Source organism: Gordonia sp. 852002-10350_SCH5691597 (assembly GCF_001665715.1).
Taxonomy (GTDB): Bacteria; Actinomycetota; Actinomycetes; order Mycobacteriales; family Mycobacteriaceae; genus Gordonia; species Gordonia sputi.
Map to the genome: position 1 here is coordinate 1 of NZ_LZMO01000264.1, position 93862 is coordinate 93862.

General features: G+C 65.1%; 76 protein-coding genes, 1 tRNA gene, 2 pseudogenes and 1 riboswitch. Of the genes and pseudogenes, 49 read left to right on the forward strand and 30 right to left on the reverse strand.

From position 1 onward, the window contains the following. Positions 1–382: 382 nt before the first annotated feature. Positions 383–468, reverse strand: a tRNA-Leu gene (locus A5777_RS19735). Between the two features lie 98 nt (positions 469–566). On the opposite strand from A5777_RS19735, the gene A5777_RS19740 reads away from it, so the two are divergent. Further along, entirely contained in the window at positions 567–1925 is a 1359-nt protein-coding gene (locus A5777_RS19740; RefSeq protein ID WP_064863945.1) for a M20/M25/M40 family metallo-hydrolase, read from the forward strand. Positions 1926–1968: 43 nt separating this feature from the next. Here the strand turns inward: A5777_RS19740 and A5777_RS19745 are convergent, their stop codons facing one another. Next, positions 1969–3279, reverse strand: a complete 1311-nt coding sequence (locus A5777_RS19745; RefSeq protein WP_064863946.1) for a D-arabinono-1,4-lactone oxidase — start codon at positions 3277–3279, stop codon at positions 1969–1971. Further along, a complete protein-coding gene (locus A5777_RS19750; RefSeq protein WP_064863947.1) occupies positions 3276–4556 on the reverse strand; it encodes an alanine racemase in 1281 nt (426 codons plus the stop codon). Before A5777_RS19750 ends, A5777_RS19745 begins: the two co-directional genes overlap by 4 nt. Before the next feature lie 204 nt (positions 4557–4760). Between A5777_RS19750 and A5777_RS19755 the strand changes: the two genes are divergently transcribed. Then, complete coding sequence (locus A5777_RS19755; protein ID WP_064863948.1) at positions 4761–5306, forward strand: YbhB/YbcL family Raf kinase inhibitor-like protein; 546 nt, start codon at positions 4761–4763, stop codon at positions 5304–5306. 8 nt (positions 5307–5314) lie between these two features. On the opposite strand, the gene A5777_RS19760 is transcribed toward A5777_RS19755, so the two are convergent. Genes A5777_RS19760 through A5777_RS19770 form a run of 3 tightly spaced genes read right to left on the reverse strand, consistent with a single transcriptional unit; the run spans position 5315 to position 7835 of the window. Continuing rightward, the gene (locus A5777_RS19760; protein WP_064863949.1) at positions 5315–6418 is read right to left on the reverse strand and encodes a quinone-dependent dihydroorotate dehydrogenase; all 1104 of its coding nucleotides are present in this window, start codon (positions 6416–6418) and stop codon (positions 5315–5317) included. Continuing rightward, on the reverse strand, positions 6412–6717 hold the full coding sequence (locus A5777_RS19765) for a DUF5703 family protein (RefSeq protein WP_005202907.1): 306 nt from the start codon (positions 6715–6717) through the stop codon (positions 6412–6414). Before A5777_RS19765 ends, A5777_RS19760 begins: the two co-directional genes overlap by 7 nt. Further along, positions 6717–7835, reverse strand: a complete 1119-nt coding sequence (locus A5777_RS19770; RefSeq protein WP_064863950.1) for a YncE family protein — start codon at positions 7833–7835, stop codon at positions 6717–6719. The genes A5777_RS19765 and A5777_RS19770 overlap by 1 nt, the downstream gene beginning before the upstream one ends. Positions 7836–7951: 116 nt before the next feature. Between A5777_RS19770 and A5777_RS19775 the strand changes: the two genes are divergently transcribed. The 6 genes from A5777_RS19775 (at position 7952) to A5777_RS19800 (ending at position 12879) form a co-directional block, all read left to right on the forward strand. Continuing rightward, positions 7952–8794, forward strand: coding sequence for an undecaprenyl-diphosphate phosphatase (locus tag A5777_RS19775; RefSeq protein WP_064863951.1), 843 nt, complete (start codon positions 7952–7954; stop codon positions 8792–8794). A 56-nt stretch (positions 8795–8850) separates the two neighbouring features. Then, complete coding sequence (locus tag A5777_RS19780; RefSeq protein WP_064863952.1) at positions 8851–9615, forward strand: MSMEG_4193 family putative phosphomutase; 765 nt, start codon at positions 8851–8853, stop codon at positions 9613–9615. Between the two features lie 25 nt (positions 9616–9640). Beyond that, on the forward strand, positions 9641–10339 hold the full coding sequence (locus tag A5777_RS19785) for a DUF3090 domain-containing protein (RefSeq protein WP_064863953.1): 699 nt from the start codon (positions 9641–9643) through the stop codon (positions 10337–10339). A 5-nt stretch (positions 10340–10344) separates the two neighbouring features. Next, the gene (locus tag A5777_RS19790) at positions 10345–11202 is read left to right on the forward strand and encodes an SCO1664 family protein (protein ID WP_064863954.1); all 858 of its coding nucleotides are present in this window, start codon (positions 10345–10347) and stop codon (positions 11200–11202) included. A gap of 66 nt (positions 11203–11268) precedes the next feature. Then, positions 11269–12522, forward strand: coding sequence for a cysteine--1-D-myo-inosityl 2-amino-2-deoxy-alpha-D-glucopyranoside ligase (gene mshC, locus A5777_RS19795; protein WP_064863955.1), 1254 nt, complete (start codon positions 11269–11271; stop codon positions 12520–12522). A 48-nt stretch (positions 12523–12570) separates the two neighbouring features. Then, a complete protein-coding gene (locus A5777_RS19800; protein WP_005202917.1) occupies positions 12571–12879 on the forward strand; it encodes a hypothetical protein in 309 nt (102 codons plus the stop codon). Positions 12880–12915: 36 nt separating this feature from the next. On the opposite strand, the gene A5777_RS19805 is transcribed toward A5777_RS19800, so the two are convergent. Continuing rightward, the gene (locus tag A5777_RS19805; RefSeq protein WP_005202918.1) at positions 12916–13794 is read right to left on the reverse strand and encodes a PAC2 family protein; all 879 of its coding nucleotides are present in this window, start codon (positions 13792–13794) and stop codon (positions 12916–12918) included. Positions 13795–13845: 51 nt separating this feature from the next. On the opposite strand from A5777_RS19805, the gene metH reads away from it, so the two are divergent. Further along, complete coding sequence (gene metH / locus A5777_RS19810) at positions 13846–17430, forward strand: methionine synthase (RefSeq protein ID WP_064863956.1); 3585 nt, start codon at positions 13846–13848, stop codon at positions 17428–17430. 57 nt (positions 17431–17487) lie between these two features. Here the strand turns inward: metH and A5777_RS19815 are convergent, their stop codons facing one another. After that, complete coding sequence (locus A5777_RS19815) at positions 17488–18426, reverse strand: manganese-dependent inorganic pyrophosphatase (protein WP_064863957.1); 939 nt, start codon at positions 18424–18426, stop codon at positions 17488–17490. A 156-nt stretch (positions 18427–18582) separates the two neighbouring features. On the opposite strand from A5777_RS19815, the gene A5777_RS19820 reads away from it, so the two are divergent. From A5777_RS19820 to hisG, 4 genes are all read left to right on the forward strand, one after another. Beyond that, positions 18583–20250: a hypothetical protein gene (locus A5777_RS19820; RefSeq protein WP_064863958.1), complete on the forward strand. Its 1668-nt coding sequence runs from the start codon at positions 18583–18585 to the stop codon at positions 20248–20250. A 51-nt stretch (positions 20251–20301) separates the two neighbouring features. After that, positions 20302–20976 (forward strand): HAD family hydrolase, encoded by a 675-nt coding sequence (locus tag A5777_RS19825; protein WP_064863959.1) that lies wholly within the window; start codon positions 20302–20304, stop codon positions 20974–20976. Positions 20977–21014: 38 nt separating this feature from the next. Then, entirely contained in the window at positions 21015–21296 is a 282-nt protein-coding gene (locus tag A5777_RS19830; protein WP_197494490.1) for a phosphoribosyl-ATP diphosphatase, read from the forward strand. A gap of 75 nt (positions 21297–21371) precedes the next feature. After that, complete coding sequence (gene hisG / locus A5777_RS19835; RefSeq protein WP_064864014.1) at positions 21372–22217, forward strand: ATP phosphoribosyltransferase; 846 nt, start codon at positions 21372–21374, stop codon at positions 22215–22217. 28 nt (positions 22218–22245) lie between these two features. Here the strand turns inward: hisG and A5777_RS19840 are convergent, their stop codons facing one another. Continuing rightward, entirely contained in the window at positions 22246–23088 is an 843-nt protein-coding gene (locus A5777_RS19840) for a thioesterase family protein (RefSeq protein ID WP_064863960.1), read from the reverse strand. A 234-nt stretch (positions 23089–23322) separates the two neighbouring features. Here A5777_RS19840 and A5777_RS19845 point away from each other — a divergent pair, with 234 nt between their 5' ends. Further along, on the forward strand, positions 23323–24960 hold the full coding sequence (locus A5777_RS19845; RefSeq protein WP_064863961.1) for a hypothetical protein: 1638 nt from the start codon (positions 23323–23325) through the stop codon (positions 24958–24960). A gap of 40 nt (positions 24961–25000) precedes the next feature. Here A5777_RS19845 and A5777_RS19850 read toward each other — a convergent pair whose 3' ends face one another. Then, positions 25001–25960: a RecB family exonuclease gene (locus tag A5777_RS19850; protein ID WP_156529438.1), complete on the reverse strand. Its 960-nt coding sequence runs from the start codon at positions 25958–25960 to the stop codon at positions 25001–25003. Between the two features lie 119 nt (positions 25961–26079). Between A5777_RS19850 and A5777_RS19855 the strand changes: the two genes are divergently transcribed. Both A5777_RS19855 and arc read left to right on the forward strand, forming a co-directional pair. Beyond that, a complete protein-coding gene (locus A5777_RS19855; protein ID WP_064863962.1) occupies positions 26080–26910 on the forward strand; it encodes a tRNA (adenine-N1)-methyltransferase in 831 nt (276 codons plus the stop codon). Positions 26911–27099: 189 nt separating this feature from the next. After that, on the forward strand, positions 27100–28887 hold the full coding sequence (arc, locus tag A5777_RS19860) for a proteasome ATPase (protein WP_064863963.1): 1788 nt from the start codon (positions 27100–27102) through the stop codon (positions 28885–28887). A gap of 109 nt (positions 28888–28996) precedes the next feature. On the opposite strand, the gene glgP is transcribed toward arc, so the two are convergent. Beyond that, a complete protein-coding gene (gene glgP / locus A5777_RS19865) occupies positions 28997–31570 on the reverse strand; it encodes an alpha-glucan family phosphorylase (RefSeq protein ID WP_064864018.1) in 2574 nt (857 codons plus the stop codon). A 91-nt stretch (positions 31571–31661) separates the two neighbouring features. On the opposite strand from glgP, the gene dop reads away from it, so the two are divergent. The 11 genes from dop (at position 31662) to A5777_RS19920 (ending at position 43840) form a co-directional block, all read left to right on the forward strand. Beyond that, a complete protein-coding gene (dop, locus tag A5777_RS19870; RefSeq protein WP_064863964.1) occupies positions 31662–33161 on the forward strand; it encodes a depupylase/deamidase Dop in 1500 nt (499 codons plus the stop codon). A gap of 208 nt (positions 33162–33369) precedes the next feature. Then, positions 33370–33561 (forward strand): ubiquitin-like protein Pup, encoded by a 192-nt coding sequence (locus tag A5777_RS19875; protein WP_005202935.1) that lies wholly within the window; start codon positions 33370–33372, stop codon positions 33559–33561. Then, positions 33558–34439, forward strand: a complete 882-nt coding sequence (prcB, locus tag A5777_RS19880; protein ID WP_005202936.1) for a proteasome subunit beta — start codon at positions 33558–33560, stop codon at positions 34437–34439. Before A5777_RS19875 ends, prcB begins: the two co-directional genes overlap by 4 nt. Continuing rightward, positions 34436–35236 carry a proteasome subunit alpha gene (gene prcA / locus A5777_RS19885; protein ID WP_064863965.1) on the forward strand — a complete coding sequence of 267 codons (801 nt, stop codon included), beginning with the start codon at positions 34436–34438 and terminating at the stop codon, positions 35234–35236. The genes prcB and prcA overlap by 4 nt, the downstream gene beginning before the upstream one ends. 44 nt (positions 35237–35280) lie before the next feature. Continuing rightward, entirely contained in the window at positions 35281–36639 is a 1359-nt protein-coding gene (pafA, locus tag A5777_RS19890) for a Pup--protein ligase (RefSeq protein WP_049697377.1), read from the forward strand. Positions 36640–36655: 16 nt separating this feature from the next. Beyond that, positions 36656–37642 (forward strand): helix-turn-helix transcriptional regulator, encoded by a 987-nt coding sequence (locus A5777_RS19895; RefSeq protein ID WP_005202942.1) that lies wholly within the window; start codon positions 36656–36658, stop codon positions 37640–37642. Beyond that, complete coding sequence (locus tag A5777_RS19900) at positions 37642–38604, forward strand: helix-turn-helix transcriptional regulator (RefSeq protein WP_064863966.1); 963 nt, start codon at positions 37642–37644, stop codon at positions 38602–38604. The genes A5777_RS19895 and A5777_RS19900 overlap by 1 nt, the downstream gene beginning before the upstream one ends. A gap of 45 nt (positions 38605–38649) precedes the next feature. Continuing rightward, a complete protein-coding gene (gene tatA / locus A5777_RS19905) occupies positions 38650–38922 on the forward strand; it encodes a Sec-independent protein translocase subunit TatA (protein WP_064863967.1) in 273 nt (90 codons plus the stop codon). 20 nt (positions 38923–38942) lie between these two features. Beyond that, positions 38943–39926: a twin-arginine translocase subunit TatC gene (tatC, locus tag A5777_RS19910; protein ID WP_005202947.1), complete on the forward strand. Its 984-nt coding sequence runs from the start codon at positions 38943–38945 to the stop codon at positions 39924–39926. Positions 39927–39947: 21 nt separating this feature from the next. After that, on the forward strand, positions 39948–42764 hold the full coding sequence (locus tag A5777_RS19915; protein ID WP_064863968.1) for a DEAD/DEAH box helicase: 2817 nt from the start codon (positions 39948–39950) through the stop codon (positions 42762–42764). A gap of 200 nt (positions 42765–42964) precedes the next feature. Beyond that, positions 42965–43840 (forward strand): DUF4333 domain-containing protein, encoded by an 876-nt coding sequence (locus A5777_RS19920; RefSeq protein WP_064863969.1) that lies wholly within the window; start codon positions 42965–42967, stop codon positions 43838–43840. On the opposite strand, the gene A5777_RS19925 is transcribed toward A5777_RS19920, so the two are convergent. Beyond that, positions 43841–44806 carry a 5'-3' exonuclease gene (locus A5777_RS19925; protein WP_197502429.1) on the reverse strand — a complete coding sequence of 322 codons (966 nt, stop codon included), beginning with the start codon at positions 44804–44806 and terminating at the stop codon, positions 43841–43843. Between the two features lie 13 nt (positions 44807–44819). Between A5777_RS19925 and A5777_RS19930 the strand changes: the two genes are divergently transcribed. Further along, positions 44820–45980, forward strand: a complete 1161-nt coding sequence (locus tag A5777_RS19930; protein WP_064863971.1) for a M24 family metallopeptidase — start codon at positions 44820–44822, stop codon at positions 45978–45980. A gap of 27 nt (positions 45981–46007) precedes the next feature. On the opposite strand, the gene A5777_RS19935 is transcribed toward A5777_RS19930, so the two are convergent. Beyond that, a complete protein-coding gene (locus A5777_RS19935; RefSeq protein WP_064864022.1) occupies positions 46008–46409 on the reverse strand; it encodes a pyridoxamine 5'-phosphate oxidase family protein in 402 nt (133 codons plus the stop codon). A gap of 69 nt (positions 46410–46478) precedes the next feature. On the opposite strand from A5777_RS19935, the gene A5777_RS19940 reads away from it, so the two are divergent. The 4 genes from A5777_RS19940 to A5777_RS19955 are packed head-to-tail and all read left to right on the forward strand — an operon-like array spanning position 46479 to position 50045. Further along, on the forward strand, positions 46479–47255 hold the full coding sequence (locus A5777_RS19940; RefSeq protein WP_156529435.1) for an SDR family NAD(P)-dependent oxidoreductase: 777 nt from the start codon (positions 46479–46481) through the stop codon (positions 47253–47255). Beyond that, a complete protein-coding gene (locus A5777_RS19945) occupies positions 47255–48508 on the forward strand; it encodes a bifunctional cobalt-precorrin-7 (C(5))-methyltransferase/cobalt-precorrin-6B (C(15))-methyltransferase (protein WP_064863972.1) in 1254 nt (417 codons plus the stop codon). Before A5777_RS19940 ends, A5777_RS19945 begins: the two co-directional genes overlap by 1 nt. After that, positions 48505–49293, forward strand: a complete 789-nt coding sequence (locus tag A5777_RS19950; protein ID WP_064863973.1) for a cobalt-precorrin-4/precorrin-4 C(11)-methyltransferase — start codon at positions 48505–48507, stop codon at positions 49291–49293. Before A5777_RS19945 ends, A5777_RS19950 begins: the two co-directional genes overlap by 4 nt. Next, on the forward strand, positions 49290–50045 hold the full coding sequence (locus A5777_RS19955; RefSeq protein WP_064863974.1) for a cobalt-precorrin-6A reductase: 756 nt from the start codon (positions 49290–49292) through the stop codon (positions 50043–50045). Before A5777_RS19950 ends, A5777_RS19955 begins: the two co-directional genes overlap by 4 nt. Positions 50046–50066: 21 nt before the next feature. Here A5777_RS19955 and A5777_RS19960 read toward each other — a convergent pair whose 3' ends face one another. The 3 genes from A5777_RS19960 to cobG are packed head-to-tail and all read right to left on the reverse strand — an operon-like array spanning position 50067 to position 53480. Next, the gene (locus tag A5777_RS19960; protein ID WP_064863975.1) at positions 50067–51599 is read right to left on the reverse strand and encodes a precorrin-2 C(20)-methyltransferase; all 1533 of its coding nucleotides are present in this window, start codon (positions 51597–51599) and stop codon (positions 50067–50069) included. A 4-nt stretch (positions 51600–51603) separates the two neighbouring features. Further along, entirely contained in the window at positions 51604–52227 is a 624-nt protein-coding gene (locus A5777_RS19965) for a precorrin-8X methylmutase (RefSeq protein WP_064863976.1), read from the reverse strand. Between the two features lie 41 nt (positions 52228–52268). Then, complete coding sequence (gene cobG / locus A5777_RS19970; protein ID WP_231895126.1) at positions 52269–53480, reverse strand: precorrin-3B synthase; 1212 nt, start codon at positions 53478–53480, stop codon at positions 52269–52271. Positions 53481–53580: 100 nt separating this feature from the next. Then, positions 53581–53699, forward strand: a riboswitch (cobalamin riboswitch). Between the two features lie 12 nt (positions 53700–53711). Here cobG and cobN point away from each other — a divergent pair. Beyond that, the gene (cobN, locus tag A5777_RS19975) at positions 53712–57341 is read left to right on the forward strand and encodes a cobaltochelatase subunit CobN (protein ID WP_064863978.1); all 3630 of its coding nucleotides are present in this window, start codon (positions 53712–53714) and stop codon (positions 57339–57341) included. Between the two features lie 20 nt (positions 57342–57361). Here cobN and A5777_RS19980 read toward each other — a convergent pair whose 3' ends face one another. Then, positions 57362–58228, reverse strand: coding sequence for an alpha/beta fold hydrolase (locus A5777_RS19980; protein ID WP_064863979.1), 867 nt, complete (start codon positions 58226–58228; stop codon positions 57362–57364). A gap of 177 nt (positions 58229–58405) precedes the next feature. On the opposite strand from A5777_RS19980, the gene A5777_RS19985 reads away from it, so the two are divergent. The 5 genes from A5777_RS19985 (at position 58406) to A5777_RS20005 (ending at position 63727) form a co-directional block, all read left to right on the forward strand. Beyond that, the gene (locus tag A5777_RS19985; protein ID WP_231895127.1) at positions 58406–58783 is read left to right on the forward strand and encodes a MarR family winged helix-turn-helix transcriptional regulator; all 378 of its coding nucleotides are present in this window, start codon (positions 58406–58408) and stop codon (positions 58781–58783) included. 154 nt (positions 58784–58937) lie between these two features. Further along, positions 58938–59444: an FxsA family protein gene (locus A5777_RS19990; RefSeq protein WP_064863981.1), complete on the forward strand. Its 507-nt coding sequence runs from the start codon at positions 58938–58940 to the stop codon at positions 59442–59444. Positions 59445–59481: 37 nt separating this feature from the next. Then, positions 59482–61107, forward strand: a complete 1626-nt coding sequence (locus A5777_RS19995; RefSeq protein ID WP_064863982.1) for an amidohydrolase — start codon at positions 59482–59484, stop codon at positions 61105–61107. Positions 61108–61365: 258 nt separating this feature from the next. Continuing rightward, positions 61366–62937: an apolipoprotein N-acyltransferase gene (gene lnt, locus A5777_RS20000; protein WP_231894552.1), complete on the forward strand. Its 1572-nt coding sequence runs from the start codon at positions 61366–61368 to the stop codon at positions 62935–62937. Next, on the forward strand, positions 62921–63727 hold the full coding sequence (locus tag A5777_RS20005; RefSeq protein ID WP_197502427.1) for a polyprenol monophosphomannose synthase: 807 nt from the start codon (positions 62921–62923) through the stop codon (positions 63725–63727). Before lnt ends, A5777_RS20005 begins: the two co-directional genes overlap by 17 nt. A 100-nt stretch (positions 63728–63827) precedes the next feature. On the opposite strand, the gene A5777_RS20010 is transcribed toward A5777_RS20005, so the two are convergent. After that, positions 63828–64172: an RNA polymerase-binding protein RbpA gene (locus A5777_RS20010; RefSeq protein WP_005173696.1), complete on the reverse strand. Its 345-nt coding sequence runs from the start codon at positions 64170–64172 to the stop codon at positions 63828–63830. Positions 64173–64315: 143 nt separating this feature from the next. Between A5777_RS20010 and A5777_RS20015 the strand changes: the two genes are divergently transcribed. Both A5777_RS20015 and A5777_RS20020 read left to right on the forward strand, forming a co-directional pair. Further along, positions 64316–64675 carry a hypothetical protein gene (locus tag A5777_RS20015; protein WP_197500835.1) on the forward strand — a complete coding sequence of 120 codons (360 nt, stop codon included), beginning with the start codon at positions 64316–64318 and terminating at the stop codon, positions 64673–64675. Beyond that, entirely contained in the window at positions 64672–65757 is a 1086-nt protein-coding gene (locus A5777_RS20020) for a DUF475 domain-containing protein (protein ID WP_064863984.1), read from the forward strand. Before A5777_RS20015 ends, A5777_RS20020 begins: the two co-directional genes overlap by 4 nt. Here the strand turns inward: A5777_RS20020 and A5777_RS20025 are convergent, their stop codons facing one another. Continuing rightward, complete coding sequence (locus A5777_RS20025; RefSeq protein WP_231895128.1) at positions 65758–66384, reverse strand: hypothetical protein; 627 nt, start codon at positions 66382–66384, stop codon at positions 65758–65760. A 269-nt stretch (positions 66385–66653) separates the two neighbouring features. On the opposite strand from A5777_RS20025, the gene A5777_RS20030 reads away from it, so the two are divergent. From A5777_RS20030 to A5777_RS20045, 3 genes are all read left to right on the forward strand, one after another. Next, a complete protein-coding gene (locus tag A5777_RS20030) occupies positions 66654–66875 on the forward strand; it encodes a DUF3263 domain-containing protein (protein WP_064863990.1) in 222 nt (73 codons plus the stop codon). Between the two features lie 393 nt (positions 66876–67268). Further along, the gene (locus A5777_RS20040; protein ID WP_231895129.1) at positions 67269–67979 is read left to right on the forward strand and encodes a VOC family protein; all 711 of its coding nucleotides are present in this window, start codon (positions 67269–67271) and stop codon (positions 67977–67979) included. Beyond that, positions 67976–68359 carry a hypothetical protein gene (locus tag A5777_RS20045; RefSeq protein ID WP_082933767.1) on the forward strand — a complete coding sequence of 128 codons (384 nt, stop codon included), beginning with the start codon at positions 67976–67978 and terminating at the stop codon, positions 68357–68359. The genes A5777_RS20040 and A5777_RS20045 overlap by 4 nt, the downstream gene beginning before the upstream one ends. Here the strand turns inward: A5777_RS20045 and A5777_RS20050 are convergent. From A5777_RS20050 to A5777_RS20065, 4 genes and pseudogenes are all read right to left on the reverse strand, one after another. Next, positions 68331–69459 (reverse strand): annotated as a pseudogene (locus tag A5777_RS20050) (FAD-dependent oxidoreductase). The gene A5777_RS20045 and the pseudogene A5777_RS20050 sit on opposite strands and share 29 nt — an antisense overlap. A gap of 56 nt (positions 69460–69515) precedes the next feature. Next, positions 69516–70433 carry a DUF1295 domain-containing protein gene (locus A5777_RS20055; protein WP_064863994.1) on the reverse strand — a complete coding sequence of 306 codons (918 nt, stop codon included), beginning with the start codon at positions 70431–70433 and terminating at the stop codon, positions 69516–69518. A gap of 12 nt (positions 70434–70445) precedes the next feature. Continuing rightward, positions 70446–71714 carry an esterase/lipase family protein gene (locus tag A5777_RS20060; protein WP_231894649.1) on the reverse strand — a complete coding sequence of 423 codons (1269 nt, stop codon included), beginning with the start codon at positions 71712–71714 and terminating at the stop codon, positions 70446–70448. 76 nt (positions 71715–71790) lie between these two features. Continuing rightward, entirely contained in the window at positions 71791–72861 is a 1071-nt protein-coding gene (locus tag A5777_RS20065) for a hypothetical protein (RefSeq protein ID WP_082933768.1), read from the reverse strand. Positions 72862–72947: 86 nt separating this feature from the next. Here A5777_RS20065 and A5777_RS20070 point away from each other — a divergent pair, with 86 nt between their 5' ends. Together A5777_RS20070 and A5777_RS20075 are read left to right on the forward strand one after the other, a co-directional pair. Continuing rightward, entirely contained in the window at positions 72948–73643 is a 696-nt protein-coding gene (locus A5777_RS20070; RefSeq protein ID WP_064863998.1) for a TetR/AcrR family transcriptional regulator, read from the forward strand. Next, a pseudogene (locus A5777_RS20075) lies at positions 73640–76005 on the forward strand (ATP-binding cassette domain-containing protein). The gene A5777_RS20070 and the pseudogene A5777_RS20075 overlap by 4 nt, the downstream one beginning before the upstream one ends. Before the next feature lie 67 nt (positions 76006–76072). Here A5777_RS20075 and A5777_RS20080 read toward each other — a convergent pair. Genes A5777_RS20080 through A5777_RS20090 form a run of 3 tightly spaced genes read right to left on the reverse strand, consistent with a single transcriptional unit; the run spans position 76073 to position 81667 of the window. Further along, positions 76073–78676 (reverse strand): LuxR C-terminal-related transcriptional regulator, encoded by a 2604-nt coding sequence (locus tag A5777_RS20080; RefSeq protein WP_064864001.1) that lies wholly within the window; start codon positions 78674–78676, stop codon positions 76073–76075. A gap of 60 nt (positions 78677–78736) precedes the next feature. Next, positions 78737–79843, reverse strand: a complete 1107-nt coding sequence (locus A5777_RS20085) for a catalase family protein (protein ID WP_064864003.1) — start codon at positions 79841–79843, stop codon at positions 78737–78739. 21 nt (positions 79844–79864) lie between these two features. Next, positions 79865–81667, reverse strand: coding sequence for a peroxidase family protein (locus A5777_RS20090; protein WP_064864005.1), 1803 nt, complete (start codon positions 81665–81667; stop codon positions 79865–79867). A 252-nt stretch (positions 81668–81919) separates the two neighbouring features. Between A5777_RS20090 and A5777_RS20095 the strand changes: the two genes are divergently transcribed. Beyond that, positions 81920–82663 (forward strand): hypothetical protein, encoded by a 744-nt coding sequence (locus tag A5777_RS20095; protein WP_064864008.1) that lies wholly within the window; start codon positions 81920–81922, stop codon positions 82661–82663. Between the two features lie 4 nt (positions 82664–82667). On the opposite strand, the gene A5777_RS20100 is transcribed toward A5777_RS20095, so the two are convergent. The 4 genes from A5777_RS20100 to A5777_RS20115 all read right to left on the reverse strand — a co-directional run bounded on the left by A5777_RS20100 (position 82668) and on the right by A5777_RS20115 (position 87716). Beyond that, positions 82668–83204, reverse strand: coding sequence for an FKBP-type peptidyl-prolyl cis-trans isomerase (locus A5777_RS20100; protein ID WP_064864036.1), 537 nt, complete (start codon positions 83202–83204; stop codon positions 82668–82670). Between the two features lie 111 nt (positions 83205–83315). Then, positions 83316–84818, reverse strand: a complete 1503-nt coding sequence (gene phoA / locus A5777_RS20105) for an alkaline phosphatase (protein ID WP_156529436.1) — start codon at positions 84816–84818, stop codon at positions 83316–83318. A 125-nt stretch (positions 84819–84943) separates the two neighbouring features. Next, positions 84944–85297 (reverse strand): VOC family protein, encoded by a 354-nt coding sequence (locus A5777_RS20110; protein ID WP_005203020.1) that lies wholly within the window; start codon positions 85295–85297, stop codon positions 84944–84946. A gap of 181 nt (positions 85298–85478) precedes the next feature. Beyond that, positions 85479–87716, reverse strand: a complete 2238-nt coding sequence (locus A5777_RS20115; protein WP_005203021.1) for an NADP-dependent isocitrate dehydrogenase — start codon at positions 87714–87716, stop codon at positions 85479–85481. Between the two features lie 258 nt (positions 87717–87974). Here A5777_RS20115 and A5777_RS20120 point away from each other — a divergent pair, with 258 nt between their 5' ends. From A5777_RS20120 to A5777_RS20130, 3 genes are all read left to right on the forward strand, one after another. Then, the gene (locus tag A5777_RS20120; protein ID WP_064864038.1) at positions 87975–89546 is read left to right on the forward strand and encodes a DUF3375 domain-containing protein; all 1572 of its coding nucleotides are present in this window, start codon (positions 87975–87977) and stop codon (positions 89544–89546) included. After that, the gene (locus A5777_RS20125) at positions 89546–90385 is read left to right on the forward strand and encodes a DUF4194 domain-containing protein (RefSeq protein ID WP_064864012.1); all 840 of its coding nucleotides are present in this window, start codon (positions 89546–89548) and stop codon (positions 90383–90385) included. The genes A5777_RS20120 and A5777_RS20125 overlap by 1 nt, the downstream gene beginning before the upstream one ends. Positions 90386–90486: 101 nt before the next feature. Next, the gene (locus A5777_RS20130) at positions 90487–93804 is read left to right on the forward strand and encodes an ATP-binding protein (protein WP_064864040.1); all 3318 of its coding nucleotides are present in this window, start codon (positions 90487–90489) and stop codon (positions 93802–93804) included. Positions 93805–93862 lie beyond the last annotated feature (58 nt).

Below are 93862 nucleotides of genomic sequence, written 5' to 3' on the forward strand. Positions count from 1 at the left end.
GCAGCCAAACGACACAGTTTCTCCGCCACCACCGCATCCGCCGACCCCACCACAGCCGACACCAAAGCCGAAGGCGCACGGCCATTCCCGCTGTCGCTGTTGCTGTTCACGTGCCGCCACCCCCGCCCCACGTCGTTTCGAATATGTGTTCTACACTACCCGACGATACGGACAACGGCGAGGAATGCTCGAAACTTCTTTCGATGTTGTGGACAAACAGTTCGTCGAGTCGCGATCACCGAGTCCCGGTTGGCATTGCGGGGTCCGCAAGCCGGGAGGCACGGTGCAACTTGTCGGTGGGGTTGCGGGACCTACAGGGAGTCTCGATCGGGTCACTCAACAGAAAAATCCCGGAGAGCAATGCTCTCCGGGATTCTCGCGGTGTCCGAGGGGGGACTTGAACCCCCACGCCCGTTAATAGGGCACTAGCACCTCAAGCTAGCGCGTCTGCCATTCCGCCACTCGGACTCGGTGCTTCGGTGTCTCGCGGATTTCTCCGTTCCGCACCGGGCCGGATAACACTAACCGAGGTTGCCCCCGTATCCCAAATCCCGTAGGAGTGAGGGGTGACTTCGGAGCCTGAGACCACCGCCGGGACCATCAAAGCCGTCGACGAAGTGGTCGATATCGTCAGCAAACTGATCCGCTTCGACACCTCCAACACAGGTGAGCCCGAGACCACCAAGGGCGAGGAGGACTGCGCCAAGTGGGTGGCGGGGATGCTCGAAGAGGTGGGGTACACCACTCAGTACGTCGAGTCTGGCCGCCCGGGACGCGGAAACGTGTTCGCGCGGCTCGCCGGTCCGCCAGATTCCGACCGTGGTGCGCTCCTGGTGCACGCGCATCTCGACGTCGTGCCCGCAGAGCCCGCCGACTGGAGTGTGCACCCGTTTTCGGGGTCGGTGTCCGACGGCTACATCTGGGGCCGCGGCGCCGTCGACATGAAGGACATGGCGGGAATGGCACTGGCACTCGCCCGACAGTTCAAGCGTGACGGCACCGTGCCGCCACGTGAACTGGTCTTCGCCTTTCTCGCCGACGAAGAGGCTGGCGGGACGTGGGGTTCTCACTGGCTGGTGGAGCATCGGCCGGATCTGTTCGAAGGCATCACTGAGGCAGTCGGTGAGGTCGGCGGCTACTCACTGACCGTCGACCGCCCGGACGGCACGCAGCGTCGTCTCTACTTGGTGGAGACGGCCGAGAAGGGGCTGTCGTGGATGCGGCTGACCGCCGAAGCAACCGCGGGCCACGGGTCGTTCCTGCACTCCGACAACGCTGTCACAGAGATCGCATCCGCGGTCGCGCGTATCGGAAACCACGAATTCCCCCTCGTGATCAGCGATTCGGTGGCCGAGTTCCTGGAGGCGGTGTCTGAGGAGACCGGTTGGGATCTCGGTCCCGACACACCTGATCTCGAGACGGCCCTGTTCAAGTTGGGCAGCCTCGCCCGAATCCTCGGTGCCACACTCCGTGACACCGCCAACCCGACCATGCTCAAGGCCGGTTACAAGGCCAACGTCATCCCGCAGAAAGCCGAAGCCGTCGTCGACTGCCGCGTTCTTCCCGGACGGCAGAAGGCATTTGAGGCCGAGATCGACGAGTTGATCGGCCCCAACGTCCGACGCGAATGGATCACCCACCTCGACTCCTACGAGACGACATTCGACGGCAACCTCGTCGACGCGATGAACGACGCGATCCTCGCCTACGACGAGGACGGTCGGACCGTCCCGTACATGATGTCGGGCGGCACCGACGCCAAGGCGTTCGCCAAGCTCGGAATCAGGTGCTTCGGCTTCGCGCCGCTGCGCCTGCCGCCCGAACTCGACTTCGCCGCGCTGTTTCACGGCGTCGACGAACGAGTCCCGGTGGACTCGGTCCTGTTCGGCACGCGGGTGTTCGAGCATTTCCTGCACCACAGCTGAGCGGTCCCCCGACCTACGGTTCAGCTGCGACGCGTCAACGCGATCAGTCGCCTAACACAAGCCGCAGGTAGTCGTTGCTGAAGACGCGCGAGGGGTCGTACTTGTCCCGAACCGCGAGAAAGTCGTCGAATTGCGGGTACACATTGCGGAAGTATTCCGCGTCGCGGGTGTGTAGCTTGCCCCAGTGCGGCCTGCCGTGGTGGGCAACCATGATCTCCTCGACGTCCGCGAGGAACGCCGAGATGTCCGCGGGATCGTCACGGTGGTAGCGGTGGACCGCGATGTAGCCGGTGGTACGTCCCGAAGCTGTCGAGAGCATCAGATTGTCGGCGGCAGCGGCGCGCACCTCCACCGGGAAACTGATCCGGTATCCCTTGCGCGCGATGAGTTTCTCTATTTCGTTGAGTACCTCTGCCACCGCGGGCAATTCAACCGCGTACTCCATTTCACGGAAGCGAACGTCGCGGATTGACGCAAAGACCTCAGCCGACGGCGCGACGTACGTGCGCTCCGAAAGTGCATGACTCGCAACCCGATTCAGTGTCGGAACTACCGCGGGCGCCCGTCGTCCGAGTTCGCAGACCACGCCGTAGATCTTGTTGCTGATCAGGTAATCGTCGATATACCTGCGCACGGAGCCCGGTCCACTTGGCGTGGCATCCGCGGGAAGCCTTGTGTTGGTTTTGGCCAACGCGCGACGAGTGTGTGGGAACCAGTAGAACTCGTGATGGTCGAAGGACTCGACGCGGTCGAGAAAGCCTCCGACCGCATCGTCGAGATCGAGGGGCTCGTCGTGAGCCCGGAGACTGAACGCGTCGACGCATTCGATGGTCAGCTCGACAATGACCCCAAGTGCGCCCAATCCCAGAGCGACAGCGCGCAATTCGTCATCATCAGCAGTGAGGGTGACGACGTCGCCGGTACCGGTGACGATCTTCGCGCCGACGATCTGCGTCGAGATCCCACCGAAGTTCAGACCGGTTCCGTGTGTACCCGTCGACGTGGCCCCGGTGATCGTCTGGCGGTCGATGTCACCGAGATTGCGCATCGCGAGCCCGTAGGGGGCGAGCAGAGCAGGGATTTCGTGCAGCCGGGTGCCCGCGCGCAACGTCACCCGATGTCCGTCGACACCCACCACCCCGCGGAGCGCGGACATATCGAGCTGGATGCCCTCTGGCACGCCGATGCCGGTGAAGCTGTGCCCGGAGCCGATCGGCTTGATACGTGTCCCGTCGGCCGCTGCTCTCGCGACGAGCTCCGCGACGGCGTCGACGGTGTCGGGTGTCGCGACTGCCGTTGTGGCCGACTGGTTTCCACTCCAATTGCGCCACTGCGTGCGCGTCTGTGTTGTCACAGGTAGCACTTTTCTTCCCCTCGGTAGGTCGGAACGAGATCGTCGACTCGTGCCTGGCCGTTCTGGTCACGTCCGATCAGAGCGACTGTCCTGGCGCGCTCGCACACCTCGCCGGACTTGGTGTGGCGGAACCACACTCGGTCACCCGGCACCAGCTTCGACGCCGCGTCGCCGGTCAGCGGCGTCTGCACCTCGCCTGCGGCCTCGGTGCCGATGTAGGACAAACCCGCGGGCCACACCGGACGCGGTAGCCTGTCGGGCGCGGGTGGGCCGGACGCGATCCAACCGCCACCCGCGCACGTGATGATCTTTGGCGCGGGTCTGCGTGTCACGTCGAGACCGAACGTCAACGCCGGAGCGGGCTGAAAGCGTCGGTACCCGTCGAACAGATGCCCGCCGAAAAGCCCACTGCCAGCGGCGATGTCGGTGACGGAACCGTCGCGTGCGGTCTCTTCGAGCGAGCCGGTTCCGCCCGCGTTGACGATCTCGATGTCGGCGAGTTCGCGCAGCGAGGAGATGATCGCGCCGCGTCGTCGTCGCAATTCGACCATGGACACGCGCTGCATGGCACGGGTCGCCCGGTTCGTCAGTGGTTTGCCGTCGACATCGTCGGCGACTCCCGCAACCTGAGCCTCGTACGACATCACGCCGACCAGCGCGAAACCCGGGCGTGCGACGATCGCGCGGGCCAGCGTCAGGGCGGCGTCTGCATCGTGCACAGGGGAGCGTCGGACACCGAGATGGACGCGACCGGAGAACAGCCGCAACGAGGCGTCGAGGTCGATGGCCACCCGGACCACCGAACGGTGCTCTGGTGAGACGACGGAGTCGACGACGTCGAGTTGCGCGACGTCGTCGACGAGCAGCGTGACGCGCGTCAGTGCGACCTCGTCGACGAGTAGATCGGCGAGAGCGGCGCGTCGAACCGACGGATACCCGAGAAGCACATCGCCGATGTTCGACTTGGTGGCCAACCACTGCGCTTCGGCGACGTCGAAGGCGAGCACTCCCGCAAATCCATCGCGCGCGACGACGTCGTCGATGATCGATCGCACACGAAGCGACTTGCTGGCCAACCGAATCGGCACACCGCCGGCTCGGGCGGTCAGGTCGGCGATGTTGTGTTCGAGCGCGGTGAGATCGAGTGCGAGCGTCGGCGCGTCGAGTCCCGCATCGCGCACCGCCGCGTCGATTCCCGCGTAGTACGCGTCGGGGTCGGTCGACCACAGCTGTGAGACTGTGCCCGATCGGGTTGTCGCGGCCTCGAGACGGCCCATACGTGCTGCTCCCAGAGGTGTCGTGGGGAGATCGGAGTGCCCGGCTCCCAAAGTTGACCAAGTGGTCAACTGAAAGTTACTACACAACTTTCGATGGCGGGACGTGAAAGTTCATCTCGGGCTCCGCGCGCTGCGGATTAGACTCGCGAACGAGTCCACGCACGCTCGGCCACTCTGGCCGTACTCGCGAGAGAAAGGTGTTCGATGACCTCGTACGACCCCTACGCAGACCTGCCGAACCTGCCGTCGTTCACACTGACGTCGGAGAGCGTGTCCGACGGCGCACCGCTGGCAACTCCGCAGGTCAGCGGGATCATGGGCGCGGGCGGCGCCGACGCCTCGCCGCAGCTCTCATGGTCTGGATTTCCCTCGGAGACAAAGAGTTTTGCCGTGACGGTCTACGACCCCGACGCCCCGACCGCTGCAGGCTTTTGGCACTGGGCCGTTGCCGACATTCCCGCATCTGTGACGAGTCTCGCCGAAGATGCAGGCGACGAGAATGGTAGTGGTCTTCCCGCGGGAGCGGTCACCCTGGCCAACGACGCGTCACTCAAGCGGTTCGTCGGCGCTGCGCCACCGCCCGGACACGGACCGCACCGGTACATGATCGTCGTGCACGCCGTCGACGTCGAGTCGCTCGAACTACCCGAGAACGCGACGCCCGCCTACCTCGGATTCAACCTGTTCTCGCATGCGATCGGACGCGCGCGCATCATCGGTACCTACGAGCAGCCCGCCGAGAACGTCTGAGTCGACGATCAGCCGCGTGCCGCGCTGCCGACCGCCTCGGAGATGTTGTTCCATCCGGCGGCGCGCACGCGGGCTGCGAGCCCCTCATGGATCTCGCGCAAGCTCATCGGCCCTCCGTAGATGAAGCCGGTGTAGGTCTGCAACAGATCGGCGCCCGCGCAGATGCGCTCCCAGGCCTGCTCAGGTGTCTCGATACCGCCGACGCTGATCAACGCGAGCTTGCCGCCGATGCGAGAGTACAAGCGACGCAACACCTCCAGCGACCGATCGGCGAGCGGAGCGCCGGAAAGTCCGCCCGGTCCCATTGCCTCGACCTCGTCTGCCGGAGTGGAGAGTCCGTCGCGCGAGATCGTCGTATTGGTGGCGACGATGCCCGCCAGCCCGAGTTCGACGGCCAGATCGGCCACCGCGTCGACGTCGGCGTCGGCGAGGTCGGGAGCGATCTTCACCAGGACCGGTACCGACACCTCGTCGAGTACCGCGGCAAGAATCGGGCGCAGTGAGTCAACGGCCTGGAGATCGCGGAGACCGGGAGTGTTTGGTGAACTCACGTTGACCACAACGAAATCCGCATGCGGACCCAGCAGGCGCGCCGAGACCCGGTAGTCGTCCACGGCGCCGTCGAGCGGCACCACCTTGGTCTTGCCGATGTTCGCGCCGATCGGAACAGGGATCCCGCGCCCGCGGGCCGCAGTCAGATTGTCGGCGGCCGCCGTCGCGCCGGGATTGTTGAATCCCATGCGGTTGATGAGCGCGCGGTCGGCGGGCAAACGGAACAGCCGCGGTGGCGGGTTGCCCGGCTGGGCCTGGCCGGTGACTGTACCGACCTCGGCGTACCCGAAGCCGAGAAGCCCCCAGGCGTCGGCCGCTGCCGCTGACTTGTCGAAACCTGCTGCCAGTCCGAGGGGTGCCGGGAAGGTGACACCGAAGACCTCTTGGCGCAGCGCCGGGTCGGGAACGGTGAACAGCCGCGCGAGGAGGGTCCGCGCGATCCCCAGCCTGCTGGTGGTGCGGATCGACGCCATGATGATCGAGTGAATGCGCTCGGGCGCGAGGAGGAACATCGCCTTCAGCGCGACCGGGTACAGGACCCGGTTGACGCGGGTCAGCATGCCTCGGCACTTCCGCCGAACTGCTCGCCACCTCGGCCACGCGGCGGCTTCTTGCGTCGTAGCAACACTTTTCGGGTGCCATCGGTATACAGCCGAACCCGCGACAGTTCCCAACCGCCGAACTCGGCTTCGAGGGAGAGACGCATCGACGCGGTCACCCTGGTGATGTCCGGCGGGAGCTTGATCAACATCGTCTCGTAGTCCTCGGACGTCACTTCCCATCCGCGGGGATAGCGCGCACCGATACGTGCGCTGGTGCGGTGATGCTGGGGGAGCCGGTGCTGACCGGGTGTCGACATCAGCGTCCCGCCTCGCTCGGCGCGGCAGTCGAACTGCTCACAGGCGCTCCTTGGCTGTACGGCGGAGCGACGACCTGCACGCCGCCGTCGCGGGCGGACAAGACGTAGACGGTGCCGGATGCGTCGTCGACGGCGAGTGCGTCGGGCTGGGCAACCGCGGCGAAGCGCTGCTTCTCGACGGGTTCACCACCGGCAAGGTCATACGCCACCACCTCGTTGTTCGCCGTCGTCGACACCCAAAGGAGATTGCGGGTGTCGTCGTAGTCTACGGCGTAGGGCCCGTTCGGCACGGGATAGCGGAACCGCATCACCAGCGGTGATCCGAAGAATCCGATGATCTCGTCGTCGCGTGTGTTGCTCACGAGGATTCGCCCGTAGTGGTCGACCGTCGCGTCGGTGGCGCCATTGCCGGCGCGTAGCGCCGCACCGAATTCGCCGGTGGAGATGTTGACCGGTGTGACAGACGACTGCGCTTTGTCGAGCACGACGACCTGCTCGTCGGGCAGGTCGGCACCGGCGGGGGAGACCGTGATCTGATCCACGCCGACGAACCCTCCGATATCGCGGATCTGCTTCAGCGCGGCGTCGAAGACGACGAGGTGACCGTTGGCTGTGCCGACGAGAATCTGTCCTGACGCCGTCCGAGCCAGCGCGGTGGGCTCCGAGACCGAGGTTCGCGCCGACGTCACGGCTCCATCGGCGCCGATCCGCACCAGGATTTCCGGGCCCGAGCCCACGAATGCACCGTCGCCGACCCCGATCAATCGCGTGAGGCGGGGTACCGCAATGGTGGTCGGCGCAGCGGTGATCGCCTCGGTCGACAATCGCAGCACCGACGTTCCGTCGCCGCCGAGAACGCCGAGCGCGTTGCCCGAATGAGCGAGCACCGTGCTGCCCGGCGGTGTGGCTACCACCGTTCCCGCGGGTGTGGCGGCGGGTCCGGAAGGCGCGGCACTCGCGGTCGCGGGCGCCACGGTCTCCTTCTTGTCGCCGCTGTCGTTCGACGATCCACACCCGGCCAGCACCATCGTCGCGGCCACGATTGCTGCGACACCGCAGACCCACGCCGAACGTCGGCGGGCAGTGGCAGGGGTATCGACAAGCCTGGGTGAGCGCATGTGACCATCTTGCGCGACGCACATCGAACGCCCGTCGACAGGTCGGCGTCGCCGTTCGCCGGATCACATCCGCTACGCCGCTCGTACGCCGCATGCGACCGGTAGCATCGTCGCCCGTGACCGAGACCATGACCTGGGCCCAGGCGATCGTGCTGGGAATCATCCAGGGCCTCACCGAATTTCTGCCCATCTCATCGTCGGCGCACCTGCGTATCGCTTCGGAACTGATGTTCGGCGGCGACGCCGGTGCGTCGTTCACCGCTGTGATCCAACTCGGCACCGAGGCCGCGGTCCTCGTGTTCTTCGCCCGCGACATCGGGCGGATCATCACCGCCTGGTTCCGCGGACTGTTCAACGAACACGAACGCAACCTCGACTACCGGATCGGCTGGTACGTGATCTTCGCGACCATCCCGATCGGGATCATCGGCTTCCTGCTGAAGGATGAGATCCGGACCGTCGCACGCAACCTCTGGATCACCGCGATCGTCCTGATCGTGTTCTCGGGAGTGTTCTGGCTCGCCGAACGTGTCGCAACGCAGTCCCGGTCGATCGAGCAGCTCACCCTGCGAGACGGCCTCGTCATGGGTCTCGCGCAATGCCTCGCCCTGGTGCCTGGCGTGTCGCGGTCGGGTGCGACGGCCAGCGCCGGTCTGTTCCTCGGACTCGAGCGCGAGGCCGCGTTCCGCTTCTCGTTTCTGCTCGCGATTCCCGCGGTGCTCGCATCCGGACTGTTCAGTCTTCCCGACGCCTTCCACCCGTCCGGCGACGGTATGGAGGCCACCGGTGCACAACTCGCGGTGGCCACGCTGATCTCCTTCGTCGTCGGCTACATCTCCATCGCTTGGCTGTTGCGCTTCGTCAGCGGCCACTCGCTGAACTGGTTCGGCGTCTACCGCGTCGCCCTCGGTCTCGTCGTGATCGGTCTGCTCTCCGCCGGCGTCATCAGCGCGACCTGACCCGGGCCGCGACGGCTGTCTGTGCCGCGGCGGGCGCAAGTGCCTATGGTTGAGGGATGACCGTGATCCTGGTTCGCCATGGCCGGTCGGTTGCCAATACCTCGGGCGTACTCGCCGGCCGCACGCCGGGTGTCGCCCTCGACGACAAGGGACGCTCGCAGGCGGCGGAACTGGTGAATCGACTCGGCCCGTGCGTCGAGCAGATCACGGCGGTGGCTCGCTCACCGCTGCAACGCTGTGGTGAGACCGTTGCCCCGTTGCTCGCAGCGATTGCCGAGCAGACCGGTCGTCGGGTCCCCGAGGTGGTCGTCGACGATCTCGCCGAGGTCGACTACGGCAGTTGGACCAACCGACCGATCAAAGACCTTCTCGCCGAGCCCCTGTGGAAGGTGGTGCAGCAACACCCGTCCGCCGCCGTCTTCCCCGAGGGGGAGGGACTCTCTCAGGTACAGGCCCGTGCCGTTGCCGCGATCCGAAGGCTCGACCGCGAGTTCGGTGGTCCGGACGGCTCCGGCGCCTGGATCGCGTGCTCGCACGGGGACGTGATCAAATCGGTGATCTCCGACGCGATGGGCGCCCACCTCGATACGTTCCAACGGATTGTCATCGAACCGGCGTCGATCAGCATCGTCCGCTACGGCGCCACGCGCCCGTACTTGCAGACCGTCAACAACACCGCCGTGATCTCGATACCGTCGCCCCCGCCGAAGAAGAGTCACGACGCCGCGGCCGAGGACGACGCGACCATCGGTGGCGAGACCGGCACCGACGACACCCCGCGACCGGCAACTTCTGCACAGGCTCCCGCCGGGCGCGGATAATGAACTCACGAGAAAAGGAGGTGTGATGTCTCGAGCGATCCATGTCTTCCGCAGCCCGGACCGGTTTGTCGCCGGTACCGTCGGACAACCGGGCGACCGGACGTTCTACCTCCAGGCTGTCCACGAGGCGCGCATCATCAGCGTGATGCTGGAAAAGCAGCAGGTTCAGATCCTCGCTGATCGGATCGGCGCTCTGCTTGACGAGATCCATCGCAGGTTCGGCACCCCGATTCCACCGCCGTCCGACCGCGTCGGAGATCTCAGCCCCCTGGTGATGCCGGTCGACGCGGAGTTCCGGGTCGGCACCATGGGCCTCGGCTGGGACGCCGAGTCCGAGGCTGTCGTCGTTGAGCTGCTCGCCATCACCGAGGGTGAGTTCGACGAGAGCGTCGTACTCGACGACACCGACGAGGGTCCCGACGCCGTCCGCGTGTTCCTCACCACGCAGGCCGCCCGCGAATTCGCCGCGCGATCATCGCGGGTCATCTCCGCAGGCCGGCCGCCATGCCCGCTGTGTGCCGAGCCCCTCGATCCCGCGGGCCACCTCTGTGTCCGCACGAACGGCTTCAAACGCGACGCAGAGCTGAGCAAATCGATCGAGTTCGTCGACCCGGAGGTGTTCCGCGACCTGTCACTCGGCGACGACTCGGGTCTCTACGACACCGACGACGAGGGCGACGACTCAGCAGATGGACCCGACGCCGAGGGCCCGGGGCGGGATTGACACCGATGCAGCCGGGGGAGGCCGCCGACGAGCCCGTCACGGGCGGCATCACTCCTGATGACGCGCTACGCGAGGGAGAACTGGTCATCGTCGGTCGAATCCCGACGGCCAGCAACGCGACCCTCGTCTGCGAGGCAACACCGTCAACAGGCGGCAGCGTGCGGTGTGTGTACAAGCCGATTCGTGGCGAAGTGCCGCTGTGGGACTTTCCCGACGGCACTCTCGCGGGGCGCGAGGTCGGGTCGTACCTGATCTCCGAGGCACTCGGCTGGCACACGATACCGACAACGGTGATGCGCGACGGTCCGCTCGGCCCCGGAATGGTCCAGCGCTGGATCGACACCCCCGATCCCGACTCCGGAGATCTCCCGGCGGCCCGCATCGACCTCGTGGACCTGTGCCCGCCCGGCACGGTCCCCGACAACTATCGGCCGATCCTGCGGGCGCTCGATCCACTCGGAGAGCAGGTCGTTCTCGTCCACGCCGACGATCCGCGCCTGCTGCGGATGGCGGTGCTCGACGTCATCCTCAACAACGCAGACCGTAAGGGCGGACACGTACTCGAAGGTCTCGACGGCAACGTCTACGGCGTCGACCACGGCATCTGCCTACACGCCGAAGACAAACTGCGCACAGTGCTGTGGGGCTGGGCGGGCGATCAGATCCCCGGCCACCTGATCGCCGACATCGCAGCACTCGCCGAGGCCCTGGAGTCCGACAACTCGCAGCTCCGCGCGGCACTCGCCCCGTACATCACAAATGACGAGATCGACGCGCTCACCCTGCGCGCCATCATCCTCGCCGAATCCGGCAGGCTTCCCCTGCCGCCGCCTCACCGACCCATTCCCTGGCCGCCCTTCTGAAGGGTCCCTGCTCGTTCTGACAGCCCTGTTCAGTTCCGCTCTGCAGCGGCCAATACAGTGGGGGATATGCAATCGTGGCCTGAACCGGCTGTGCCCACCGTCGGTGGATCCGGACCCGCGCTCCGCCTATACGACACCTCGAGCCGCGCCGTGCGCCCCGTCTCGCCCGGCGCGACCGCGACCATGTACGTCTGTGGCATCACGCCCTACGACGCAACGCATCTCGGCCACGCGGCCACCTATCTCACGTTCGACATCGTCAACCGGGTGCTGCGCGACCAGGGGCACGAGGTGCACTACGTCCAGAACATCACCGACGTCGACGATCCGCTGTTCGAGCGTGCCGCACGCGACGGTGTCGACTGGCGTGCACTCGGCTCCGAGCAGATCCAGCTCTTCCGCGACGACATGACGGCGCTGCGCGTCCTACCGCCGCGCGACTACATCGGTGCGATGGAGTCGGTCGACGAGGTCATCGAGATGGTCGAAAAACTCCTCGCCTCCGGTGCGGCGTACGTCGTCGACGATCCCGAGTTTCCCGACGTGTACTACCGCGCGGACGCCACCGAGCAGTTCGGCTACGAATCGGGTTACGACCGGGCGACGATGGAACGCTTCTTCGCCGAACGGGGCGGCGACCCCGACCGTCAGGGCAAGCGTGACCGCCTCGATCCCATCCTGTGGCGCGCCCGCCGCCCCGACGAACCGTCGTGGGAGTCGCCGTTCGGACCCGGACGTCCCGGTTGGCACGTCGAATGTTCCGCGATCGCGCTGAACCGGCTCGGCGTCGAATTCGACATCCAGGGTGGCGGAAACGACCTGATCTTCCCTCACCACGAATTCTCCGCAGCGCATGGCGAGGCGTACACGGGCGCCCGTCGCTTTGCCCGCCACTACGTGCACACCGGCATGGTCGGACTCGACGGCGAGAAGATGTCGAAGAGCCGCGGAAACCTGGTCTTCGTGTCCGTGCTGCGCCGTGCGGGTGAGGACCCCGCGGCCATCAGGCTGGCGCTGCTCGCCGAGCACTACCGTGCCGACCGCATGTGGAGCGACGCCGTTCTCGACCAGGGTCGCGCACGTCTCGAGCGGTGGCGGGCCGCCACGTCGGCGACGTCGGGCCCCGACGCCGCACCCGTCATCGCCCGCGTGCGGGAGCATCTCGCCGACGACCTCGACACACCCAAGGCCCTTGCTGCCATCGATGGGTGGTGCAGGGACGTCGAGCAGGGAATCGGACAGTCGGCGACGGCGCCGGGCGATCTCGCTTCGGCCGTCGAAGCACTGCTCGGTGTCGAATTGAGCCACGCGACACGATGATCCGACTCGATTCGTACGCAGGCGACGCAGCTTAGTAGAGTTCTCCGGGTGGCCCGCGTTCAGGAGATCCGACCCAACACCGAATCCGGCGTGTACACCGTGATCACACGGACCTCGACGTATCTGCTCGACTTCAACGACATGACTCTGCTGCGGGCTCCCGGCGTGGGTGGCACCGACAGCGAGGAGTGGGCGGTCAGCAGACTGCGACGCGACTCCGAAGACATCCCGCTTCTCGGTGTGAAGTCATGCCGCGTGGGCGAATCAGCGCAGTTCTGGGTTCGCGCCGCCGACGACCCGGACGTACGGACCTGGCGAATCACGACGCCGGTCGTCTCCATCGAACGCATCGACTGAACGCCGACACCCGACACGGCGAGCGGTCGTTGCGGCTCAGCTCCCGAATGGGCCGGGTCGACGCCGCTTGAGATAGCGCTCGAATTCCGCAGCCAACGCGTCGCCGTCGATCTTGGCCATCGCCTCGTCGGTGTCGAGTTCGGCGTCGCCACGCTCCTCGAGGCCTCGGACGTAGTCGGCGATCTCCTCGTCGTCCTCGGTCATCTCGGTGACGGCCTGCTCCCATTCCTCGGCCTGCTCGGGCAGCGTGCCGAGCGGTACCTCGATGTCGAGGACCTCCTCGACCCTGTTGAGCAGCGCGACCGTCGCCTTCGGGTTGGGCGGCGTCGACACGTAGTGCGGGACCGCGGCCCAGAACGACACCGCGGGCAGCCCTGCCTGCACGAACAGGTCCTGCAGCACACCGGTGATCCCGGTCGGGCCCTCGTAGCGGTTTTCGGCGAGGTTGTAGCGCTCGGCAGCTTCGCTGCTGTATGCGCTGCCGGTCACCGGCACCGGACGGGTGTGAGGGGTGTCGGCGAGCAACGCGCCGAGCATCACTGTCGTCTCGACGCCCAGCTCATGCGCGAGGTCGACGATCTCGGCGCAGAACGCACGCCAGCGCATGTTGGGTTCGATTCCGCGCACCAGTACGATGTCACGGTCGGCTCCCTCGGGGCTGCAGTAGGAGATCGACGTCGTCGGCCAGTCGATTCGGCGGGTGACTCCGTCGATTTGCTTCACCGTGGGCCGATTGACCTGGAAGTCGTAATAGTCGTCGGCGTCGATGTCGACGAGGGGCTGCGCATCCCAGGTCAACGCGAGATGCTCGACGGCGCTACTGGCCGCGTCTCCGGCGTCGTTCCAGCCCTCGAAGGCAGCCAGCAGGATCGGCCGGCGCAACCGGGGAAGATTCGACAACTGCTCTGCGTTCACTGAACCAGCCTACGACCTGATCACAAAAGAGAGCGAACTACGCTGAGAACCATGTCCAACCCCTCCCGAACCGCAACCGACTTCGACACGACGTTCCTCACGGACATGTCGCGTCGAGTATTGATCGGCGACGGGGCGATGGGCACCATGTTGCAGGCTGCGGATCTGACGCTCGACGATTTCAACAACCTCGAGGGTTGCAACGAGATCCTCAACGACACCCGCCCCGACGTTCTCGCCGACATCCACCGCGCCTACTTCGAGGCCGGCGCCGACGCCGTGGAGACCAACACATTCGGCTGCAACCTCTCGAACCTCGGCGACTACGACATCGCCGACCGCATCCGCGAACTGTCCTTCAAGGGCACCTCCATCGCCCGTGGTGTCGCCGATGAGATGGGGCCGTCGAGTGATGGCACCGGACGTTACGTCCTCGGGTCCATCGGCCCCGGCACCAAGCTGCCGAGCCTCGGCCACACCACGTTCGAGGCCATCCGCGACGCCTACTTCGAATGCGTCGCAGGCATGCTCGACGGTGGCGCCGACGCGATCCTCGTGGAGACCTCGCAGGATCTGCTGCAGGTGAAGGCTGCCGTTCTTGCTGCCAAGCGGGCGATGGCCCAGCTCGGGCGTCGGATTCCGATCATCTCGCACGTGACGGTCGAGACCACGGGCACCATGCTGCTCGGTTCCGAGATCGGGGCGGCGCTGACCGCCATCGAACCGCTCGGCGTCGACATGATCGGACTCAACTGCGCCACCGGGCCTGCCGAGATGAGTGAGCATCTGCGCTACCTGTCGCGGCACGCCACCATTCCGGTCTCGGTCATGCCCAACGCCGGTCTTCCCGAGCTCGGTCCCCACGGCGCGGTGTACCCGTTGCAGCCCGACGAGCTCGCGTCCTCACTGGCGACGTTCGTCGGTGAATTCGGCCTGTCCTTCGTCGGTGGCTGTTGCGGCACGACGCCCGACCACATCCGCGAGGTCGCGGCCGCGGTCGCCGACGTGACCAAGGCGCAGCGTAACCCGCAGCACGAGTCGGAGACGTCGTCGCTGTACACCGCGGTGCCCTTCGACCAGGACGCCAGCTTCCTGGTGATCGGCGAGCGCACCAACTCCAACGGCTCCAAGGCATTCCGCGAGGCGATGCTCGCCGAGGACTATCAGCGCTGCCTCGACATCGCCAAGGACCAGACCCGCGACGGCGCGCACATGCTCGATCTGAACGTCGACTACGTCGGCCGCGACGGCGCTGCGGACATGACTGCGCTCGCCAGCAGGTTCGCGACGTCGTCGACGCTGCCGATCATGCTCGACTCCACCGAGCCCGAGGTGATCCGCGCAGGACTCGAGGCGCTCGGCGGTCGGTGTGCGGTCAACTCCGTCAACTACGAGGACGGCGACGGACCCGATTCCCGATTCGCACGTATCATGCGGCTCGCCGTCGAACACGGTGCCGCTGTGGTGGCACTGACGATCGACGAAGAAGGTCAGGCGCGTACCGCGGACTGGAAAGTCCGTGTGGCAGAGCGGCTCATCGCCGATATCACCGGCAATTGGGGACTCGCCGAAGAGGACATCATCCTCGACACCCTGACGTTCCCGATCTCGACGGGTCAGGAGGAGGTCCGCAAGGACGGTATCGAGACCATCGAGGCCATCCGGCGACTGCACGAGGCACATCCGGAGGTGCACTTCACCCTGGGTATCTCCAATATCTCGTTCGGCCTGAATCCCGCTGCGCGCCAGGTGCTCAACTCGGTCTTCCTGCACGAATGCGTCCAAGCGGGCCTCGACACCGCGATCGTGCACGCGTCGAAGATCCTGCCGATGGCTCGCATCCCCGACGAGCAGCGCGACGTGGCGCTCGACCTGATCTACGATCGTCGACGCGACGGATACGATCCGCTGCAAAAGCTCATGGAGCTCTTCGAGGGCGTCTCGGCGGCGTCGGCCCGCGAAACCCGTGCGGCAGAGCTGAATCGGCTTCCACTGTTCGAGAGACTCGAGCGTCGCATCGTCGACGGCGAGCGGAACGGGCTCGAAGCCGACCTCGACGAGGCGATGACGCAGAAGCCGCCGCTGGAGATCATCAACGAGACACTGCTCTCCGGCATGAAGACCGTCGGCGAGCTGTTTGGTTCCGGCCAGATGCAGCTGCCGTTCGTTCTGCAGTCGGCCGAGGTCATGAAAACCGCTGTGGCACATCTCGAACCGCACATGGAGGCAACCGGAGAAGACGGCAAGGGACGCATCGTGCTTGCCACTGTGAAGGGCGACGTCCACGACATCGGCAAGAACCTCGTCGACATCATCTTGAGCAACAACGGCTACGAGGTCGTGAACATCGGTATCAAGCAACCGATCTCGACGATCCTCGAGGTGGCCGAGGACAAGCGCGCCGACGTGATCGGCATGTCGGGGCTGCTGGTGAAGTCGACGGTCGTCATGAAGGAGAACCTCGAGGAGATCAACGCCCGAGGGCTGGCGGACAACTATCCCGTCCTACTCGGCGGAGCGGCGCTCACGCGGTCGTACGTGGAGAACGATCTCTCGGACACCTACGAGGGCGACGTGCACTATGCGCGAGACGCCTTCGAGGGGCTGCGGTTGATGGACGACATCATGGCGCTCAAGCGTGGCGGCGGATCGGTGCCGGAGAGCGCCGACTCGATCGCAGCCGCCCAGAAAGCCGCCGAACGCAAGGCACGCCACGAGCGATCGAAGCGCATCGCCGCCAAGCGCAAGGCCGCAGAGACACCGGTCGAGGTGCCTGCACGTTCGGATGTCGCTTCGGACAACGACGTTCCGACACCACCGTTCTGGGGAACACGCATCATCAAGGGCGTCCCCGTCGCCGAATACCGCCAATTGCTCGACGAGCGCGCACTCTTCCTCGGTCAGTGGGGGTTGCGCGGGGCACGCGGCGGCAACGGGCCGTCGTACGAGGAACTCGTCGAGACCGAGGGTCGTCCGCGGCTGCGCTACTGGCTCGACCGGCTCTCCACGGAGGGCATCCTGCAGCATGCCGCCGTCGTCTACGGATACTTCCCGGCGGTCAGCGAGGGAGACACCGTGCATGTGTTGACCGAGCCTCGCCCGGATGCCCCTGTGCGGTACAGCTTCTCGTTCCCACGCCAGCAGCGGCCGAAGTTCCTGTGTATCGCCGACTTCATCCGCTCGCGCGACGACGCCATCGCCACCGGACAGGTCGACGTGCTGCCGTTCCAACTCGTCACGATGGGTCAGCCGATCGCCGACTTCGCCAACAAGCTCTTCGCCGACGACGCGTACCGCGACTACCTCGAGGTCCACGGAATCGGAGTGCAGTTGACGGAGGCGCTTGCCGAGTATTGGCACCAGCGGGTGCGCAGCGAACTGACGGTGGGGGACAAGTCATTCGGCTCTGAGGATCCCGACGCTGCCCAAGGCTTCTTCGACCTCGAGTACCGCGGTGCGCGTTTCTCGTTCGGCTATGGCGCGTGCCCGAATCTCGAGGACCGCGTCACGATGATGAAGCTGCTCGAACCGGAGCGCATCGGCGTCGAACTCTCGGAGGAGTTGCAGCTTCATCCCGAGCAGTCGACGGATGCCTTCGTTCTGCACCACCCGGAGGCCAAGTACTTCAACGTCTGACGTCGACGGCGTGCGGCGGCGCTTGCGCGCGCGTCATGTGGTGCGCCAGTACTCGCGTCATGTGGTGCGCAGTACTTCGGTCAGCTGCGGGACGATCTGCTTCTTCCTGGAGACGATCCCAGGCGCCTTCGCGTGGCCGTCGCGGACGGTCACGTCAAGTGCCTTTTCGACGGCCTCGACAGGCGACCCGACGACGAGAAGATCGGAGTCGACCCTCAGCACGTCGGTGATCAGTAGCAGGAACAGGTCGTATCCCTGTTGTCGCGCTTCGGCGTTCATCGCGGCGAGAAACTCTTCGCTGCGTGCGAGCAGACTGTCGACGTCGACGGTGTTGATCTGTGCGACGCGGACCGTCGTCGATCCCATCGTGTAGCTCTTGGCGTCGCGTTCGATGAGTTCGGCCGCAGATGCGTCGCCGACGTCGGAGCCGGCGCGGAGCAGGTCGGTGCCGTAGTGGTCGAGGTCGATGCCGGCGCGCTCGGCAAGATCCTGTGCGGCTGTCCGGTCCAGGTCAGTGGTGGTCGGCGAGTGCAACAGGAGGGTGTCGGAGACGATTGCCGACACCATCATCCCCGCGAGGTCCGCCGGTGGGGTGAGGTCGTTCTCGCCGAACATCCGGTGAAGGATCGTGCAGGTGCAGCCGACGGGCTCAGCGCGAAACCACAGTGGTGCAGCGGTCTCGAAGTTGGCGATCCGATGATGATCGACCACCTTCTGAACGGTCACGTCGGCGACATCGGCGACGCTCTGCTGACGTTCGTTGTGGTCGACGAGGATCACCCTGTCGGCCTCCGGACGCGCCCGCTCAATGACACGCGGCGCGTCGACACCGAAATGATCAAGCGCATAACGGGTTTCGACGCCGGGTTCGCCCAGGGCGACGGCTTCGACGTCGAGTGAGGGATCGAGCGTGCGCTCGAGGTGCGCCATCGCGAGCGCCGACGCGATGGCATCGGTGTCCGGGTTGCGGTGACCGAAGACGAAGACCTTCGACATGACTCCTCCGAGACTGCTCGACTACGTCCGTGCCCTTCGACACTACGACGATTCGACACTACGACGATTCTGCGTGGGGCGATCTGGCCATGGACGAGTCGGCCCCCGGGGTTGATCAAGCGCGGTGAATCGAGGGGGTGAACCCCGCGGGGTGATATGAACCTCGGAAGAACCGGACAGCTTGTTTCCACCGACTTCCCAGGCTCGCCGATCACACTGGACACCGTGTCGTCGACTCTCACTCCCGCAGACGTGCCCGAAAACTCGAGCATCCCCTTCGCCGGAACCGCGCAGCCCGCCCCGATTCCGCACCACCCGACCCGGCACGACGCTGTGCCCCGGTGGCTGCGCTGGTGCGTTCTCGGCGTCGTGCTGGCGGTAGGGCTAGGTGTGCGGTGGTACTTCCTCGATCGTCAGACGATGGACTACCAGAACTTCTTGAGCCGCTGGTACGACACCCTCGACCAGCAGGGATTCGGTGCGTTCCGTGAGCAGTTCGCCGACTACAACTACCCCTACCTCGATCTGATCTGGCTCCTCACCGTGCTGCACGTGCCGTCACTGATCGGCATCAAGGCGCTGTCGATCATCTTCGACGTGGCGCTGGCGAGCTTGGCGTACCGGATCGTCGCACTACGCACCGATCGTTTCTGGTTGCAGGCGTTCGCCTTTGGCGTCGTGTTCCTCCTGCCGTCGGTGATCATGAACAGCGCCTGGTGGGGTCAGGCCGACGCCGTCTACACCGCGTGCGTGGTCGCCGGGATCTACTTCCTGCTGCGCGCCCAACGAAGCGATACTCGTGAGGGCGACACTTCCGAGGGCGATTCTGGGCGACAGGCGCATGTCTGGAATCGGTCTGCGTTGAATGTGCGTGAGTGGAAAGTGCGTGCGTGGAATCCGTACGTGTCGAACTCCGTGGTCGCGTGTGTGTTCTTCGGCCTGGCGATCAGCTTCAAGCTGCAGGCGATCTTCGTGTTGCCGGTGGTGTTGTGGTTGCTCGTTCGCCGTCGCATCCCCTGGTACGCCCTGCTGGCGATACCCGCCGTCTACGTACTGCTCGACATTCCCGCGGTGTTGGCGGGCGCGTCGTGGTCGACGGCACTCTCGGTGTATCTGAACCAGACCGACTCTTACAAGCAGCTCACGCTCGGCGCGGCGAACCTCTATCAGCTCATTCCGATCTCGGGGGACGCCACCTGGTTGGCACATCTCGGTATCGGGCTGGCCGCGCTGGTGATCGTGGTGTTCCTGGCCTGGTCGCTGTGGAAGAAGCCGGCCGTCACGCCTGCCTCGATCCTCGTCGTGGCCACGGCGAGTGCCGCCGTCGTGCCGTTCCTCTTGCCCGCGATGCACGACCGATACTTCTACGCCGTCGAGATCCTCAGTGTGATCGCCGCGTTCTACCTCCCGCTACGGTTCATCGCGGTGCCGGTCCTGATCCAGGCGTCGGCGATCGGCGTCTACCACTCGTCACTGTCCGGCGATCAGGGCCACGGCATGACCAGGCAGTTCCACGGCACCAGTGGTGGTGCCGGCCAGCTCTCCGGACAACCCGGGGGACAGCCGTCCGGACAACCGGCGGGGCAGCCACCTGCCGGCCAACAAGCTGGCCCCGGCGGACCGGGTGGACGCGGCGGACAGCACGGGCCGGGTCGACCGGATGCACATGGCGGAAGCGGTCGCTACACGTCGGGCCGGGGCGATACCGCGCTGACCGTCTACGCCTCCCTGATGGCCGCGTCGGTGCTGGGACTGGTGATCAGCGTCGTCGACGCAGTCAGACGTCCGGCCTCGCGCCCCGCGCACGACGACGTCGCCACGTGAGCCGAATCACCGGATTCGCTGCGCGTTGTCCGCATCGGCGATGATGCTCGGGTGACGACCTCGACAGAACCAGCCCGTCCGGCCGCGGTCCTCTGGGACATGGACGGCACGCTGCTCGACTCCGAGAAACTGTGGGACATCGCCGTCGCCGAACTCTCCGAACGTCACGGCTACGTGATGACGCCGGAGCTCCGCGAGTCGACACTCGGCAACTCCATGAGCGACGCGCTGACCAAGGTCTTCGACGCTTCCGGCGTGCCCGTCGACGAGCGTGACTACGCCGCCGACGAGCGCTGGCTGCTCGATCGGGTTGCTCAGCTGTTCTCCGTCGATCTGCCCTGGCGACCAGGCGCACTCGAGGCGCTGACGACAATCTTCGACGCGGGCATCCCCATGGCGTTGGTGACCAATACGGTGCGTGAGCTGACCGATCAGGCACTCGGCACCATCGGCCCGCACTTCTTCGCAGTCACCGTGTGCGGAGATGAGGTGGAATTCGGCAAACCGGCGCCTGATCCCTATTTGCGGGCGGCGACCCTGCTCGGCGTCGAAGCCAGTCAGTGTGTCGCCGTGGAGGATTCGCCGACCGGAACTCAGTCGGCGGTATCCGCCGGATGCACGACGATCGTCGTGCCGTCGGCCGCCGACGTCCCGGCCGGTCCCCGACGCCGCTTTCTGCGCAGCCTCGACGGTTTGACGATCATCGACCTCGCACGGCACGACTAGTCGTTCGGCGATCCCGTGAGTCGATCCCATGTGCGCGCATGGGACAATCGACACCCGTGAAGACCTTCGATGAGTTGTTCGCGGAGCTGACCGACAAGGCGACGACGCGTCCCGCAGGTAGTGGCACCGTCGCCGCACTCGACTCCGGCGTGCACACACTGGGCAAGAAGATCATCGAAGAGGCCGGCGAGGTGTGGTTGGCCGCCGAATACGAATCCGACGAGTCGCTCGGCGAGGAGATCTCCCAGCTTCTCTACTGGCTTCAGGTGATGATGATCAAGCGGGGCCTCTCACTCGAGGACGTCTACCGCCATCTGTAGGCCGTGACCGATTCGGTCCCGGCCCGCCCGACCTACAGACCACAGACGATTCATCGACTTCCCCCTGGAGTGACCATGCTGCGCGTTGCAGTCCCCAACAAAGGTGCCCTCTCCGAGTCGGCCGCCGCCGTGCTGGCCGAGGCGGGCTACCGCAAACGATCCGACTCGAAGGATCTCACCGTCCTCGACATCAACAATGACGTCGAGTTCTTCTTCCTCCGACCCAAAGACGTCGCCATCTACGTCGGCGCGGGCACGCTCGATCTCGGCATCACCGGGCGTGATCTCGCTCGCGACTCGGGTGCCCAGGTCGACGAGGAGCTCGCGATGGGCTTCGGGTCCTCGACCTTCCGCTATGCAGCTCCCGCAGGTCAGAAGTGGAGCGTCGACGATCTGGGCGGTAAGCGCATCGCGACGTCGTATCCGAACCTGGTGCGCGACGACCTCGCGTCGCGGGGGATGACAGCCGAGATCATCCGCCTCGACGGCGCAGTCGAGATCTCGATCCAGCTCGGGGTCGCCGACGCGATCGCCGACGTCGTCGGCTCCGGACGGACCCTGCGCCAGCACGGCCTCGAGGCATTCGGCGAATCGCTCTGCGACTCCGAGGGTGTGCTGATCAGCCGTGCGGGCGTCGACCCCGACAAGCGCGCAACACAGTTCATCAAACGAGTGCAGGGCGTCGTGTTCGGACAGCAGTACGTGATGATCGACTACGACTGCCCTCGATCGCTGTTGGAGCAGGCGACGGCCATCACTCCCGGCCTCGAGTCGCCGACGGTCGCTCCGATGGCCGACCCCGAGTGGGCGGCCGTGCGCGCAATGGTGCCACGTCGCGATCACCAGAACCTGATGGACGAGCTCTCGGAGCTGGGTGCGCGCGCGATCCTCGCGTCGGACATCCGTTCCTGCCGTTTCTGACGTTCGTCGAACCGGCTTCGCGGTACGGTCAGCGCGGACCGAGCAGAACGGTTTGGGCGGAGCGACCCAAGAATCCGTCGACGTCGTAGAGATCGGCGAATGTGGCGCCGTAGCCGTGCCTGCCTGCGGCCATGTCGGCGTCGATGCCCAACCAGGGCGTCGTCGGCTGGCCGACGAGGTGCACCGTGGTGTCGGTGTTCATCCACGTCCACTCGTCCGGTCGCAGCGTCGTGCCGAGCCCGTTCGCCACGTCGAGAACGGTGAAGACGGACTCCAGATTCGACATTGTCTCGCCTTCTACCAGGTCGATCGACGGCTTGATCCATACCGCCGGTGTCTGACCGTGCAGGCCCGGCGTCGCTGCGGTGTCGGTCGTGCCGATGAAACCGACGGTGCCCCAGTCGACGCCCAGGTCACTGTCACCCGTGACACCGCGAACCACGGGCAGCGTCTCCGGGGAGGGCAGTGGTTCGCGCGGTGCGCGTGTGATCGTGGTCGAATCCGTTGTGCGCATGCGCCACCCGACACTCTGCGCCGCCAGTCGGTACCTACCGTCGGGTTGCCTGACCTCCAGATCGGCTTCGATGAGCGCGATCTGTTGTCCGGGACGAACCACCCTGGCCCGCACCCGGTTGAGCCCCAGACCGATGGGCCCGAGGATCTCGGTGGTCACCCGCGTGAACTCCTGTGTGGGATCCGGCGCACAGCGCAGAAGACTGCGCATCAACAGCCCCGCCGGGGGTCCTCCGTGCTGGATGTCTGAGGCCCACACACTCAGAGTGGCAGCGGTCGGAGAAAAGTACTCGAAATCGTCAGCATCGTCGTCGGAGTTCGGGATGTCGTCGACGCGCTCGTAGTAGCAACTCTCCACGACCCGACCCTAAATGACGTGAACCCCACGTACCCGACCAGGTCAGTGTCATCCGATCAGACGCTTTCACTACTGCGTTCAGACTAATTCTCGACGTGTGCACGGCGTCGATCTGGTCAAACGACCAGACTCAGCGCTGTTCGCGACAGTTACATCGACTATTGAGATCGCAATATTCGGTCACGGACGTCCCTGCTGCCAACCGCACGGCGGCACTGACTCACGAGGTTGCCTGTGTACCGACTCCGGAAATCGTTCGGCAGTGCTGCCGTCGGTTGCGCGCTCTGTGCGGGAACCGTTCTTCCCCTCGCCCTCTCGTCGACAACCGCGCACGCGGGCGTACCTTCCGTCGCGGCAACTCAGGACACCGTCAACGGCCTCGCCGCCGATGGCGTGTTTCGCCCGGCCGACCCCGACGACGGCACAGGTCCGGACTGGTTGAGTACGGCGATCGGAGCGCACAACGGCGATGTTCTGATCGTCGTCACCCCGGGTACCGACGACGGAACTCTTTATCCGCGGATCAGAGGCTTCCGTGCCGGCGACCGACCGACGTACATCATCGACTACCCCGAGGCGATCGGCCCGATCATCAGCGGACGCTCGGGCGCTTCACTGCCGATCTTCGCGCCGTCCTACGATGAGTCGCGCGACATTGCCGTCACGCAGAACCTCAAGGCCATGCATGCCTTCGCGACGCAACAGGGCGAGAATCCGACCGTCGTCTATACCGGCTTTTCGCAGGGTGCCGAAGCCCTCGGCAACGCGGCCGAACAGGCCGTCGCCAGCAACGCAGACGGGACGGCGATCGACGTCGACAAGTCCTACGTCCTGCTCATCTCGGATCCGCGCAGCCCCTGGGGGCTGAAAGCATGGGCTGCCGACCACCCGGCAGTGGCCGGGCTGATGGAGCTGGCGGGTGCCGAGTCCAACGGAGCGCGCGACCCGCAGGCGACAGGCGATCTACCGGTCACGTCGGTGATCGTGGTCGGTGATCCCGTCGCCAACTTCCAATGGGTCTGGAATCGACCGGTGAGTTCACTCCTCGTCGACGCTGCCGGTTTCCTCACGGTCCACACCGGACTCGGCGAACAGAACTACGGCAACCTCATCGACTACAGCCAGGAGCCGACAGTTCTGCACAGTGCGGACGGCAACACCACCTACCTCGTCTACACACCGAAGCACCATCCGTTGACAGCGCTTGCGGTACTGATCAACACTCGCCTGGGCATCCCGTTCGACGACGATGACGTCGCCCGCTGGGACAGCGTGAACAACGCCTTCTACCCGCTCCAGGCGCCGGGGGTGCAGAACGCGGCCGTCGACGTCGTCGACCCGACCGCCGCACGCACGGCACCGACGGACAAGCCCGGTTCGGTGTCGGGTGCCGCAGTCGCGAACACCCCAACGCCCGCTCCCGCCGCGTTGTCGACGAACACCGACGAGTCCGTAGGCGACCGACATCTCGCCGATGCCCAGCCGTCAACGAAGGGCCGCCACCGCGCGCCCGAGCGAGCTACCACGCCGCCGCCCGCAGCGTCGGCACCCGCTCTCGATTCGAACACCACCAACCCGTTGCCGCTGACCAAGCCGGCCGAAGACGCGAGCCCAACCGAGCAGCACTCACCAGCAGTACTCCCATCACCACCAGTGCCCCACTCACCGGCAGCCACCCACCCGTTAGCAGGGTCGCAGTCACCGACGGCTCCGCAGACGCAGTCGGACGGACCCCAATCAGGCGGACCCCGACACGCTGCGGATGCACAGCCCGACGCGCCCCGTGAAGGGGTATCTGGAGGCGGGGTCGCGGAACGCGGCAAGCATGCGATGACCGGACACGGTCGGCATGCGGCCGAAAATGCCGCTTAGGCAACAGGATTCGGACGAGATGGGCTGACCGGTCGCGCGATCAGGCGACAAATCCGGGCGGGGGACCGGGGTACTCCGGTATCTCGCCACCGAACTCAGGGCACCGAGACTTGTGTTCACACATCCGACACAGGGCGGACCGTCGAGGCCGGAAGTCGCCGGAGGCGACTGCTTCGCGGATCGCCTGCCAGATGGCCGAGAGGGTACGACCGAACCGTTCGAGCTCGTCGCGGTCGGGCGTGTAGCTGAGCACCTGGCCGTCGGAGAGATACATGAGCTGGAGCCGATGGGGCACCACACCCCGAATCCGTAGGATCGCCAGCGCATAGAACTTCATCTGGAACAGCGCTTTGGCCTCATACCCTTCACCGGGCGCGCGGCCGGTCTTGTAGTCGACGATTCGGATCTCGCCGGTCGGCGCGACGTCGATTCTGTCGATGAAGCCCCGCATCAGGACGTCGTCGCTTTCGATCTCCACGTGTTCTTCGACGGACTCGGGTGTGAACGCGGTGGGGTTTTCGAGGCGGTAGTAGTTACCGATCAGCTTGATCGCCTTCTCGACGAATTTGTCGTCGTCGCCGTCGAGGATCGCCCCCAGCGACGGGTCGGCTTCGCACATCGCCGCCCACGCGCCCTCGACGAGGAATTCGGCAGACTCGCGGGTACGGAGCTCTGCGGGCAGATCGAACAGATTCTCCAGCGCCGCGTGGACGACCGTGCCGCGTGTCTGCGCCTGCGTCGGCGTCTCCGGGAACCGGTCGATGGCGCGATAGCGGTAGAGCAACGGGCACTGTTTGAAATCGGCGGCCCTCGACGGTGACAGGGCAAGCGGCCGGCCGACGAGTCCCCGCCCATGTCCGAGCCCATGTCCCTGCCCGCTCGCTTCGGTACTCAACGCCGAGGAGGTCGCGGTGGCCTGGGCGGGCGAGGTCGCAGGGTGTCCGGCCGCGCCGTCGTTCTGGGCGATGGTGTCGGCGGAGGACCCGGGGTACGAAGTCATGCTCACATTTGGCAGGGTAGGTCGCGGCAGTGACATTGCTGCCGCCCGACATGCGCACCCTGACCTCGGATGTTTCTCATCGGTCACATGCGTCACATCAGTCTCGAGAGGAAACACACATGGCGTCGAGTGGCGCGTTCGTCGTGGGCGACAGGGTCCAGCTCACCGACGCCAAGGGCCGTAAGTTCACGGTCAATCTCGAAGAGGGCAAACAGTTCCACACCCACCGTGGCGCCATCTCGCACGACGATCTGATCGGATCTCCCGAGGGCAGCATCGTCTCCGCCACCAGCGGCACCGAGTACCTCGCTCTACGACCATTGCTCGTCGACTTCGTCCTGTCGATGCCGCGCGGTGCGCAGGTGATCTACCCCAAGGATTCCGCACAGATCGTCAGCGAGGGCGACATCTTCCCGGGTGCTCGTGTTCTCGAGGCGGGCGCCGGCTCCGGAGCCCTGACGTGCTCGCTCCTGCGGGCCGTCGGGTCCGAGGGCGAAGTCGTGTCGTACGAGATCCGCGAGGATCATGCCGACTACGCCCGTCGCAATGTCGAGACATTCTTCGGCGGGACGCCCGCCAACTGGTCGTTGACCGTCGCCGACCTCGTCGAGATCGATACCGATGAGCGATTCGATCGCGTCATCCTCGACATGCTCGCGCCGTGGGAAACCCTTGATGTCGTTCGAACGGTATTGAAACCAGGCGGGGTTTTGACCGTGTATGTGGCAACGGTCACGCAACTCTCGCGGGTCGTCGAAGCGCTTCGTGAACAAGAGTGCTGGACCGAGCCGCACGCGTGGGAATCGCTCGTCCGTGACTGGAGCGCTGTGGGTCTCGCGGTGCGCCCCGAGCACAAAATGCAAGGACACACGGCTTTTCTCATCACCGCACGGCGCCTGGCCGACGGCGTCACGACGCTGCGCCCGCAGCGTCGTCCGACAAAGGGATGAGCACAGCGCAGCAGGTATGAACAAAACGCGGTCCCCTCGGAGAAACACCGCGAATACGTTGCGAAGACTCACATTTAACACACCGTCAACACCGCGTATCGCGCGGTGCGCGGCGATATTTGCTGCCTCCCGGTAGCGTGGTGTTACGGCGCAACCCACTGGGGTCGTTGCCGGGGAGAGGAGTCAGCAATGACCGAATCTGATCGCCATGAAGCCTCCGGTGAGAATGTGGCAGACGAGACCGCGAGCAATTCCGCCGGGGAACAATTCACTCCTGCTTACACGCCCCCGTTGCGCGCAGAAGCCGGCCGTCCGTCCTTCGGACGTCAAGCAGACGCTTCGGACCTCCAGGAGCGGGTCGACAACCTGACGACACGCAATGCCAAGCTCCTCGAGACCCTCAAAGAAGCACGACAGCAACTCGTAGCCCTCCGCGAAGAGGTCGACCGCCTCGGACAGCCGCCGAGTGGATACGGCGTACTTCTCGAGATCTATCCCGACCAGACCGTCGATGTCTTCACGTCGGGCCGCAAGATGCGGCTGACCTGCTCGCCCAACATCGATCTCGACTCGTTGAGCAAGGGTCAGACGCTGCGCCTCAACGAGGCGCTGACCATTGTCGAGGCGTGCGAGTTCGATTCGGTCGGTGAGATCAGCACGTTGCGCGAGGTTCTCGGCGACGGTCAACGCGCACTGGTCGTCGGCCATGCCGACGAAGAGCGGGTCGTGTGGCTCGCCGAACCACTGCTCGGTGATGTCGACGGTGAGGACGGTAAGCGTCGCAAGCTACGCCCCGGCGATTCGCTGCTGATCGACACCAAGGCCGGCTTCGCGTTCGAGCGAGTCCCCAAGGCCGAGGTCGAGGATCTCGTCCTCGAAGAGGTGCCGGACGTCGGTTATGAGGACATCGGTGGTCTCGGCAGGCAGATCGAGCAGATCCGCGACGCCGTCGAACTGCCGTTCCTGCACAAGGATCTGTTCCGCGATTACGCATTGCGTCCACCAAAGGGAGTGCTGCTCTACGGACCTCCCGGTTGCGGCAAGACGCTCATCGCCAAGGCGGTCGCCAACTCGCTTGCCAAGAAGATCGCAACTGCGCGCGGCGACGATGCCAAGGAAGCGAAGTCGTACTTCCTGAACATCAAGGGTCCCGAGCTGCTCAACAAGTTCGTCGGCGAGACCGAGCGCCACATCCGATTGATCTTCCAGCGTGCACGTGAGAAGGCGTCGGAGGGCACGCCCGTCATCGTCTTCTTCGACGAGATGGACTCGATCTTCCGTACCCGCGGCTCAGGCGTCTCGTCCGACGTCGAAACCACTGTCGTGCCACAGCTACTCAGCGAGATCGACGGTGTGGAGGGCCTCGAGAACGTCATCGTGATCGGCGCGTCCAACCGCGAGGACATGATCGACCCGGCAATCCTGCGGCCGGGACGTCTCGACGTGAAGATCAAGATCGAGCGACCCGACGCCGAGTCGGCGATCGACATCTTCTCGAAGTACCTCGTCGAGGAACTACCGGTACACGCCGACGATCTCAACGAGTTCGGCGGTGATCGCACCGCATGCGTCAACACGATGATCGAGAAGGTCGTCGAGCGGATGTATGCCGAGAGTGACGAGAACAGGTTCTTGGAGGTCACCTACGCCAACGGCGACAAGGAGATCATGTACTTCAAGGACTTCAACTCCGGCGCGATGATCCAGAACGTCGTCGACCGTGCGAAGAAGTACGCGATCAAGTCGCAGTTGGAGACCGGCGCCCCCGGTTTGCGGGTGCAGCACCTGTTCGATTCGATCCTCGACGAGTTCGCCGAGAACGAGGATCTGCCGAATACCACCAACCCCGACGACTGGGCGCGTATCTCGGGCAAGAAGGGCGAGCGGATCGTCTACATCCGCACGCTGGTCACCGGCAAGAGCTCCGGCGCAAGCCGTGCGATCGACACCGAGACCAACACCGGTCAGTACTTGTAGACCTTCGGTACTTGAGGCCTTCAGTACGTGTAGGCCTTCGATACAGACAACTGCGGCCGACCCATAACGGGTCGGCCGCAGTTGTGTCTGTCCCCGTCGCGTTTCGGGCTTACGACGGCATCGCGGGCGGTTCACCCGCCGACGCCGGGTAGCGCACCAAGCCCAGTTCGGCATCGTCGGTGAGCAGCGGATGCCGCGGCAGCACACGCGCGGTGTAACCGAGCACCCCCGATCGATACGGTGCGACCGCCGCGCGGAAGCGCGTTCGGCCGGAGGCATCTGTCCCGGGCACCGGTTCCATCGGCGAATGCACCGCGTCGTAGATGTCGCCGTCGTCGGTCACCCGACCGAGCACGGCTTGCACGGTCACCTCGTCGGGCGCGAGTTCGCCGAGCGAGACGTGCGCCGTCAGGTCGAGCTCGTCGTCGGGTGTCGTCGACTCGTCGATCCCGGCGATCGCCACCGACTTCCACGACGACGCGAGCGTCGAACGGTACGAGGCGAGCGAGGTGGCCAAGGCGTACCCGTCGGCGCACGCCTGCTGGTACGAAATCCCAGCGGGCACATAGAGTTCGAGGGTGTAGTCGCGGACCATGCGCGACGCGAGCACCTTGGGACCGAGCACCGCGAGAGTGTGGCGGACCATCTCCACCCAGCGCGTCGGCACGCCGTTCTCGCGTGCGTAGTACAGCGGCACGACGGTCTCCTCGAGCAGCGAGTACAAAGCCTCGGCCTCGAGGTCGTCGCGACGATTCTCGTCGTTCACACCTTCGGCCGACGGAATTGCCCAACCGTTTTCGCCGTCGGCCATCTCGTCCCACCACCCGTCGAGGATCGACAGGTTGAGTCCGCCGTTGAGCGCCGACTTCATCCCCGACGTTCCGCACGCCTCCATGGGACGTACCGGATTGTTGAGCCACACGTCGCAGCCTGCGTAGATGTGTCTCGCCATCGAGATGTCGTAATCGGGGAGGAAGACGATGCGGTCGCGCAGTTCGGGATCCTCGGTGAACTTCACGATCTGTTGGATGAGCGCCTTGCCGCCGTCGTCGGCCGGATGCGCCTTACCCGCGACGACGAGCTGCACCGGCCGTTCCGGATCGGTGAGGATCCGGCGCATCCGGTCTGGGTCACGCAGCATCAGCGTCAGTCGCTTGTAGGTGGCCGCCCGTCGCGCGAAGCCGATGGTCAACGAGTTGGGGTCGAAAAGATCTGCGGTCCAACCGAGTTCGGCGTCGGTGAAGTCGCGGTCGCGGCCACTTGCATAGGCGCGACGTCGGACCTCGTCGACTAGTCCAGCGCGCAACTCCGAGCGGATCGCCCAGAGGTCTGCGGCGGGCAAGGCCGCGTAGACCGCAGGTGCGGCGTCCTCGTTGCCCCCGCTGACGTCCTGCCATTTGCGCGCAACCCACGTCGGTCCGTGCACGCCGTTGGTGACCGCACCGATCGGCACCTCGTCGGCGTCGAACCCGGGCCACAGGTCGGAGAACATCTCGCGACTGACCGCGCCGTGCAGTTGCGACACCCCATTGGATCGCTGACCGAGGCGAAAACCCATGTGCGCCATGTTGAAGACACCCGGATTCGATTCATCGCCGAGTTCGAGAACCGTGCTCGCCGACAGCCCCGGCAACAGATTCGACGTTCCGTCGGGTCCCGGATCGAGGTAGAAGCGCACGAGATCGTCGGGGAAGCGGTCGATTCCGGCGGGGACGGGGGTGTGCGTCGTGAAGATCGTCGACGCTCGGACCACGGACTCCGCGGAATCGAAGTCGAGCCCAGCGGAGTCGACGAGCTCGCGGACTCGCTCGACACCGAGGAACCCCGCATGGCCCTCGTTCATGTGAAAGACGGTGGGCTGTGCGCGTTCTGCGAGACGGACGTATTCACGCAACGCGCGCACCCCACCGACGCCGAGCAGGATCTCCTGCTTGATGCGGTGGTCCTGATCGCCGCCGTAGAGACGGTCGGTGATCCCGCGCAGTTCGTCGTCGTTGGCAGCGATGTCGGAATCGAGGAGCAGCAACGGGATTCGACCGACGGTGGCCAGCCACACCTGTGCGTGCAGCGTGCGTCCGCCGGGCATCGAGATCTCGATGATCACAGGCTTCTCCGCGGCGTCGGTCAGCAACGCCAGCGGTAGCGCACCCGGATCGTTGACCGGGTACCGCTCGATCTGCCACCCGTCGTGCGAAAGACTCTGCCGGAAGTAGCCGCACCGATAGAAGAGCCCGACGCCGATCAACGGAAGACCGAGATCCGATGCCGCCTTGAGGTGGTCGCCCGCGAGGATGCCGAGACCGCCGGAGTAGATCGGGAGCACTTCGGAAATGCCGAATTCCATCGAGAAGTAGGCGATTCCATCGGGCATGGGGTCTCCCGACGCCGCGCGATCGCCGTACCACTGGGGTGACGTGCAGTACTCGTCGAGGTCTGCACGCAGCGCGGTGAGTCGCGCGAGGAACTCAGTGTCGGAGGACAACTCGGTGAGTCTCTCGGGCGACACCTCCGCGAGCAACCGCAGCGGATCACCGGTCCCTTCCCACCTGGCGGGGTCGATGGTGGCAAACAAATCCTGGGTCGGTGCATGCCAGACCCAGCGGAGATTGTGAGCGAGAACGGCGAGATCGGACAGGGGAGCGGGCAACGGAACCCGAACGGTGAACCGGCGGAATGCTTTCACGTGTAGAAGGTCCCACACGAGCGTCGCCGGTGCGACCGATGCGAGGTGGTGGGTCCGACCTTTCATCCGACCGACATCTAGTCTCAATACCATGCAGCGAATCATCGGCACCGAGGTCGAGTACGGGATCTCCGCGCCAGGCGACCCGACCGCGAATCCGATAATGACGTCGACACAGGCGGTGCTCGCGTACGCCGCAGCAGCCGGGGTGCCGCGCGCCAAGCGCACGCGCTGGGACTATGAGGTCGAATCACCGCTGCGCGATGCCCGCGGATTCGATCTGGGGCGCGGGACCGGACCAGCACCCATCATCGACGCCGACGAGATCGGCGCCGCGAACATGATCCTCACCAACGGGGCGCGTCTCTACGTCGACCATGCGCATCCCGAGTACTCGGCCCCCGAGGTCACCGATCCTCTCGATGCGGTGATCTGGGACAAGGCGGGCGAGCGGGTGATGGAGGCAGCAGCCCGCCACGTCGCGAGTGTGCCCGGCGCTCCGCGTCTGCAGTTGTACAAGAACAACATCGACGGAAAGGGTGCGTCCTACGGCACCCACGAGAACTACCTGATGAGTCGCGACACGCCATTCACCGCGGTCATCGGGGGCCTCACGACCTTCTTCGCCTCGCGTCAGGTCATCACCGGCGCGGGTCGCGTCGGCATCGGCCAGTCCGGCGACGAAGCGGGCTACCAGCTCTCGCAGCGCTCGGACTACATCGAGGTCGAAGTCGGACTAGAGACCACGCTCAAGCGCGGCATCATCAACACCCGCGACGAACCGCACGCCGATCCCGAGCGCTACCGCAGACTCCACGTGATCATCGGCGACGCCAATCTTGCCGAGACCGCTACATACCTCAAGGTCGGCACGACGTCGCTGGTACTCGACCTCATCGAGGCCGGCGTCGACTTCTCCGACATCGAACTCGCGCGCCCGGTCTCGGCGGTACACGCGATCAGCCATGATCCGACGCTGCAGGCGACGGTGGCGCTGACCGACGGCCGCGAACTCACCGCGCTGGCACTCCAGCGTGAGTACCTCGAACGATGCACGAAGTTCCACGAGCGTGAGAACTCCGACGACGCGCGAGCGATGGACGTGCTGAGCACCTGGGCCGATGTGCTCGACCGGCTCGAGCGCGACCCGATGGAATGCGCCGACATCCTCGACTGGCCCGCAAAGCTCCGCATTCTGGTAGGGTTCCGGCAGCGCGAGGGACTCGGCTGGTCGGCCCCGCGACTGCAGTTGATCGACCTGCAGTACTCCGACGTCCGACTCGACAAGGGCCTCTATAACCGTCTGGTGGCGCGCGGCTCGATGAAGCGACTCGTCGACGAAGCCGACGTGACGCGCGCGATCACCGAACCCCCGGAGAACACTCGCGCATACTTCCGTGGCGAATGCCTGCGCCGGTTCGGCGCCGACGTCGCCGCAGCGAGCTGGGACTCGGTCATCTTCGACCTCGGTGGCGATTCGCTGGTGCGGATTCCGACGCTGGAACCGCTGCGCGGAAGCAGGGCACACGTCGGCCAACTCCTCGACTCCGTGCACTCGGCGTCCGAGCTGGTCGATCAACTGACGACCTGACCCGTTGTCGACGGGGACGTGTTCAACCCTCTTTTCGCTTGAACCCCCGGTAGTGTGGATTCACGAGTTGGATGTGACTGCGCCGCACCGCGATGCAGGAGGAAGCGACGAGCGAGTAAAGCGAGCGATGTCGCTGACGACGAAGAGCGGTGACCAGAGGCGCAGTCACAGGCCGGGGCGGAGCCCCGGCAAAACCTAAGGAGTGCACATGGCGCAGGAACAGACCACTCGCGGCGGCGGTGGAGACGACGGCGAACTCGGCTCCGACGGCAGTGCGGGCCAGGAACGGCGTGAGAAGCTCGCCGAGGACACCGATGACCTCCTCGACGAGATCGATGACGTGCTCGAAGAGAACGCTGAAGACTTCGTGCGCGCGTACGTGCAGAAGGGTGGCCAGTGAGCGAGACGTTCGGTTCACTGTCCCCGTCCGGTCCCACCAGAAGTTCCCACCCCACATTCGGCGCCGACATCTCGTCGTTCACCGACTATCTGCGGGTCAACGCGCCCGACCAATTGCCACAGGCGAGAGCTGAACGCATGGGCACCTTCACCTCGACCACCGACACCTCCGAGATCCCGCACGGCACCACCATCGTTGCCGTGAGTTTTCCCGGCGGTGTGGTGCTCGCGGGCGATCGACGCGCCACGATGGGCAACATCATCGCGACTCGCGACGTGCAGAAGGTCTACGTCACCGACGAATACTCGGCGGCGGGGATCGCGGGCACGGCCGGTATCGCCATCGAAATGGTCCGACTGTTCACCGTCGAGCTCGAGCACTACGAGAAGATCGAGGGTGTTCCGCTGACCCTCGACGGCAAGGTCAGCAGGCTTGCCTCGATGGTGCGCGGCAACCTCGGCGCCGCGATGCAGGGGCTGGCCGCCATCCCGCTCCTCGTCGGCTACGACATCGACCACGACAGCCCGACCGAGCGGGGTCGCATCTTCTCCTTCGACGTCGCCGGTGACCGCCACGAGGAGTTCGGCGGCTACCAGGCCATCGGCTCCGGTTCGGTGTTCGCGAAGTCGTCGTTGAAGAAGCTCTACCGTCACGATCTCGACGCCGGCTCGGCGCTCGCTATCGCCGTCGAATCGCTGTACGACGCGGCCGACGACGATTCGGCGACAGGTGGTCCCGACATCGTCCGCAAGATCTTCCCGACCGCCGTCGTCGTGAGTGCCGAAGGCGCGCAAGAGGTTCCACCCGCCGACATCGAGGCGGCAGCCCGGGCGATCATCGAGCGCAGAGCTGCAGAGCATGAGGAGGCGCCGCGATGACCTTCCCGTATTACGCAAGTGCCGAGCAGATCATGCGCGATCGCTCGGATCTCGCGCGCAAGGGAATCGCCCGTGGGCGCAGCGTGGTCATCCTGACCTACGCCGACGGCGTGCTCTTCGTCGCGGAGAATCCGTCGAACACCCTGCGCAAGACGAGTGAGATCTACGATCGGATCGGCTTCGCCGCTGTCGGCAAATACAACGAGTTCGAGAGTCTGCGCAAAGCAGGTATCCAGCTCGCCGACATGCGTGGCTATTCGTACGATCGGGCCGACGTGTCGGCGCTCTCGTTGGCCAACACGTACGCAAACGCGTTGGGTTCTGTGTTCACCGAGCAGCCCAAGCCGTACGAAGTCGAGTTGTGCGTGGCCGAGGTCGCCCGTTTCGGAAAACCCAAGCCCTCGCAGTTGTTCCGCATCAGCTACGACGGCTCGATCGCCGACGAGACGCGGTTCATCGTCATGGGCGGCGCCACCGATGCCATTTCGGCGGCGCTGAAGGACAGCTACGAGCCCGATCTGCAACTGGCAGATGCCCTGAAGATCGCGGTGGACGCGCTCTCGACCCCGACTGAGGCGTCGAACGGAACCCCAACTGCGCCACGCGAACTGAGCCCTGGCGATCTCGAGGTCGCGATCCTCGACCGCAATCGCCCCAGGCGCGCGTTCCGACGACTGACCGCCACGGCGGTGGCCGACCTGCTGCCCGCACCTGCCGCAGAGTCGAGCGAATCGACACCGTCCGACGGCAGCGGCGATGCGGCGGGCGACGCCCCGAGCGATTCGGGCGCGTCCTGATCGTGCAACCGGTCGACGCCGGATTCCGCGGGTAGGGTTGAAGAGTGCAACGTCGAATCATGGGCATCGAGACGGAATTCGGTGTCACCTGCACCTTCCACGGCCATCGCCGACTGAGTCCAGACGAGGTCGCGCGGTACCTCTTCCGACGGGTCGTGTCGTGGGGGCGCTCATCGAATGTGTTCCTGCAGAACGGCGCGCGCCTCTACCTCGATGTGGGGTCGCACCCCGAGTACGCGACGGCCGAGTGCGACAGCCTCATCCAGCTGATCAACCACGATCGCGCCGGTGAGCTGGTACTCGAGGATCTCCTGGTCGACGCCGAACAGCGACTCGCCGACGAAGGTATCGGCGGCGACATCTACCTGTTCAAGAACAACACCGACTCGGCGGGCAACTCGTACGGATGCCACGAGAACTATCTCGTCGTCCGAGCGGGGGAGTTCTCCCGGATCTCCGACGTCCTGCTACCGTTTCTCGTCACCCGCCAGCTGATCTGTGGTGCGGGCAAGGTGCTCGCAACGCCAAAGGCCGCCACCTTCTGTCTCTCGCAGCGTGCCGAGCACATCTGGGAGGGCGTGTCGTCGGCGACGACGCGGTCGCGTCCGATCATCAATACGCGCGACGAGCCCCACGCCGACGCCGAGAAATACCGCAGACTCCACGTCATCGTCGGCGACTCCAACATGTCGGAGATGACCACTCTGCTCAAGGTCGGCTCCGCGGCACTCGTGCTGGAGATGATCGAGGCAGGGGTCGCTTTCCGCGACTTCGCTCTCGACAACCCGATCCGCGCGATTCGCGAGGTCAGCCACGACACGACGGGCACGCGCCCGGTCCGCCTCGCGGGTGGACGGCAGGCCACAGCACTGGAGATCCAGCGCGAGTACCACGCACGTGCCGTCGAGCATCTGGTCAATCGCGCGCCGGATCCAGAGATGGACATGGTGGTCGATCTGTGGGGACGGATGCTCGACGCCGTCGAGGCCGACGACTTCTCGAAGGTCGACACCGAGATCGACTGGGTCATCAAGCGCAAGCTGTTCCAGCGCTATCAGGACAAGTACTCGATGGAGTTGTCGGATCCGAAGATCGCGCAACTCGACCTGGCCTATCACGACATCAAACGCGGACGAGGTGTCTTCGACCTCCTCTCGCGCAAGGGTTTGGTCACGCGCGCGACGACGGACGAGGCGATCAAGACCGCTGTCAACGAGCCGCCCCAGACGACGAGGGCCAAGTTGCGCGGTGATTTCATCTCCGCGGCGCAGAAGGCCGGTCGCGATTTCACTGTCGACTGGGTCCACCTGAAGCTCAACGACCAAGCTCAGCGCACGGTGTTGTGCAAGGACCCGTTCCGCAGCGTCGACGAGCGCGTCGATCGCTTGATCGCATCCATGTAGCCGTAAGCTGCATGGCGTGGTTACGTCGAAAGTCGAGCGTCAGATCAACCTGGTGATCTGTCTGCTCTCGACCAAGCAATACGTCACCGCTGAGTACATCCACCGCAACGTGTCCGGCTACCACGACCAGGAGCGTTCCGACGAGGCGTTCAATCGGATGTTCGAGCGTGACAAGAACGATCTGCGCGATCTCGGGGTGCCGCTGGTCACCGGTCCTTCGCCGGAGAGCGGGATCGAGGGATATCGCATCGATCCAGACTCGTACTCACTGCCCGACATCACGCTCGATGAGCAGGAGGCTGCGGCCATCGCGATGGCCGCAGCGCTCTGGGACAACTCCGACGTCTCGACCATCTCGCAGACCGCCGTCCTCAAACTCCAGGCAGCGGGAATCGACGTCCGTGCCGACGACGAGATCGGTGTTGCGGCGGTATCGCAGCGTTCCCTCGGTGGTGAGCAGTCTCTCGCGCCAACGCTGGCAGCGATCGACGGTGGCCAGGCCATCACGTTCACCTACCGCGCGGGCGCGACGTCGTCGGGAGAGACGAGGACGCTCGAACCGTGGGGCGTGGTGACTCATCGGGGTCGGTGGTACGTCGTCGGCCACGACCGTGGTCGCGAGGCAACACGGACCTTCCGGCTGAGCAGGCTTTCTGATGTCACCGCCACCGGGTCGGCCGGGGTCGTACACCGTCCGGAGCACACCGACCTGCAGCAGATCGTCGCCGACGCAGTCGATTCCGCGACCGGTTCGGATGGTCGCGCGGCACGTGTCTGGGTGGCGAGCGGCCGGGCGGCAGGGCTTCGACGTCTGGCGACGTCGAGCACACCTGCTGTCTTCGACGGTGAGGACGGTGACGATCTCGTCATCGAGATCAGGTCACTGAGCACGCTGGCCCGCATGATCCTGGCCGTCGGCCCCGACGCGGTGGTTCGAGAACCGGCCGAACTACGTGACCTCGTGGTCGCGGGTCTCGACCGGATCGGCGGGGTGAACGCCTGATGTCGACCGCACAATCGCGGCGCTTGAGCCGACTTCTCGCGCTCGTCCCTTACTTTTCGACGCGCGGCGGCATCTCCATGGAGAAGGCCGCGAGTGACCTCGGGGTCACACCTGCACAACTCCGCAAAGATCTGGAGCAGCTCTTCGTCTGCGGACTGCCGGGTTATTACCCGGACGACCTCATCGAGCTCGAGTTCTCCGAAGGCTATGTCGATGTCGGGTTCACGGCGGGCATGGACCGCCCGCTGAGGTTGACCGGCGCCGAGGCCAGCGTGCTGCTGGTGGCCCTGCAAGCACTGGTCGATATGGCAGGTGTTCTCGACCAGCAGGCCGCGCGGCGAGCCATCGCCAAGATCGAACAAGCCGTCGGAAAATCACTTCCGGCGGTCGCGACGGTGTCGGTCGACGACGACGAGAAGAACCCGACCTACGCGACCGTGCGGCGTGCGGTGACCGAAGGCCGCGCACTCGACCTCACGTACTACTCGGCGACGCGCGATTCGGTCAGTCAGCGGGTCGTCGATCCGATACGCCTGCAGGGACTGAACTCCAACACCTACCTCGAAGCCTGGTGCAGAGGCAGCGAGGGCGTGCGCCTGTTCCGGTTCGACCGGATCGAGGCCGCACAGCTACGCGACGAGCCGTCGACTCCGCCCGCGTCCGTGGCGGGCACGCAGCAGTCCGTGCTTCTCGGCGACGACCCCGACCACCGCTCGGTCGAGATCGAGATCGATCCTGAGCAGGCTTGGGTTCTCGACTACTACCGGATCGATCCGCTCGACGACGTGGTCGTCGCCAAGGAGAGCGATGAGCCGATCAGGGGTCGACTCGCGTACGGCTCACCGGAGTGGTTGACGCGATTCCTCCTGGGGTTCGGCGGCACCGTGCGGGTCGTCGACGATCGAGATATCGACGACGCTGTGACCAATGCCGCACGCGCAGCGCGAGCGCGCTATCGCTGAGTGTCGCGGTAGGATCGTTGTGAAGACAAGCGGAAGGTAATCCTGATGGGTGCAATGTCGTGGTGGCACTGGCTGATCGTGCTGGTGGTCGTGCTACTGCTGTTCGGCTCAAAGAAGCTTCCCGACGCGGCGCGTGGCCTCGGTCAGTCGCTGCGGATCTTCAAGAGCGAGGTCCAGGAGATGCAGCGCGAGGGCGATTCGACCCCTCCCAAGACCACAGCATCCCCCGACGAAGCCACACCGCAGCGTGAACTCCCGTCCTCCGACGCGAGCACCACTGCGCAATCCGCCCCGGATCAGACCAAGAAGTCGGCGTAGCCGCGCACTGGGACACCTGAGTGCGGATTCCATTCGACCCGAGGTACCGCAAGCGCAAACTCAACCCCGACGGCACGATGCCGTTGGTGGAGCATCTGTTCGAGCTGCGTACCCGTCTGCTCATCTCGATGGCCGCGATCGTCGTCACGACGATCCTCGGCTTCGTCTGGTACTCCTACGGGATATTCGGACTCCCGACGCTCGGCGATCTGCTCCGTGAGCCCTACTGTTCGCTACCCGCGTCATCCCGCGCGACCCTGACCGCGGACGACTCCTGCCGCCTCCTGGCGACAGGGCCATTCGATCAGTTCATGCTGCGCCTCAAGGTCGCACTGACCGCGGGCGTCGTGCTCGCGTGCCCGGTGTGGCTCTACCAGATCTGGCAGTTCGTCACTCCCGGCCTGCTGGAGAAGGAACGCAAGTACGCGATCTCGTTCGTGACGGCAGCCGCGGTGCTCTTCGTGGCCGGCGCTGTGCTGGCTTACCTCGTCGTTGCGAAGGCCTTCCACTTCCTGCTGACCGTCGGCAACAACGTGCAGGTGACCGCGCTGGCGGGCGATCAGTACTTCGGGTTCATGATCCACCTGCTCATCATCTTCGGCGTGAGCTTCGAGCTGCCTCTGCTGATCGTCGCGTTGAACACTGTGGGTGTACTGCATTATCCGCGGCTCAAGGCCTGGCGTCGCGGATTGATCTTCGCCCTGTTCGTGTTCGCGGCCATCGTGACCCCTGGCCAGGATCCGTTCACCATGCTCGCCCTTGCGCTCGCCCTGACCGTGCTGCTCGAGGTGGCCATTCAGTTCTCGCGCTTCAACGACCGGCGCCGCGATCGGAACACACCCGACTGGGCGTCGATCCCAGACGACCAGGCGAGCCCTCTGCCCGATGTATCGCCGCGTCCGCGACCGTCGACGGTCGGAGCGCCCACGTCGGTGTCGTCGGGAATGGCCCCGCAGGGCCGCGCCTCCGTGCGCGACGCCTCGACCTTCGACGATGTTCTCTGACCCCGATGTCCGCCGAGACCGATGTCAACTGACCACGCGGAATTCGACCGCTTCGCGGCGAGCCTCTCCTTCGAGCTCGACGAGTTCCAACGTCTGGCCTGCCGCGCACTCGAGGACGGCCAGGGAGTGCTGGTGTGTGCGCCGACCGGTGCAGGAAAGACGATCGTCGGTGAGTTCGCGGTGCATCTGGCGTTGGCTGCCGGGACAAAGTGCTTCTACACGACCCCGATCAAGGCGCTGAGCAACCAGAAGTACGCCGATCTCGTCGCTGTTCACGGCAGACAGAATGTGGGGCTCCTCACCGGCGACAGCTCGATCAACTCCGACGCCCCGGTGGTGGTGATGACCACCGAGGTCGTCCGCAACATGATCTATGCGAATTCACCTGCACTACAGGGGCTCTCGCATGTGGTGATGGATGAGGTGCACTTCCTCGCCGATCGTTTTCGCGGCGCGGTCTGGGAGGAGGTCATTCTCGGACTCGATCCGTCGGTGCGGGTGGTGAGCTTGTCGGCGACGGTCAGTAATGCCGAAGAGTTCGGCGACTGGATTCAGACCGTACGGGGCGAGGTCACCGTCATCGTCGACGAACATCGACCGGTGCCTCTCCAGCAGCACATGCTCGTCGGCTCGCGCATGTTCGACCTGTTCGATTCTCACCGCGACGGTGGCAAACCCCAGGTCAACCCCGAACTCAAACGCTACATCCGACATCGGATGCTACTGGCCGACGAGCGCGACAGCGGTCGTGGGCACGATCGACGTTCCGGTCGTGGACGACCGCGGTCGACGCGCGGCAGGGGACCGGGCGCCCTCTCGCGTCCGCAACTCGTTGCTCGCCTCGATCGCGAGGGCCTGCTGCCCGCAATCGGCTTCATCTTCTCGCGCGTGGGGTGCGACGCCGCCTTGGCCCAATGTCTGCGGTCAGGACTGTCGTTGCTGACGCCCGAGGAGTCGAGTGCCGTCGACGAAGTCATCGACCGCCATCTCACCGAGATCGCCCCAGGAGATGCCGACGTACTCGGCGTCGACGAGTGGCGTGCGGGATTGCAGCGTGGGTTCGCCGCTCATCACGCCGGCCTCCTCCCGACGTTCCGTCACACGGTGGAGGAACTGTTCGTCCGCGGGCTCGTGCGGATGGTGTTCGCCACCGAAACCCTCGCGCTCGGTATCAACATGCCTGCTCGTTCGGTGGTTCTCGAACGCCTGGTGAAGTTCAACGGAGAGTCACACGTCGATCTGACACCCGGCGAGTTCACCCAACTCACCGGACGCGCCGGTCGTAGGGGCATCGACGTCGAGGGCCACGCCGTTGTCGTGTGGACGCCCGAGCTGGTTCCCGAACAGGTTGCGGGCCTGGCAGGGGCGCGCACGTTCCCGCTGCGCAGCTCATTCGCGCCCGAATACAACATGGCGGTCAACCTGATCGGCCGTCGCGGACTCGCGGGATCACGTGAGCTGCTGAACAGGTCGTTTGCGCAGTTCCAGGCCGACCGGTCCGTCGTCGGACAAGCCCGCAAGGTCGACGACATGTACCGCCGACTGCGCAAACTCGACGTCGAGCTCGCGGGAGCCGCCGACAAGCGCGGCATCGAACCCGGCACCATCACCGCACTCGACGACGAGGATCCGGCCGACAGCACGGCCGACGGATCCGACTCGTATCGAGGCTTCCTCGGTTACGTGACGCTGCGCGAGGAGATTCGCAGGCGGGAGCGTGATCTCAAGTTCCGCAGTCGTGTGGCGTCGCAGGAGTCGACGGTCGCCGACCTCGCCGGACTCAAACGCGGACATGTCATCGGTGTGTCATCGGGGCGCCACCGCGGACTCGCCGTGGTGCTCGAGGCCGCGAGTCAGCCCGCAGATCCCAAGCCGCTCGTTCTCAGCGAGGACGCCTGGTGCGGCCGCGTGGGTACACGGGATTTCGTGAATCCGCCCGAGGTTCTCGGTCATATGCGGCTACCCAAGAACCCCGACCGCAGGACCGGACGAGGTCGCCGCGACCTGGCGTCGGCACTGCGGTCGACCGGGATCGAGATGCCGCGGGGCCGCCAGAAGAAGCGGGCGCTGGCGGCAGACGATACAGAGCTGGCACGGATGCGCCATCAACTGCGCGCCCACCCCGCTCATCAGCTCGACAACGGCGACGACCTGTTCCGACTCGCCGAGCAACGAAACCGGCTCGTGCGGGACATCGTGTCGGCGGAACGCTCGATCAGCGAGCGCACATCAACACTCGGCGTGACCTTCGACAGGATCGTCGGCGTGCTCACCGAACTCGGCTACGTCGAAAACGAGCGTGGCGAGGTGGTGGTGACACCAACCGGTCAGCTCCTCAGCCGCATCTACAGCGAGAGCGATCTCCTCGTGACCGAGTGCATCCGCGCCGGAATCTGGGACAGGCTCGGACCGCCGCAACTTGCTGCGGTGATCGCCGCGATGGTGTTCGAGTCGCGTCGCGACAGCCATGCAGGCGCCGACGCGATGCCCGGAAACGTCGAGTTGCGGACCGCGATCGCCAAAACCCTCGAGATCTGGCGTCAGGTCACCGACGTCGAGCGGCGTCATGGGGTGTCGCCGACACGCGAGCCGGACACCGGTTTCTCTGTCGCGGTGTCGCTCTGGGCGTCGGGTCGATCATTGACCGAGTCGTTGGCCGCTGCTGGCGAACGCGGCACCCTGCTCTCGCCCGGCGACTTCGTTCGCTGGAACCGACAGGTCGTCGACCTCCTCGAACAGGTCCGACTCGGCGTCGGCGACGACGCTCCGCTCGCCCGTTCGGCGCGCGCGGCGGTCGGAGCGATCAGACGCGGTGTTGTCGCTGCCGAACTCGGTTGACGTAGTGGGTGCACGCGGCCGGGTTCACGTGATCGGGAGTCGTGTACCGCTTGACCGACGACCCCAGTTCGCTGGGGTAACCTTCACTTCGCATATCGGTCGGCGACGACGGCAGGGGAGAATGCGTCACGCCGCGATACCGTGACCGTTCGACATTGCACACCGGTGCGCCACTGCCGGGCCGATCGAGAGAGAGACGCATGAGCCATCCGTACGATCCCAACAACGCCGGTGACCAGTCCTCGACCGGTGACCAGCCGCGCGCGGACAGCCAGCAGGGGCAGAACTCCCAGCAACCGCCCGAATACGGACAGCCTCCCCAGTACGGCCAACCGCTGCAGCCGGGCCAGTACGGACAGCCGCCCCAGTATGGCCAGTCCCCGCAGCAGGGCCAGTACGGTCAGGTACCCCAGTACGGACAGCCGGGTCAGCCCCAGTACGGGCAACCTCCCCAGTACGGCCAACCGCCGCAGCCGGGCCAGTACGGACAGCCGCCCCAGTATGGCCCGTCCCCGCAGCAGGGCCAGTACGGGCAACCTCCCCAGTACGGCCAACCGCCGCTGCCGGGCCAGTACGGACAGGCACCCCAGTACGGACAGCCCGGTCAGACCAGTCAGCCCGGTCAGTACGGCCAGCCGGGACAGTATGGGCAGGCAGGCGCCGCGGGTGAGGCGGCAACCCAGCCCGGTCAGTTCGGTCAGCCCGGCCAGCAGGGTGACCAGTTCTCGGCGATGTCGGTCGCGTCCGGGTCGTCGAACAACAAGCGCATGGCCCTCATCGGCGGTATCGGAGCCGCGGTCGTCATTGCCGCGATCCTGCTCATCACCGCGTTCGCCTGGCCGGGGTGGGCACCGAAGTCGCTCGACCAGAATGCGGTTCAGGACGGCGTGAAGCAGGTGCTGACCAAGGACTACCAGGCGACCGATGTCTCGAACGTCTCGTGCCCGTCGGGTCAGAGCGTGAAGAAGGGCAGCTCGTTCAGCTGCTCGGTCACCGTTGGAGGCCAGAAACAGCAGGTCAAGGTCACGATCCTCGACGATGACGGCAAGTACGAGGTCTCGCGTCCCACGAGCTGATCAGCGCGAGACCAACTCCCAGCCGAGCGCATCGGCGAGCCTTCCCACCGACGTACCGATTCGCAGTTCGTCGATCAGGTCGGCGAGTCGCTCGGGATCGGCGGGCGCCGACGGCAGGTGATCATCGTCGATGCTCTCCACCGTCGGTGCGTCGGTGCGGACAGTGACCACGGTGCGCGCGGCACGAAGGTAGTCCGTGGAGTCACGCAGAGCTGAACGCACGCGCGGAGTGAGCGTCGACGAGGGGTCGTCGGCGGCAGCCTCGAGTGCGTCGAGGTCGCCGTAGGTGGTGATCAGTTTCGCGGCGGTCTTGTCGCCGATCCCCGCGACGCCGGGCAAGCCATCCGACGGGTCGCCGCGCAGCATCGACATCTCCGCGTAGGCGGTGCCCGCGCGCTCGACGGGCACCCCGTATCGGTCGGAAACCTCTGCAGGTCCCATCAGCTCGGCTTTCGCCAGCCCGCGTCCGACGTAGAGCACGCGTACCGGCACCGGGTCGTCGGCCACGACCTGCAGCAGATCGCGGTCGCCGCTGACGACGATCACGTCGTCGTCAGCCTCGGTCGCTGCAAGTGTTCCGATGACGTCGTCGGCTTCGCACCCAACCGCTCCCGATGTCGTGAGTCCCGCCGCGGCCAACACGTCGAGGATCATGTCGACCTGCGGCGTGAGGGTGTCGGGAACCTCTTCGATGTCGGGTCCTTCTCGACCTGCATCCCCAGAATGAGGCGCCTCTTGCGCCACCCGGTGGGCCTTGTACGACGGCAACCAATCCGTGCGGAACGCGGGCCGCCAATCGAGGTCGAGGCAGACGACGAGACGCGTCGGATGGTGTTGGGACACCAGAGAGGCGATCGTGTCGACGAATCCACGGACCGCGTTCACGGGCCGTCCGTCGGCGGCGGTGAGCTTCTCGGGCAGTGCGTGAAACGAGCGGAACCACAGGCTTGCGCCGTCGAGCAACATCACGGATCCTGGCATGTCTCAACTCTGCCATCCGCGTAGGCTTCGACTCGTGACCGCCACTGCAGAAGAGCGTTTCGACGCCGAGGTGTACCGCCGTCGCCTTGCACGGGCCGCTGTGCTGACCGGCAAAGCCGGACTCGACGCCCTCATCGTTTCTCCCGGCCCCGACCTGCGCTATCTCACCGGTTCGCGGGCCGACACCTTCGAGCGTCTGACGGCCTTGGTGATCCCCGCGGCCGGCACCCCTCGGCTGGTGATTGCTCGACTCGAGCTCGCCTCCGTGCGCGACTCCGCGGTCAGCGAACTCGACATCGACGTCGTCGACTGGGTCGACGGCGATGACGCACATGCGCTGGCGGTCGCCGGATTGCCTGCTCCCGCTGCGGTTGCGGTCTCCGAGTCGATGCCCGCGCTGCATCTGGTGCCGATCGCAGATCGTCTGGGAGCCGCCCCCGTCCTCGCGACGCCGGTACTTCGCCAGATGCGAATGATCAAGGACGACAACGAGGTCGAAGCCCTTCGACGCGCAGGCGCCGCGATCGACCGGGTACACGCACGCATGGGTGAGTGGCTGCGTCCCGGACGCACGGAAGCCGACGTCGCCGCCGATATCGGCGAGGCGATCGTGGCCGAGGGGCACACTGCGCCGGAATTCATCATCGTCGGGTCGGGACCGAACGGCGCCGACCCGCACCATGAGCAGTCAGAGCGAGTGATTCAAGCCGACGACATCGTCGTGATCGACATCGGGGGACCTGTCGAACCGGGCTACAACTCCGATTCCACGAGGACATACTGCTTCGCCCAGCCAAACGACGACAGGGCACGTGCGTATGCCGCGCTCGAGCTCGCTCAGCGGACAGCGGTTGCCGCCGTGCGTCCGGGAGTGACCGCGGAAAAGGTCGACGCCGCCGCGCGCGAGGTACTCGTCAACGCAGGATTCGGCGAGAACTTCATCCACCGAACCGGCCACGGCATCGGTCTGTCCGTTCACGAGGAGCCCTACATCGTCAGTGGCAACGATCTCGTCCTCGAGGCCGGGATGGCGTTCTCGATCGAACCGGGCGTGTACTTCCCGGGGCAGTGGGGCGCGCGGATCGAAGACATCGTCATCGTGACCGACGACGGATGCGAACCGGTGAATGTGCGCCCGCACGAGTTGGTGGTGTTGTAGACCCACGCCCGACGGGAGGGGTGACGATCAATCGAGCAGCGAGTGCGAACCGAGCACACGCTGCACGTCGATCTCGATGACGACGCGCTCGGGATTCGGTTTCGGCTCGCGATATCGCTGGGCGTAGCGCCGTTCGGCTTCGGCAACGCGGTCGCGGTCGCGGTGAACGGTCGCGCGGCCCTCCAGCGTCAGCCACCGCGGACCGTCGACGTTCGTCACCGCGGCATAGCCGCCGCGCTCGGCGTTGCGCACCTTCTGGCTGCCCTCACGAGTGATCACCCGAGCCAATCGGCTGTCGGGGTCGTACGTGAATCCGACGGCAACGACGTGTGGCGTGCCGTCGGGTCGGAGCGTCGCGAGTGACGCAAGGTGTCGCTCGCCCAAGAAGTCGAGCGCAGCGGAACCGAGGTTTTCCGGAGTACGCGGCATGGCGCCAACGATAGCCACCGCGGTGGCGCCGCTGTCGGCTACCTGTCCGCCGGTGGAATACTGCCTGTCATGGCGCGTAGCAACTCACACGACGACCAGGGAACGGTTGTCCTCTTCGGCGGACGCAGCGAGATCGGGATCGCCCTCGCGAAGAGGCTCGTCGCAGGCCGGAGCGTCGTCCTTGCCGCGCGCCGGTCCGACGACCTCGACGACGAAATCGCCGCAATGCGCGCGGCGGGCGCCGACAACGTCATCACCGTTGAGTTCGACGCCGATGCAACGCAGACGCACTCGTCGCTCATCGAGACGATCACAGTCGATCACGGACCGATCGGCGCGGCGATCATCGCGTTCGGCATTCTCGGCGATCAGCACCGCGCCGAAACCGACGTCGCGCACGCGTTGCAGATCGCGCAGACCGACTACGTCGGCCAGATCAGTGTGCTGACGCCGCTGGCCAACGCACTGCGGCGGCAGGGGTCGGGCACCATGATCGTCTTCTCGTCGATCGCCGGTGTGCGGGTACGTCGTGGCAACTACGTGTACGGGTCGGCGAAAGCCGGACTCGACGGTTTCGCCAGTGGGTTGTCGGACGCACTCCACGGATCGGGCGTCCGGTTGCTGCTCGCCCGACCGGGTTTCGTGGTCGGCAACATGACAGCAGACCTCATGGCCTCCGGGACCAAGCCCGCGCCCATGTCGGTCGACGCCGAGCAGGTGGCCGACGCGGTGGCACGGGCGTACCACCGCGGTCGTTGGGAGGTGTGGATTCCCGGACCTCTGCGCTTCGTCGGATTCGCGATGCAGTTCGTACCGCGCGCGATCTGGCGCAGGTTGCCCCGATGATGACGGCCGCGGCGACGGGCACATCGGTGTTCGTCGTCGTCGGGATCGGCGCTGACGGGTGGGCAGGACTGACCGACCGTGCACGAGACGAACTACGCAGCGCCACAGTCGTATACGGGTCGACACGACAACTCGAACTCCTTCCCGACCTCGACGCGACGACGGTGGCATGGCATTCGCCGATGTCCGAACACCTACAGCAGGTGCTGTCCGCCGCTTCTGACGCCGCCACTTCTGACTCCCCGGGTCCTGGCTCCCTGGTGCACGTACTGGCCAGCGGCGATCCGATGTTCCACGGTGTCGGCTCCACGATCGTCAATGCCGTGGGGCGCAACCGGGTTCGAGTGCTCCCCACCGTGTCGTCGGCGAGTCTCGCCTGCGCCGAACTCGGGTGGGACCTGTCCCGCACACAGGTGATCAGCACGCTGCGCGACGACGCCGACGTCGTGGTACCCGCGTTGACCGACGGCCGTCGGATCCTCGTGCTCAGCAGGGGACCTCAGACACCCGCCGCAATCGCCGAGGTGCTGGTGCGCAACGGGTTCGGCTGGTCGACGATGACGGTTCTCGAACAACTCGGTGGTCCACGACAACGAATCGTCGAGACTGTTGCGCGCTCGTATCGACCTCAACCCCACGATGCGCTCAACATCGTCGCCATCGACTGCGTCGGGCCCAGGACGACGCGACTACCAGGGCTACCCGACGACGCCTACGAACACGATGGCCAACTCACCAAGTCGGCGGTACGAGCGCTGACCGTCGCGGCCCTCGCTCCAGGCGGGCGAGCGCTCCTGTGGGACATCGGATCCGGGTCGGGGAGCGTAGCGATCGAGTGGTTGCGCGCAGACTCCGACGGGACCGCCATCGCATTCGAACGCGACCACGTTCGTGCCGCGCGACTCGGACGCAACGCCGCCCGCCACGGTGTGGCGGGGTCGCTGACCGTGCTGGGCGCCGCGCCCGAATCACTTCGCGGCGCACCGGATCCGGACGCGATCTTCATCGGGGGAGGGCTCGACGACGAGGTTCTGACCGCCTCGTGGCACGCGCTGCTCCCAGGTGGGCGCCTCGTCGCGAACGCTGTCACGGTCGAAACCCAGTCGCTGCTCGTCGACTGGCACCGCCGCCTCGGTGGAACTGTTCGACGATTCTCCATCGAAACCGTCGAACCGCTCGGCACCATGACCACATGGCGCCCCGCCCTCCCGATCGTGCAGTGGGTGGTCACACGAACGGACGATGAGTCGTGACCGTCTATTTCATCGGTGCGGGACCGGGCGCATCCGACCTCATCACCCTGCGTGGCGCCCGCATCCTGGGTGAATGCACCACCTGCCTCTATGCCGGATCGATTGTCCCGCAAGAACTTCTCGACCTGTGTCCGGCCGACGCCACCCTGATCGACACGGCTCGGATGCCACTCGACGAGATCACCGGACACATCGTCGAGGCACACGCGTCCGGCGGCGACGTCGCACGCCTGCATTCCGGCGACATCTCGCTGTACTCGGCGTTCACCGAGCAACATCGTGAACTCAGGCGGCTGGGTATCGATACCGAGATCGTTCCGGGCGTACCGGCCTTCGCCGCAGCAGCGGCGGCCCTCGATACCGAACTCACCGTGCCCGGTGTCGGCCAGAGCCTTCTCATCACCCGCGTGTCGACGCTGTCGACAGACATGCCGCCAGGTGAAGAACTCGCGCGCCTGGCGCAGTCGGGGGTCACTCTCGCATTGCACCTCGCGGCGCACCGCGCGCCGCAGATCGTCGACGCGCTCGCCGAACACTACGGGCCGCAATGCCCAACGGCTACAGTCGCATTCGCGTCCCGCAGCGATGAGGTGGTGATCAGGTGCCCGCTGTCGGATCTGCCGCAGCAGCTCGACGACCACGGGATCCGCCGCACCGCGGTCATCTTCGTGGGCAAGGTGCTCGACCCGGGAACCTCGACCCCCACGGACAGTTATCTCTACTCGCAGGCACGGATGACAAAACTCCGCAGCGGCGCCCATGACGACAGTTCATCGACGACATGACCGATACACCGGTTGTGCTTGTGCTCGGGGGCACCGGCGAAGCGCGCGCGCTGGCCGCCGGACTCATCGCCGAGAACATTGCCGTGATCAGTTCACTTGCCGGCCGGGTTGCCGAGCCGCGACTGCCCGTCGGCGCCGTACGCATCGGAGGTTTCGGGGGAGTGGCCGGTCTACGGACATGGCTGCGCGACAACGCCATTCGCGTCGTCGTGGATGCGACACACCCCTTCGCGAGTGGCATCAGCGCCAACGCCGCTGCTGCAACCCACGACCTCGCACTGCCTCTCGTCCGGCTGTGCCGCGCACCGTGGTCGCCGGGTGACGTAGATACCTGGATTCGGGTACCGGACATACGCAGCGCCGCAAGCTATCTCGACGATCGACAAGCCCGCGTATTCCTGACCACAGGAAGGCAGGACGTCGACGCCTTCGCCGAGAACACGTCCGCGTGGTTTCTCATCCGGGTCGTTGACCCACCGCAGACCGCTATGCCGATGCACCACACAGTAATCCGGTCGCGTGGCCCGTATCGTCTATCCGACGAAATGGCGCTGATGCGTGAGCACGGCATCGACGTGCTCGTCACGAAGAACAGTGGCGGCGACATGACTCGCGCAAAGCTCGACGCCGCAAGGACTCTCGGCATCGAGGTCGTGATGGTCGACCGTCCGAGCAAGCCCACGACGCGCGCCGTCGAGGACGTAGAAGCCGCCGTCGGGCTCGTCCGAGATCTGCTTGCCGGTCAGCCCTGAGTCAATGAGACGCTGAGATGGTCAGACGCTGTGATGACGCGGTGTGAAAACCAGACGACCGCCGCTGCGCTCGGCAATCGTCGTCGCCGACGATCCGATGATGAGCATCGTGCGCATGTCGACGATCGACGGATCGAACGCGCCGACAGTAGTCACCGACAGAGCCTGTTCCGGTCCGCCGACATCGCGCCCGACGATGATCACACGGTTGTCGGGAACCATCTCGCGCAGCAGATCATGCAGGCGCGGCACCTGCCACGTCCTGCTCTGTGAGCCGGGGTTGTAGACGGCGATCACCAGATCGGCCTGAACCGCATGCCGAATCCTCGCCTCGATCAGCTCCCACGGCTTGAGCCTGTCCGACAGTGAGATGACGGCGAAGTCGTGCCCCAACGGGGCACCGGCAACCGCGGCGACCGCGGTTGCTGCTGTCACCCCCGGTACCACGCGGACGGGCACGTCCGCCCAGCGCGATTGCGCCGCGACCTCGGCGACGGCCGCCGCCATCGCGAACACACCCGGGTCACCGGAGGACACGACGGCCACGCGGGCACCCCGGGAGGCGAGGTCGAGCGCGAATTCTGCGCGCTCTGCCTCTACACGGTTGTCGCTGGCATGCACCCGCTGCCCCGGCCGAGGCGTGACGCGCGCGAGATAGGTTCGATAGCCGACAAGGTCAGTTGCGGAGGACAATTCGGCGCGCACCTGCGGCGTTGTCTGCGACGCGGCCCCCGGCCCGAGGCCGACCACCACGACTTCGCCGGTCCCGAGCTCCGTCGGATCGAAACGCGGATTGTTGCGCCGGCCCGGCACGACGACCATCGAGAAGTACGGGACGTCCGTCGGATCGACCTCGCTCACGGGTAGGACACGTTGTGCCGCGGTTGATGCCCGTTCCACGTACCACGCCTCGTCGAGCCGTCCGACGCGTTCGAGGGCTGTGCGCACCGTCGAGAAGGTCCGACCCAGCTTGAGCACCGCGAAGGCGTCGGCGCCGGCGAACTCCGCAGTCAACTCGTCGACCGGGAGTGTTCCCGGCACAACGGTCAGCGTCTCCTCACCTTCGACGAGTGGGATGCCCAGCGCCGCGGAGGCCCCGCTCACCGACGTCACGCCGGGCACGATTTCGGCGTCGAAGTCGTCGGCGAGGCGCTTGTGCATGTGCATGTACGAACTGAAGAAGAGCGGATCGCCCTCGGCCAGCAGACAGACATCCCGTCCTGCCCGCAGATGCGCCGCGAGAATTTCGGCACTGTCGGTGTAGAAGTCGTTCAAGGCGCCACGGTAGCCGCCCGGATGATCGGTGGTCTCGACCGTGATCGGATACATCAGCCGCTCTTCGATCTGATCGCCACGCAGATATGGCTCGGCGACGCCCCGGGCGATGCTGTTTCCGTGGCGCGCACTGTGATACGCGATGACATCAGCCTCAGCGATGACACGTGCGGCCTTGACCGTGACCAACTCGCTGTCACCGGGACCGAGTCCGACGCCCCAGAGTTTTCCGGAGCCCGCCTTGCGCGATGTGTTCCCCGTCTCGGGTGATGTGCTCATGACATCATTCCTGTGCGCTCGCCAGTGCGTTGATCGCCGCGGCGACGATGGCCGATCCACCCCGACGTCCGGTGACGGTGATGAACTCGAGATCGTCGCGGTTCGCCAGTGCCGCACAGGATTCCGCGGCCCCGATGAATCCGACGGGCGCACCGACTATCGCTGCCGGACGTGGTGCGCCGGCATCGATGATGTCGAGGAGCGCGAACAACGCGGTCGGTGCGTTGCCGATCGCGACGACCGCGCCGTCGAGCCGGTCACGCCAATACTCGACGGCCGCGGCGGTCCGTGTGGTCGACAACTGCTCGGCGAGCGCAGGCAAGCCGGGTTCCGCGAGGTAGCACAGCACCTCGTTGTCGGCGGGCAAGCGCTTACGTGTCACCCCGCTGGCGACCATCGTCGAGTCGCACAGGATCGGCGCACCCGCCTCGAGAGCCGACCGTGCCGCGGATACGACGCCGCCTGTCGCGACGACGTTCGTCGTCAGATCCGTTTCGCCGCACGCATGAATCATGCGTACGACGACCCCGGAGACATCCGGTGCGAATCCGGACAGATCGGCTTCGGCTCGGATTGTGGCAAAAGACTGCCGGTAGATCTCGGCGGCGTCGCGTAGGTATTCGGGCATAGTTGTTCAACCCTATCGGGGTGGTCGAGCGGACCTGATCCTCACTCGTGTGTGCGTCGGTATCCGGCGCCGGTTGCCTCGACCCGCAGGTGCGGTTCGCGTGGCGACCCACATCCACGGTCGCAGCCCACCCAGTGTTCACGCTCGGTGACCGGCAGCCCAGATTCGACTCGTTCACTCACGTCGGCGCGTACCTCGGCGAGCCCGCGCGAGCAGCCGGGTGCGCCGGCGCAGCTGCTGATCTGTGCCCACGGTGACGCGGCATCGAAGATGAGTCCCATTGGGGCGAGTACACGCACCACGGTCTCGGCAACCCCCTCGCCGAGATCGCAGACGAGGATCTCACGGTCTGGCGTGAACACCACCGGCGCTTCGACGGCTGCGATGAATTCGGCGAGACGCGCGGGCAGACGACCGAGTTCGACGACTGCGCCGAGCAGCACGCGGCCGTCGTCCTGGTCGAACCACCCCACTCGGGGATCGCCGCCCGTCGTTGTGAGAGCTCCTGGCTCGAGTGGCGGGTCGAGTCGGCCCCGGGTCACCCTCATCAAGTCGCGACGCGCGGACGGCGGCAGATCCGCGATCCGCCACGCACCGTCTGCCAACTCGAGGAAGTCATGCGCGACACCCAGCAACGCCTGTGTGACGGCAGAGTCGTCGGCGGCCGAGCCTGCGATCTCGCCGTCGACGACGATGTCGAAACCGGGCGATCCATCGGTGCCGCTGCGCGCGACGGCGCACATGTCGGTGCCGCCAACCGCGATGTCGGTGTGTCCGTCATCGAGGCCGAAGAGGAACCGGCCGGATAGCCCCGCGAGGCTGTGATCGGAGCGGAGTGCGTCGTCGAGTTCGCGCGCCAGGGGACGCAGATCAGCAAGGCCGCCGACGCGTCCGGTGAAGGGACTGACCTCGATGTTGCGTACCTTCTCGTGCGTGGTGCTCGGCACCAGTCCGGCGTCGACGAGCGCATCGGCGACAGCGTCGACATCGGTGATGCCGCGTATCTGCACATTCGCGCGCCCCGTCAGATCGACGAAACCGTCGCCGTACTGTGCGGCCACATGCGCGAGCACCGCGAGTTGCTCGGGCGTGATCGATCCACCGAGCAGGCGAACACGCGCCAGTGCGCCGTCGGCGGCCGGGTGCGGGGTGAAGACTCCGGGGCATCGGTCAGACACTGTTCGCCCCGACGACGACTCACCGGTGAGCTCACGGGACTGGCCGTGTGACGAAGGGGAGGCGGGGTCACGCACGGTATCCAGCGTAGGCGTCGGCAGACGGGTGCGAAGCTGCGCGGGACGTGTGCGACCGTCGCGGAACGCTCTCCACTAGGCTGAGCCGCACGAGGTGCACGGAAGCCGGTGCGATTCCGGCGCGGTCGCGCCACTGTGACGCGAGAGCAGCGGGCTCCTGCGAAGCCAGACCTGCGACCTCGGACCTGTGTTCCACATGTCTCCGCGCGAGTCGGAGTCCGAGGAGTTGCGATGATCCTGCTGCTGTCCACATCGGACACCGATCTCATCACCGCTGACGCCAGCGACGCGGAGTATCGCGTCGCGAACCCGTCACGAATCCTGCTCGACGACGTTCCGGGCATGGTCGCCGACGCCGACCTGACCGTCGTTCGCATCCTCGGTGGCCGCCGCGCCTGGGAGGAGGGGCTCGACGCCGTCCTCGCCGTCGGGAAGCCGGTGGTCGTCCTCTCCGGCGAGCAGCAACCCGATCCCGACCTGATGGCCCTGTCGACGGTGCCCGCCGGTGTGGCCGCGGACGCCCACAACTACCTCGCCTTCGGCGGGGTGCCCAACATCACCAACCTGCACAACTTCCTGTCCGACACGGTGCTGCTGTCCGGGTACGGGTTCGAACCCCCCGAACAGACTCCTGGCTGGGGAGTTCTCGAGCGGCAGCCGACCAGAGCTGTTCCCGACACCGCGCCGGTGATCGGTGTCCTCTATTACCGAGCACAGCACCTCGCAGGGAACACGCGGTACATCGAAGCACTCTGCGCGGCGATCGAGCAGCAGGGCGCGCGGCCGATCCCGATCTTCTGCGCCTCGCTGCGCACCGCACCAGACGACCTCATCGAGTTACTCGCCACCGCGGACGCACTCGTGGTCACCGTCCTCGCCGCCGGTGGTGCGACACCCGCCACGGCGTCGGCCGGAGGAGACGACGAGGCGTGGAACATCGAGCGCCTCGCCGCGCTCGACATCCCCATCCTGCAGGGACTGTGTCTCACCGGGCCACGAGCCGACTGGGAGGCCAACGACGACGGTCTCTCGCCGCTCGACGTCGCGACTCAGGTGGCTGTTCCGGAATTCGACGGCCGCATCATCACCGTGCCGTTCTCCTTCAAGGAGTTCGACGAGAACGGGCTGCCCTGGTATCAACCCGACACCGAGCGATGCGCCCGGGTTGCGGGAATCGCGGTGTCGCACGCCCGGTTACGGCATATCGCACCCGCGGATCGTCGGATTGCACTGATGTTGTCGGCGTATCCCACCAAGCACGCACGCATCGGTAACGCTGTCGGCCTCGACACACCCCGCAGCCTCCTACGTCTGCTGGATGCGTTGCGCGCGGCAGGCTACGACATCGGTCCGGAATCGGGCCCGGACGCGATTCCCGGTCTGGCTGAGGATGATTCGGACGCACTGATCCACGCGGTCATCGACCGTGGCGGCCAGGACTCCGACTGGCTGACCGAGGAGACCTTGGCTGCCAACCCGATTCGCGTCAGCGCCACCGACTACGAGAGGTGGTTCGCGACGCTGCCGGAGGAACTGCGGCACGGCGTCGAACAGCACTGGGGGCCTGCGCCGGGCGATCTCTTTGTCGATCGATCGCAGAGCTCCGACGGCGAGATCGTCGTCGCAGCACTGACATTCGGCAATGTGGCGATCATGGTGCAGCCGCCGCGCGGGTTCGGTGAGAATCCTGTCGCGATCTATCACGACCCCGACCTTCCGCCCTCGCATCACTACCTCGCCTCCTATCGCTGGCTCGCCGGTAGAGCCGGTTCCGCACATGACATCCCGGGCTTCGGCGCCGATGCGATCGTGCACATCGGCAAACACGGCAACCTCGAGTGGCTGCCGGGCAAGACACTGGGAATGTCGGCGCACTGCGGCACCGATGCCGCGCTCGGCGACGTCCCGCTCATCTATCCGTTCCTGGTCAACGATCCGGGCGAGGGCACCCAGGCCAAGCGTCGAGCGCACGCGGTACTCGTCGACCACCTGATCCCCCCGATGGCGCGGGCCGAGTCCTACGGTGACATCGCACGACTCGAACAACTCCTCGACGAGCACGCGAACATCTCGACTCTCGATCCCGCGAAGCTCCCCGCGATCCGCCAGCAGATCTGGACGCTGCTGACGGCCGCGAAGATGGACCACGACCTCGGCCTCACCGAGCGGCCCGACGAAGAGGTCTTCGACGACATGCTGTTGCACGTCGACGGCTGGTTGTGCGAGATCAAGGATGTGCAGATCCGCGACGGCCTGCATGTTCTCGGCGAACCCCCGGTCGATGACGCCGAAGTCGATCTCGTGCTCGCGATGCTGCGCGCCCGCCAATTGTGGGGCGGCACAGAGGCGTTGCCCGGCCTACGTGAAGCGCTTGGACTCGACGAAGGCGCAGACTCCGTGCGTAACGACGTCGACACCGTCGAAGCCACCGCACGCGACCTTGTGGCAGCGTGCGCGAAAGGGGAGTGGTCGGCGTCGGCCGTCGAGGATGCGGCGTCCGGCCATCCCGCGGCTGTCGGCGACGTATTGCGTTTCGCGGCAACAGAAGTGGTTCCGCGACTGCGGCAGACCGCCGGAGAGATCCCGCGCATTCTGCACGCACTCGACGGCGGCTTCATTCCCGCAGGCCCGAGCGGTTCGCCGCTGCGCGGACTGATCAACGTGTTGCCGACGGGCCGCAACTTCTACTCCGTCGACCCCAAGGCGGTCCCGTCTCGGCTCGCATGGGAAACGGGACGAGCGATGGCCGACAGCCTGCTGGAGCGATACCTCACCGACCACGGTGAATACCCTGCCTCCGTGGGGCTTTCGGCGTGGGGCACCAGCGCAATGCGTACCTCGGGCGACGACGTCGCCGAGATCCTCGCGCTCCTCGGCGTCATGCCGATCTGGGACGAGGCGTCACGGCGGGTCCGCGATCTCGAACTGATCGAGCTCGACGAGCTCGGTCGTCCGCGCATCGACGTCACCGTCAGGATCTCCGGCTTCTTCCGTGACGCGTTCCCGCACGTCGTGACCATGCTCGACGACGCCGTCGCACTCGCGGCGTCGGCCGACGAACCCGATGACCAGAACTTCGTCGCGGCGCACGCCCGCGCGGCACTCGCCGAGCACGGCGACCAACGGCGGGCGACGACCAGGATCTTCGGCTCCAAACCCGGAACCTACGGAGCGGGTCTGTTGCAACTCATCGATTCTCGTGACTGGCGCAGCGACGAGGACCTCGCACGCGTCTACACCGAGTGGGGCGGCTATGCGTACGGCCGCGAACTCGACGGCGTCGCGGCAGTCGACGACATGCGCTCGGCCTATCGCAGGATCAAGGTGGCCGCGAAGAACACCGACACCCGCGAGCACGACATCGCCGACTCCGACGACTACTTCCAGTACCACGGCGGGATGGTGGCAACGGTCCGGGCACTGACCGGCACATCCCCGGAGGCATACATCGGCGACTCGACGCGGCCCGACTCCGTCCGAACACGCACGCTGTCGGAGGAGACAAGTCGCGTGTTCCGTGCACGGGTCGTCAATCCCCGGTGGATCTCCGCGATGCAGCGCCACGGATACAAGGGTGCCTTCGAGATGGCGGCCACCGTCGACTATCTGTTCGGGTACGACGCCACGACCGGCGTCGTCGCCGACTGGATGTACGAGAAGCTCACCGAGTCCTACGTGCTCGACGAGCGCAATCAGGAGTTCATGAATCAGTCGAATCCGTGGGCATTGCACGGCATCGCTGAGCGCCTTCTCGAGGCCGTCGACCGCGACATGTGGGAGGCGCCGCCCGCCGCAATGCTCGATCAGTTGCGGGCGGTGTACCTGCAAGCCGAGGGCGAGATCGAGGGCCGGTCGGAATAGCTGGTGGCCATAAGCGTGTGCTAACGCCCGGATTCATCGAGTGCGGCCAAAAGCACGTCGCCGAAGACGCTCGGGTACATCGGCAGGCTGTGGTGCGTTGCATCGGCGACTATCTCGACCTGTGCACCGGACCACGTGGAGTGGACGTTTTCCGCGATGCGAGCAACGTCGTGCACTCGGCTCTCCTTCGCAAGGATGACAGCGCGGTGCCTGACCTGCGGTCGCACGGACCGCAGGCGCCGAGGTATGACGAGTTTCGTCGTCGGCATCGTTGCGCCGAGTGCGGCTACGTCTGACCACGCCTCATCGAGCGGTCTGCGCCCGGTTTCCCACTCCAGAAACCGTCGTTCGCGGTTCTCGTTGGGAGACAGGAGAATCGGCAATGCATGGACGAGGTACCCGGTGCGCATACCACCGAAGACCGAGTTGGGTTCGACCAGGATCAGCCCGTCCGTCGGGAAACCACCACCGGCGAACGCGAGAGCGATCATCGCCCCGTACGAATGGCCTATGAACGTCGGTGTGTCGACGCCGAGCGTCGACACCGTGACAGCAAGCCAGTCCAGGAGGTCGGGGACTGACGAGATAGGCGTGCTCGACGGTGTTGACGCACCGACCTGACCCGGGATGTCGACCGCATAGACGCGGTGTCGGCGACTGAGTTGTTCGATCACCGAGTGCCACTCCGTCAGCGTTGCCCCGGAACCCGAAAGCAGAACGAGTGGTCGACCTGAATCGGGACCCGAAGCGACGACGTGCGTGCTGCCGTACGGCGTCGCGAGATCGAACCGACGGGTACCCGGTGGCCAACGATTGATGAGTGAGTCATATGCCTCGGAGAATCGTCTGCCTACGGGTGAGGCCAGAAAGGGTGTCGTCTCGCGCATAGTTACCTCGACAATCTAGTTACTTGTCGATCAAGCTATACCATCGTGGCGCTAAGGTCGAGAACCGTGACTTCCCGTGAGCGCGCAGATGAGAATGGACCGCGGTACCTGCTGATCCGTCAGTTGCGTGCGCTTATGACTGACCTGGACATTCGAGGAGCGCGGTTCGCAAGAACAGTGGACCTTCATCCAACCGATCTACGCGCACTGATTGCACTGCTCGACGCCGAACGCGACGCAGAGCCTGCGACCCCGGCCTGGCTGGGGAGAAAACTTGGAGGAGTGAACTCGGCGACCATTACGTCTGTGCTCGACCGACTCGAACGGGCCGGCCTCATTGAGCGCACCAGCGACCCCGGGGATCGACGCAAGGTCCTGCTCTCCGTCACCGATCGTGCTCGTGACACGGGTCGGGAGTTCTTCGGGACGCTCGTGGACGACGCGCTGACGGCACTTGACGAGTTCAGCAGCGACGAACTCGCTGTCATTGGACGGTTTCTCGAAGCAATGCGCGAGGCATCCGACCGGAGCGCAGACGACCAGAACCCTACGTAGCCGACCGGCAAGGCCATCTCGAACAGGAGAGTGTCAACCAGGCAGCGACACGGGAGCAAAATCGGGTGCTCGTTCGTTGCACTGGGTGAATGCACATCTCCGATGCGGCGTCGGGTGTCGAAGCTCACCTGTATCGGACCAGAAAGGCACACCCATGCGCTTCCCGTACTTCCTCGTCTACCTGGTGATCGAGATCGCCGTGTTCGTGGCCATGGTCATGACGCTCGGCTTCGCCTGGGCGGTGTTGATCACCATCCTGGCCTCCTTCGTCGGCTTCCTCATCCTTCGCTGGCAGGGCCGCAAGGTGTTCGGTGAACTCCGTCGCGCCTCGCGCAATGAAGTCGACGCTCGAGCCCCGCTCGCCGACACCGCCGTGGTCGGCGCCTCGTCGATCCTGCTGATCGTGCCCGGCCTGGTGTCCACTGTTGTCGGAACCATCGCGCTCCTTCCGCCGACGCGACGCGTCCTGCGTCCGGTGCTGGCCGCAGTCGGCACACGCACGATGATGTCTGCGATGACCCGCGCGGGTGCCTACGGACCGGCAGGGGTCAAGCGGGGCACCGTCATCGACGGCACCGTCGTCGACGATCCCGCCTACTCCACACCGAACTCGTCAACCGGCTGGTCGGCCGACCAGCCGCAGCTCCCGCGGGGCCACTGATACACCGGCCTCCCCACAGGGAGCACACTGAACAACCGTGGCAACCGAACTGCTCCTTGGTGGGACCGTCTATTCCTCTGCAACCCCGGACGCGACTGCCCTTGCCGTCACCGACGGCGTCGTGACCTGGGTGGGCGCGGACGACGTCGGGAGGGCACTCCATCCCGATGCGGCTGTGACCGATTTGGAAGGGCATTTCGTCGCACCCGCATTCGTCGACGCACATGTGCATCTGACGTCGACGGGACTCGCGCTCACGGGACTGACCCTCAACGACGCCGTCTCGCGCACCGACTGCCTCCGGATGCTCGCCGACGCCGTGTCGACCGTCGACGAAGGCGACCTCATCTGGGGCCGCGGTTGGGACAGTTCGACATGGTCGGGTGCTGAGATCTCCGACGGCCGGTTCCCGTCAACCGCCGACATCGACGCGGTCGTCGGCAATCGCCCGGTCTACCTGGCCCGAGTCGACGAACATTCCGCCGTCGCGTCGACGGCGCTGCGACGCCTGGTCATCGGCTTGGAGGACGCACAGGGCTACCACCCGGAGGAGCCGCTGATCGCCGAGGCACATCACCTCGTGCGCGGTGCCGCACGATCGTTGGTGAGTCCCGCGTCGCGGACCCGCGCACAACTGCGCGCACTCGACGCTGCCGCGGCAATGGGAATCGTCGCGATCCACGAGAACGGCGGACCCGACATCAGTGGTCTCGACGACTTTCTCGCCATCGGCGAACTCGACCATGCCGTCGAGGTCCGACGCTATTGGGGGCAGGCAGCACAGAACACCGATCACGCTCGCGAACTCGTCGCGATCACCGGCGCCGACGCTCTCGGTGGCGATCTCTTCATCGACGGAGCGGTCGGCTCGCGGACGGCGTGGCTCCTCGAGCCCTACCACGATGCACCCGACGTCACCGGTATCGATTACCTCTCGCCGGAGACCGTTCTCGACCACCTTCGCGCATGCACCGAAGCAGGGCTGCAAGCCGGCTTTCACGTGATCGGCGATGCGGCAACGGCGACCGTGGTGAGTGCACTTGACACGCTCGCGGCCGAGTTCGGTACGCCCGCGCTCGCGTCGCGCGCTCACCGCGTCGAACATGCGGAGATGGTCGACGCATCCCAGGCTCAGACGCTGGCCGCGTGTGGTGTCGTCGCGAGCATGCAACCGCAGTTCGATGCGCAGTGGGGCGCACCGGGAAACCTCTACGCTCAGCGTCTCGGCGACGAACGTGCCGCTCGGATGAACGATTTCGCCGCACTCGCCAAAGCTGGCGTGGCCCTTGCCTTCTCGTCGGATTCACCGGTCACCGCGATGGATCCATGGGTGACCATACGTGCGGCCGTCCATCATCATCAGCCCCGAAATGCCATCTCGGCACGTGGTGCGTTCGCGGCCTCGACACGAGGCGGCTGGCGCGCGGGAGGAATCAATGACGGACTCACCGGCACACTGGCGGTCGGCGCACCCGCGAGTTACGCGGTCTGGGAAGTCGATGAACTCGTCGTTGCCGGATCGCACGAGAGCGTTCAGCGCTGGTCGCTGGACCCGCGATCCCGCGTGCCCGCACTTCCCGACGTCTCGCCCGGCTGCGCGCTGCCACGATGCGTCCGGACTGTGCACCGTGGTCGCGACATCTACCGCGCCGAGGGTCACTGACCGGTGAGCGACTCGGTAGACAACGACGCCGTACACAGGAACGCCGTACACAAGAACGCCGTAGACAACAACGCGGTAGATGACAGTTCACTACACGACAAGACGCCAGGCCTAGACGACTCGGTGACCCCAACGGAGTCATCCGCCACCCGGACCGCCACCCCCGAGCGCACCGATCGACGGTGGTCGAGGCTGGCTGGTGCCCGCTGGACCCCACTTCTCGTGCGTGCGGCTCTGGCCGTCGTGGCGGGACTGGCGATGTGGTCGGCGTTCCCACCGCGCAACTGGTGGTTCATGGCCGTCATCTCGATGGGCCTGCTCTTCGTGGCGCTCTCCGGGCCGATCCGCGCCCGCCTCGGCGCTGTCGTCGGATTCATCTACGGACTGGCGTTCTATATCCCGCTGCTGCCGTGGATCGGCGTGTACGTGGGGCCGCTTCCGTGGATCGCCTTGTCCGTCGTGCTCGCGGTGTTCTCGGCACTCTTCGGTGTGTGCGCTGTGTTGACCATGCGACTCCCGTGCCCACCGCTGTGGTTTGCACTGTCGTGGGTCACTATCGAGGCTCTTCGGTCGTCTGTTCCGTTCGGCGGATTCCCTTGGGGGAGAGCAGCATTCAGCCAGGTCGACGGACCGCTCTTACCCCTCGCATCCATCCTGGGTGCGCCGGGCGTCTCAGGCGCCGTCGCATTGCTCGGCGCGGCGGTGGCCTGGCTCATCATCGTCCTCGTCACCCGAGTCGTGACCGGCAGCGGATCCGTGGCACGCGCCGCGGCTTTGGCGGTCGTGTTGGCCCTTGTGGGGCCTATCGCAGCGATCGCCCTGACCCCCGACACACTCGACCGCAACGTCGCGTCGTCGTCGGTTCAGGTGGCTGCGGTCCAGGGGAATGTGCCAAGGCTCGGCCTCGACTTTAACGCTCAGCGCAGGGCTGTCCTCGACAACCACGTTCGGGAGACCATGCGTCTTGCCGACGCCGTGCGTGCGGGAACCGCCGAACAGCCCGATTTCGTGGCGTGGCCAGAGAACGCCTCTGACATCTCGCCGCTCACCAACGCCGACGCCGCGCAAGAGATCACCGACGCATCGATCTCCGTTGGTGCGCCGATCCTCGTCGGGACGCTCGTGATGAACTCCGACGGTCGGCCGACGAACTCCGTCCTGGTGTGGGACGGCGCGAACGGACCCGTCGCCCGCTACGACAAGCACATTGTTCAGCCGTTCGGTGAGTACCTGCCCTGGCGTCCGTTTTTCAGCATGTTTTCGTCGTACGCGTCGATGGCCGGCAACTTCCGTCCCGGAACCGGTCCGTCGGCGATCACCGTCCCCGGACGCTCCGGCAACATCACCGTCGGTGTCTCCACGTGCTGGGAAATCGCTTTCGACAGGTCGGCTCGAGCCGCAGTCGACGACGGCGCCCGCATCCTCTACGTCCCGACGAACAACGCCACCTTCGGCAAAACGGAAATGACCTATCAGCAGCTCGCGATGTCGCAGTTCCGGGCCGTCGAACACGGCCGGGCAGTCGTCGTCGCAGCGACCAGCGGAGTGAGCGCGATCATCGAACCCGACGGATCCATCTCACGTGAGTCGGGCGTGTTCACCCCGGCGGTACTCGCCGATCGCTTACCGTTGCACTCGGCCAAGACCGTCGCGACCGTCCTCGGGGCATGGCCACAGTGGATCATCGTCGTGGTGACGGTGGGTGGGCTTTTGGTCGTCCTGACGCGTCGTTATAGGTTCACTCTCGGGCCTTTTGGGGTCCGCGCCGGTGGCACACCGGTCGCACAGGGTGATGCAAGGGAGTCGGAGGAGCGTGGTGACAACGGGTAGCGGAGATGCGACCAGCCAAGACGAGGGCGGGATTGTCGCATCCGACGGCGCGCGCGCACTGGTCGTCATCCCCACGTACAACGAGCGCGAGAACCTTCCCCGAATTGTGTCGAGGGTGCAGACAGCCATGCCGGGCGTCCACGTGCTGATCGTCGATGATTCCAGTCCCGACGGCACCGGCGACGTAGCCGACGAACTCGCCGAGGGCGACGACGAGGGTCGTATCCATGTGATGCACCGCGTCGAGAAGGACGGCCTCGGCAAGGCCTACCTCGCCGGCTTCGAATGGGGCCTGCACCGCGATTACGCGGTCATCGTCGAGATGGACGCCGACGGCAGCCACGCACCCGAGCAGTTGTACCGCCTGTTCGACGCGGTGAACGACGGAGCCGACCTCGCGATCGGGTCGCGCTATGTTCCCGGCGGCAAGCTCGTGAACTGGCCCAGGTACCGCGAGGTTCTCTCGCGAGGTGCCAACACCTACGCACGTGTGGCACTCGGCACCAACGTGCACGACATCACCGCTGGTTACCGCGCATATCGGCGCAAGGTACTCGAGACCATCGACCTCGATACGGTCGAGTCGGCGGGCTACTGTTTCCAGATCGACCTGGCGTGGCGCACGATCCAGGCCGGCTACGACGTTCGCGAGGTTCCGATCACCTTCACCGAGCGCGAGGTCGGCTCGTCGAAGATGAGCGGTGGCGTGATGGCAGAGGCATTCACCAGCGTCGCACGCTGGGGTATCGAGAACCGCCTGCACAAGATCGGGCTGCACAAGCGAGGCTGATGGCCCCAACGGTGCACAGCGACAACTGAAGCACGAAACACATCAGCCGGGTGGAGTCACATGACTCCACCCGGCTGATGTCTGGTTCAGGACGCGAACGTCAGTTGGTGACTCCGCGACGACGCTGCTTGAGAAGGTCGAGCCGCTCATTGAGCAGCACTTCGAGCTCCTCTTCGCTTCGGCGCTCGAGCAACATGTCCCAGTGCGTGCGCGGAGGCTTGACCTTCTTCTCCTCGGGCTCTGCACCCTCGAGGATCGTGCCTTCCATACCGTTCTTGCACGGCCACTTCGACGGAACCTCGGCGTCGTCGGCGAAGGGGACGTCGAAGATTTCTCCGTTGTCGGTCCGGTACTGGACGATTCGTCGCGGAGCGAGATCGTGATCACGATCGGTCTCATAGCTCACCGCGCCGAGGCGGCTGCCCCGAAGTACTCGATCTGCCATTTGGCGGTGTCCTCTCGTTTCTCGAGCGCTGTCGAACGCTCAACACTCCTATTCTACGCGCCGACCGCGTCACTTCCGCATCACCGGCGACACGCAGCCCCGAGCCGCCGAACAAACCTCGACGATGAGACTTGGGTACGGTCATCAACGTGGAGCACACGACGAGCGGTACAACCCGATCGCGGCGGCGCCCCTACGCATGCGCCTGGTGCGGCCAGTCGATGGTCGACTCCGAGCACGGACGTCGGCGCAAGTATTGCAAGCGGTCGTGCCGTCAACGCGCCTACGAACAAAGAGCGCTCACGGAGGGCACTTCTATTCCCTCCGACGCCGTGATTCTGACTCAGGCAGAGGTGAGCGACTTCGGCGACCGCCTCTTCGCCCTGCGCTGCGCTGCGGAGGATCTCGCGACAGCGGTGGGCGAGAACGCTGACACGAGCACTGTTGCCGAGCTCGCGGCAGAAGTCGTGACGCTCGCCAAGGACGCCGAGCGACTCCGTTGATAGGGCGCATCTTCGGGCTGTCGATCGTCGTCACCGCCCTCGCGCTCGTCGTCGCGTTCTTCTACGGGGGATGGGAGGCGGTGGCCCTCGCCGCGATACTCGGTGTTCTCGAGATCTCGCTGTCCTTCGACAACGCAGTCATCAACGCCACCGTGCTGGAACGGATGAGTGCGTTCTGGCAGCGCATGTTCCTCACCGTTGGCATGATCATCGCCGTTTTCGGGATGCGCCTGCTCTTCCCACTCATGATCGTCTGGGTGACGGCCGGGCTCAATCCTGTCGAAGCGTTCCGGCTTGCGATGAACCCACCGCCCGACGATGCCGACCACTTCGCCGACGGAAGCCCGAGCTACGAAACGATTCTCACCGACGCACACCCGCAGATCGCAGCATTCGGTGGGATGTTCCTGTTCATGCTCTTTCTCAACTTCGTCCTGAGCAATCGCGATCTGACGTGGTTGACGTGGCTGGAGCGTCCGATGTCGAAGATCGGACGGCTCAGTGCCCTCCCGGTCGTCCTCGCCTCCGTGACCCTGGTTCTGGTCGCAGAGTTCCTCGCTTCCGACGCGATCCGCTCGACAGTCCTCATCGCCGGAATTCTCGGCATGGTCACCTACCTCATGGTCGACGGCTTGAGCGCACTTTTCCAGTCCGATCCCGACCTGCACGAGGGTGGTCCGTCCGCCGGAGCGAAAGCGACCGGGAAAGCGGGATTCTTCCTGTTCCTCTATCTCGAAGTCCTCGACGCATCGTTCTCGTTCGATGGCGTCATCGGCGCGTTCGCCATCACCGCGGATCCGATCATCATCGCCTTGGGCCTCGGGTTCATCGGCGCGCTGTTCGTTCGGTCGATCACGATCTACCTGGTCCGCACCGGAACGCTGGCCTCGTATCGCTACCTCGAGCATGGCGCTCACTGGGCTATCGGTGCACTCGCCGTGATCCTGCTGCTCAGCATCGAGTTCCACATCAACGACATCGTGACCGGACTCATCGGTGTGATGTTCATCAGCGCCGCACTGTTCAGCAGCGTGGTAGCGAACCGCCGCGACCAGCAGCGTGCACGTGCCGGCGGTCGCTGACTACTTCTTGTGCTTTTTCTGATCGGCACCGGTCGTCTGATTGAGCTTCGTACCTCGTCGCCGATACATGACGACGAAGATGCTCAGCAGAATCGCGACCAGCACGGCGATGATCACGCCCCAGGCGCTTGCCGCGCGAAATCCCGGTGCCCGCACGTTGAGGATCTGCTTGCCCACGTGTGCTGCATTGTTGTCGCCGAGCTGAATACTCAGTGTCAGCAGATTCGGGATCGCGACCACAACGCCGATCACCACACAGAGGATCGAGACGACGTTCTTCATCCGACCCCTGAACGCCACCGCGAGAACGAGCAACGATATGGGGATAAACGTGCAAACGAACCCGATCGACAGGCCACTGCCCATTCCCCGTCCCATCGAACCGTCGACGTTGCGACCGATCTGCTCTGCCCACCAGCGCGGCAGGAACGCCGCGAGAATGAAATAGATGATCACCGCGATTGCGACGGCGATCGCGACGAAGAGGAACTTCCGTGCTCCCTTGGCGAGTCGCTCGGAGAATGTCGGCTGAGTTTCCGCCGACGTCGAACTGACGGTCACGTCCTTGTCGGGACCCGGTTCGGGTGTCGACGAGACAGAAGCCTTGTTTGCCGAGTGCTCAGCCATGATTCTCAGCATAGGTCGACGACCCTTGGATCCGAGGCGCACTCGAACCTCTGGCGCGTCCGATGACAACTCGTTACCTTGCGGTGGCCCAGAGTTTTTGCGCCGCATGGCCAAATGGGTATCCATCGCGCCGGGCCGAGTGTACAAAGGACGTTAACAGCGGTGGGCTCGCTTTCCAGACCAGGGACGACGGACATTCGCCGGGGCCCGTTCCACATCCACCACATCCAATGATCGACACAGGTCACAGCACAAAGGGTGAGTACTTTATGGATCCGACTCAGCGTCAGATGCTCGACTTCGAGCAGAGCTGGTACGCACTCGGTGGGGGTTCGTCGCGCGAGATCAGCTCGCAGTTCGGACTGTCCGACCGCGACTTCTTCACACAGGTCCAGCACCTGCTGAACGCCGAACCACCGGTTACCCTTTCGAAGGGTCAACTTGCTCGGATGCGCGAGGTGGTCCGCAGCAGGATCTGGATGGCACGCTGAGGTTGACGGCCGCAACGCGGTCGTGGTGTCACGTCCGACGAGAGGAGTTGTGGTGCCGCCGTTCGCCGACGACGAACTCGACGAGTTCTATCGGCGTATCGAGGCGGGCACCGCGCACTCTGGGCACAGGCGCTCGTCGCCCTCTCGGTCGTCCCAGACACGTTCTTCGCAGAGTGGGTCGTCTCCCACGGCGGCCTGTCCGACACCGGAGAAGGACGCCTACCGTGACGTGCACGAGGTCGACGCCGCGGTGACCCGGATCCGTGCGGCCGGACGTTCGGGCCCGACGCTGCGTTCCTATGAATGTGTCTGCGGCTCTTGGCATCTCACTAGCAGGGCAGTGGAGATTCCGGACAAGCGGCGCAGGCGTAAACGCTCGTGACCGTAGTCGAATTGGCTGTTGACGATCTCACCGCGACCATCGACGCATACCGACGTCTTCTCGCGCGCGACGACAGCGCAGACGAGTACGCCACGTCGAACGCGACGCTGCGATTCGACCGCAGTCAGCTCGGGCACCGCGTGTTGTTCGACGTCGCAGACGCGTCGTCGTGGCAGACACTGCTGGAACGACGGGGACTCGACGCCCACCACCGCGAAACCGCAACAATCCACGTCGATGGACTTCCGGTCGGGGTGACCGAGTACCGCAAACCCCGGCCCCACGCGACGCTCAGCGCGGGCGACATCTCCGGCATCGACCATCTCGTGTTCCAGGCTGCCGGCCGTGACCACGCGGTGGCGCTGTTCGGTTCCACTCTCGGCCTCGACTTTCGTCTCGACAGGCACGTCGACGAGGGACTGCGCCAATTGTTCTTCCGCGCAGACGACCTCATCGTCGAAGTCCTTGTCACCCCCAACGGTCTCGAAACGACCGGACGCAACCTGCTGGCCCCGCCGATCGCACTGTGGGGGATCGCTTGGGCGACAACCGATATCGAAGCATCACAGACGCGGCTGGCTAGTGCGGGGTTTACGGTCTCGCAGGTTCGCACCGGCCGCAAACCCGATACCCGGGTGGCAACAGTGCGGTCTCCGGCTCTCGCCACCCGGACCTTGATCATCGAACCTGCTCGATCAGTCACAGCGAAGGAGACGTCGTGAACCAGACGAGCCAGTCCGACGGGCCCAACCGGTTTCAGCGGGTGGCAGGCGCGGTCAACAGGACGGTCGTCCTCCCACTCCTGCGCATCCCCGGACTCGACGGCCTGCTCGGCCGTGCATTCACCACTGTGTCGTACACGGGCCGCAAGTCCGGTAAGCACGTCACCTTTCCGGTGAACTATGTGCGATCGGGCGACACGGTCACGATCGGCGTCGCCATGCCCGACCGAAAGACGTGGTGGCGCAACTTCACCGGCGACGGCGCACCGATCAGCGTGACCCTCGACGGCGAGAACCGGACGGGTCACGCCGTCGCATCGAAGGACAGCAAGGGATCGGTGCGGGTCAGAGTCACTCTCGACCACGACGCTGCGCACTGACAAAGCCCCGCCGCACGCCACCGCTCCGCCGCACGCCACCGTAGATGCCGCGCCGCACGATCAGCGGCTGCAGTACCGTGTCGACGGTCCATCGTGGGAATCGGAAGCGGATTCCGTTGGGGGAGAACACGTCCAACCCGTCGTCGCTGGGCCCGAACACCGACCCCCACCGGTGCTGCGCCGGATGGTATCGGCGAGTCCCGCGGCCGTCGAGGTAGGCGAGGACGTTGCGCGCCACCAGGCGGTCGGCGCGGTTGCGAGCCGAGCCGCGCAGCGGATCGGTGTCGGCGACATCCCCTACGGCGAACACGCCCCGGTATCCGGGCACGCCGAGATCATCGTCGACGCGAACGAACCCGCGGTCCGTCAGCATGTCCGAGGGGAGCCACGTCGTGTTCGGTGATACCCGACCGACCGCCCAGATGATCGCGTCCGCGTCGACTGCCGCTTGTCCGGTGCTCCAGTGGATCGACCCGGCGCCGATGGCTCCGAGCTCGGTATCGGGTGGTAGCACCGCCCGATGTCCGCCCTGTCGGTCGACGCCCGACGACTCCAGTCGTCGTGAGACCTTTCGGCGTGTGCGGTCGTGGTGTCGGGGGAGGGGTAGCTCACCGGGATGGTAGAGAGCGACCTCCTTCTGAGGCCAGCGTCGACGCAGTTGGGCGGCAGAACTGCATGCCGCGGCACCCCCACCGACTATCGCTATGGTCTGAGAGTGCGCCAAGCGCTCGTGCACGCCGTGTAGACCGATGTCGACGTCGTCGCCGTCTTCGAGGACTGGCTGGCGCCAGAATCCGTTGGCGACGCCCGTCGCGATGACGAGCGCGTCGTAGGTGATTGCCTCAACCGTTCCCGACGGCGTGCGCAGGCGCAGCGTTCGACGATCGTGATCGAGGTCGATGATCTCACCATGACGGATGTCCACCGGATCGAGTCGACGCATCCGACCGAACTCGACGCGATAGTCGCGAGCCCACCGCTCCGGGTAGGCGATCCAGCCCGACTTCCTGGCCGCTCACCAGCGCGGGCCGCATCGAGACTCCGACGACGCTGCTGCGGCGGGCGAGGTGCATCGCGGTGAGCACGCCGGAATCGCCCATACCTGCGACGACGACACTCCGCGTCCCCCGGTTGTGGGCGAGCGGCACTGCTGCACTCACCCGGGTCGCCCCGCACCGTCGGCGGTCCGGGAACTGAGCCGGGGAAGCGGCAGAAATTTTGGCACACGCGCGATGACGTCGGCGTAGGCCGGGCGCCGTTCAAGACTGCGCTCTTCCATCATCGGAATGCTCGCCCCGAGGAACATGGCCAACATCGCGCCCGCACCGATCCACAACCACCATGCGTCAGCAGGGGCTGCGGCGATACCGAACAGCAGGATCGACACCCAGAACAAGAACTCGCCGAGGTAGTTCGGGTGCCGCGACCACGCCCAGAGGCCGATGTCGACGGTCTGACCGGGCTCGCTCGACTGGCGGAACAGTCGCAACTGTCGGTCGGCGACCGATTCCAGGGTGATTGCTGCGAGTCCGACGACGAACGCGATGACGCTCAACCACATCAGCCCGGCGTCGGCTCGGGTGAGCGCGACGTACGCCGGGATCATCGCGAGGAAGACTTGCAACGTAGGGATGAGGTGAATGGCGAAGAGGTCGGCGAGGAAGGAGAACTTTCCGGCACGTCCCCGCAGCAGCTCGTAACGCCAATCCTCGTGGACCAGCCCGGGAAACGACCTGACCCAGTTCTCCGTCAGCCGCACGGCCCAGACCACGAGAACGACGCCGAGGAGGGCGCACCGCCACTTCGCTTGGGAGCCACCATGTATGGCATCGCCCTCGACCCACCAGAACAGGGCGAGAAATACCGGGATGACACTCCAGTAGGCGTCGTAGCAACTCGAATTTCCGACCGACCGACTCACCGCGAAGATGACGAGCGTGGCGAGTATGTCGGCAATGAGCGTGTCCGCCCACAGTTGTCCGACGCTAGGTCCCCATGTCAGCCACAGCAGCGCAACCACCAGGGCAACGATGTACGCGGCGGTGATCACCACCAACGACGCTCGTCTCCCCATAGAGGGATGGTGTCAGGCGACGCTCCACTTCGCGGCGTTTTGGCCGCGCCCGGGCGGCAGTGCGCGTCGGGGTCTCAGGTGCTCGAGAAGCCAACGGTAGACAGCGTCGTCGTTGAGCAGGGTGAAATGGCTGGCCCCACCCAGATGCAGCCCGTGGTCGATATCGAATCCGACGCTGCGAGCACGACTTTCACCACGACCGCTGGGCGTCAGAACCAACCCGTCACCGATCAGCCTGCCGAGCGGATGGTTGGGATCGCGCGTCAGCGATGCGGTGACGAACAGGTGCCGCGCGTGCGGTAGCAGCGGTATCGCGGCGGCGGGATTCTGCCGGAAGGCGTCCGGGTCCCGGCCACTCCAGTCGTCGTCGACAAGGGTTCCGTGGAAGAGATCGCGCACGCCCGCGCTGCGTCGTGCGAGAAGGTTTCCGAACGGGGCGGTGACCGAAACGGACCGCAGCGCCCCTGTTGCGAAATGCACGGTACGAGCCAGCGGAGCTCCGAAATGCGGCGTTCCGAGACCGACTGTCTCCGTGACCAATCCGCACCAATAGGCGTTCTCGGTGGCAGCGCTGTGGCATGCACTTCGGATAATCAACCCGCCCATCGAGTGCCCGACGAGGGTCAGTCGCGTCACGGGCACCGGCCACTGGAGCGTCAGATCGTTGAGTAGCACAGCGAGTTCGCGCCCGTTGTCGCTGATATGGCGTCCGGTGTTGAAACGCAGCCGCACCTCGGTCGCGTCGATGTCGGCGGCGAGCCGCTCACCGTAGGTCGGACGACGACCTCTGCACCACGCAAACTCGGACTCCATGAGTCCGTGCAGAAATACGACGACGTGCCCCCTGGCCTCAGGGAAAGCCGCACGGAGCGCTTCGGCCTCGACCGCCACAGTCGCACCACCGACCCGGATCGACATCGGCTGCGCCAACGGCGACCGCTGATCGGCGAGCGAGTCGCCGATGAGTCCATCGAGAACGGCGACAACCTGTGCGCCGCGCGAGCCTTCCGATGGAGAATGGCGCGGCTCGGGGAGCACGGCACCCACCTCAGAAATGGCATCCAGCACGGCGGAGACCGAATTGTAGGTCGTGTCAGCCACCGCGTCGTGAAGCAGATGAGCCGATCGACTCGACGAGCCGCCGAGTCGATCGGTCACCGCGAACACACGATCGGTTACCGCGTGATGCACTTTCGCAACGCCGCGAATGGCGCCGGCGAGTTCACTGCACCCCAGCTGCGCCAGCGCCGCCAGTTCGTTCGGCGCGATGTTGTCGGTCACGACAAACAGAGTACAACTGTTCACTCACTTTCGGGAGCTGTTGCCGCAATCGCATCCCCGACCACGAATCGACTGACTACGCATCGACGGTCTCGCGGTAGCCGAACTCGACGACATCCACATCTGCGACGTGCCGACGCCGCTCGCGCGCGAGTCCCAGGCCGTAGAGGACCAGACCTCCGAGAAGCCAGCAGCCGAGCACGATGAGCGGGTGTGCGATGGCATTGCCGTGGAAGAACACCACATCTCGCAGCAGCGATCCCGTTGCGCCCGGCGGCAGGAGCTGGCCGATCGCACCCCACGGAGTGGGTAGCAGTTCGGGGGCGCTCGAGAGTCCCGACAGTGGGTTCCCCAGGAGGATCAGTGCAATGGCCGCTATGACCAGACCCGCGCCCCCGAGCGCTTCGCGAAGTCCGAGTACCGCAAAGCAGGTGGCCGCGATACCGAGCATGGCCGCCAGCGATGTCAGCCAGTAGTTCCCGTCGAACGTGCCGACCAGGAACTGCAGAATCGCGATCAGCGCGAAGCCACCGACGACCGACACGCCCAGCGCCGCGATCATCCGACCACCCGCCGAGCTGATCACGAGCATGATCACCATCGCACTGATCCAGCCGCCGAGCGCCAGGGGGAGCGCACCGGCCGCCAATCCGGCACCGCGCGGATCCTTGGACGGAAAGCTACGCACGTCGACGACGCGAGTCTGTGCGTGAGTGGCGTCGGCGACCCGTTGTCCCATTGTCTCGATCATCGTTGCCACGGTGGGACTCGCCGCGCTGGCGATCAGCACGGTCAGGTCCGCTCCGGGCTTGACGACCAACGCGCCGTAGATCGCGCGCGTCTCTATCGCGTCGCGCGCGGCCGCCTCGCCGGAGTACGTCGTCACATCGAACGAGTCGCCGGTCAGGCGATCGACCTGACCGATCACCTGCTCAGACCCGACGACCCCGATCGGAACGTGATGGGGGGCCGACCGCGCAGCGGGAAGCGCGAACATCGTGACCATCACCGACAACAGAACCGCGGTGCCGATGACGACGGCCAACACTTTCACGACCGGCGGTGGTCCCTTTTTCGCCTGGACGTGTGCAGCGATGTCGGTGCGGGTCGTCGCACCAGACGTCGTCGTGGGCTCGTCGGCACTCATCGCGCCTCCTTCAAATTAGATACGGTACGTTTCTTAGGAGAGTAGAACGATCGGATAAGATACGCAACGTGTCGAAAGGATTGGGTGTGACCAGACGTCGCCGTGGCACAGAACTCGAAGCAGACATCCTTGAAGCCGTCCGAGCCGAGATCGCCGAACGCGGATACGCCGCGCTCACCTACGAGGGGATCGCGGCCGCCGCCGGAACAAGCAAGACCGTCCTGTATCGACGCTGGGACACGAAGGTCGAGATGGCGATGGCGGCGATGGTCGACGTCGCCCGCGAGGTTCTGACTGTCCCGGACACCGGATCGCTCGCAGGCGACCTACAGGCGATCCTTGCCCGAATGCGGGTGAGGCTGGCCGAGCTGGGCCCCCGGACGATCCGCTCGCTGCTCGCCGACTTGCCCGAGGGTTCCACCAATGCGGTCATCGGACTGATCACCAGCCACGTCGACGACGTGATGGCTCCTGTGCTCGAACGCGCTCGCGCACGTGGCGAACTCGGACCGCACCCGCTTCCGCCCCGCGCCGCAACGCTGCCCTTCGATCTCGCCCGACACGAGATCTTCATCACCGGCGGCATGTCGGAGGAGACCATCGACGAGATCATCTCGGTGTGCGTCGTCCCGCTCTGGACGACGCTGACCAACACTTGCGAGTCCAGTGCTCCCGAGACCAATACTCTCGAGTCCGATACCCCCCAGACCAACACGCATGAGACCAACACGCACGAGACCGACCGCAACATCACGTCGTCGAGAGGGATGACCCAGACATGAGTTCGTCAGCACCGCCGGCCGCCGATCGTCACGACGAGATCCGCGTCGTCGGCGCACGGGTCAACAATCTCAACGACGTGACCGTCGTCCTTCCCAAGCGACGCCTCACCGTCTTCACCGGCGTGTCCGGTTCCGGCAAGAGTTCACTCGTCTTCGGCACGGTGGCCGCCGAGTCGCAAAGATTGATCAACGAGACCTACAGCGCATTCGTTCAGGGATTCTGCCTTCGTTGAATCGGCCGGATGTCGACGTCCTCGACGGACTGACGACCGCAATCATCGTCGACCAGGAGCGTCTCGGTACCGACCCGCGCTCGACTGTCGGAACGGCGACGGACGCGAACGCGATGCTCCGCATCCTCTTCAGCCGACTCGGGACTCCACACATCGGTTCGGCGCAGGCGTTCTCGTTCAACGTCGCTTCTGTCAGTGGCGGGGGCTCCGTCACGACAGAGAAGGCGGGCCGAAAAGTCAAGGAGCAGCGGACTTTCGAGGTCGTCGGCGGAATGTGCCCTCGATGTGAGGGCAGGGGATCGATCTCGGATTTCGACCTGACTGCGCTCTATGACGCCTCCAAGTCCATCAACGAAGGCGCGATCACGATCCCCGGCTACAGCATGGATGGGTGGTACGGGCGCATCTTCCGCGGCTGCGGCTTCTTCGATCCGGACACACCGATCGACAAGTTCACTGCCCGCCAACTCGACGCCCTGCTGTACAAGGAACCGACACGCATCAGGATCGACGGCATCAACGTCACCTACGAGGGCCTCATCACCAAGATCGGAAAGTCGTTCCTGGCCAAGGACAAAGACGCGCTGCAACCCCACATACGGGCATTCGTCGACAGGGCGATCACCTTCTCGATCTGTCCGGACTGCCAGGGGACGCGACTGTCGGAGAAGGCACGAAGTTCGACGATCGGCGGTGTCAGCATCGCCGATGCGTGCGCGATGCAGATCACCGATCTCGCCGACTGGGTCGGCTCGCTCGACGAGCCGACACTCGCACCGCTGCTCGAATCCCTGCGCGCCACGCTCGATTCGTTCGTCGACATCGGTCTCGGATATCTCTCGCTCGACCGCCCGTCCGGGACGCTGTCGGGTGGAGAGGCGCAGCGTACCAAGATGATTCGCCATCTCGGGTCGGCGCTGACCGACATCACCTACGTCTTCGACGAGCCGACGGTCGGGCTGCATCCACACGACATCGACCGTATGAATCGGCTTCTCCTGCAACTGCGGGACAAGGGCAATACGGTGCTGGTCGTCGAACACAAACCCGAGGTCATTGCCATCGCCGACCACATCGTCGACCTCGGACCACGCGCGGGTACCGGCGGCGGCAACGTCGTCTTCGAAGGCTCGGTGGACGGCCTGCGCGCAAGCGACACGCTGACCGGACGCCACCTCGACGACCGCGCCACCCTGAAGACGCAGGTGCGGGAACCCAACGGAGCGTTGGAGATCCGCGCGGCGAGTTCGCATAACCTGAAGGACGTCGACGTCGACTTCCCGCTCGGCGTCCTGTGTGTGGTCACGGGCGTAGCCGGCTCCGGGAAGAGCTCTCTTGTCGACGGATCGCTGTCGGGCCGCGACGACGTGATCACCGTCGATCAATCCGCGATCAAGGGTTCGCGGCGTAGCAGCCCGGCCACGTACACCGGCCTCCTCGAGCCGATCCGAAAGGCATTCGCAAAGGCAAACGGAGTGAAACCTGCGCTGTTCAGCGCGAATTCGGAGGGTGCGTGTCCGAACTGTAAGGGCGCGGGCGTCATCTACACCGATCTCGCGATCATGGCCGGGGTCGCCGTCACCTGCGAGGTGTGCGAGGGCAAGCGATTCCAACCAGAAGTGCTCGACTACTTGTTCGGCGGACGGGACATCTCCGAGGTCCTCCACATGTCGGTCGACGCGGCACTCGAGTTCTTCTCCGCGGGTGAGTCGAAAGTCGCTGCCGCGCAGAAGATCCTGAAGCGGCTCGCCAACGTCGGACTCGGCTACCTGACGATAGGGCAACCGCTCACGACGCTATCCGGCGGAGAACGACAACGGCTCAAACTTGCGACGCACCTCGGCGACAAGGGCGGGATCTTCGTTCTGGACGAGCCGACGTCGGGCCTGCATCTTGCCGACGTCGAGCAACTCCTCGGACTACTCGACAGCCTTGTCGACGGTGGCAGATCGGTGATCGTGATCGAGCATCACCAGGCGGTGATGGCGCATGCCGATTGGATCGTCGACCTCGGTCCCGGCGCCGGTCACGACGGTGGCCGAGTGGTGTTCGAGGGCACCCCGGCCGATCTCGTCTCAGCAGGTTCGACACTCACGGCACAGCATCTCGCCGACTATGTGAAGAACTGAACCCACACGAGCGCGGCGATTCGAAGTCTCAGCATCTCAGCCGCCCCGTACTCACCCGCCCTGTATCTCACCCGACCTGGGCGTCGTTGACGACGCCCGCCAACGAGTCGCGGTCGGCGACGTCGAGCTTGATGCAGGCGCGGTAGATGTGACCCTCGACAGTTCGAACCGAGACGGTCAGGCGTTCGGCGATTTCGCGATTGGTCAGGCCGCGACCGATGAGAACCGCGATCTCGCGCTCCCTAGCCGTGATCGGCAGCGGTCGTGCCGTCGCCCGGATCGCGGGCGTTGTCGCTCCATCGCACGCTTTCGACAACGCGAGGACTCTGGCTGAGCAGGCCGTGGCGTCTCCGCGTCTTTTCGCACGGTCGTACAACTGTGCCGCCTGTGCCGCGGCATCGGCCGCCGACAGCAGGAGTCCGGCATCCTCGAAATCGTGTGAGGCCGCGGCCAATTCATCTGGATCGCTCGCAGCGAGGGCCGCTGCGTGCCGTGCGTAGACGTGGCCCAGGTCTCCCTGAATGAGTGTCGCGAGCTCCGCGAGACGCGGAGCTGTGGTCTTGTCGCCGAAACGAGTCGCGTGGTGAAGGGACTCGGCCTCGAGTGCGAGTTGGCCGGAGTCGTGAGCGATCGCGGCCGCGTCATGCGCGTGGTCGATCGCCGCGCGTTCGGCGCCCTGCGCCGCAGAGATCCAGGCTTGCGCGAGCACCCTCTGCGAGTCGTGGATCGCCAGGTGCGGGCCGCGGTGCTCATCTGCGTCCCGGAGTACCCGTTCGGCTTCGTCGACGTCGTTGAGCGCCGCGTACGCCCGTACCAGAATCAACCGGCCGGGCAGGCGCCACGGGAGTGGTTGTTTGGCGTTGAGAGCGGCCAGTGCCTGTTCGAACTCGCTGATCGCCTCACGAAACGAACCGCTGTACGTCGCCGCAACACCTGCCGCGATCTTGGCGATCGCCCATCCGAGGAACTGACCCGAGGAGGAGAACTGCGTGTACTCGGTGGCGCGGTTTCGCGCCTCCTTGAGGTCGCCGACCATCGTGAGCGCCAGGACGTCGCAGTAACGGACCATGACGCTGATCATCCCGTCCGTCGCCTTCTTCTTCGCACGGGTGCGCTCGGCGTAGGGGGCGTAGTCACGTCCACGCCCGGCGATGGACATGGCCAGCCCCGCACCGAAGGCTGCGAAGTCGATCGCCTGCGAGGGTGCGTTGGAACTTTCGAGGACGTGCTCGGCGAGCGCGATTCCCTCGTCGATCCGGTTCTCGTGGACGGCCATCGCCGCGGCAACCGCGTCGACGACGAGTCGTAACGTCGGATGCTCGACCTTCTCGTTGAGCAGTTCGAGCATGCGATGACTTTCGTCGACGTCGCCGAGCATCCAGAAGATCAGGCTCATGCGCGATACCGCCCACACCACGAGCTCGAACTCGTTGAACGACTCGGGGTCGAACTCGGTGAAGACGGCGTCGGCTTCGACGACCCGCCCCTGCCACATGATCGCGCGGGACAGCAGCTCTCCGGCGGTCAGACTGCCGTCGTGTTCGTAGGCGACGCGGGCCAGACGCTCGCCGAGCGGGAGATTCGCCAGGAAGATCGCATCTTTCGCCGCAGCGATCAGCAGGCTCGTGTCGACGTCGCGATGTGCGTCGACGCTCAACTGTGCGAGCCGGATGCGCTCGGCAGCGGTATCGGTTGCGTGGTCGCGCAACGCGTCGACGAGTTCGGCGCGCAGTCGTCGAGCCGCAATGGTGCTGATACGTCGGCGAACCACGTCACCGTAGAGCGGGTGGGCGAACCGGACATTGGTCGTGTTGCCGTCGCGAGTGGTCTTGATCAGCCCGATGGTCTCGGCCTCGTCGACGGGCTCCTCGCCGACCAGCCCGATCAGGAGGTCGATGTCGATGGGCTCGTAGAGCGACAACACCTTGAGCGCATCGACAACTTGCGGCCCCGCACGGTCGAGACGGTCGTCGAGCAATGCCACCAGGCCGGAGGGAACAGCCGTCGGGCCTCGCAGTTGCCAGACGCCAGACACCTCCGACAACGCATCGGATTCGATAGCGCCCTCGATCATGTTCCGCAGGAACAGCGGATTTCCGCCGGACGAGTCCCAGATGACGTCGGCGCTCAACCCCTCCAACGAGCCGCCGAGGACACGTTCGACCAGTTCAGCGCACTGCTCTTTGGTGAGGTTCTGCAGTTCGAGCCGGTGGAGGTAGCCGTCCTTCCACAGCGAGGTCACCGCATCAGGCACCGGTTCTCCTGTGCGCACCGTCGCGATGATGCGGGCGCTGCGATCAATGGCGATCTGGTGCAGCAGCGTCGCCGAGAGCTGATCGAGCATGTGAGCGTCGTCGATTCCGATGACCGTCCCCGGTTCAGCGACGAGCGTCTCGCGCGCGGAGACCAGCGCCGCGATCGGGTCGCGCGACGCGGTGGGAGCGACCCACGGCGCGAAGGCGCCCAGGGGGATGGCGCGCGACGACTCCGTACACGCCGCCCAGCGGACAGACCTACCGAGAGAATCGGTGACCATCCTGGCGAGCGTGGTCTTGCCGACACCCGCGGGTCCGACCACCACCACTCCACAGCGATCCCCAGATCGCAAGAGCGCGGAGCGGATGAACTGTTGCTCGGCGGGCCGGCCGAGGAGTTGCCAGCGCCCTTCCATGGTTGAGCAGTATAGGGCGATTTGCCAGAAATTGAGTCGTGAAGGTTCGAGTAAGGAAACTCACTCGGGGAGGTCGGCCTCACTCGTCGGCTCGCACATCGGAGCATTGTTCTTCTGATGTCGGAATCGACTCGACGCGTCGTACACGTCGCGTTTGAGGCGATTAATGGATCCGAGCGGGGTATGCGCCTTCAGTCCGCGCCAGGAATTGAACGAGAGGACGTCGTCACCGTATGCGCGTCGCGCAGGCGTGTAGGGATCCTGAGTCAGAAATCTGATCGTCGCAACGGTTCGATGCGGCGACTCTTCTTCTGACCACGGTTGCGTGGCATCGTCAATCGGCATTCGGTCGATATTCGTACACAGTTGCACGCGCAGTTCATATTCAGCCGAGTGCGAGCCGAAGAAATCGACCGTCATGTCCTGAAGCGCGTTCACGCCACGATAGTCAGGCGTCGGCTGGCCTGCCAGCGCGCACACCTCAGCGGACGAGGGCGCGTACAGCATTTTCGCGACATGTTTTCCGTAGCGCAGCGGAGCCGACGTATAGAAGGTGTCGCCGAGAATGTGCGTGTTCTCCTTGATGAAAACCCGCAGGGTCTCCGGAAGCGGATGCCCGATCTTGGTCAGAATCCGGGAGTCGAGCGCCGCCAACAACCGTTCGCCGAACCCGAGGACGGGATCGGAGACACGGGCGAGCAGCACTGCGGTCGGCATACCCTTGATGAGATAGTCCTTCGCATTCGCGAACAAGAACTCTCGATGGGTCACCATGATGAAGTCCTGGGTGACGGCGGTGTCGTCGGGTAATGCGCGCTCGGCGGTCGGATCGACGCCGATGACCTTGATGCCGAGGCCGCGGACGCCTCTCATCTGGTCGGTACGGATGGCTCCCGACGTGCTCGACAAGCGAGCGATGATCGGGTACGTCCGTGGTTCCGCGAACAATCCCTGGGCGAGCTCTTCTGGCAGATCGGCGTGAACTTCGAGTTCACCGCGTAGTACGGCGTGGGTCTTGGCGTGTGCGTCCCGGACGCCGCGCTTGTACTTGGCGTAGGCGTGCTCGTTGTTCGTGTGCAGGATCTGCACCATCTTCGCCACCACTTCCGCCTCGCCAGGCGGGGTGTCCTCCATCTCTGGCTCCCACAACACGTATTCACGGCTCATTGTCAGAGTCCTTTCGGCGCGTCAGGTCGAGGGCCACGGTGCGAATGGGTTGGTGACCTTTGTGAGCACCGGGGTGAGCGTGGGGAAGTGGCGGAGCAGAACAGTGCGCATCGTGTTGTCGCGGATCCACGCCATCCCCGCTTCGGTGTAGACGTCTGGGGTGAAGTCTGTCGTCAGGAATCGATCAGCGGCGATCCTGCGTGATGCCATCAAGATGAAGACGCGAAAAGCGGTGTCGGAGAATCCGAAGCCTCGAGGTTTGCGTTCTGCGTAGAGACCGATCATCAGATCGACGTCGTCGATGTCGGGGTAGATCCGCTCGAGTTGCTTCGCCCACTCGGCATTGTCCGTCAGATCGCTGAAGCTCTTCGCGGGCCGGAGTCGGAAATGTCGCCGGAACTCGTTGTAGCGGGGGACTCCTCGTTCTCTGCTGCGCAGGACGTCAACGGTGGCGAGGTCGATCGCCTCGCCGGTCGGCCGCGCGAGGTCACGTAGAGCGGCCGGGAAGTTGTGAAGGGTCAAAGCCCCGGGAAAGGCCCTGCCGAACGAATACAGCAGATCGTCCATTGACCAATCGGCCATTCGTTCATGCACGTGGTCGGCGAGAAGCTCGTCGAGCCGGTAGGAGCGGCGGGTCTGACCGGTGGCGAGACTGCGCACATCGAGCTGGTCGGGTAACAGCGGATGCATGCGGTAGACCGCGACGAACTCCTCGGTCAACGAGAAGGGAACCCCGTCGAGATCGGTTCTGCCACCTGGGATTCCGAAGAGGATCTCGTTGTCGACGAGTCGACCGAACTTCGTGGTGAAGTTCTCACCGAGTATTCCGTACCAATTCGCATGCATGCCCGTCACGGTTGTGGGGTGCGCGATGATCGCAGGCGTCCAGTCGACGGTGTGTATCTTGGCCATCAACGCCGAGTTGACCAGTCGCGCAACGTTGTACAGCCGATCTTGATCCTTCTCGAGGTCGGGGTATGCGACCGTCAGTCGTCGACATATCGCATTGTGTTCCCTCAGGAACAACGACTGCATCAGCGCGAGTCCCAGCCACGAATTCGCCTTGGGTCCGTTCGCATCCAGCAATTGCTCTGCCGCCAGGGTGGGGAGTCCGTCCTCGGCGAGTTCGATGGTGGCAAGCAGATTGCCCTCGGCATCGTGGTCGCGGATCGCGACCGCGTACTCCTCCGTGTCGCCGTAGATCTGCGACGCGTCCCACCAATGGGTGTCTCGGTTCGCATATGTCGGCGGGACGTCGGCCGGACCGTCGAGGGCGGGCGTGCGTGGAACCCGCATCGGCCGGGAGTGTGGCCACTGGTCGTCGGCGTCGATATCGATGAGCCACGGCTCCGAATCAGGTGGGGTGAGGTGACTCACCCAATCGTGGACCTGAAACTGGATCCACGCGGCCGCAAGCAGATTGAGAGTGTCTGCGGGCTGGAATTCGGTGCGCGCGAGCAGCTTCTCACTGACCACACGCGGGCTCGGTTCATGAAACCTCGCCCCGCGCTCGGGCCAGGTCGCCTCCAGCGGCACGTTACGTCCGAAACGGGCACCGACAGATCCCATATCGGGTTGGGCGAGGTTGTCGAAACGTCCGTCGATCGTGCGTTTGCAGTGGTCAGACGCCTTCAACGGCGGATCAAGCGGCGGGACGGGATCGGGATCGGTGTCGACGAGGTTCAGCGCGCGCAGCTGGCTGCGGATGCCGACCAGCACGGCCAACGCCAGCGGTTTGGGCAAATGCGACCAACCGACCACCCGGTCGACGGTCTCCGCAGTCACAGCCAAGACCCGCTCAACGGTACTTCTCTGATCGACCACCGATTCCTCTTCCGTACCCGTGCCGACTGCCCTGGGAAGATCGTGACCCGATCAGTATCCCCGACGCCCGCCCTGTGGTGCATGCGTACCGCGCTACCTCAGTACGCACACGCTGATTTCGAGTACCCAGGTACTCGTGCAGCCCGCGGATCTTTCACGAAGGCTGGAAGTCCAGTCGGTGCACGCATCCGGCGAAGGTCCAATCGGCGCGATCGACGATGTCGTGCACAACGGGAGAGTGGCAGGTGATTTGTGATCGTCCCGATCGGCATCACGTTCAATATCGAGACGGAAGTCGACGACGCGGCCTCGGCACTCGGTCGTCGTGTCGCCGATTCGCAGCACAGACAGTTCTGGTTCGCAGAGTCACGCGATGCGTCGGCCGACGTTCCGACCCCCCTGTACGACAGCAGAGTCGCAATCAGGATGCGCACGGGCGTCTTCGACGACCTCACGGTCACCATGCATCCGGAGTGCAGCGATCGGCTCACCGGCGATTGGGCCGGCCCGTTCGATCATGACCAGTTCGAATACCGGATCTCCGATCAATGGTGCGGTAGCAACCGCAAGCTCAGAGCATCGGCGTGTGCCCGTCATCCCGCCGGCAGTATGTCTGCGGCGATCAACGGCGGCGCCGACCCCACCCATCTCCTCGACACTGCGCAGCGTCGGTTTCTGGTTGCCTGCGCGTCGTCGGGGACACCGATCGATCACCTCGTGATCCGTGGGCCGATCACCTCGCAGGTATGGAACACGTCGATTCGCGACGTCCGACACGTTCGGGTGGAGAGGTGGTTGTCCGACCACCTCGACGTCGTCGGGGTCTCCACGTACATCGATGTCCGCGAGGGAGAATCGTCGCACAACGTCGCAGCGCGGGCCGTGGCCGTCGCGAGCGATCTGCGACGCGGCCTTCAGGATCTGGGCTGTCAGGCAAGCCCGTTGGCCAGCAAGACGGCGCTCGCGCTCCGTGTGCTCGCGGACGAAACCGCGTGACTCCTTACCCGTCGATCGAGACGATCGTCAGCTCGAAGACCAGGGTGTCACCCTTGTTGATGCCCGCGGCGGGATTGCCATTCGGGTACCCATCCTCAGGGTTCATCGCGACCGCAACCGACGAACCCACCTTCTGACCCGCGATGGCCTTCTTGAAACCGACGACAACCTGACCGAGCGGGAACTGAGCGGGAGTGCCCCCTGAATAGCTGGTATCGAACTGCTTGCCGTCACGACCATTGACGCCTACGTAACAGACACTGACGGTGGCCGTGTCGGGGACAACCTCGCCGCTGCCCTCCCGCAGGGTGTGAACCTGCGTCTGGTCGACCGCGAACGGAGTGGTCACCGTGACTGCCGGTGCCGTCGTCGAGGTCGAGGCGACGACGTCGACACTTCCCGTCGTGCCACGAAGGGTCCAGTCCGGCTTGGCATCCGCGGCCGGTGCCGCAGACGGACACGACGGCGTCGACGTGGACGAGGTCGACGTCGATGCAGCCGAGTCTGAATCGGAATCGGAGCCGCACGCGGCGAGTCCGATCGTCAACGAGGCAACGGCTACGGGCAGCAGGAAACGACGGATGTTCACGGCCGTCACGCTACCGAACGGCCGACCCCTGACCGTGAGCCGCACCCGACCACACCGTCGACGTCACGAAGCCTGGAGTCCCAGTGCGCGAGAGATGGTGAAGAACAGATCGGTCTGATCGGTCAAGCCGACGACGTTTGCCGCGCTCGGTCCGTACGCGGCGATCCGCACCTGCGTGCCCGTGTGGCCCTGATCCATCGCGTCCAGATTGTCCGACGTTCCGTAGGACACCGTGAGCGGCTGGCCGTCCTTGCCGGTCAACACGCGGGTGAGTCCCGGATAGATGGCGTCCTTCTCCACCTGCAGGGGCAGCTTCGCGTCGTCGGCGCCCTTCTGTACGTCCTCGGCAGTCACCGACTCGACGATCTGACTGCTGTGTGCGTGATCGGCGGTGACGATCACCAGTGTGTCGCGGTTGTCCTTGGCGTAGTCGAGCGCCACCTTCGTCGCCTCGTCGAGATCGACGGTCTCGCCGATCTGACCGCACGGGTTAGCGGCGTGATCCTGCTTGTCGATCGACGCGCCCTCGACCTGCAGGAAGAAACCCTTGTCGTTGCCCTTCAGGAGGTCGATGGACTTCTTCGTCATGTCGGCGAGCTTCGGAGTGGATGCGCCACGTTCAGGGTTGTCGGTGCACGTCGCGGCTGGTTCGAGGTAACCGCCCTTGGTCGCGACAGGTCCGTTCCAGCGGACGGGCATGTTGCCGTCGGCGAAGAGTCCGAGGACGGGGGAGTCCTGGTTGGCCATCGTCACCCCGTTGAGTTCGTCGGCGCTGCGCACCATCCGGTAGCCCCGCGCTTTCGCCTGGACCTCGAGCGTCTTGCCCTGGTATTCGCCTGCGGTGGCGGTTTGCTGGAATGATTTGGCGCCACCACCGAGCACGACGTCGGCTCGCGTTCCCAGCAACTGCTCGGTGATCGAACCCTTGCCACCCTTCTCCAAGGCGTCGGTCGGACACTTCTCGGATGTCTCTTCGGGCCCATAGCATTTGCGATTGGTGACGTGCGCGACCTGCACCGCGGGTGTGGCGTCCTGGATCTCAGCGGTGGTGACATCACCGGTCGCCTTGCCTGCCTTCTTGGCGAGTTCGAGCAGCGTCTGCTGGGAGCGGCCCTCGATGTCGACGGAGATCGCCCCGTTGTACGTCTTCGTGCCGGTCGACCACGCCGAACCGCTCGCCGCCGAATCGGTGACGTAGGTGGGCTTTCCGTCCTTGTCGAGCGAGTAGTGCGTGTACTGACCCGTCAGCGGCAAGGCGTCGATCCCACTGAAGGCGCCGCCCGCGCCCCGCGCGTAGTCGCGAGCAACGGTGATCTCGGAATCTCCCATGCCGTCACCGATCAGCAGGATGACGTTCTTGGCCCCGGAGTTTCGGATGGAGTCGGCGATGAGCGAACTGCGGTCGTCGCCGGCCCTCGTCGCCCCGCCATGGTCCGAAAGCTTGCCCTTGGCAACGGGATTCAACAGTGGTCCGGCCGCATCGTTGCTTCCGTCACCGCCGCACGCCGCCATCACCGTCGTCGCGCACGCCAGAGCCGTGACCGCCATGTACCGATGTCGTCGCATCCGCATTCTCCCCATATCCGTCGTTTCACTGAACTCGGACATGGTCGTTGCGATATGTGAACAAAAGTTGTCGTGGGGTCGACGCTGGTGCGGCCACCCGACCACGACTCGGGTGCCGCGCGACCTCAGCGCTTGAGCGGGCTGTAGAAGACCAGTCCGTTGCCCTTGTTGTCGTAAACGACTGCTCGACGCTCGTGCGCGTCGTCGTAGGGGCCCTTGATGATGGCGCCACCGCTTTCCTCGACAGCTTTCGCGTCACCGTCGACGTCATCGGTCTTGATACCGACCACCACCTTGCCCGGTATCGGATGGTCGACGTCTGTGGCGAGCGCGAGCGTCAACGACCCGCCGTCGAGAGCGGCGAAATGCGCTCCGTCACGAAACTTGAGCGCCATGCCCAAGGTCTCGCTGTAGAACTTGATGGAATCGTCGAGATCATCCGTCGACAGAACGATCATGCGGACTTCGTGGTCACTCACGTGGGCCTCCTTTGGCCGAATCGAGCTTGCTCAGCGTGAACCCCAACCCCGGAATTCACGCTAGTGCACCCGACAGCCCGACGAACGGGACTTTCGGTCCGCACACACGCAGAAGCCCGCACATACGAAAGGCTCCCGATCTGTGTCAGATCGGGAGCCAGTTTCGTCGTCGTACCGCGCGTCAGCCGCGAACGGAGTCGAGCGCCTCGTTGAACGTCGCGCTCGGACGCATGACCTCAGCCAACTTGTCCGAATCCGGGGCGTAGTAGCCGCCGATGTCGACGGCTTCGCCCTGCGCCTTGTTCAGCTCGGCCACGATCGCATCCTCGTTTTCGGCAAGCGTCTTCGCCAGCGGCTCAAAATGCTTGGCCAATTCCTCGTCATCGGTCTGTTTGGCCAGCTCTTGCGCCCAGTACATCGCGAGATAGAACTGGCTGCCACGGTTGTCGAGTTCGCCCGTGTTGCGCGACGGACCCTTGTTGTTCTCGAGCAGTCGTCCCGTCGCGGCGTCGAGTGTCTTGGCGAGCACCTTGGCCTTCGGGTTGTCGTTCTTCTTGCCCAGATCCTCGAGGCTGACCGCAAGCGCCAGGAACTCACCAAGTGAATCCCACCGGAGATGGTTCTCCTCGAGGAGCTGCTTGACGTGCTTCGGGGCAGAACCGCCCGCGCCTGTCTCGTACAGACCGCCGCCGGCCATCAGCGGGACGATCGACAGCATCTTGGCGCTGGTGCCGAGCTCGAGGATCGGGAACAAGTCGGTCAGGTAATCGCGCAGGATGTTGCCGGTGGCCGAGATCGTGTCGAGGCCGCGGATCAGGCGTTCCATCGTGTAGCGGATGGCACGCACCTGCGACATGATCTGGATGTCGAGGCCCTCGGTGTCGTGATCCTTCAGGTAGGTGTTGACCTTGGTGATCAGCTCGTTCTCGTGGGGGCGGTAGGGGTCGAGCCAGAAGACCACCGGCATGCCCGACTCACGCGCACGCGTCACGGCCAGCTTCACCCAGTCGCGAATCGGCGCGTCGCGCACGATGCACATGCGCCAGATATCGCCCTCCTCGACGTTCTGCGACAGCAGGATCTCCCCGGTGTCGAGGTCGACGAAGTTCGCGACACCGTCGGCCGGGATCTCGAAGGTCTTGTCGTGCGAGCCGTACTCCTCGGCCTTCTGGGCCATCAGTCCGACGTTGGGCACTGTGCCCATCGTCGTCGGATCGAACTGCCCATTGGTCTTACAGAAGTTGACCATCTCCTGATAGATCCGCGAGAACGTCGACTCCGGGTTGACCGCCTTGGTGTCCTTGGGCCGACCATCGGCGCCATACATCTTGCCGCCGGCGCGGATCATCGCGGGCATCGACGCATCGACGATCACATCGCTGGGAGAGTGGAAGTTGGAGATGCCCCGAGCGGAGTCGACCATGGCGAGCTCCGGCCGGTGTTCGTGGCACTTGTGCAGGTCGTCGATGATCTCTTCTTTCTTCGACGCCGGCAGCGATTCGATCTTGGCGTACAGATCCGACAGCCCGTTGTTGACGTTCACGCCGAGTTCGTCGAAGAGGTCGCCATGCTTGGCGAACGCCTCCTTGTAGAAGGTGCGCACCGCGTGACCGAACACGATCGGGTGGCTGACCCGCATCATCGTCGCCTTGACGTGAAGCGAGAACATGACGCCCGTCTTGTAGGCGTCCTCCATCTCCTTTTCGTAGAACTCGATCAGCGCCTTCTTGCTCATGTACATGCTGTCGACGACGTCGCCGTCGAGAAGCTTGACCTCGGGCTTGAGGACGATGGACTCGCCGTCGGCGGTGACCAGTTCCATTTTCACCGTGCGGTCGCCCTCGACCGTCATCGACTTCTCGCCGTGGTAGAAGTCGCCTTCACGCATGTGGGCGACGTGGGTACGCGACGCCATCGACCATTCGCCCATCGAATGTGGATGCTTGCGGGCATACTCCTTAACCGCCTTGGGTGCGCGACGATCCGAATTACCTTCTCGCAGTACAGGATTGACAGCACTACCGAGGCACTTCGTATACCGGTCGCGGATCTCCTTCTCTTCGTCGGTCTTCGGATTGCCCGGATAGTCGGGAATGGCGTATCCCTTGGCCTGCAGTTCCTTGATCGCAGCAAGCAACTGCGGGACCGAGGCGCTGATGTTGGGAAGTTTGATGATGTTGGTGTCCGGGTCCTGGGTGAGACGTCCCAGTTCGCCGAGGTGGTCGCCGACCTTCTGCTCGTCAGTCAGATAGTCGGGGAATTCGGACAGGATGCGCGACGCAACGGAGATGTCGGAAGTCTCGACGTTGATGTCGGCGGAGTCGGCGAACGCCCGGATAACGGGCAGAAAGGCGTAGGTCGCCAGCATCGGCGCCTCGTCGGTCAGGGTGTAGATGATGGTCGGTTGCTTGTCGCTCATAACCTGCCTTCGCTCTCGAGTGCGGTCGCCCGACACAATTGGGTCGTGTGTCGCAACCGCTGGCCACGCGCGGGTGTGCGCGTCCAGCGTCAACCCTATTCCGTCAGCCAAACCCGTGCCGCACGTGCTCGCGAAATGAACTGGGTCGCGTCTCGCTGACAGCGTGTTCTCTGCCACTGAGGTGCGCTCGCGGTAGGGCCGACCGGCCATGGCAGACTCGACCGCGGTCCGTGAACGAGGTGCAACCGTGAGGTGACGATGGTGAACTCTGCCGTGGATGGGGCTCTGACGCTGACCGACACGTTCGAGGCGAACCGCTCGATCCAGCGGTCCGCAGCTGTCCGACTGTTCGCGGCCTCGAACTCCGCGATGTACGTCACGCTGATGGAGCGTCATCTCGATTTCGGAATTCGCCACTCCGAGTCAGAGCTAGCGATTCGCCTCGACCGCGACATCGCCGCACTCGGCACCTCCGACCAGCCCGCCGGCCTCGATCTCATCAAGTCGTGGGCCAAGCAGGGGTGGCTGCACCGCGTCACCGATGCGGCATCGCCGTCGGCGCCCAACGTGTGCTTCCTGAGCACTGAGGCGCGCTCGGTGATCGCGTACATGCGTCGGTTGCGGCGCGAGGACAGCGTCGCCACCGGCGGGTCCATCATGGGCGTAGCCGCCGGTCTGCACCGGGTCGCGACTCAGGTGACCGACGATCCGGAACGAATTCGCGAAGACATCGAGAGCCAGATCGACGAACTCGACGCCGAACTCGTCGAACTCAACGAGGGACGCCGTCGACCATTCGACCTGCGGGGAGCTGAGGACGAGGCTCGGGCGATCGCCTACCAGATGGAGCAGATCATCACCGACATCGGCCAGTACGGCGCGATGCTCGATCGCATCACCACAGCACTGCTCGACGACCCGCACGACTCCGACCTCGCCTACCGCGATCGACAGCGACAGATGTTCGACGACTACGAGTCCCTCCTCGAGTCATCCCAAAGCGCGTCCTATCACGCCTTCACCCAGATGATCCAGGATCCGGTGCAGCGCGCCCGCCTCATCTCCGACATCGAGCTCGTCGTCGACAGGCTGCCGAGTATCGACACCGGACTGCGCGCAGTGATGGAGAACTTCTTCCCGTTGGTCAGTGAGCAGATGGCTGAGGTCGGGCGGATCAGGCAGCGTTGTGCCCGTCGAATCCGACGGTTCGTCGCATCAGGAACTCTCGAGCAGAGCCGTGGCGTTGCCCGACAGCTCAACGACGCACTGGCCACCGCCAACGAGTTGCTCAAGGATTCACTCGCCGATCGTCGTCTCGGCTACGAGCTGCCGGTCGCAACGCCGCAGGTGACATCCATCGGTCGGCTCGCGTTCGAAATCCGCAATCCGGCACCGCCGGAGCAGGCACGACCCGCCGACGGACGCACCAACCTGGCATCATTCGCATCTCTCGCGGGGCAGGTCGACACGGTGGAACTCGCCGACGTGGTGAACGACAAGCTGACCGCGGGACCGCTGTCGTTGAGCGACGCGATCGCCGCGCTCGACGAGCCGTACCTCACGCATGTCATCGTGTTGTGGTCGTGGGCCCTGCGCCAGCCTCGGGAAGCACAGCGCCAGCCTCGGGAAGCACAGCGCCAGCCTCAGGAAGCACAGCGCCAGCCTCGGGAAATGCAGCGCGAGCCTGGGGAGGGGTCGTCGTTTGTGCGGTTCCGGTCGCTGGAGGGCGAGGACCGCGCGATCGAAGTGCCGACGCTGATGTTCAGCGAGCCCATCCCGTCCCAGTACAGCGATACCGATTCGATTCTCAGCACGGAAGCCGACGCCTGATGACCAGCACCGACACCACCGATCCGAACACTCCCGAAGCATCTACGGACGCCGCTGTCTCCGCAGGCACGCCCGTCGACGAGTTCGCCGGATACGACGATCTGCCGACCGCGGCGACACACGGGAGGATCGACGGACCAGGCGCGCCCCGATTCGACGGTGATGTCTCTGCGATGCCCGATCGCGCATGCTGGGCGTTGCAGAATCTCCTCACGCGCAGGCATGTCAGTGGTGACCGCAACCCACAATTGTGGGCGTGGGTCACCGAGTATCAGGATGTGCTGCGCAGCCGCCTGTCGGAGCTCGACCTCCGACTGCGCCTTGTCGACGAGCTCCAGGTGGCATTCGTCGAGCAGGCCGGATACGAGTCACGTTGGGGCAGAAAGATTCTCAAGCGCGAGACCATCCAGACCTACGACGCTATCCTCGCCCTGCACCTCGCCAAGTTCCTGCGTTCGTCGCGCGAGGAGACAGCGATCATCACCCGTGAGGAGATCCACGAGATGTTCGCGGGCGTGACCAACACGATCGACCGCGACCTCGCGTTGTTCGACAAGCGGATCGAGCACGCGATAGACAAGCTCGAAGAGCTCGACTTCTTACGCAGACACCGCGACGATCCCGACACGTTCACCGTCAGCCCGGTGATCACCGCGGTGATGACCGCCTCGGTGATCACCGACCTACAGCATCAGTTCGAGCAGTTCATCGGCGCGGGCGACACCGGTGACGATCTCGCCGTCGACGCCGATTCGGCGGGCGCAGAAGGCAACTCGACGCCCGCCGACCAGTCGGATTCCACCGACGAATACTCCGACGACGAAGGAGACGAGTGGTGAGTGATCTCGACAGGCTCGATCAGCGGGACACGCTCGATCAGCGGCAAACGCTCGATCAGCGGAGCACGCCCGATCGCGGCGAGGGGGACGAGCAGTACTACCTGTCCCGGTTGCAGCTCATCAACTGGGGAGTCTTCGACGGCTACCACTCCATCGGGTTCAGCCCGGGCGGCGCACTCATCACGGGCTCGTCAGGCAGTGGTAAATCGTCACTGCTGGACGCGATTTCGCTGGCCTTCCTGCCGGATCACCGTCGCAACTTCAATGCTTCTGGCGATACCACCGCGGCCGGTTCGTCCGGCGGTCGACGCACCGTCGGCAAGTACGTGCGTGGTGCGTGGGGCGAGCGTCGCGACGCAACAGGAGCACACCGCGAGATCATGTATCTCCGCGGAAGCGGCCCAGCCTGGGCGGCGATCGCCGTCACCTACACCTCGACGTCGGGCACAGCCATCACCGGACTGGTGCTGAAGTGGCTTGGCGCAGGCAAACTCACCGATGCCCATAGCGCGCACTTCATCCACGACGGTGACGTCGACATCGTCGACGCCTGCAACGAGTGGGCCGCGAATGGCTACAGCGCCGCCCGGTTCCGCGACCGCGGCTGGCAGGGCGGTCCGGGAGAGGGCAAGTATCTGTCGACCCTGTACTCGTTGATCGGTATCCGCGGCTCGGATGCCGCACAGCAGTTGCTCGGAAAGGCCAAGTCGCTCAAGAGCGTTGGCGGACTCGCACAGTTCGTACGCGAGTTCATGCTCGACGAACCCACGAGCATCGCAGGCATCTCCGACGCACTCGAGCAGATCGATCCACTGGTCGAGGCGCGTGAACTCCTCGACGTATCCCGGCGCAAGCGCACCATCCTCGACAACGTCGAGGCGATGCAGGAACGCTATGCGGCGGAGTCGGCGACCTTCACGGTTCTCGACACCATCGAGCCCGAGGTCGTCCGCTCATACGTCACCAACCTGCGGCTGCACAATGCCGAACCCGAGATCGCCGACCTCGACGATCAAATCGCCCGCCTCGATTCCGACCTCGCCGCACTCAACTCGCAGCACGATCAACTCCGCCGGGATCACAGCCACCTTCTCGGTCGGATCGCAACGTCGACAGGCGATCTCGCGCCGCTGCAGGAACAACTCTCGACGGCGCAGAAGGCGAGCAACGAGGCGTCGATCCGTCGCGCCACCTATGAACACAAGATCTCCGCGCTCGGATTCGACATTCCGGAAGACGGTGAGGCGTTCTGGGAGTTACGCGAGCACCTGATGGAGGAGGCCACCCGACTCGACGGTCAACTCGAGGCGGGCAAGCCACATTTCGCCGAGACTCTCGCCACCGAGGTCGCTGCGCGCTCCCAACGCGACGCTGCCCGTGACGAACTCGAGCGCGTGCGCCACGCCGGTTCCGCGCTGCCTCGCGCCGAACACGAGATGCGTCGAATCATCGCCAATGCACTCCAACTCGACGAGTCCGAACTGCGGTATGTCGCCGAACTCGTCGAGCTCGAACCCTCTGCTGAGAGGTGGCGGCTGGCGGTCGAGAAGGTGCTGCGTAACGCCGGGCTGCGACTCCTGGTGCCGGACAATCACTTTGCGGCTGCCCTCAAGTTCGTCAACGAGCACGACATGCGCGGGCGGATTCAGCTCCACCACGCAGAGACGCGTCCCGCGCCGATGGTGGAGCCGGGCACGCTCGGGGCGACGCTCCGGGCGGCCGAACCCGACCACCCGTGCACCAACGAGGCCCTCACGATCCTTGCCAAACTCGGCAATTACGTGTGCGTCGATTCCACCGCGGATTTCGTCGCACACACCAAGGCCGTGACCGACCGTGGTCTTCGCAAGGACTCGGCGAAGCTTGCCATCAAGGACGACCGTCAGCAGTTGCGTCCGTCCCAGTACATCTTCGTCGGAAACGTGAGCGCGAAAATCGCTGCGCTGCAAGAAGAACTCGAGTCCGAGAACGAGCTGTACGAGCAGGCGCGAGCTCGCAGTGCCGAACTCGACCGAGAGCGCACAGCCAAGGAGCAGCGACGCGACGCCTACCGACGGGTCTGCGAACAGTTCGCCGCGTGGAACGAGATCGACCTCGATACCGCTGACGACCGCGTCGACGCGCTCACCGAACAGTACGAGCTCCTCATGGAGGAGAATCCCGACACCGAGGCGCTGCAACGCAAGGCCGAGGACATCTGGGAGCAGGTCCGCGCCGCCATTTCGCAGGCCGCACTCGTGCGGGACAAGATCGCCACCCACGACAAGCGTCGTACTCAACTACTCGACCTGGTCGACAGGTTGAAGATCGAACCCGTCTCTGCCCACGCGGAGGCGACGCTCGATCGCTTCCGCGAGGAGTCCGCGGCGGTGCTCGACGTGCTCGCACCGGATCCGTTCCGCCAGGATCTACTCAAAGCCGTTGGGCGCGAGCGTGATCGGACGCGCGCCGACACTCGACGTTCGCGCGACGAATTGGGTCGCGTCCTCGACGCCTACGACAAGGAGTTCCCGGACGCGATCCCGAACGACAGCGACGATTTCGACGAGCGCGTCCACGACTATGTCGCGCTGTGCCGCCGCATCGACGAGCGCGAGCTGCCTGCCGCCTACGAGCGTATGCGACGACTCATCACCGAGCAGGCGCCGGGCGCGATCCTGAGTCTGCACATGGCGGCCGAGGCCGAGGAGCGACGGATCGTCGAGCAGATCGAGCGGGTCAACTCCGGGCTTGGCTCGGTGGCCTTCAACCGCGGAACCCGCCTACGGCTCTGCCCCGGTCGCAAGACTCTCGCGGCAGTCGCCGAACTGACCGACAAGGCGCGGCAGATCTCGTCGCGAACCGCAGCCGTCGGATTCGGCGACGAGGAGGCCATCCTCGAGCAGTACGCCGACATACTGCTTCTGCGTGAACGACTCGCCGGCGCAACGCCCGAAGACCGTCAGTGGACGCGAGACGCACTCGACGTGCGTAACCGGTTCGACTTCTACTGCGAGGAACGCGACGCCGAGACCGGCGAGACCATCCGCACGTACAGCAACGCGGGCGACAACTCGGGTGGTGAGCAAGAGAAGTTGATGGCGTTCTGTCTGGCAGGCGCGCTGAGCTTCAACCTGGCGAGTCCGCACGGCAAGGGAAACCGTCCCATCTTCGCGCAGTTGATGCTCGACGAGGCGTTCTCGAAGTCCGACCCGCAGTTCGCGCAGCAGGCACTCGCGGCGTTCCGCAAGTTCGGCTTCCAGTTGATCATCGTCGCAACGGTGCAGAACACCAGCACGATCCAGCCCTACATCGACAACGTCGTCATGGTGTCGAAGACCGAGGACGTCAACAGCCGTCCCATCGCCACCGCGATCTCGACGTCGATCCAGACGTTCTCGGATCTACGTCGAACGAGCACGAGCCGTCTGCCCGTCTGAGCGGACCGACCACCACTGACCAACGAGGGCCTCGGCTGGTTGCTACCCTGTCTCTTAT

Excerpts from the sequence above, each read along its gene's own strand:
- A5777_RS19750 (WP_064863947.1), bottom strand. The coding sequence starts at position 4,556 with ATGGGCCGTCTCGAGGCCGCGACAACCCGATCGGGCACAGTCTCACAG.
- A5777_RS19755 (WP_064863948.1), top strand. The coding sequence starts at position 4,761 with ATGACCTCGTACGACCCCTACGCAGACCTGCCGAACCTGCCGTCGTTC.
- A5777_RS19760 (WP_064863949.1), bottom strand. The coding sequence starts at position 6,418 with ATGCTGACCCGCGTCAACCGGGTCCTGTACCCGGTCGCGCTGAAGGCG.
- A5777_RS19765 (WP_005202907.1), bottom strand. The coding sequence starts at position 6,717 with ATGTCGACACCCGGTCAGCACCGGCTCCCCCAGCATCACCGCACCAGC.
- A5777_RS19770 (WP_064863950.1), bottom strand. The coding sequence starts at position 7,835 with ATGCGCTCACCCAGGCTTGTCGATACCCCTGCCACTGCCCGCCGACGT.
- A5777_RS19780 (WP_064863952.1), top strand. The coding sequence starts at position 8,851 with ATGACCGTGATCCTGGTTCGCCATGGCCGGTCGGTTGCCAATACCTCG.
- A5777_RS19785 (WP_064863953.1), top strand. The coding sequence starts at position 9,641 with ATGTCTCGAGCGATCCATGTCTTCCGCAGCCCGGACCGGTTTGTCGCC.
- A5777_RS19790 (WP_064863954.1), top strand. The coding sequence starts at position 10,345 with ATGCAGCCGGGGGAGGCCGCCGACGAGCCCGTCACGGGCGGCATCACT.
- mshC (WP_064863955.1), top strand. The coding sequence starts at position 11,269 with ATGCAATCGTGGCCTGAACCGGCTGTGCCCACCGTCGGTGGATCCGGA.
- metH (WP_064863956.1), top strand. The coding sequence starts at position 13,846 with ATGTCCAACCCCTCCCGAACCGCAACCGACTTCGACACGACGTTCCTC.
- A5777_RS19815 (WP_064863957.1), bottom strand. The coding sequence starts at position 18,426 with ATGTCGAAGGTCTTCGTCTTCGGTCACCGCAACCCGGACACCGATGCC.
- A5777_RS19820 (WP_064863958.1), top strand. The coding sequence starts at position 18,583 with ATGAACCTCGGAAGAACCGGACAGCTTGTTTCCACCGACTTCCCAGGC.
- A5777_RS19830 (WP_197494490.1), top strand. The coding sequence starts at position 21,015 with ATGGGACAATCGACACCCGTGAAGACCTTCGATGAGTTGTTCGCGGAG.
- hisG (WP_064864014.1), top strand. The coding sequence starts at position 21,372 with ATGCTGCGCGTTGCAGTCCCCAACAAAGGTGCCCTCTCCGAGTCGGCC.
- A5777_RS19850 (WP_156529438.1), bottom strand. The coding sequence starts at position 25,960 with ATGACTTCGTACCCCGGGTCCTCCGCCGACACCATCGCCCAGAACGAC.
- A5777_RS19855 (WP_064863962.1), top strand. The coding sequence starts at position 26,080 with ATGGCGTCGAGTGGCGCGTTCGTCGTGGGCGACAGGGTCCAGCTCACC.
- arc (WP_064863963.1), top strand. The coding sequence starts at position 27,100 with ATGACCGAATCTGATCGCCATGAAGCCTCCGGTGAGAATGTGGCAGAC.
- dop (WP_064863964.1), top strand. The coding sequence starts at position 31,662 with ATGCAGCGAATCATCGGCACCGAGGTCGAGTACGGGATCTCCGCGCCA.
- A5777_RS19875 (WP_005202935.1), top strand. The coding sequence starts at position 33,370 with ATGGCGCAGGAACAGACCACTCGCGGCGGCGGTGGAGACGACGGCGAA.
- prcA (WP_064863965.1), top strand. The coding sequence starts at position 34,436 with ATGACCTTCCCGTATTACGCAAGTGCCGAGCAGATCATGCGCGATCGC.
- A5777_RS19900 (WP_064863966.1), top strand. The coding sequence starts at position 37,642 with ATGTCGACCGCACAATCGCGGCGCTTGAGCCGACTTCTCGCGCTCGTC.
- tatA (WP_064863967.1), top strand. The coding sequence starts at position 38,650 with ATGGGTGCAATGTCGTGGTGGCACTGGCTGATCGTGCTGGTGGTCGTG.
- A5777_RS19915 (WP_064863968.1), top strand. The coding sequence starts at position 39,948 with ATGTCAACTGACCACGCGGAATTCGACCGCTTCGCGGCGAGCCTCTCC.
- A5777_RS19920 (WP_064863969.1), top strand. The coding sequence starts at position 42,965 with ATGAGCCATCCGTACGATCCCAACAACGCCGGTGACCAGTCCTCGACC.
- A5777_RS19925 (WP_197502429.1), bottom strand. The coding sequence starts at position 44,806 with ATGTTGCTCGACGGCGCAAGCCTGTGGTTCCGCTCGTTTCACGCACTG.
- A5777_RS19930 (WP_064863971.1), top strand. The coding sequence starts at position 44,820 with ATGTCTCAACTCTGCCATCCGCGTAGGCTTCGACTCGTGACCGCCACT.
- A5777_RS19935 (WP_064864022.1), bottom strand. The coding sequence starts at position 46,409 with ATGCCGCGTACTCCGGAAAACCTCGGTTCCGCTGCGCTCGACTTCTTG.
- A5777_RS19940 (WP_156529435.1), top strand. The coding sequence starts at position 46,479 with ATGGCGCGTAGCAACTCACACGACGACCAGGGAACGGTTGTCCTCTTC.
- A5777_RS19945 (WP_064863972.1), top strand. The coding sequence starts at position 47,255 with ATGACGGCCGCGGCGACGGGCACATCGGTGTTCGTCGTCGTCGGGATC.
- A5777_RS19955 (WP_064863974.1), top strand. The coding sequence starts at position 49,290 with ATGACCGATACACCGGTTGTGCTTGTGCTCGGGGGCACCGGCGAAGCG.
- A5777_RS19960 (WP_064863975.1), bottom strand. The coding sequence starts at position 51,599 with ATGAGCACATCACCCGAGACGGGGAACACATCGCGCAAGGCGGGCTCC.
- A5777_RS19965 (WP_064863976.1), bottom strand. The coding sequence starts at position 52,227 with ATGCCCGAATACCTACGCGACGCCGCCGAGATCTACCGGCAGTCTTTT.
- cobN (WP_064863978.1), top strand. The coding sequence starts at position 53,712 with ATGATCCTGCTGCTGTCCACATCGGACACCGATCTCATCACCGCTGAC.
- A5777_RS19980 (WP_064863979.1), bottom strand. The coding sequence starts at position 58,228 with ATGCGCGAGACGACACCCTTTCTGGCCTCACCCGTAGGCAGACGATTC.
- A5777_RS19990 (WP_064863981.1), top strand. The coding sequence starts at position 58,938 with ATGCGCTTCCCGTACTTCCTCGTCTACCTGGTGATCGAGATCGCCGTG.
- lnt (WP_231894552.1), top strand. The coding sequence starts at position 61,366 with ATGTGGTCGGCGTTCCCACCGCGCAACTGGTGGTTCATGGCCGTCATC.
- A5777_RS20010 (WP_005173696.1), bottom strand. The coding sequence starts at position 64,172 with ATGGCAGATCGAGTACTTCGGGGCAGCCGCCTCGGCGCGGTGAGCTAT.
- A5777_RS20025 (WP_231895128.1), bottom strand. The coding sequence starts at position 66,384 with ATGGCTGAGCACTCGGCAAACAAGGCTTCTGTCTCGTCGACACCCGAA.
- A5777_RS20030 (WP_064863990.1), top strand. The coding sequence starts at position 66,654 with ATGGATCCGACTCAGCGTCAGATGCTCGACTTCGAGCAGAGCTGGTAC.
- A5777_RS20055 (WP_064863994.1), bottom strand. The coding sequence starts at position 70,433 with ATGGGGAGACGAGCGTCGTTGGTGGTGATCACCGCCGCGTACATCGTT.
- A5777_RS20065 (WP_082933768.1), bottom strand. The coding sequence starts at position 72,861 with ATGAGTGCCGACGAGCCCACGACGACGTCTGGTGCGACGACCCGCACC.
- A5777_RS20080 (WP_064864001.1), bottom strand. The coding sequence starts at position 78,676 with ATGGAAGGGCGCTGGCAACTCCTCGGCCGGCCCGCCGAGCAACAGTTC.
- A5777_RS20085 (WP_064864003.1), bottom strand. The coding sequence starts at position 79,843 with ATGAGCCGTGAATACGTGTTGTGGGAGCCAGAGATGGAGGACACCCCG.
- phoA (WP_156529436.1), bottom strand. The coding sequence starts at position 84,818 with ATGCGACGACATCGGTACATGGCGGTCACGGCTCTGGCGTGCGCGACG.
- A5777_RS20115 (WP_005203021.1), bottom strand. The coding sequence starts at position 87,716 with ATGAGCGACAAGCAACCGACCATCATCTACACCCTGACCGACGAGGCG.
- A5777_RS20120 (WP_064864038.1), top strand. The coding sequence starts at position 87,975 with ATGGTGAACTCTGCCGTGGATGGGGCTCTGACGCTGACCGACACGTTC.
- A5777_RS20125 (WP_064864012.1), top strand. The coding sequence starts at position 89,546 with ATGACCAGCACCGACACCACCGATCCGAACACTCCCGAAGCATCTACG.